Annotated in this window: 86 protein-coding genes, 1 tRNA gene and 2 pseudogenes; 41 read left to right on the forward strand and 48 right to left on the reverse strand. The window is 63.7% G+C overall.

Going from position 1 to position 94,794, the window contains the following annotated elements:
* From J3489_RS17970 to J3489_RS17985, 4 genes and pseudogenes are all read right to left on the reverse strand, one after another.
* Nucleotides 1–203, reverse strand: a pseudogene (locus J3489_RS17970) (efflux transporter outer membrane subunit); the annotation flags it as partial.
* Nucleotides 204–251: 48 nt separating this feature from the next.
* Nucleotides 252–689 carry a MarR family winged helix-turn-helix transcriptional regulator gene (locus J3489_RS17975; protein ID WP_207000202.1) on the reverse strand — a complete coding sequence of 146 codons (438 nt, stop codon included), beginning with the start codon at nucleotides 687–689 and terminating at the stop codon, nucleotides 252–254.
* Between the two features lie 107 nt (nucleotides 690–796).
* A complete protein-coding gene (locus J3489_RS17980; protein WP_207000204.1) occupies nucleotides 797–2,359 on the reverse strand; it encodes a DHA2 family efflux MFS transporter permease subunit in 1,563 nt (520 codons plus the stop codon).
* 89 nt (nucleotides 2,360–2,448) lie between these two features.
* Nucleotides 2,449–2,886 carry a MarR family winged helix-turn-helix transcriptional regulator gene (locus tag J3489_RS17985; protein ID WP_207000206.1) on the reverse strand — a complete coding sequence of 146 codons (438 nt, stop codon included), beginning with the start codon at nucleotides 2,884–2,886 and terminating at the stop codon, nucleotides 2,449–2,451.
* 189 nt (nucleotides 2,887–3,075) lie between these two features.
* On the opposite strand from J3489_RS17985, the gene J3489_RS17990 reads away from it, so the two are divergent.
* Together J3489_RS17990 and J3489_RS17995 are read left to right on the forward strand one after the other, a co-directional pair.
* Nucleotides 3,076–4,332, forward strand: coding sequence for an aconitase X (locus J3489_RS17990; RefSeq protein WP_207000208.1), 1,257 nt, complete (start codon nucleotides 3,076–3,078; stop codon nucleotides 4,330–4,332).
* On the forward strand, nucleotides 4,316–4,801 hold the full coding sequence (locus tag J3489_RS17995; protein WP_207000210.1) for an aconitase X swivel domain-containing protein: 486 nt from the start codon (nucleotides 4,316–4,318) through the stop codon (nucleotides 4,799–4,801). Before J3489_RS17990 ends, J3489_RS17995 begins: the two co-directional genes overlap by 17 nt.
* Here J3489_RS17995 and J3489_RS18000 read toward each other — a convergent pair.
* Together J3489_RS18000 and J3489_RS18005 are read right to left on the reverse strand one after the other, a co-directional pair.
* Nucleotides 4,785–6,173 carry a pyridoxal phosphate-dependent decarboxylase family protein gene (locus J3489_RS18000; RefSeq protein WP_207000212.1) on the reverse strand — a complete coding sequence of 463 codons (1,389 nt, stop codon included), beginning with the start codon at nucleotides 6,171–6,173 and terminating at the stop codon, nucleotides 4,785–4,787. The genes J3489_RS17995 and J3489_RS18000 overlap by 17 nt on opposite strands.
* Nucleotides 6,174–6,329: 156 nt before the next feature.
* Nucleotides 6,330–7,118: an SDR family NAD(P)-dependent oxidoreductase gene (locus J3489_RS18005; RefSeq protein WP_207000214.1), complete on the reverse strand. Its 789-nt coding sequence runs from the start codon at nucleotides 7,116–7,118 to the stop codon at nucleotides 6,330–6,332.
* 29 nt (nucleotides 7,119–7,147) lie between these two features.
* Here J3489_RS18005 and J3489_RS18010 point away from each other — a divergent pair, with 29 nt between their 5' ends.
* Nucleotides 7,148–7,291, forward strand: coding sequence for a hypothetical protein (locus J3489_RS18010; protein WP_207000217.1), 144 nt, complete (start codon nucleotides 7,148–7,150; stop codon nucleotides 7,289–7,291).
* Between the two features lie 17 nt (nucleotides 7,292–7,308).
* On the opposite strand, the gene J3489_RS18015 is transcribed toward J3489_RS18010, so the two are convergent.
* A complete protein-coding gene (locus tag J3489_RS18015) occupies nucleotides 7,309–7,515 on the reverse strand; it encodes a hypothetical protein (RefSeq protein WP_207000220.1) in 207 nt (68 codons plus the stop codon).
* A 219-nt stretch (nucleotides 7,516–7,734) separates the two neighbouring features.
* On the opposite strand from J3489_RS18015, the gene ribBA reads away from it, so the two are divergent.
* The 4 genes from ribBA to J3489_RS18035 all read left to right on the forward strand — a co-directional run bounded on the left by ribBA (nucleotide 7,735) and on the right by J3489_RS18035 (nucleotide 11,171).
* Complete coding sequence (ribBA, locus tag J3489_RS18020) at nucleotides 7,735–8,895, forward strand: bifunctional 3,4-dihydroxy-2-butanone-4-phosphate synthase/GTP cyclohydrolase II (protein WP_207000222.1); 1,161 nt, start codon at nucleotides 7,735–7,737, stop codon at nucleotides 8,893–8,895.
* A gap of 51 nt (nucleotides 8,896–8,946) precedes the next feature.
* Entirely contained in the window at nucleotides 8,947–9,462 is a 516-nt protein-coding gene (gene ribH / locus J3489_RS18025; protein ID WP_207000224.1) for a 6,7-dimethyl-8-ribityllumazine synthase, read from the forward strand.
* Complete coding sequence (gene nusB / locus J3489_RS18030; protein ID WP_207000226.1) at nucleotides 9,459–9,893, forward strand: transcription antitermination factor NusB; 435 nt, start codon at nucleotides 9,459–9,461, stop codon at nucleotides 9,891–9,893. The genes ribH and nusB overlap by 4 nt, the downstream gene beginning before the upstream one ends.
* Before the next feature lie 81 nt (nucleotides 9,894–9,974).
* Entirely contained in the window at nucleotides 9,975–11,171 is a 1,197-nt protein-coding gene (locus tag J3489_RS18035; RefSeq protein ID WP_207000229.1) for a pyridoxal phosphate-dependent aminotransferase, read from the forward strand.
* 93 nt (nucleotides 11,172–11,264) lie between these two features.
* Here the strand turns inward: J3489_RS18035 and J3489_RS18040 are convergent, their stop codons facing one another.
* Nucleotides 11,265–12,389, reverse strand: a complete 1,125-nt coding sequence (locus J3489_RS18040) for a transglycosylase SLT domain-containing protein (RefSeq protein ID WP_207000231.1) — start codon at nucleotides 12,387–12,389, stop codon at nucleotides 11,265–11,267.
* 610 nt (nucleotides 12,390–12,999) lie between these two features.
* On the opposite strand from J3489_RS18040, the gene J3489_RS18045 reads away from it, so the two are divergent.
* The gene (locus J3489_RS18045) at nucleotides 13,000–14,586 is read left to right on the forward strand and encodes a UbiD family decarboxylase (RefSeq protein WP_207000232.1); all 1,587 of its coding nucleotides are present in this window, start codon (nucleotides 13,000–13,002) and stop codon (nucleotides 14,584–14,586) included.
* Nucleotides 14,587–14,731: 145 nt separating this feature from the next.
* Nucleotides 14,732–14,911, forward strand: a pseudogene (locus J3489_RS18050) (LysE family translocator); the annotation flags it as partial.
* Between the two features lie 16 nt (nucleotides 14,912–14,927).
* On the opposite strand, the gene J3489_RS18055 reads toward J3489_RS18050, so the two are convergent.
* The 3 genes from J3489_RS18055 to J3489_RS18065 form a co-directional block, all read right to left on the reverse strand.
* Nucleotides 14,928–15,893, reverse strand: coding sequence for a threo-3-hydroxy-L-aspartate ammonia-lyase (locus J3489_RS18055; RefSeq protein ID WP_207000234.1), 966 nt, complete (start codon nucleotides 15,891–15,893; stop codon nucleotides 14,928–14,930).
* A 169-nt stretch (nucleotides 15,894–16,062) separates the two neighbouring features.
* Nucleotides 16,063–16,356: a hypothetical protein gene (locus J3489_RS18060; RefSeq protein ID WP_207000236.1), complete on the reverse strand. Its 294-nt coding sequence runs from the start codon at nucleotides 16,354–16,356 to the stop codon at nucleotides 16,063–16,065.
* Between the two features lie 465 nt (nucleotides 16,357–16,821).
* A complete protein-coding gene (locus tag J3489_RS18065; RefSeq protein WP_207000238.1) occupies nucleotides 16,822–16,983 on the reverse strand; it encodes a hypothetical protein in 162 nt (53 codons plus the stop codon).
* Between the two features lie 449 nt (nucleotides 16,984–17,432).
* On the opposite strand from J3489_RS18065, the gene J3489_RS18070 reads away from it, so the two are divergent.
* The 3 genes from J3489_RS18070 (at nucleotide 17,433) to J3489_RS18080 (ending at nucleotide 19,461) form a co-directional block, all read left to right on the forward strand.
* Nucleotides 17,433–18,359 (forward strand): Rossmann-like and DUF2520 domain-containing protein, encoded by a 927-nt coding sequence (locus J3489_RS18070; protein ID WP_207000240.1) that lies wholly within the window; start codon nucleotides 17,433–17,435, stop codon nucleotides 18,357–18,359.
* A gap of 96 nt (nucleotides 18,360–18,455) precedes the next feature.
* The gene (locus J3489_RS18075) at nucleotides 18,456–18,776 is read left to right on the forward strand and encodes an EthD family reductase (protein WP_207000243.1); all 321 of its coding nucleotides are present in this window, start codon (nucleotides 18,456–18,458) and stop codon (nucleotides 18,774–18,776) included.
* Between the two features lie 121 nt (nucleotides 18,777–18,897).
* Nucleotides 18,898–19,461, forward strand: a complete 564-nt coding sequence (locus J3489_RS18080) for a YggT family protein (protein WP_207000245.1) — start codon at nucleotides 18,898–18,900, stop codon at nucleotides 19,459–19,461.
* On the opposite strand, the gene J3489_RS39120 is transcribed toward J3489_RS18080, so the two are convergent.
* A complete protein-coding gene (locus J3489_RS39120) occupies nucleotides 19,421–19,762 on the reverse strand; it encodes a hypothetical protein (RefSeq protein ID WP_508617097.1) in 342 nt (113 codons plus the stop codon). The genes J3489_RS18080 and J3489_RS39120 overlap by 41 nt on opposite strands.
* Entirely contained in the window at nucleotides 19,656–20,207 is a 552-nt protein-coding gene (locus J3489_RS18085) for a tetratricopeptide repeat protein (RefSeq protein ID WP_207000247.1), read from the reverse strand. The genes J3489_RS39120 and J3489_RS18085 overlap by 107 nt, the downstream gene beginning before the upstream one ends.
* Before the next feature lie 162 nt (nucleotides 20,208–20,369).
* Between J3489_RS18085 and J3489_RS18090 the strand changes: the two genes are divergently transcribed.
* Together J3489_RS18090 and trmB are read left to right on the forward strand one after the other, a co-directional pair.
* Nucleotides 20,370–20,444 (forward strand) — tRNA-Gly (locus J3489_RS18090).
* Nucleotides 20,445–20,592: 148 nt separating this feature from the next.
* Nucleotides 20,593–21,372, forward strand: coding sequence for a tRNA (guanosine(46)-N7)-methyltransferase TrmB (trmB, locus tag J3489_RS18095; RefSeq protein ID WP_207000249.1), 780 nt, complete (start codon nucleotides 20,593–20,595; stop codon nucleotides 21,370–21,372).
* 5 nt (nucleotides 21,373–21,377) lie between these two features.
* Here trmB and J3489_RS18100 read toward each other — a convergent pair whose 3' ends face one another.
* From J3489_RS18100 to J3489_RS18110, 3 genes are all read right to left on the reverse strand, one after another.
* A complete protein-coding gene (locus J3489_RS18100) occupies nucleotides 21,378–22,211 on the reverse strand; it encodes an undecaprenyl-diphosphate phosphatase (RefSeq protein ID WP_207000251.1) in 834 nt (277 codons plus the stop codon).
* 97 nt (nucleotides 22,212–22,308) lie between these two features.
* Nucleotides 22,309–22,893: a DUF1439 domain-containing protein gene (locus tag J3489_RS18105; protein ID WP_207000253.1), complete on the reverse strand. Its 585-nt coding sequence runs from the start codon at nucleotides 22,891–22,893 to the stop codon at nucleotides 22,309–22,311.
* Nucleotides 22,894–22,999: 106 nt separating this feature from the next.
* On the reverse strand, nucleotides 23,000–23,296 hold the full coding sequence (locus tag J3489_RS18110; RefSeq protein WP_207000255.1) for a YkgJ family cysteine cluster protein: 297 nt from the start codon (nucleotides 23,294–23,296) through the stop codon (nucleotides 23,000–23,002).
* 137 nt (nucleotides 23,297–23,433) lie between these two features.
* On the opposite strand from J3489_RS18110, the gene J3489_RS18115 reads away from it, so the two are divergent.
* From J3489_RS18115 to J3489_RS18125, 3 genes are all read left to right on the forward strand, one after another.
* Nucleotides 23,434–23,691, forward strand: a complete 258-nt coding sequence (locus J3489_RS18115) for a hypothetical protein (RefSeq protein ID WP_207000257.1) — start codon at nucleotides 23,434–23,436, stop codon at nucleotides 23,689–23,691.
* A gap of 153 nt (nucleotides 23,692–23,844) precedes the next feature.
* Nucleotides 23,845–24,498 (forward strand): protein-L-isoaspartate O-methyltransferase family protein, encoded by a 654-nt coding sequence (locus tag J3489_RS18120; RefSeq protein WP_207000259.1) that lies wholly within the window; start codon nucleotides 23,845–23,847, stop codon nucleotides 24,496–24,498.
* A 79-nt stretch (nucleotides 24,499–24,577) separates the two neighbouring features.
* Entirely contained in the window at nucleotides 24,578–24,901 is a 324-nt protein-coding gene (locus J3489_RS18125) for a rhodanese-like domain-containing protein (protein WP_207000261.1), read from the forward strand.
* Between the two features lie 24 nt (nucleotides 24,902–24,925).
* Here J3489_RS18125 and aptA read toward each other — a convergent pair whose 3' ends face one another.
* Nucleotides 24,926–26,260, reverse strand: a complete 1,335-nt coding sequence (aptA, locus tag J3489_RS18130; protein ID WP_207000262.1) for an omega-aminotransferase AptA — start codon at nucleotides 26,258–26,260, stop codon at nucleotides 24,926–24,928.
* Nucleotides 26,261–26,648: 388 nt separating this feature from the next.
* Here aptA and urtA point away from each other — a divergent pair, with 388 nt between their 5' ends.
* The 15 genes from urtA (at nucleotide 26,649) to ureG (ending at nucleotide 39,382) form a co-directional block, all read left to right on the forward strand.
* Complete coding sequence (gene urtA / locus J3489_RS18135) at nucleotides 26,649–27,941, forward strand: urea ABC transporter substrate-binding protein (RefSeq protein ID WP_207000264.1); 1,293 nt, start codon at nucleotides 26,649–26,651, stop codon at nucleotides 27,939–27,941.
* Nucleotides 27,942–28,071: 130 nt separating this feature from the next.
* Complete coding sequence (gene urtB / locus J3489_RS18140) at nucleotides 28,072–29,706, forward strand: urea ABC transporter permease subunit UrtB (RefSeq protein WP_207000266.1); 1,635 nt, start codon at nucleotides 28,072–28,074, stop codon at nucleotides 29,704–29,706.
* Between the two features lie 85 nt (nucleotides 29,707–29,791).
* Nucleotides 29,792–30,979 carry an urea ABC transporter permease subunit UrtC gene (gene urtC, locus J3489_RS18145; RefSeq protein ID WP_207000268.1) on the forward strand — a complete coding sequence of 396 codons (1,188 nt, stop codon included), beginning with the start codon at nucleotides 29,792–29,794 and terminating at the stop codon, nucleotides 30,977–30,979.
* The gene (gene urtD / locus J3489_RS18150; RefSeq protein ID WP_207000270.1) at nucleotides 30,976–31,848 is read left to right on the forward strand and encodes an urea ABC transporter ATP-binding protein UrtD; all 873 of its coding nucleotides are present in this window, start codon (nucleotides 30,976–30,978) and stop codon (nucleotides 31,846–31,848) included. Before urtC ends, urtD begins: the two co-directional genes overlap by 4 nt.
* A 25-nt stretch (nucleotides 31,849–31,873) precedes the next feature.
* On the forward strand, nucleotides 31,874–32,566 hold the full coding sequence (gene urtE, locus J3489_RS18155; protein ID WP_207000272.1) for an urea ABC transporter ATP-binding subunit UrtE: 693 nt from the start codon (nucleotides 31,874–31,876) through the stop codon (nucleotides 32,564–32,566).
* 129 nt (nucleotides 32,567–32,695) lie between these two features.
* A complete protein-coding gene (locus J3489_RS38580; RefSeq protein ID WP_309491392.1) occupies nucleotides 32,696–33,028 on the forward strand; it encodes a hypothetical protein in 333 nt (110 codons plus the stop codon).
* Entirely contained in the window at nucleotides 32,964–33,275 is a 312-nt protein-coding gene (locus tag J3489_RS38585; RefSeq protein WP_309491387.1) for an RNase A-like domain-containing protein, read from the forward strand. The genes J3489_RS38580 and J3489_RS38585 overlap by 65 nt, the downstream gene beginning before the upstream one ends.
* Before the next feature lie 7 nt (nucleotides 33,276–33,282).
* Nucleotides 33,283–33,576: a contact-dependent growth inhibition system immunity protein gene (locus J3489_RS18165; RefSeq protein WP_207000273.1), complete on the forward strand. Its 294-nt coding sequence runs from the start codon at nucleotides 33,283–33,285 to the stop codon at nucleotides 33,574–33,576.
* Between the two features lie 124 nt (nucleotides 33,577–33,700).
* Nucleotides 33,701–34,579, forward strand: coding sequence for an urease accessory protein UreD (locus tag J3489_RS18170; RefSeq protein WP_207000274.1), 879 nt, complete (start codon nucleotides 33,701–33,703; stop codon nucleotides 34,577–34,579).
* 313 nt (nucleotides 34,580–34,892) lie between these two features.
* Nucleotides 34,893–35,195: an urease subunit gamma gene (gene ureA / locus J3489_RS18175; RefSeq protein ID WP_207000275.1), complete on the forward strand. Its 303-nt coding sequence runs from the start codon at nucleotides 34,893–34,895 to the stop codon at nucleotides 35,193–35,195.
* Nucleotides 35,196–35,205: 10 nt separating this feature from the next.
* Nucleotides 35,206–35,511, forward strand: coding sequence for an urease subunit beta (locus tag J3489_RS18180; RefSeq protein ID WP_207000286.1), 306 nt, complete (start codon nucleotides 35,206–35,208; stop codon nucleotides 35,509–35,511).
* Nucleotides 35,512–35,533: 22 nt separating this feature from the next.
* Nucleotides 35,534–37,240 (forward strand): urease subunit alpha, encoded by a 1,707-nt coding sequence (ureC, locus tag J3489_RS18185; RefSeq protein WP_207000287.1) that lies wholly within the window; start codon nucleotides 35,534–35,536, stop codon nucleotides 37,238–37,240.
* A 22-nt stretch (nucleotides 37,241–37,262) separates the two neighbouring features.
* Nucleotides 37,263–37,919, forward strand: coding sequence for an urease accessory protein UreE (gene ureE, locus J3489_RS18190; protein ID WP_207000289.1), 657 nt, complete (start codon nucleotides 37,263–37,265; stop codon nucleotides 37,917–37,919).
* The gene (locus J3489_RS18195; protein ID WP_207000561.1) at nucleotides 37,906–38,586 is read left to right on the forward strand and encodes an urease accessory protein UreF; all 681 of its coding nucleotides are present in this window, start codon (nucleotides 37,906–37,908) and stop codon (nucleotides 38,584–38,586) included. Before ureE ends, J3489_RS18195 begins: the two co-directional genes overlap by 14 nt.
* 142 nt (nucleotides 38,587–38,728) lie before the next feature.
* Nucleotides 38,729–39,382 carry an urease accessory protein UreG gene (gene ureG, locus J3489_RS18200; RefSeq protein ID WP_207000291.1) on the forward strand — a complete coding sequence of 218 codons (654 nt, stop codon included), beginning with the start codon at nucleotides 38,729–38,731 and terminating at the stop codon, nucleotides 39,380–39,382.
* A gap of 31 nt (nucleotides 39,383–39,413) precedes the next feature.
* Here ureG and J3489_RS38590 read toward each other — a convergent pair whose 3' ends face one another.
* Nucleotides 39,414–40,637: a type II toxin-antitoxin system HipA family toxin gene (locus J3489_RS38590; RefSeq protein WP_207000293.1), complete on the reverse strand. Its 1,224-nt coding sequence runs from the start codon at nucleotides 40,635–40,637 to the stop codon at nucleotides 39,414–39,416.
* Entirely contained in the window at nucleotides 40,634–40,942 is a 309-nt protein-coding gene (locus tag J3489_RS18210) for a helix-turn-helix domain-containing protein (protein ID WP_207000295.1), read from the reverse strand. Before J3489_RS18210 ends, J3489_RS38590 begins: the two co-directional genes overlap by 4 nt.
* Nucleotides 40,943–41,439: 497 nt before the next feature.
* On the opposite strand from J3489_RS18210, the gene otsA reads away from it, so the two are divergent.
* Nucleotides 41,440–42,840 (forward strand): alpha,alpha-trehalose-phosphate synthase (UDP-forming), encoded by a 1,401-nt coding sequence (gene otsA / locus J3489_RS18215; RefSeq protein WP_207000297.1) that lies wholly within the window; start codon nucleotides 41,440–41,442, stop codon nucleotides 42,838–42,840.
* A gap of 30 nt (nucleotides 42,841–42,870) precedes the next feature.
* Here otsA and J3489_RS18220 read toward each other — a convergent pair whose 3' ends face one another.
* The 4 genes from J3489_RS18220 to J3489_RS18235 all read right to left on the reverse strand — a co-directional run bounded on the left by J3489_RS18220 (nucleotide 42,871) and on the right by J3489_RS18235 (nucleotide 51,302).
* Complete coding sequence (locus J3489_RS18220) at nucleotides 42,871–43,422, reverse strand: hypothetical protein (RefSeq protein ID WP_207000299.1); 552 nt, start codon at nucleotides 43,420–43,422, stop codon at nucleotides 42,871–42,873.
* 135 nt (nucleotides 43,423–43,557) lie between these two features.
* Nucleotides 43,558–47,403, reverse strand: coding sequence for a two-partner secretion domain-containing protein (locus J3489_RS18225; protein ID WP_207000301.1), 3,846 nt, complete (start codon nucleotides 47,401–47,403; stop codon nucleotides 43,558–43,560).
* Between the two features lie 115 nt (nucleotides 47,404–47,518).
* Nucleotides 47,519–49,195: a ShlB/FhaC/HecB family hemolysin secretion/activation protein gene (locus J3489_RS18230; protein ID WP_207000303.1), complete on the reverse strand. Its 1,677-nt coding sequence runs from the start codon at nucleotides 49,193–49,195 to the stop codon at nucleotides 47,519–47,521.
* 7 nt (nucleotides 49,196–49,202) lie between these two features.
* Nucleotides 49,203–51,302, reverse strand: a complete 2,100-nt coding sequence (locus J3489_RS18235) for a CHAT domain-containing protein (RefSeq protein WP_207000305.1) — start codon at nucleotides 51,300–51,302, stop codon at nucleotides 49,203–49,205.
* Between the two features lie 475 nt (nucleotides 51,303–51,777).
* Here J3489_RS18235 and J3489_RS18240 point away from each other — a divergent pair, with 475 nt between their 5' ends.
* Entirely contained in the window at nucleotides 51,778–53,727 is a 1,950-nt protein-coding gene (locus tag J3489_RS18240; protein ID WP_207000307.1) for a serine/threonine-protein kinase, read from the forward strand.
* Nucleotides 53,728–53,772: 45 nt separating this feature from the next.
* Here the strand turns inward: J3489_RS18240 and J3489_RS18245 are convergent, their stop codons facing one another.
* The 19 genes from J3489_RS18245 to tssA all read right to left on the reverse strand — a co-directional run bounded on the left by J3489_RS18245 (nucleotide 53,773) and on the right by tssA (nucleotide 79,971).
* Entirely contained in the window at nucleotides 53,773–56,274 is a 2,502-nt protein-coding gene (locus tag J3489_RS18245) for a glycogen/starch/alpha-glucan phosphorylase (RefSeq protein WP_207000309.1), read from the reverse strand.
* Between the two features lie 62 nt (nucleotides 56,275–56,336).
* On the reverse strand, nucleotides 56,337–56,990 hold the full coding sequence (locus J3489_RS18250; RefSeq protein ID WP_242540102.1) for a hypothetical protein: 654 nt from the start codon (nucleotides 56,988–56,990) through the stop codon (nucleotides 56,337–56,339).
* Nucleotides 56,991–57,280: 290 nt separating this feature from the next.
* Nucleotides 57,281–57,877, reverse strand: coding sequence for an OmpA family protein (locus J3489_RS18255; protein ID WP_207000310.1), 597 nt, complete (start codon nucleotides 57,875–57,877; stop codon nucleotides 57,281–57,283).
* A gap of 174 nt (nucleotides 57,878–58,051) precedes the next feature.
* Nucleotides 58,052–58,738 (reverse strand): type VI secretion system-associated protein TagF, encoded by a 687-nt coding sequence (gene tagF, locus J3489_RS18260; RefSeq protein WP_207000311.1) that lies wholly within the window; start codon nucleotides 58,736–58,738, stop codon nucleotides 58,052–58,054.
* Complete coding sequence (gene tssM, locus J3489_RS18265) at nucleotides 58,735–62,280, reverse strand: type VI secretion system membrane subunit TssM (RefSeq protein ID WP_207000312.1); 3,546 nt, start codon at nucleotides 62,278–62,280, stop codon at nucleotides 58,735–58,737. The genes tagF and tssM overlap by 4 nt, the downstream gene beginning before the upstream one ends.
* A 52-nt stretch (nucleotides 62,281–62,332) precedes the next feature.
* A complete protein-coding gene (tssL, locus tag J3489_RS18270; RefSeq protein WP_207000313.1) occupies nucleotides 62,333–63,622 on the reverse strand; it encodes a type VI secretion system protein TssL, long form in 1,290 nt (429 codons plus the stop codon).
* Nucleotides 63,623–63,651: 29 nt separating this feature from the next.
* On the reverse strand, nucleotides 63,652–64,986 hold the full coding sequence (gene tssK, locus J3489_RS18275) for a type VI secretion system baseplate subunit TssK (protein WP_207000314.1): 1,335 nt from the start codon (nucleotides 64,984–64,986) through the stop codon (nucleotides 63,652–63,654).
* A 10-nt stretch (nucleotides 64,987–64,996) separates the two neighbouring features.
* Nucleotides 64,997–66,730 carry a type VI secretion system-associated FHA domain protein TagH gene (gene tagH / locus J3489_RS18280; protein ID WP_207000315.1) on the reverse strand — a complete coding sequence of 578 codons (1,734 nt, stop codon included), beginning with the start codon at nucleotides 66,728–66,730 and terminating at the stop codon, nucleotides 64,997–64,999.
* 31 nt (nucleotides 66,731–66,761) lie between these two features.
* Nucleotides 66,762–68,750, reverse strand: a complete 1,989-nt coding sequence (locus J3489_RS18285; RefSeq protein ID WP_207000317.1) for a type VI secretion system Vgr family protein — start codon at nucleotides 68,748–68,750, stop codon at nucleotides 66,762–66,764.
* Between the two features lies 1 nt (nucleotide 68,751).
* Nucleotides 68,752–69,141, reverse strand: coding sequence for a DUF4280 domain-containing protein (locus tag J3489_RS18290; protein WP_207000319.1), 390 nt, complete (start codon nucleotides 69,139–69,141; stop codon nucleotides 68,752–68,754).
* Between the two features lie 59 nt (nucleotides 69,142–69,200).
* The gene (gene tssH, locus J3489_RS18295; protein ID WP_207000322.1) at nucleotides 69,201–71,906 is read right to left on the reverse strand and encodes a type VI secretion system ATPase TssH; all 2,706 of its coding nucleotides are present in this window, start codon (nucleotides 71,904–71,906) and stop codon (nucleotides 69,201–69,203) included.
* Nucleotides 71,907–71,910: 4 nt separating this feature from the next.
* Nucleotides 71,911–72,990, reverse strand: a complete 1,080-nt coding sequence (gene tssG, locus J3489_RS18300) for a type VI secretion system baseplate subunit TssG (RefSeq protein WP_207000324.1) — start codon at nucleotides 72,988–72,990, stop codon at nucleotides 71,911–71,913.
* Nucleotides 72,975–74,852 carry a type VI secretion system baseplate subunit TssF gene (gene tssF, locus J3489_RS18305; protein ID WP_207000326.1) on the reverse strand — a complete coding sequence of 626 codons (1,878 nt, stop codon included), beginning with the start codon at nucleotides 74,850–74,852 and terminating at the stop codon, nucleotides 72,975–72,977. The genes tssG and tssF overlap by 16 nt, the downstream gene beginning before the upstream one ends.
* A gap of 4 nt (nucleotides 74,853–74,856) precedes the next feature.
* Nucleotides 74,857–75,369: a type VI secretion system baseplate subunit TssE gene (gene tssE / locus J3489_RS18310; RefSeq protein ID WP_207000327.1), complete on the reverse strand. Its 513-nt coding sequence runs from the start codon at nucleotides 75,367–75,369 to the stop codon at nucleotides 74,857–74,859.
* Nucleotides 75,362–76,201 carry a type VI secretion system accessory protein TagJ gene (locus J3489_RS18315; protein WP_207000329.1) on the reverse strand — a complete coding sequence of 280 codons (840 nt, stop codon included), beginning with the start codon at nucleotides 76,199–76,201 and terminating at the stop codon, nucleotides 75,362–75,364. Before J3489_RS18315 ends, tssE begins: the two co-directional genes overlap by 8 nt.
* 82 nt (nucleotides 76,202–76,283) lie before the next feature.
* Nucleotides 76,284–76,775: an Hcp family type VI secretion system effector gene (locus tag J3489_RS18320; RefSeq protein WP_207000331.1), complete on the reverse strand. Its 492-nt coding sequence runs from the start codon at nucleotides 76,773–76,775 to the stop codon at nucleotides 76,284–76,286.
* 43 nt (nucleotides 76,776–76,818) lie between these two features.
* Nucleotides 76,819–78,315 carry a type VI secretion system contractile sheath large subunit gene (gene tssC, locus J3489_RS18325; protein WP_207000333.1) on the reverse strand — a complete coding sequence of 499 codons (1,497 nt, stop codon included), beginning with the start codon at nucleotides 78,313–78,315 and terminating at the stop codon, nucleotides 76,819–76,821.
* 25 nt (nucleotides 78,316–78,340) lie between these two features.
* Nucleotides 78,341–78,868, reverse strand: coding sequence for a type VI secretion system contractile sheath small subunit (gene tssB, locus J3489_RS18330; RefSeq protein ID WP_207000335.1), 528 nt, complete (start codon nucleotides 78,866–78,868; stop codon nucleotides 78,341–78,343).
* Between the two features lie 80 nt (nucleotides 78,869–78,948).
* The gene (tssA, locus tag J3489_RS18335; protein ID WP_207000337.1) at nucleotides 78,949–79,971 is read right to left on the reverse strand and encodes a type VI secretion system protein TssA; all 1,023 of its coding nucleotides are present in this window, start codon (nucleotides 79,969–79,971) and stop codon (nucleotides 78,949–78,951) included.
* A 786-nt stretch (nucleotides 79,972–80,757) separates the two neighbouring features.
* Here tssA and J3489_RS18340 point away from each other — a divergent pair.
* On the forward strand, nucleotides 80,758–81,525 hold the full coding sequence (locus J3489_RS18340; RefSeq protein WP_207000339.1) for a hypothetical protein: 768 nt from the start codon (nucleotides 80,758–80,760) through the stop codon (nucleotides 81,523–81,525).
* 18 nt (nucleotides 81,526–81,543) lie between these two features.
* Complete coding sequence (locus J3489_RS18345) at nucleotides 81,544–82,335, forward strand: PP2C family protein-serine/threonine phosphatase (protein ID WP_207000341.1); 792 nt, start codon at nucleotides 81,544–81,546, stop codon at nucleotides 82,333–82,335.
* 284 nt (nucleotides 82,336–82,619) lie between these two features.
* Here the strand turns inward: J3489_RS18345 and J3489_RS18350 are convergent, their stop codons facing one another.
* The 4 genes from J3489_RS18350 to waaC all read right to left on the reverse strand — a co-directional run bounded on the left by J3489_RS18350 (nucleotide 82,620) and on the right by waaC (nucleotide 86,950).
* Nucleotides 82,620–83,207 (reverse strand): hypothetical protein, encoded by a 588-nt coding sequence (locus tag J3489_RS18350; protein ID WP_207000343.1) that lies wholly within the window; start codon nucleotides 83,205–83,207, stop codon nucleotides 82,620–82,622.
* A 446-nt stretch (nucleotides 83,208–83,653) separates the two neighbouring features.
* The gene (gene waaA / locus J3489_RS18355) at nucleotides 83,654–84,958 is read right to left on the reverse strand and encodes a lipid IV(A) 3-deoxy-D-manno-octulosonic acid transferase (protein ID WP_207000345.1); all 1,305 of its coding nucleotides are present in this window, start codon (nucleotides 84,956–84,958) and stop codon (nucleotides 83,654–83,656) included.
* Between the two features lie 91 nt (nucleotides 84,959–85,049).
* A complete protein-coding gene (gene kdoO, locus J3489_RS18360) occupies nucleotides 85,050–85,931 on the reverse strand; it encodes a Kdo hydroxylase KdoO (protein ID WP_207000347.1) in 882 nt (293 codons plus the stop codon).
* 23 nt (nucleotides 85,932–85,954) lie between these two features.
* Nucleotides 85,955–86,950 carry a lipopolysaccharide heptosyltransferase I gene (waaC, locus tag J3489_RS18365; protein WP_207000562.1) on the reverse strand — a complete coding sequence of 332 codons (996 nt, stop codon included), beginning with the start codon at nucleotides 86,948–86,950 and terminating at the stop codon, nucleotides 85,955–85,957.
* Nucleotides 86,951–87,297: 347 nt separating this feature from the next.
* Between waaC and J3489_RS18370 the strand changes: the two genes are divergently transcribed.
* Entirely contained in the window at nucleotides 87,298–88,047 is a 750-nt protein-coding gene (locus J3489_RS18370; protein ID WP_207000349.1) for a DUF2242 domain-containing protein, read from the forward strand.
* A gap of 61 nt (nucleotides 88,048–88,108) precedes the next feature.
* Here J3489_RS18370 and J3489_RS18375 read toward each other — a convergent pair whose 3' ends face one another.
* On the reverse strand, nucleotides 88,109–89,503 hold the full coding sequence (locus J3489_RS18375; RefSeq protein WP_207000351.1) for a phosphomannomutase/phosphoglucomutase: 1,395 nt from the start codon (nucleotides 89,501–89,503) through the stop codon (nucleotides 88,109–88,111).
* 191 nt (nucleotides 89,504–89,694) lie between these two features.
* On the opposite strand from J3489_RS18375, the gene J3489_RS18380 reads away from it, so the two are divergent.
* From J3489_RS18380 to galE, 4 genes are read left to right on the forward strand one after another with little or no spacing between them, the layout of a single operon-like run.
* Nucleotides 89,695–90,951, forward strand: a complete 1,257-nt coding sequence (locus tag J3489_RS18380; RefSeq protein WP_207000353.1) for an oligosaccharide flippase family protein — start codon at nucleotides 89,695–89,697, stop codon at nucleotides 90,949–90,951.
* Nucleotides 90,948–91,781, forward strand: coding sequence for a glycosyltransferase (locus J3489_RS18385; protein WP_207000356.1), 834 nt, complete (start codon nucleotides 90,948–90,950; stop codon nucleotides 91,779–91,781). The genes J3489_RS18380 and J3489_RS18385 overlap by 4 nt, the downstream gene beginning before the upstream one ends.
* A 56-nt stretch (nucleotides 91,782–91,837) precedes the next feature.
* Nucleotides 91,838–92,980 carry a glycosyltransferase family 4 protein gene (locus J3489_RS18390; RefSeq protein ID WP_207000358.1) on the forward strand — a complete coding sequence of 381 codons (1,143 nt, stop codon included), beginning with the start codon at nucleotides 91,838–91,840 and terminating at the stop codon, nucleotides 92,978–92,980.
* A gap of 12 nt (nucleotides 92,981–92,992) precedes the next feature.
* A complete protein-coding gene (gene galE, locus J3489_RS18395; protein ID WP_207000359.1) occupies nucleotides 92,993–94,015 on the forward strand; it encodes a UDP-glucose 4-epimerase GalE in 1,023 nt (340 codons plus the stop codon).
* Between the two features lie 671 nt (nucleotides 94,016–94,686).
* On the opposite strand, the gene J3489_RS37685 is transcribed toward galE, so the two are convergent.
* The coding region (locus tag J3489_RS37685) for an SDR family oxidoreductase (RefSeq protein WP_242540119.1) at nucleotides 94,687–94,794 on the reverse strand (108 nt) is incomplete at its 5' end.

Below are 94,794 nucleotides of genomic sequence, written 5' to 3' on the forward strand. Positions count from 1 at the left end.
TCGGCCCAGTCGGGCGCCGGCCAGTGGCCGCTTTCGGCAGGCAGGCTCTGCGCCGTCGCGAACTGCTGCGGCTGCGACATCTGCTTGTCGCTATGGATGCCCGCGTAGTTCACGCAGGCCGACAGCACCGCCACCAGGATCGCCGACAGCCCCACTTTCACTGCACGGATACCGCTGCCGGGTCTAATAATCTGCACCTTCATTCTCTGACCTGTCAGATTAATGAGTAAAAAAAGGGAGCGCCACCGCGCTCACTCTCCAATGAACTTGTTAAGCAGGCGGCCCAGTTCTTCGAACTCCGCCTTCGTGAATTTCCTCAGCCGCGCGTTCAGCACTTCCGGCGCGATCTTCGGAATCTCGGCCGCGACTTCTTCGCCCTTCTCCGTCAACACCAGGTTGACCACCCGGCGATCGTCCACGCTGCGCGAGCGTTCCAGCAACCCCTTCGCTTCCAGCTTGTCGAGCATCCGAGTCATCAGGCCGGTGTCGATGGACAACATCTTCGAGAGCTCGAACGGCGTGGTGGCCAAGCCGCTCTGCATCGCGCGGAGAATGCCCATCTGCTGGCTGGTGATGTCGAGCTCCTTGAGCGCCGCATCCATTTCCGCAACGATCAGGTTGCGCGCCTTGGTCAGCATGAACCCGACGCTTTGCGTCAGCGAGAAATTTTCGGTCGTGTAGTGCTTCATGGCGCGTCCTCGGTGTGCGTGACGTGAACAATAACTGCAACGTCAGATTCTGTCAAGATAATTTTTGCGATTGCTTCCCGTTCGCGCGGCGCGTCCCTTGCTTGCGCTCAGTGACCGCCCGCGCCCGCTGCGTTCGCTGCTCCGTCCTTGCCGGGCTTGGTCACCCAGATAAGGGGAATGATCACGACAAAGATTACCGCCGACAGCCAGAACACATCGTTCAGGCCGAGCATCGACGCCTGCGCGTTCAACTGCGTTTCGAAAAAAGCCTGCGCTTTGAAGAGACTCGCGTTCAGCGTCGTCTGAATACCGGCGAGCGCGTGCACATAGGCCGGATTGTTCACGCTGGTCTGCTCGGCGAGCCGCGCATGGTGCAGGATCGTCCGGTCGTTCCAGATGTTGCTGATGAGCGACGTGCCCGCCGCGCCGGCGAAGATCCGCACGAAGTTCGACAGACCCGCGGCCGCCGGGATCTTCTCGGGCGGCAAGCCCGACAGGATGATCGCCGTGAGCGGCGTGAAGAACAGCGCCATCGGGATGCCCTGCAGCAGCGTCGGGAGCACGAGCGTGTGGGGGTCGACGCCCGTCGTGTACCACGAGCGCATCAGGAACACGCCCGCAAAGCCGAGGAACGCGAGTGTCGCCAGCACCCGCATGTCCGATTTCGGCATGATCTTGCCCATCACCGGCGCAAGGAGCACGGCGAAGATGCCGAGCGGCGCCGTCACGAGCCCCGCATCGACGGCCCGGTAGCCCAGGAACTCCTGAATCCAAGTCGGCAGAATCACGAGGTTGGCGAAGAAGACCGCGTACGCGACTGATATCGCGACGGTGCCGCCCAGGAAGTTTCGTCCGGTAAACAGACGCAGGTCGACGATCGGCTTGGCCTCGGTCAGCTCCCAGATCAGGAAGAACACAAAAGCGATCAGCGCAACGATCGTGAGCACCCAGATCACGGGCGACTCGAACCAGGCGAGATCCTTGCCCTTGTCCAGCATGATTTGCAGCGCGCCCACCCAGACGATGAGCGAGATGAGCCCGACCTTGTCGACCGGCAGCTTGCGCGACGGCGTTTCGCTCTTGCGGTAGAGCGCCCAGATCACCGCAGCGGCGAAGAGGCCGACGGGTACGTTGATATAGAAGATCCACGACCAGCTGTAGTTGTCGGTGATCCAGCCGCCCAAGGCCGGCCCGGCGATCGGCCCGACCGTTGCGGTCATCGCCCACAGCGACAGCGCGCTCGAGCTCTTTTCCCGCGGAAACGAAGCGAGCAAGAGCGACTGCGACAGCGGCACCAGCGGCCCGGCCACCGCCCCCTGCACGATACGCGCCGCGAGCAGCACGGGCAGGCTGGGTGCGAAGCCGCACGCCGCGGACGACAGCACGAACAGCAGGATCGCGGCCACGAAGAGCTTGACCTGCCCGACCCGCTGCGTGAGCCAGCCGGTCAGCGGAATCGAGACCGCGTTGGCCGCGGAGAACAGCGTGATGACCCACGTGCCTTCGTCGACCGACACGCCGAGGTCGCCGGACAGCGTCGGGATCGCGACGTTGGCGATCGACGAATCCAGCACGTTCATGAAGGTCGCGAGGGCCACGGCGAACGTGCCCAGTGCGAACTGCCAGCCAGTCAATAGTGCCGGAGCGCTCGCGTGTTTCGGCGGGTTCATGTTGCGTCCTTTGAAGGGTTGGGCGGCCGGCTGTCCTGAACCCGGCGCTATTTCTCTGATAAGTCAGATATTTAGGTAAAAAAAATGACTCATCCATCCAGCAACTTGCCGAGGAGACGGAACAAGGTCGCGAATTCCAGCGAGGTAAAGCCCGACAAGCGCCGGTTCAACACTGCCGGCGCAATCTCCGCGATCCGCGTGGCGGCATCCCGCCCCGCTTCGGTCAGTGCCAGGTTGACCACCCGCCGGTCCAGGCTGTTGCGAGCCCGGCGCACGAGACCCTGCCTTTCCAGACGGTCGACCACTCGTGAGACGAATCCCGGATCGGCTCCCAGCAGCTTGGATAGTCCAGCCGGCGAGCGCGCTATGCCCCGCGATAGGAGGAGCAGCGCGCCGACCTGCGAACTGGTGACGCCTGTGCCCGAGAGCGCGACCTCCATTTCCGCAATGAGCAGGTTGCGGGCTTTGCTCAGCGCGTGGTCGACGCTGTGGAACGCAAAAAAACTGTCTTCGCTGTAATGGCTCATAACTGATCTCTCTGTTTCTGATTTTTACTATATCTGCCTTTGCAGATATATGCAAAGATTTTTTCCGGGACGGCGGAACCCGGCCAGGATCAAGCCGGCGCGAGCGCGAGCCGCATCGACGCGTTTGCGCCGCATTTGCGGCCGATGCTATCGTTGCCGCATCAAGATCACCCAGGAAACGAAATCGTCATGCTGATGCTCGAAGCACGCGACCGCGCCATGCTGCACGGCGAGTTCGGAGCCGGCGTCGCGCTGGCGATGCGCATTGTCGCGCGCACCGGGAACGTGATGAACGCGCCCAACCTGATCGACGTCTCGTCGGCCCATATCGACGGCTGCCTGTATCACGGGCCCGTGAGCCTGGACTTCGTCGAACGCTTCGTCGCAAGCGGGACCCGCGTCGCGATACCGGCCACGTTGAACGTCGGCTCGCTCGATCTCATCCACCCCGAGCTTTTCCACGGCGCCGCGAGCGTGCGCCAAGCCGCGGAGCGCTTGATGAAGGCCCACATCGAACTGGGCTGCGAGGCGAGCTTCACCTGCGCGCCCTATCAGTTGCAGCACCGCCCGAAGCTGGGCGATCAAATCGCCTGGGCGGAATCCAACGCGATCGTGTTTGCCAATTCGGTGCTGGGCGCGCGCACGAGCCGCTATGGCGATTTCCTCGATCTCAGTGCAGCCATCACCGGCCGCGCGCCGTACGCGGATTTGCATGTGAAGGAGAATCGCGCGGCGCGCATCGTGTTCGCAGTTCCCGATTTCGCCACGCTGCCGGGCCGAGACGTGTTCTTCGCTGCGCTCGGCCTGCTGCTGGGCAAGGAAGCGGGAGCCACGGTGGCCGCCGTCGTCGGCCTGCCCGCAGATACCACCGAGGACGAACTCAAAGCGCTCGGCGCCGCGGCTGCATCGAGCGGTGCGGTTGCGCTGTTCCATGCGGTGGGCATCACCCCCGAAGCGCCTACACTCGACGCCGCCACGCAAGGACAGCAACCGCTCAAGACCGTGCACGTCTCGCTGGAAGACCTCGTGTGCGTGCGTCGACGGTTGAACCAAGCACAAGCCGGCGATCCGCTCGTCGCGGTGAGTCTCGGCACACCGCATTTCTCCGTCGCCGAATTCGATCGGCTCGCCGCGCTGTTTGCACAGTATCCGGGCGAGCCGCGGTGCGACTTCTACGTCAATACCAGCCGCTTCATTCTGTGGCAACTGGAAGCATCGGGAATCGCGAATCAGCTTGCCGCGCGCGGCGTGCAGATCGTCGCCGATACGTGCACTTACATCACGCCCGTGATGAAGAGAATGAGCGGGCTCGTCATGACGAACTCGGCGAAGTGGGCGCACTACGCGCCCGCTAATATCGGCGTGTCGGTGGCGTACGGCAGCATGGAAGAATGCGTGCGCTCCGCATTCGAAGGAAAGGTGCGCTTCGATGAACCCGTCCTTTGATACCGGAGCAAGCGCGAACCGCGACGGCAAGCAGACTGTGATCGTGCGCGCCGAGGCGTTGGCTTCAGGAAGCGCTTCGGGGCCGAAGATCTTGCTTGCCGAGCCGCTGAGTTTTTGGGGAGGCTACGACGCCGCCCGGGGCCTGATTGTCGAACAGACTCACCCGGCGTTCGGCCGCAGTCTCGCCCGCACGATCATGGTGATGCCGCACGCGAAAGGATCGAGTTCGAGCAGCAGCGTGCTCGCCGAAGCGATTCGAAACGGCACCGGCCCCGCCGGCATCGTCCTGCGCGAGCGCGACCTGATCATTGCGATCGGCGTGATCGTCGCGGGTGAGTTGTATGGCTTGTCGGTGCCGCTTGTCGTAGTGGGAGATCGGGACTTCGACACCGTCTGCGGCGAAGGCGCGACGATAAGCATCGACGCGCCACGCGAAAACGGACCCGCGCTCGTCACGCTGACAAGGTAGCCGCCAACGACGCGGCGATCCGCTCGACGTCGCTTTCGCTCGTGCGCCAATTCGAGAATGCGGCGCGCAATGCCCACGTCCCCGCATAGACCGTGCTCGTGATGAACACATCGCCGCGGTCGCGCACCGCCCGCATGAACGCATTCACGCGTTCCTCGGTCGGGTTCCCGGCGAGCGTGAAGCAGACCACGTTGAGCCGTGTCGGCGCAAGCAATTTCAATCCGGGCAACGCGGCAATCCGCTCGCCCAATTGCTGCGCGAGACGGATGTTGCGCTGGACGATCTCGGCATGCCCCGCGCGCCCGTACGCGGTCAGCGAAAACCACGTTGCCAGCGCGCGCAGCCGGCGCGAGTTTTCCGGCGTCAGATGGACGAAATCGGGGTTGTCGCCCGGCGTGCCGAGATAGGCCGCGCTGTTCTGAAAGACGCGCACTTGCAGATCGCGCCTTCGGCTGAACTGCACGGCGGCGTCGTACGGCACGTTGAGCCACTTGTGCAGATCGACGCAAATCGAATCCGCTTCGTCGATGCCTTGGGTCAGCGCCGCGTGCTCCGGCGACAGCGCCGCAAACGCGCCGAACGCCCCATCGACATGGAGCCAGAACGAATAGCGCGACTTCAGCGCGGCGATGGCCGCGAGATCGTCGAAATCGACCGTGTTCACAGTGCCCGCATTCGCGACCACGATGACCGGCTCGCCTTGCAGTCGATCAAGCGCGGCTTCGAGAGCGGCCGGATCGACGGCTTCGCGATCCGGCCGCGTCGCGATCTTTTGCACCGCTTTGCGTCCGATCCCGAGCATCGACAGCGCCTTGTAGATGCTCGAATGCGGCGCGCCCGACAGCACGTGAATCCGCGGCAGCGCTCCGACGCCCTCTTCGGCGATGCTCAGGCCACGCTGCTCTCCAAGCCACTCGCGCGCGATCGCCAGCCCGACGAAGTTCGACATCGTCGCGCCGCTGACCAGCACGCCGCGTTGCGCATCGGAGAAGCCGAACAACTGCCGCAACTGCGCGACCGTTTCGCGTTCGAGATCGGGCGCGGAACTGTCGATGCCGGCGGTTGGGTTTTGGTCGTAGACGCTCGTCAGCCAATCGCCCGCAATCGCGGCAGGCGTTGCGCCGCCCGTCACGAAGCCGAGATACCGGGGACCCGCGCTGCCCGAGAAGCCCGGCGCCCAGCGTGCGGCGAACGCCGCGATCGCACCTTCAAGGCCGCTGCCGTGCTCGGGCAGTGGTCTTGAAGATGCCGCGTGCGGCGCGATTGCGACGGGCCGCAACGCCACGTCGTTCAATGCATCAACCGCGTGCTCGAGCGTCCGTGCGAGCAAGACGTCGAGATTGACGAGATCGTGTGAGAGTTTCGCGTCCATACGCTTCCATATGAATGATCCGGCGACGAGCGGCTTTCTGACCGCTCCTCGCCGGACTGAATGTGCACTGAGCACCGGGAAGAGAAGGTAACGCGAAGAATATCAGCGCCTCGCAAGCGGCGCTGAAGCGCCGCTTGTCGACATTCGACAGCGAGGTCAGCCGCGATAGCGCGGAGCCGCATGCTCCTGCGCGAAATTCGGCTGCATCGCACGGCGCGCGGTTTCGAACGCGTCCCACTGGCTGGCGTCGTGCAGCGGCGGAATCGTCACGCGCTCGCGCCGGTCGAAGCCGACCAGCGCGGCGTCGACGAGCTCGTCCACCTCCATCAGGCCTGAAAACGTGTTGATGTCGATGCCCGAGCGCTCGAAGATCTCGGTGCGGGTCGCCGCGGGCAGCACGGCTTGCACGTACAGCCCTTTGGGTCCGAGTTCTTCTTGCAGCGACTGCGAGTACGTCAGCACATACGCCTTGGTCGCCGAATAAACGCCGGACGGCGCTTCCGGTATGAACGCCATCACGGACGCGATGTTGATGATCGAGCCTTCGCCCTTCGCCACGAAACGCGGCACGACCGCTGCCGCAAGACGCGTCACTGCAGTCACGTTGAGGCGAATCAGCCGGTCCTGCACGTCGGCGTTCGTACCTTCGAGCCCGCCCGCCGCCGAAGCGCCCGCGTTGTTGACGAGCAGCCCGATCTGCTCGTCTTCGGAGAGCCGCGTTTCGACGCGGCGCAGATCGGCCGCATCCGTGAGGTCCGCCTGGATGATGTCGATCGCGACGCCGGTCTCTTCGCGCAGCCGCGCAGCGAGCGCTTCCATGCGCTTGCGATCGCGCGCGACCAGCACGAGGTCGTATCCGCGGCGCGCGAGACGGTCCGCGTAGGTCGCGCCGATTCCGGAAGACGCGCCCGTAATGAGCGCCGTGGTAATTGCCTGCTTCGTCATACGTGGTCCCTATGGTGGAGTAGAACGCGATGTCGACCGCCGACTTTTTAATGGTCAACATCATCAATACGATGATGTCGATGATGATAAACGTAATCTATCGTGTCAACCAGAAAATTGGGGTCGCGATGGCACCCGGTCGAAAGCAGGTCGCGCGCAATCGTGTGCGATAAGCGTCTACGCGCTCACATCAGGCCCGCGCAGACCGCCGCCACGATTCGCGGCCTGAACCCATGTCCTGCGCGAACGCGTTGAGGCGCACGGCGGAGGTCGCGTCCTGCGATTCGAGCCCTGCCTCGTTGATGACCGTGACCGTCTGCGGAATGTCGCGCAGCGCTTGCGGCGTCTTTGCGCCGACCGTCGAGGGTTGTGCTGAACAAATGAGAATCGATATCATTTCACGCCCTCCATATTGTTTCGACTTTTGAAAGATGCCGACTCAGTGCCGCCGTTTGATCGATTCAAAATGAAATAAGTTGATAAGTACTTTGTTTTTAAACCGCAATATTCAGCGGATTGAATATCAGCGACACCGCTTTGCGGCGCACGAGAGAACCAGCGACGCCCGCCCCCGCGTGGCGTAAAATACGCGCTTTCCCGCTCTCCCCTCCCGATAATGACGCTCGCCTCCACCCTCGAGATCATCGCCGAACTGAAAGCCGGCCGGATGGTGATCCTGGTCGACGAAGAAGACCGCGAAAACGAGGGCGACCTCGTTCTGGCCGCCGATTACGTCACGCCGGATGCGATCAATTTCATGGCCCGCTACGGCCGCGGCCTGATCTGCCTCACGCTGACGCAAGAGCGCTGCAAGCAGTTGAACCTGCCGCTCATGACCTATAAGAACGGCACGCAATACGGCACCGCGTTCACGGTCAGCATCGAGGCCGCCGAAGGCGTGACGACCGGCATCTCCGCCGCCGACCGCGCCCGCACGATCGCCACGGCCGTCGCGCACGACGCGCGCGCCGAGCACATCGTGCAGCCGGGCCACGTGTTCCCGATCATGGCGCAGCCGGGCGGCGTGCTCGTGCGCGCGGGCCACACCGAAGCCGGCTGCGATCTGACGGCGCTCGCGGGCCTGACGCCCGCCGCGGTGATCTGCGAAATCATCAAGGACGACGGCACGATGGCGCGCCTGCCCGACTTGCTCGAATTCGCGAAACAGCACGGGCTCAAGGTCGGCACCATCGCCGATCTCATCCATTACCGCAGCCGCACCGAGTCGATCGTCGAGCGCGTCTGCGAGCGCACGATGCAGACCGCGCACGGCGCGTTTCGCGCGGTGATGTATCTCGACCAGCCGAGCGGTTCGCCGCACCTCGCGCTCGTGCGCGGCACGCCGTCGCCGGAACGCGAAACGCCGGTGCGGGTGCACGAGCCGCTGTCGATGCTCGATTTGCTCGAAGTCGGCGCGTCGACGCACTCGTGGACGCTCGACGCCGCGATGCGCGAGATCGCCGCGCGCGATCTGGGCGTCATCGTGATGCTCAATTGCGGCGACTCGAAAGAACATCTGATCGACGTGTTCAAGGCGTTCGATCAGAAAGACAAGGCCGCCGAACTCAAGCGCCGTCCGGTCGACTTCAAGACTTACGGCATCGGCGCGCAAATCCTGCGCGAGCTTAACGTCGGCAAGATGCAGGTGCTGTCGAACCCGCGCCGTCTCGGCAGCATGTCGGGCTATGGCCTCGAAGTCACAGGCTTCATCCCGATGCCGGGCAGCGAGGCCAAGAACTGCGACACGGCGCCCGAGTCATCGGGCTCGCACGCCTGATCGATTTCTCAACGCACACTCGCGCACTCAACCAACAACCACGGACCTTTTATGGAAATCGGACAATATCAACCGAACCTCGACGGCGACGGCCTGCGCGTCGGCATCGTGCAAGCGCGCTTTAACGAACCGGTGTGCAACGGCCTCGCCGATGCGTGCATCGAAGAACTCGAACGGCTTGGCGTGACCGGCGAAGACGTGCTTCTCGTCACCGTGCCGGGCGCGCTCGAAATTCCGCTCGCGCTGCAAAAGCTCGCCGAAAGCGCTCAGTTCGACGCGCTGATCGCGCTCGGCGCCGTGATCCGCGGCGAGACGTATCACTTCGAACTCGTGTCGAACGAGAGCGGCGCCGGCATCACGCGCATCGGTCTCGACTTCGGCATTCCGGTGGCGAACGCGGTGCTCACGACCGACACCGACGAGCAAGCCGTCGCCCGCATGACCGAGAAGGGGCGCGACGCCGCGCGCGTGGCAGTCGAGATGGCGAACCTCGCGGTCGCGCTGGAACAGCTCGGCGGCGACGACGATGAAGATGAAGACGAGGACGAAGAAGAGGAACAGGCATGAAGAGCGCTCGCCGACGTTCCCGCGAACTCGCCACGCAGGGTCTGTATCAGTGGCTTTTGTCGGGGGCGAACTCGGATGAGATCGACGCGCAGTTGCGCGGCGCGCAGGGTTTCGACAAAGCCGACAAGGCGCATCTCGATGCGATCCTGCACGGCGTGATCCGCGATTCGGCCGCGCTGTCGGCCGATCTCGCGCCTTGCCTCGACCGCCCGATCGAACAGCTCTCGCCCGTCGAGCGGGCGGTGCTGCTCGTCGCGGCATTCGAGTTCAAGAATCATCTCGACATTCCGTATCGCGTCGTCATCAACGAAGCTGTCGAGCTGGCGAAGACCTTCGGCGGCGCGGACGGCTACAAGTACGTGAACGGCGTGCTCGACAAGCTGGCCGCCAAGCTGCGCGTCGCCGAAACGCAGTCGGGGCGCGGCAACTAAACTCGGCACGACCCGGCGGACCGCGTTTCGCCGCCGCCGGCGGCGCCCTTCTCCCGCCGGCTTTTGGATTTGGAAATCAGCATGAACAACGCGTCCGAACCCCTCGTGCGTCTCGCCGCCCGAGTCGACGCCATTGCGCCCTTCTACGTGATGGAGCTCGCGAAGGAAGCCGCGGAGCTCGAAATCGCGGGGCGCGACATCATCCACATGGGCATCGGCGAGCCCGATTTCACGGCGCCCGAGCCCGTGATCGAGGCTGCTGCCAGCGCGCTCAGGCGCGGCGTCACGCAGTACACGGGGGCGCTCGGCATCGCGCCCTTGCGCGAAGCGATCGCGGCGCACTACGCGCAGACGCATGGGCTGCGCATCGATCCTGCGCGCATCGTCGTGACGGCGGGCGCGTCGGCTGCACTTTTGCTCGCCTGCGCGGCGCTGGTCGACCGTGACGACGAAGTGCTGATGCCCGATCCGTCCTATCCGTGCAACCGTCACTTCGTGGCCGCCACCGAGGGTCGTGCCGTGCTCGTCCCGAGCGGGCCTGCGGAACGCTTCCAGTTGACGGCCGCCGACGTGGAAAGCCGCTGGAACGAGAAAACTCGCGGCGTGCTGCTCGCGTCGCCGTCGAACCCGACCGGCACATCGATCGAACCCGGCGAGTTGAAGAAGATCGTCGAGGCCGTGCGCGCACGCGGCGGCTTCACGATCGTCGACGAGATCTACCAAGGGCTCAGCTATGATGCGCGGCCGGTGTCGGCGCTGTCGTTCGGCGACGACGTGGTGACCGTCAACAGCTTCTCGAAGTACTTCAACATGACCGGCTGGCGTCTCGGCTGGCTCGTCGTGCCGCCCGCGATGATCGGCGCATTCGAAAAGCTTGCGCAGAACCTGTTCATCTGCGCGTCGGCGCTGGCCCAGCATGCGGCGCTCGCGTGCTTCGAGCCCGATACGCTCGCGATCTACGAAGCGCGGCGCCTCGAATTCAAGCGCCGCCGCGACTACATCGTGCCGGCGCTCCAGTCGCTCGGCTTCGGCGTGCCGGTCACGCCCGACGGCGCGTTCTACGTCTACGCGAATTGCACAGGCGTCGCGCATCCGGCCGCCGGCGACAGCGGCGCGCTCACGAAGGCGATGCTGCACGACGCCGGCGTCGTGCTCGTGCCGGGCATGGATTTCGGCACCAGCGCGCCGCATGAGTACATCCGACTTTCCTACGCGACCGCGTATGCGCGGCTCGAAGAAGCGGTCGAGCGGTTGCGCAAGCTGTTTGGGCGCGCGTAAGAACTTCCTGCACAGCGGCTACTCGAGTCGACACCAAAAAAGAAGAAGGGCACCCTCGGGTGCCCTTCTCTCTTTCAACCATGCGCTTGCAACTTAAGCCCCAAACTCCGGCCCCGAGTTGTGCTTAGGCGTCGACGCGTTCGCACTCGCGTCGTCCTGATCCGCAGCTGGCGACGAAGCCGCAGCCGTCTTCGCCGCAGCGATCGCATGCGCGTTGTCGAGCGACACCTGCACCCGCTTGTTCGTCGCGGCCGCCGCCTGCTGCTGCGGCGGCGCCTGCGGTGCGTTGATCGGCACCTTGCGGCCGCGCGCCACGTCGCGCAGGCGGTCGCGCTCGGCCATCACCTTCGCTCCGTAGCCGCCGTCGTCCTGCGACGTCGAGCCGACGTACAGACGCAAGCCGCCCAGCAGCGAACCGCCGCGCGCGATGCAGTCCTTCAGCACCAATGCGCCGACCTTGATGTTCGTCATCGGCTCGAGCGCAGCGCTCGTGCCGCCGAAGTACTGGAACTTGTCCGAATGCACCTTCGCCATCACTTGCATCAGGCCTTGCGCGCCGACGCCGCTTTCCGCATACGGATTGAAACCGGATTCGATCGCCATCACCGCGAGCAGCAGAAGCGGATCGAGGCCGACATCACGGCCGGTCTCGAATGCCGCCTTCACGAGATCGCCGATAGGCTCTTGCGCGACCCGATAGCGGCGCGCCAAGTAGTTCGTGACCAGATTCTGTTCGGCCGTCGACGCAAACGCGTGATTGTTGCGCGCATCGGGCGCGACACGCTGCGACGGGATCAGGTTAGCCAGCATGCCGACGGTCGGCGGCTGGGTATGCATATCGAAGCTGTTCGGAGCCTGATAGTTGAGGCCGCTTTGGCCGGTGCCGTCGAAGGCGCCGTCGTAGCGGGTGTTGTCGGCGGCGGGGCCGTTCGAGCTCAGCGTTTCGTCGGTGCCGTTGGCCGGCCCAAAGGCGGGCAGCGGATGGCCGCTCAACAGCCGCGCCGGTCCGGCCTGGACGGCCGCGGAAATGACCGGCATCAGCTTCGCGGCGAGCGGGGTGCGCACGTTGGGCAACAGCCACAGCGCGAGCGCAGTAAGTACAGCAAAGCCGCCGACGATGCTGAATAGGTGGTGACTGACACGCGTCCCGCGACGCAGCATGGCGCGTACTGCTTGCGCCAGGCGCTCATCGGGACGCCACGATAACCAAGTATTCATTCAGATCTCCCATCGATCATGGCCTTGCGACGGATACAGCTGAGCATTGGGCCCGGGTCGCAAAGCCAAGACATCGCGCGCCTTGGTTGGGGCGGCTGCGACGTCGGGATACGGTAACGTACCGTTACAACTGGTAACGCGCCGTTCGGAGCGCCACATCGGAGCAAAAAAAACCCGGCGGCATGCTCGTTCAGCATGCGCGCGGTGGCTCTCACGCTATAAAACCAGCGGCGAAATGCGCTGGCGAGGACAAACTCAAGGCCGTTGGTGCCGTGCAGGATTCGGCAAACGGTGACGCGAAGCGTCGAAGGACCGGAGGTTTGGTAACGACTAAACTGCTGGGTCCCTGCTACCAATGTGGACGGATTCTAGCAGGGTTTTATAGATCGTCAACACTATGAAAATTGAAATCTATAACAATACGTAATTATGAACAGTGTTCAGCGTCTCGAAACCCCCACGCTTTGCGCGTCTCCACCGATTTCGACCCAATCCGCGAAAAAACCTCCTGTAAGAAGCGCAGGTAAAATCGCGCATCCAATGAGCAGCCTGGCCGCGCCGGCTGTCCGCCCCTGCCCCGCCCGTCCCGGGTGGCTCCAAACTGACTCGCATGAAATATAAAGACCTGCGCGACTTCGTCGGTCGCCTAGAGACGTTGGGCGAACTGCGCCGCATCCGGCAGCCCGTCTCGCCCGTGCTGGAAATGACCGAATTGTGCGACCGCGTGCTGCGGGCCGGCGGCCCCGCGCTGCTGTTCGACGCGCCGCAAGGCTTCGCGTTTCCCGTCCTCGGCAACCTGTTCGGCACGCCGCGGCGCGTCGCGCTCGGCATGGGCATCGACAGCACGGGCGGCGATCAGGGCCATGGCGGCGATAGCGCCGCGCTCGAATCGCTGCGCGACGTCGGCCGGCTGCTGTCGGCGTTGAAGGAGCCGGAGCCGCCCAAGGGCCTGAAGGACGCCGGCAAGCTTTTGTCGCTCGCGAAGGCCGTCTGGGACATGGCGCCGAAGACGGTCAGCTCGCCGCCCTGCCAGGAGATCGTCTGGGAGGGGCAGGACGTCGACCTCGCTAAGCTGCCGATCCAGACCTGCTGGCCCGGCGACGCCGGTCCGCTCGTCACCTGGGGCTTGACCGTTACGCGCGGCCCCAACAAGACGCGCCAGAACCTCGGCATCTACCGGCAGCAGCTGATCGGCCGCAACAAACTCATCATGCGCTGGCTCGCCCACCGCGGCGGCGCGCTCGACTTCCGCGAGTTCGCGCTCGCCAACCCCGGCAGGCCGTATCCGGTCGCGGTCGTGCTCGGCGCCGATCCGGCAACGATCCTCGGCGCCGTCACGCCGGTGCCGGACACGCTCTCCGAATACCAGTTCGCGGGGCTGCTGCGCGGTGCGAAGACCGAACTCGCGAAGTGCCTGACGCCCGGCGTCGACACCCTGCAAGTGCCCGCGCGCGCCGAGATCGTGCTCGAAGGCTTCATCTATCCGCAGGAAGGCTCGCCCACGCCGGCGCAGGCGGGCGCGCCGCCGCGACCGTCCAAGGGCGCCTCGGCCGCCTACGAGCACGCGCTCGAAGGCCCTTACGGCGACCACACCGGCTATTACAACGAGCAGGAGTGGTTCCCGGTCTTCACTGTCGAGCGCATCACGATGCGCCGCGACGCGATCTACCACTCCACCTACACCGGCAAGCCGCCCGATGAACCGGCCGTGCTCGGCGTCGCGCTCAACGAAGTGTTCGTGCCGCTCTTGCAGAAGCAGTTCACGGAGATCACCGATTTCTATCTGCCGCCCGAGGGATGTAGCTACCGGATGGCGATCGTGCAGATGAGGAAGAGCTATCCGGGTCACGCAAAGCGCGTGATGTTCGGCGTCTGGAGCTTTTTGCGGCAGTTCATGTATACGAAGTTCATCGTAGTCGTCGACGAGGACGTGAACATCCGCGACTGGAAGGAAGTCATCTGGGCGATCACGACGCGCATCGATCCGGCGCGCGACACCGTGCTCGTCGACAACACTCCGATCGACTACCTCGACTTCGCGTCGCCGAAGGCGGGCCTCGGCTCGAAGATGGGCCTCGACGCGACCAACAAATGGCCGGGCGAGACCGATCGCGAATGGGGCCGCCCGATCGTGATGGACGACGCGGTGAAGACGCGCATCGACAAGCTGTGGGACGAGCTCGCGCTCGGCCGCTGATGAAACATTCGACGACGGAGTGACGAGTCCACGACCGCGAGCCGCGCAGCCATTGCCGCGACCGTGTAGCCCGGGGTGTGAATGCACGCAGTATCGATGTTGTCGGACGGTCTTTTTTCTGTCGCTTTCGTTGTGCCTCGACATCGGTCTGTGCTGGACGCTCGTCCTATGCGGTCTCGCGAGCCACGGACGCAAGCGCGCGGGCGCCGGCTTGCTGCACGGCTGTCACGTGCTCTCCGCGCTGCTCTTCGCGTACTTCTGGTACAGCGTGATCGTGAACGGCTGCCGCGATTTGATCCTGCAGGCGGCGCATAGCACGGCGTAAAACAGATTAGCAGACCTTAGCTCAGAAACTCGGCGAAGCGGCTCAAATCCACATTGCCGCCGCTGATGAGCACGCCGACGCGCTTCCCCTTCACCGGCACGATGCCATTGAGCACAGCCGCGGCAGCGAGACAGCCGGTCGGCTCGACGACCATCTTCATGCGCTGCGCGAAGAATCGCATCGTGTCGATCAGTTGCGCGTCGCTCGCCGTCTCGATCCGCTTGACGAGGCGCTGAATGATCGGAAAGTTGTAGCTGCCGAGATGCGGCGTGGCGGCGCCGTCGGCGATCGTCTTCGGCACGTCGATATGGACGATCTCGCCGCGTGCGAGCGACTGCTGGCCGTCGTTGCCCGCCTCGGGCTCGACGCCGATGATCTCGCACGACGGGCTGAGCGCCGCCGCCGAGAGCGCGCTGCCGCCCAGCAAGCCGCCGCCGCCAAGGCACACGACGAGCATGTCGAGCGGCCCGGTCTCTTCGATCAGTTCCTTGGCCGCCGTGCCCTGCCCCGCGATCACGTGCGGATGGTCGTACGGAGGAATCAGCGTCATGCCGCGCTCCTGCGCGAGCCGGCGGCCGAGTTCCTCGCGATCCTCTTTATAGCGGTCATACGTGATGACTTCGCCGCCGTAGCCCTTGGTCGCTTCGACTTTGGCGGCGGGGGCGTCGTGCGGCATCACGATCGTGGCGTGGATGCCCGCAAGCCGCGCCGACAACGCGATCGCCTGCGCATGATTGCCCGATGAATAGGTCAGTACGCCGCCTTTGCGCTGCTCGGCGTCGAAATGCGAGATCGCGTTGTACGCGCCGCGAAACTTGAACGCGCCCATGCGCTGAAAGTTTTCGCACTTGAAGAAGATCGAAGCGCCGCAGCGCTCGTCGGCCGTGCGCGAGGTGAGAACGGGAGTGCGGTGCGCGACGCCCGCGATACGCGAGGCGGCGTCGGCAACATCGTCGAAAGTGGGAGTGGGTAGCGCTTGCATTGCCTGAAGAGAGTGGTTGGGGGAGCAGGCATTGTCCCAGCTTCCGGCGCGCTTTGAAAACCCAAAGCAAACGGCGCAACCCGGCGATGAAGCAGGCATTGCGCCGTTCGCGAAAGACCTGGCTATTGCGAGGGTTAAGCGAGCGCCTCGTACAGCCTCTTAAAGCCGCTTAACGGCGCCAGTAGCCATGATGACCGTAGTAGCCGCGATAGTAACCATGATGCCAATACGGCTGACCATAGTAGCCGCCCACCACGACTCCCGGCGGACCGTAATAGACAGGCGGCGGAGCGTAATAGACAGGCGGCGGAGCGTAGTAGACAGGCGGCGGCGCTGCATAAACCGGATAGGCCGGCGCGACCGGAATGCCGATACCGATGCCGACCGACACGTGAGCCTGTGCGGCGGTGGCGAACCCCACGCCCAACGCAGCGGCGGCAAAAAACGAAATGAGCTTCTTCATTGCTGTTCTCCTGACGGCCCGGCGCGCGGCCGGCCCGCATGACTGGCACTGCATGAAACCCAATGTATCGAAAAAGCCTCGTGGGGGTGTTCCGCATTTGTTGCAAATTGCAATCGAGCCAATCCCGAACATTGAGCCTGTCTATTCGCGACAAACCCCTATCTATGTCCGACACGTGAAAATCCAAGGAGTTGCGCGCTGCCGGCGCTGGGATCCGGGTGCATTTACCGGTGGGCACGGAGAAAGCCCGTGGGAATCGGAAATGTTTAATTACAAATTGACGGCCTGTCCGTTGTGCAGGCGAGGCACCTATGTAGAGTGCCGTTAGCCACGTGGGCGTTGCATGGGACCCGAGTCAGTGTTGAAGCGCTAACTCGGGTCGACATCAATAAAAAGCCCGGCGTTCGATCCGGGCTTTCGTCATGCAAGCGGCAAGCGTTGGTCAGCGTGCCTCTCGGGCGACCCTCAGCCTACCTTCACGTAGGTGAATTCGCGCGACACGCTCGGCGGCACGTACGCGCCGCTGATCTTCACACGAGGCGTGAGACGCTTTTTCTGGTCCCACCAGAGACGGCGCTGCGAATGGCTCAGGAACCGCAAGTGCTTCCGGTAAGAGAACATGCTCATCGTGACCTCCCGTACGTGGCTAAGACACTGGAAACTGGAAAGAAACCGCGACTACGATCTGTATCTCCGACTGCTGTCGACCCGAGTCAGCGCTTTAGCTGTCGGCCGGAGTTAGCGCTTCAGCACTGACTCGGGTCCCATGCAACGCCATGAACCTGTGCGCCATGCCTCGGAGCAAACGACATTCCCGGCGCCGGCCGGCCCGCCCCGGCCCGCTCTCGATCCATCGTGTTGGAATTGTGACGGGCAATCGGGCCGGCGGGCATTGCGCCGCCGAATGACGCCCCTCGCACTTCATACGACGCCCAATTTCATCCGACAAACAAACGGCGCTCGCCCGTGTTTCGAAATCGCGCGCCTTCGGCATGGCAGCCGACGCTTGCGCGAGCGCTTTCCGGATGCGAGATACTTCAGCTTTCGCCCACACTTCCTGCTCGGACACTGGAACCATGCCGCTTTCTTCTGCGCCACGGATCGGCTTCATCGGCGCGGGCCGGCTGGCCCGCTGCCTCGCTGCCGGCTTCGCCCGCGCCGGGTACCCGGTCACGGCTGTCGCGAGCCGCTCGCTGCAATCGGCGCGCGATCTCGCGCAACAGGCTGGACAAGGCAACGCCGTCGACGATCCGCAACAGGTGATCGCCGCTGCCGACATTGTCTTTTTATCCGTCCCCGACGACAGCATCGGTACGATGGCCAACACACTGCGGTTCGATGCGGCAAACGCGCGTTCGAAAGCGCTCGTGCATTGCAGCGGTGCATCGCCCGTCGAGCTGCTGGCGCCGGCACGCGGCCAGGGTGCGCTCACAGGCGGGTTTCATCCACTTTACCTGTTCAGCGGCAGCCCCGCAGACATCGAACGAATCGCGGGCTGCTCCGTGACGATCGAAGCGGACGGCGAACTCGAAGCCGCGCTCGCCGCGCTCGCGCGCGCGATTTCGTGCCATCCGCTGACGATTCCGCACGGCACGCGCATGCTGTACCACGGCGCGGCGCACTACGCCGCGAGCTTCGCGCTCTGCGCGTTGAGCGAGTGCGTCGAGCTGTGGCGCACGCTCGGCTTCTCCGAAGACGATTCGCTGCGCGCGCTCTTGCCGATGCTCGCCGGCACGATCGAAACCGCGCGCGACAAGGGTCTCGCCGACGCGCTCGCAGGGCCGGTGTCGCGCGGCGATGCCGGCGTCGTCGCAAAGCAGCTCGCGCTCTTCGAGACGATGGGCGGCGATCACGCCGCGCTCTATGCGCTCCTGACCCGCCGCGCCGTCGCGCTCGCCAAGCAGCGCGCCAAGCCGCCGGCGTCGCTCGATGCGATCGAAGCGGCTATCGAAGCGTCCCTCGAGCGCTCGCTCCCGCAGGTGCAAGCGCCAAGTCAGCCGTGATAAGGTGACGACCGGAAAACGGGGTGCCGCGCGCCGCCGGCCAGACAGCCGTGCAAGGGACCCGACACACGAAGACCCACCGACGAGAACGCAAAAATGATCAAGGTCAGCATCCTCTATCCGTATCGGGAAAACGGCCATTTCGACGTGGATTACTATTGCCGCACCCACATGCCGCTCGCGGTGCAGCGCTTCGGCGCAGCGTTGCGGGGCTGGTCGGTGGACGTCGGCATCAGCGCCGGGCCTCCGGGGTCGCCGCCGCCTTACGTCGCCGCGGGCCACTTCCTGTTCGACTCGGTCGAAGCGTTCTATGACGTGTTCATCCCCGCCTCCGACGAACTGCTCGGCGACATCCCGAACTACACGGATGGCGGCAACGGCACGATCCTGATCAGCGAGGTCAAGATATCCGCTTAGCTCCGGCTCAAACGCCGGTATGCTTGTCAGGCCGCGCACGCACGCTTGACCGGTCTCGCAGCGCGCCCTTCGTCGACTCGCGCGCCGTGCCATTTAAAACTCAAGAAGGAAAGGACCCGAGATGTTCGGCGATATCGCCCGCTTTCTGCTCAATACGATCTTCACGCTGTTCGGCGCGGCGCTGCTGTTGCGCGCCTGGATGCAGGCGGTGCGCATGCCGCCGTACAACCCCGTTTCGAACGCGATCTTTCAGGTGACCAACTGGCTCGTGCTGCCGTTGCGGCATGTGTTTCATGGCAAGCGCGGCATCGATTGGGCGAGCGTCGTCGCCGCGCTGCTCGCGTCGATCGTCTATGTGGGATTGATGGTGACGATCGCGGGCGTCGATCCGTTCGGCCTCGTGCCCGTGCTGTTGATCGTCGCTATTCTGACGCTCGTCAAGTGGGCGTTGAACCTCATCATCTGGCTCACGATCCTGATGGCGCTCTTGTCGTGGCTGAATCCGCGCTCGCCCGCGATGCCCATCCTCTATCAATTGACTGCGCCGTTTCTGAATCCGCTGCGGCGCTTCGTGCCGCAACTGGGCGGCATCGATCTCTCGCCGATCCTGCTGTTCGTGATCGTGCAAATCCTCTTGATGATCGTCACGCGCGCGGCGGTGTCGTTGACGTTGTTCGGGATTTGATCCCGGGCTGCGGCAGCGTGCCGGCAAGATGCTCGGTCAAGCGCTGCGCGACGGCGCTCGCGCCCCGCCGATAAGCGGCGCTGTCGTCGCGTTCGCCGCCGATCCCCGTCAGCAAATGCCACGCGAGCGATGCCTGCGCCGACGCGTTGCCTTGGGTTCCGGCGCGCCGGAACCAGTATGTCGCTGCGTCGAGATCAACGTTGACGCCGAGGCCCGCATCGCACGCGTCGCCGGTACTTCGCGTTACCGCGATTCGCGAGGCCCCAAAGCCAATACGCGTGCGCCACTTCGCCCGCTTCATCCCTCGGAGGGTCTTGCGCGAGCATCTCCATCGACGGCACGTCGCCGCGGCGTGCCGCAGCGTCGCACCAATACTTTGCAGTACTGAGGTTGCGCGCGACGCCGATTCCGCTCCAGTAAACAACGCAGAGCGCCCGCTGCGCGATCACGTCGTTCGATTTCGCCCCTTCGGTGAACCCTTTCACTGCGGCGATGCGATCGAGCTGGCCGTCAGTGCCGGCCCAATACGCGCCGCCAAGCGCCGAATACGCCGGACCGAATTTCTGGTCGGCCGCCTTGATGAGCCACTCGCGCGCCACACCGCGTTTCGCGGCTTTTGGCTTGCGGTTCAGTAAATAGACACCCAGGAGCAACTGCGCGCGCGCAATGCCGGCGTTGGCCGCATGCGCCAGATAGGTACTGAGCCGCAGGCAAACCGTCGACCGCAGCCCCTTCGATGTCGGCAAGCCCACCGTCCAGATCGGCGCGCGCGCCGAAGCCGGATAGGCGCATCGAGCCGTAGAGCAGGCGCGCAGCGTGCCGCCGCCCCAGCAATCGCGCGCGACGCGCCGTAGGCGCGAGCCCGCAGTTGCGCAAACCGCCCAAAACCGCGTAAAATGGCGCGCTCTGCGGGCGTCGTATAATGGCTATTACCCTAGCTTCCCAAGCTAGAGACGTGGGTTCGATTCCCATCGCCCGCTCCACATTTGGCCGTTGGCCCTGGAAGCCGCCTCGTCGAAGGCGGCTTTTTAGCATCCGCGGCGGCAAGGTCCGCCGCATCGTCACAATGCCTCACGGCACGTTGCGCATTCGCCATGCGAACTGCAGCGCGCTCTTCCTCTGTAGTCACCGATGATTCACGATCCGAACGAAGACGGCATGCCAAGCGAGCCTGGCGCAACCGCCGGCGACGCCGACGCGTCCACTCCCACCGCCAGCGATGCGCCAAGGAATCCGCTGCATCTGCGCCGCATCCGCAGCTTCGTGACGCGCGCCGGCCGCGTCTCGACCGCCCAGCGCCGCGCAATGGACGAGCTCGGCCCGCGCTTCGTCGTGCCCTACTCGGCCAACGCATGCGACTGGAATGCCGCCTTCGGCCGCGCGGCGCCGCACATCCTCGAGATCGGCTTCGGCATGGGCGCGACGACCGCGGAAATCGCCGCGCAGCGTCGCGGCGACGACTTCATCGGCGTCGAAGTCCACGAACCGGGCATCGGTGCGCTCTTGAAGCTGATGGGCGAGCAGAATCTCTCGAACATCCGCATCGTCCAGCATGACGCGGTCGAGGTGCTCGAACAGATGATCGCGCCCGGCAGCCTCGACGGCGTGCACATCTTCTTCCCCGACCCGTGGCACAAGGCGCGCCATCACAAACGCCGGCTGATCCAGCCGAAGTTCGTCGCGCTCCTGGTTTCGCGCCTGAAGGCAGGCGCCTATCTGCATTGCGCGACCGACTGGCAAAACTACGCCGAGCAAATGCTCGAAGTGCTGAGCGCCGAACCCGCGCTCGCGAACACCGCCGACGGCTACGCGCCGCGCCCCGGCTATCGTCCCGTGACGAAGTTCGAGCGCCGCGGCCTGCGCCTCGGGCACGGCGTCTGGGATCTCGTGTTCGAGCGGCGCGCCGGATAAAGAGATCAGTTCCAGTTCAGACCGCCGCCATAGCCGACGATCAGGACCAGCAACCCGAAGCCGATCCGATACCACGCGAACACGGTGAAATCGTGCGTCGCGATGTAGCGCAGCAGCCAGCGCACGCAGATGAACGCGCTTACGAACGCGGCCGCCATCCCGATCGTGAACAGATCGACCATCTGAACCGGCGTCGCGTGCCAGGTCTTGACGATCTCATAGAGCGTCGCGCCGATGATGATCGGAATCGCGAGAAAAAACGAAAACTCAGTGGCGACGCGCCGGTCGAGCCCGAAGAACATCCCGCCGATGATCGTCGAGCCTGAGCGCGACATGCCGGGAATCAGCGCGCAGCACTGCGCACAGCCGACTTTCAACGCATCGAGCGGCGTGAGCGCGTCGATCGACTGAACGCGCGACGGCGCATCGCCGCGCTCGCGCTGACGCGATTCAGCCCACAGGATGACGACGCCGCCCACCACGAGCGCGAGCGCCACCGGCACTGGCGCATACAGCACCGCCTTGATCGACTTCTCGAACACGAGACCCAGCACGACGGCCGGAATCGTCGCGATGACGGCATTGAGCGCGAAGCGCCGCGCGGCCGTTTGCGTCGCGAGGCCGGCAATCACCTCGCCGATGCGCCGCCGGTACTCCCAACACACCGCCAGGATCGCGCCGAACTGGATGACGACGTGGAAAGTCTTCGAGCCTTCGTCGGTGAAATCGAGCAAGCTGCCGACGACGATCAGATGGCCCGTGCTCGACACCGGCAGAAACTCGGTCAACCCCTCGACGACGCCGAGGATCACCGCCTTGCAGATCAATATCCAATCCATCGATGGCCCTTTTGCGGAAGATGCCGCTCTCCGGCGGGGTAGCGGAACGTAACGGGAAAGGGCCCGGGAAACGCGCGGCCCCACGGCCGCGCGCGCCTCACTTCTCGAGGATCTGCACGCGTATGCCGTTTGTAAGGATCGTGATTGTACCGGGTTCGTAATTCACGCCGGCAAATTGAAGCTGCTCGGGCTTGAATGTGTAGACCGGATAGTTGGTGAGCCATTGCGTCGCGAGCAGCGCGGCGGCCGCGCCGATCTGCTGCGTGTAGGCGCGAGCCTGGCCGTCCACGCTGACGTTGTCGACGGTAGGCTCCTTGAGCACGACCGCGCGGCTCGCGGCGTCGTAGGCGAGCTGGCTCGACAGCGTGAAGGTCCCGTCCACCGGCTGCTGCAGGAACGGGCTCGCGAAATGCGCGTCGAGCCGCACGCTCACGCGGTTCGTATCCGGCAAGAGGCCGACGACGGGATTGCTGAGCGTGACGTTGAACACCTGGGAGACCGTGCGCTGCAACGGAAACTTGCGCTGCACGGCTTCCTGCACCTGCTCTCTCGAGAACGTGTAGTGATCCGGGATGAACGGAAACGTGGCGGTGGCACAGGCGCCGAGCGAGACGCCGATGCTCGCCGCCGCACAGGCCGCTGCCAGCAACCGGCGCCGCGTGGACGCTCTCGCTTGAGTCATGCAAAACCTCCTGCTCTTCGATGCTTCGATGTTGGGTTCGCTTGGGCACGCCGGCCCGCGCAAAGTTCTTGCGCGGCAGTTCGCGCTTCGTTCGCTCTTCCTTGGACTATCGGGCAGCGGGCTGCGTCGCCGCTTCGAGCTGCGTGAGCCATGCGATCGCGTGAGCGCGCGACGTGCCGCACATCTCCGCTTGCGGCTGCAAGCCGGAGCAGCACGCGGGCCGCTCGGGGCGACCGAAGATGGCGCAGCGGTGATGGTCGTCCAGCTGGATGCAGCGCACGCCGGCGGGCTTGCCGTCCGGCATGCCGGGGATCGGGCTCGTGATCGAAGGCGCGATGCAGCACGCGCCGCAATCAGGACGGCACGCGTGTTCGGTCACAACGGGGGCTGCAACGGCATTCACGACAAGGTCCGATCCTCGCGTCAAGCAACGGCAATTCGTGCGGCAGGCAACGCAGCAAATCGGCGGCGAGCCCGTATTGTGCCTGCATTCGTTGTTGGTAAAGTAGGCGTCTTTTCCCGGATCGAACAGGCAACATCATGCGCGGCACCAAGGCCATCTATGCGGTCGAGCGGCTCAAGACCCGCAGCGGCAACGCTCTCTATGCGGCCGTCAGCATGCCGGGCGGGCTCTTCTATCTCGTCGACAAAACCGGCGGCGGCAACCAGAAACTCTGCGAACCGTTGCCGCTCGAGGAATTCGTCGCGTTCGTCGATGCCCAGGTGCCGGCCAAGCCGCGCAAGGCCAGCAAGCTCGACGTCGCGTTCGAGGAGCAGATCAAGAAAAGCCGGAGTTGAGCGCGCAACGCGTTCGCGCACGGCGGCCGCCCAAACGCCCCGCGGCCATGTCCGGCAAAGGGATCGATCTGCAGCCGGTTTGGTACAATTCCGCAGTAACCCTCAGACCGTCTGGTTCCGTTCGGACCACCTTACTCGCCTGAAAATCGCGCCATGAACATCGAACAAGCCCGTTTCAACATGATCGAACAGCAAATTCGCCCCTGGGACGTGCTGGACCAGGACGTGCTGAATCTGCTCGCGATCGTCAAGCGTGAGAACTTCGTCCCCGCCGCTTACCGCAACATCGCCTTCGCCGACCTCGAAGTGCCGCTGCCGCGCGGCGAGCACATGCTGGCGCCGCGCGTCGAAGCGCGCATCCTGCAGGAGCTGGCGGTGAAGAAGCACGAAACCATTCTTGAAATCGGCGCCGGCTCGGGCTACATGGCGGCGCTGCTCGCGCATCGCGGCCAGCACGTGCTGACGGTCGAAATCGAGCCGGAACTCGCCGAACTCGCGAAGCAGAACCTGGCGGCCAACGGCGTGACGAATGCCGAAGTCGCGCTCGGCGACGCATCGCGCGGCTGGCCTGCCGCTGCCCCGTGCGACGTGATCTGCGTGTCGGGCGGCCTGCCGGTGTTGCCGCAGGACATCCTCGAGCAACTGAAGATCGGCGGCCGGCTTGCCGCGTTCGTCGGCACGGCGCCGGTGATGAAGGCGCAGATCATCACGCGCATCGACGACAAGCAATTCCGCGTCGCCGACGTGTTCGAAACCTATGTCGAGCCGCTCGTGAACGCCGTGCAGCCGCCGCGCTTCAAGTTCTGATCGTCATCGCTCATCGGCCGCGCTTGCGGCCGATTTCGCTTCATCGTCTTTCTGGTCTTTCGATTTCACCGAGCCCGAGATGCAAAACCTGACCGCCTCCGCCCTCGCCGAATGGCTTGCCGATACTTCGCGCCCCGCGCCCGTGCTGCTCGACGTGCGCGAGCCGTGGGAAGTCGAGACGGCGAAGATCGCGGGGAGCGTGCTCATTCCGATGCGCGAGATCCCGGCTCGCAGCGAAGAACTCGACGACGAAGCGCAAATCGTCTGCGTTTGCCATCACGGCGCGCGCAGCGCGAACGTCGCGATGTTCCTCGAAGGGCGCGGGTTCAAGCAGGTGTTCAATCTGCAAGGCGGGATCGACGCCTGGTCCAAGCAAGTCGACCCGTCGGTGCCGACGTATTGATCCCTCCGCGCCCCATCCCGGGCGCTACTCCGTCTCCCTCAACACCTGCGCGACGGTCGTGAAGATTTCGTCGATCTGCTGCTCGTCGACGATGAGCGGCGGCGAAAACGCCAGAATGTCCCCCGTGTAGCGCGTAAGCACGCCTTTCTGGAAGCACTTGACGAACGCCTCGTACGCGCGCGCGCCCGGCGCCCCGTCGCGCGGCTTGAGTTCGACGCCGCCCACGAGACCCAGATTGCGCACGTCGATCACGTGCGGTTCGCCGCGCAGCTTGTGAATCGCCGTCTCGAAGACCGGCGACATCCGCGCCGCGCGTTCGAACAACTGCTCGCGTTCATATAGATCGATGGTTGCGCAGGCCGCCGCGGTCGCGATCGGATGGCCCGAGTACGTATAGCCGTGGAAGAGCTCGATGCCGGCCGGCGCTCCGTTGACGATCGAATCGTGAATCGCGTGGCTCGCGGCAACGGCGCCGAGCGGCGCCGCGGCGTTGTTCGTGCCTTTCGCCATCGTCAGCAAGTCCGGCGTCACGTTGAAGTACTGCGCGGCAAAAGGCGCGCCGAGCCGCCCCCAGCCGGTGATCACCTCGTCGAAAATCAACAGGATGCCGTGCTTGTCGCAGATTTCGCGCAGGCGCTGCAAGTAGCCTTGCGGCGGAATCAGCACGCCCGTCGAGCCCGCGACCGGTTCGACGATGACCGCCGCAATCGTCGACGCATCGTGCAGCGTGACGAGGCGCTCCAGTTCGTCGGCGAGATGCGCGCCCCACGCCGGCTGCCCCTTCGAAAACGCCGCTTCCTTGATGTTCAGCGTGTGCGGCAGGTGATCGACGGAAGGCAGCAAGCCGCCCGAATACGCCTTGCGGTTCGGCGCAATGCCGCCGACCGAGATGCCGCCGAAGCCGACGCCGTGATAGCCGCGCTCGCGTCCGATAAAGCGCGTGCGCTGGCCTTCGCCGCGCGAACGGTGATACGCGAGCGCGATCTTCAGCGCGGTATCGACTGCTTCCGATCCTGAGTTCGTGAAGAAGATGTGCTTGAGATCGCCCGGCGTGTGCTTCGCGATCTTCGTCGCGGCTTCGAACGCCTTCGGGTGTCCCATCTGGAAGGTCGGTGCAAAGTCCATTTCCTCGGCTTGCGCCCGCACGGCGGCCACGATCTCGTCGCGGCAATGGCCCGCGTTCACGCACCAGAGGCCCGCGGTGCCGTCGAGAATGCGGCGGCCGTCGTAGGACGTGTAGTACATCCCCTTCGCCCCCGACAACAGCCGCGGCGCGCTCTTGAACTGACGGTTCGCCGTGAAAGGCATCCAGAACGCCGACAGATCGAGCGAACCGCTGTTCGCTTCACGCTGATTCATGTGTCGCTCCTTATTGATCTCATTTCGAGCCGGCCCGGTCCGCCCGAAGGAAGTCCCCTTGGGGGGCGGCCGGGTTTCTAGTCTAGGCACGCAACGCCCCATGCACAACCGCGCGGCACGCGTGCACCGCAAAAGCCATCGGCGCAAAACGCCGCGCTTCGTTACGGCGCAAGGTGCACCGCAGCGAGGCGCCACATCGCGCGCCGCACCAACATCGTCCGCCGTCACGCGCCGCCGCTTGACGTCGAACCGCGCCGTTACAAGCGAAGCCAGCAACGCTTCGCATGGCACGGTCTTTGCAGTAATCCACCGGCTATTCGTGCGGCAGCACAGCATTCGCGCGTACTCACAAACATAACGTTCACCATCCTACGGCAAGGGGAATTACATGAAACGTCGCAGTCTGTTGAAGCTCGGTTCGATGTCCGGCGCGCTCGCGCTGGCGGGGCAAAGTCCGTTTGCACGTGCGCAGTCGGGGCCGATCAAGGTCGGCATCCTCCATTCGCTGTCGGGCACGATGGCGATTTCCGAAACCTCGCTGAAAGACACCGCGTTGATGACGATCGCCGAAATCAACGCGAGCGGCGGCGTGATGGGCCGCAAGATCGAGCCGGTCGTCGTCGACCCCGCATCGAACTGGCCGCTCTTCGCCGAAAAGGCCCGCCAGTTGCTCACGCAGGACAAAGTGGCGTGCGTGTTCGGCTGCTGGACTTCGGTGTCGCGCAAATCGGTGCTGCCGGTGTTCGAGGAGCTGAATGGCCTGCTGTTCTACCCCGTGCAATACGAAGGCGAAGAAATGTCGCGCAACGTGTTCTACACGGGCGCGGCCCCCAACCAGCAAGCGATCCCCGCAACCGAATATCTGATGAGCGCCGAAGGCGGCGGCGCGAAGCGCTTCTTCCTGCTCGGCACCGACTATGTGTATCCGCGCACCACGAACAAGATCCTGCGCGCGTTCCTGAATTCGAAAGGCGTGCAGGAGACCGACATTCAAGAGGTCTACACGCCGTTCGGCCACAGCGATTACCAAACCATCGTCGCGAACATCAAGACCTTCGCGCAAGGCGGCAAGACCTGCGTGATCTCGACCGTCAACGGCGATTCGAACGTGCCGTTCTACAAGGAGCTCGGCAATCAGGGGCTGAAGGCGGCCGATGTTCCCGTCGTCGCGTTCTCGGTCGGCGAAGAGGAGCTGCGCGGCATCGATACGAAGCCGCTCGTCGGCAACCTCGCTGCCTGGAATTACTTCATGTCGCTGCGCAATCCGACCAACGACAAGTTCAAGAAGCAATGGGCCGCCTGGGTCGCCTCGCAGAACCTGCCCGGCGGCACGAAGCGCGTGACCAACGATCCGATGGAAGCGACCTATGTCGGCATCCATATGTGGAAGCAGGCGGTCGAGAAAGCGAAAAGCACGGACGTCGACAAAGTGCGCGTCGCGATGATCGGCCAGAAGTTCGCGGCGCCCTCGGGCTTCACGCTCGACATGGACGGCAACCACCATCTGCACAAGCCGGTGATGATCGGCGAAGTGCGTGCGGACGGTCAGTTCAACGTGGTGTGGCGGACCAAGACCACGGTTCGCGCGCAGCCGTGGAGCCCCTTTATCGCGGGCAACGAGGGCAAGCCCGATGTCGTGAGTTCGATTCCGGCGTTCCTGCGGCGCTCGCGCGTCGCGTAGCCGTTGTCTCGCCTATGAGCGCGGCGCGGCGGCAAATCGCCGAGCGCGCGCGCAAACGGGTTGCGCGCGCAACGGCTTTGAACGGCCATTGCTGCCGCCGTGCCGGGTCCGACTCAATGCAAAGGTCATCATGGCGTCTTCCCTTTTTAGCTCTATCCGCCGACGCGTCGCGCTCGCGGCGCTCGCAACGGCGGGCTTCCTGCCGCTCGCCGCATTCGCGCTGACGACGGCCGATGTCGCCCCGCTCGCGGGCGACGACTTCGACGCGAAGTCCGCCGCCATCGACAAGCTGATCGCGAACCACGACGCACCGTCGCTCGCGCTGTTGAATGCGCTTTCCGACGACAATGCGCTCGCAACCGACGCGAGCGAAGTGCTGATTCAAGACAACGACACGGCGCGCGATGCCGTGACGGGCAAGACCGTGGCGGCCAAGGTCGCGTCGAGCGCGCAGCCGGTCACGCTGAACAATCTGCTGCGCTCGAAAGTGTCGGGCGCGCTGTCGGGCCTGCAGCTCGATTCACCCGATCCCGAGACGCGCCGCGCCGCGATCGGCGCCTTGCTGAAGAATCCCGATCCGGCGATGAAGCCGATGATCGACCGCGCCCGCGCCAAGGAAACCGATCCGCAGTTGAAGAGGCGCCTCGACACGCTGTGGGCGATGACGGCGCTGTCGGACAAAGACCCGGCGAAGCGCCTGGAGGCCGCGCAGCTCGTCGCCGCGCGTCACGATCTCGACATGTTCGAGCTGCTGCGTCCGCTCGTCGCGAAGCAACCGGATGGCACGTTCGCCGAAAGCGACCCGCGCGTGCGCGCCGCCGCGCAGCAAGGCATCGACGCGCTAGACGCGATACAGCGCCGCAGCGAAATCGCGGGCACGGTGTTCGCCGGGCTGTCGCTCGGCAGCGTGCTGCTGCTCGCAGCGCTCGGGCTCGCGATCACGTACGGCCTCATCGGCGTCATCAACATGGCGCACGGCGAGTTCCTGATGATCGGCGCGTACGCAACTTATGTCGTGCAGAACCTCGTACAGCGCTTCGCGCCCGGCGCGTTCGACTGGTATCCGTTGATCGCCGTGCCGGTGTCGTTCGTCGCGGCGGCCGCGGTCGGCATCGTGCTCGAACGGCTCGTGCTGAAACACCTGTACGGACGACCGCTCGAAACGCTGCTGACGACGTTCGGCGTGAGCCTGATCCTGATTCAAGCGACGCGCACGCTCTTCGGTGCGCAGAACGTCCAAGTCGAAAACCCCTCGTGGATGAGCGGCGGCGTCACCGTCATGCAGAACCTGATCCTGCCGTACAACCGGCTGGTGATCCTCGCGTTCTCGCTCGTCGTCGTGCTGATCGCGTGGACGGTGCTGACTAAAACGCGCCTCGGCCTGTTCGTGCGCGCCGTCACGCAGAACCGCCGGATGGCCGCGTGCGTCGGCGTCAAGACCGCGCTCGTCGATTCGTACGCGTTCGCCTTCGGCGCAGGCATCGCGGGCTTGGGCGGCTGCGCGCTGTCGCAGATCGGCAATGTCGGCCCCGATCTCGGCCAGAACTACATCATCGATTCGTTCATGGCGGTCGTGCTGGGCGGCGTCGGACAGCTCGCGGGCACGGTGATCGGCGGCTTCGGGCTCGGGCTCGTCAGCAAGACCATCGAGCCGTTCTGGGGCGCGGTGCTCGCGAAGATCGCGGTGCTCGTGCTGATCGTGCTCTTCATCCAGAAGCGTCCGCAAGGCATGTTCGCCTTGAAGGGCCGCAGCGCGGAGGCATGAGATGGTACAGCCCCCACGCTCACTTCGTTCGCTGCCCCCCCAGGGGGCGCCTCAGCACGCTTGGAGCGGCCCGGCGCGTGCTGAGATGACATCGGCCACCCCGTCCGTCGACACCCGCGGCGCGCCGGGCGCGGCGCCGCCGTCCGAACGCGACGCGTTCAAGGACCTCGCGCTCGGCCTGCCGCCGCGTCCCGCGCTGCTCTCGCGCGGCGCCTGGCTCGCGCTCATTGCGCTGATCGTCGTGGTCGGCATCGGCGTGCCGGTGGGCGCGCTCGTGCTGCCGCAATCGAGTGCGTTTCATTTGTCGGCGTATGCCCTGACGCTCGCCGGCAAGCTGACGTGCTACGCGATCGCGGCGCTCGCGCTCGATCTCGTCTGGGGCTACTGCGGGATTCTGAGCCTCGGGCATGGGCTCTTCTTTGCGCTCGGCGGCTACGCGATCGGGATGTACCTGATGCGCGCGATCGGCCACGACGGCAAGTACGGCAGCGACTTGCCCGACTTCATGGTGTTTCTCGACTGGCATGGGTTGCCATGGTATTGGCACGGCACGCAGCATGTCGCGTACGCGCTTCTGCTCGTCGTGCTCGTGCCTGCCGCCGTCGCGTGGGTGTTCGGCTTCTTCACGTTCCGCTCGCGCGTGAAGGGCGTGTATTTCTCGATCATCACGCAAGCGCTGACGTTCGCCGCGATGCTGCTCTTCTACCGCAACGAGACCGGCTTCGGCGGCAACAACGGCTTCACCGATTTCAAGCGCATCGCCGGCTTCCCGATTACGCATCCGGGCACGCGCACCGTGCTGTTTCTGATCACGTTCGCCGTGCTCGTGCTGTCGTTTCTCGCGGCGCGCGCGATCGTCACGTCGAAGCTCGGCCGCGTCGTCACCGCCGTGCGCGACGGCGAAGCACGCCTGATGTTCCTCGGCTACAGCCCGCTTTCGTACAAGCTTTTCGTGTGGACCGTATCGGCCGTGCTGTGCGGCATCGCGGGCGCGCTCTACGTGCCGCAGGTCGGCATCATCAACCCGAGCGAGATGTCGCCGGGCAATTCGATCGAGATGGCGATCTGGGTGGCCGTCGGCGGGCGCGGCACGCTGATCGGTCCGATCATCGGCGCTTTCGCTGTGAACGGCGCGAAGAGCTTCTTCACGGCGCACTTCGCCGAGTATTGGCTGTTCTTTCTCGGCGCGATCTTCATGCTGGTACCGCTGTTGCTGCCTAACGGGATCATGGGACTGATCGACATGGCGATGAAGCGGAGCAAGCCGCAATGAACGAGAACCCGATGGTCCCCGCGATGCTTCCTGATTCCACGGCCGTCGAAGACGACGGCCATGCGCTGAGCGGCGTCGCCTCGATGGGCCACGCGGTCACGCCCGACGAGATCGACACCTCGCACGGCACGATCCTCTATCTCGACGACGTGACCGTCAGCTTCGACGGTTTCCGTGCGTTGAACGCGCTGTCGCTGACGATCGACTCGGGCGAATTGCGCTGCGTGATCGGCCCGAACGGCGCGGGCAAGACGACGATGATGGACGTCATCACCGGCAAGACCGCGCCCGATGCAGGCAAGGTGTTCCTCGGCCAGTCGATCGACCTCACCCGCATGAGCGAGCCGGGAATCGCCCGCGCCGGCATCGGCCGCAAGTTCCAGAAGCCGACCGTGTTCGAGAATCATCCCGTGTGGGAGAACCTCGAACTCGCGATGAAGACGGATAAAGGCTGGTGGGCCTCGCTGCGCGCGCGCCTCGACGGCGCTGCGCAAGCGCGCATCGAAGCGACGCTCGAGCTGATCCGCCTGGAGGACGTTGCGCGCCGGCTGGCGGGCGAGCTGTCGCACGGACAGAAGCAGCGGCTCGAAATCGGCATGCTGCTCATGCAGCAGCCGGCTTTGCTTCTGCTCGACGAGCCGGCCGCCGGCATGACCGACCACGAGACGATGGAGCTTGCCGAGCTCTTGAACAAGCTGCGCGGAACGTGCTCGATGATGGTCGTCGAGCACGACATGGAGTTCGTCGCGGCACTCGCGGGCGAAACCGGACGCGTCACCGTCATGGCCGAAGGCCGCGTGCTCGCGCACGGCACGCTCGACGAAGTGAAGCGCGACGAGGCAGTGATCGAGTCGTATCTCGGCCGCTGACGCACGCGATGGAAGGGAACACACGATGCTCAAAGTAGAAACGCTGAACCAGTACTACGGCGGCAGCCACATCCTGAGGAACGTTGCGCTCGAAGTGCCCGAAGGCAAGCTGACGGTCCTGCTCGGCCGCAACGGCGTGGGCAAGACCACCCTCCTGCGCTGCCTGATGGGCGTCGTGCACGCCGAGCGAGGCTCGATCTCGTGGCGCGGCAAGCCGCTCGAAAAGCTGCCGCCTTATGCGCGCGTGGCCGAAGGGCTCGCCTACGTGCCGCAAGGACGCGACATTTTCCCGCGTCTTACCGTCGAGGAAAACCTGCTGATCGGCGCGGCGAGCCGCAAGGCGCCCTCGAAGATTCCCGAGCACATCTACACGCTCTTTCCGGTCCTGAAGGAGATGCGTGCGCGCCGCGGCGGCGATCTTTCGGGCGGCCAGCAGCAGCAGCTCGCAATCGGCCGCGCGCTAATGAGCGAGCCGCAGCTCCTGATTCTCGACGAGCCGACCGAAGGCATCCAGCCGTCGATCATTCAGGAAATCGGCCGCACGCTGCGGCGTCTCGTCGACGAGATGGGGATGACGGTGCTGCTCGTCGAACAGTATTACGATTTCGCGCGAGCGATCGCGGACCGCTACTGGGTGATGAGCCGCGGCGAGATCATCGCGGGCGGCGCGGGCGCCGAGATGGAGGCAAACGGCGTGCGGGAGCTGATCGCGGTGTGAAATCGGACGCTGCAATGGCAGACGCAATCAAGCGGCCCGGTCAGTGAAGCGGGTGAAGCCGCGTCATCTCTGGACGCGCGCAAACACCGTCTACGGTCGGGCGTACTCTGTGTGATGCCGGAACCGACGATGCTCAGCAAGGCAGGATGTATCGTATTCGGTGTACATGGCTCGGATACGGCAGCAGCGGGGATTCGCCAAGTCTGGACGGGGCGGGATACTGCAACCCTGGTTCAGCAGGGCACGACCAAGCTGGCCGAGGTAATGAAGGCACCGCCGGAGACGGCGAACAATATCGGTTTGTCGGTGGATATCGGCGTGTCGTTTGGCGTTGCGGGGATGGCGAAGGCGATACGTGTCGCCAGCGTCACGATGGGCCGGATCAGTTTGAGCCGGCATGAGGCGAGAGCAGCTAACCCTCGCCTTGGCGTCGGATCTGAAAGTGGCATCATCCTTTGTTGATATTAGCAATGCAGAATGGGCTATTTCTAAGGTGACACGAAGTAATGCCGGGAGAATCAAAGCATGGGCGCAATCTTCACCAGGCAATTTTCTTATATTGAGCGAAGACCTTGGACGGGTGGTTGGGTATGGAGTCGTTAGGCAAACCGGCAAAGCGGTTCCTCTGAGTAAGGTTCGCATAGTAATGAAATTCGAGCGCTACAACGGAATGCCCTATTACATTCTTACATCATACGTAACCAAATGAGGATAGTATGAGAAGAGAGGAGTCTTATCCAAATCTTTGCCTGTTTTTTGATGGATATCTCAATCAAGATTATCGTTATTTGGATGCAACCGTTAATGGCGTTATCGAGATTTACAAAAAAAGCATTACGCCGTCCATGCGGAGGTCGGTAATTTTAGAAATCGACGATTTCAAGAATAATTATTCCAGCAATTTGGACGATGCGTTTGAGGATGCTTTTGGGCAGGAGATTTCGATTGAGAAAATGGGATTTACTGCGTCATCATTTCTTGATGAGCTAAAAAAGCTACTGCAGGACTAGGCTGATGCGCGCTGCTATGTTCACGGGTGGCGTGGCATGGCATCATGCGCGAAGCGAAGCGAACGCGGTCTTGTTCCCACTGCTATTTCCGGCAGCTTGACTGCGTTCGCGCCCCTCGCCCCCCATGTCTCTTTGCGAACCTCATACTACGCTCGCCCGCCTCGCTGCCGCGCCAGACGAATGGCGAGCCAAACTCGAACTGCGCTTTGAAAGGCACGGCACGCGCACGACGCTCGCGCATCGTCTGCATGACGGTCCGCTGCGCATTCAGCGGCCGTTGTATCCCGAAGGCGAAGCGATCTGTCACGCCGTCATCGTTCATCCGCCGGGCGGCGTGGCAGGCGGCGACCGGCTCTCGATCGACATCGCGCTCGGCGACGACACGCACGCCGTGCTGACGACACCCGGCGCAACCAAGTGGTACAAGTCGAACGGGCGCGCGGCCACGCAGCGCATTCGCATCGATGTCGGCCCCAACGCGAAGCTCGACTGGCTGCCGCAGAACAACCTCGTCTTCGATCACGCGGACGCGTCGCTCGATTTCTCGTTGACGCTCGCCGCGGGCGCAACCGCGCTCGGCTGGGACGCGACGCAGCTCGGCCGGCAGGCGGCAGGCGAGCGCTGGTCGGCGGGCAGGCTGGCGAGCGTGGCGAAAATCACCGGGCCGTCAGGCCAACTGCTGTGGCTCGAGCGCGCACAGCTCGACGCGGCGGATCTCCTGCGCGACGCGCCCCAAGGCCTCGCCGGTTTTCCGGCGTACGGCACGCTGTGGGCCGTCAGCCCCGCCTGCACCGACGCGCTGGCCGAATCGTCGAGCGCGCAACTGCCTTTCGGCGGCACGCAGCGCGCGGGCGTGTCGTGCGTGACGCCGGGCGTGATGCTCGTGCGCGTCGTCGCGCGTTCGATGGAGGCGCTGCAGCACACGCTGACACAGTGCTGGCTGCAATTGAGGCCCATCGTGCATGGCGTCGAAGCCGCACCATTGCGGCTCTGGACCACCTGACAATCGTTGCGCACGCACCAATAGCAGGATTTTGCCGGTGCCGTTACGCGCCATGACGGTGCGGCGCGTCTCTCGCAGGACTGCGGAATCGAGCCGATTCGCCGAAACCGCTCGTATGGCATGCCCTTTGCTCCGTTAGCGGCTCTTCGCGCCGCCCGCGAAGAAATGACTCGGCGCGCCACTGCCTTCGGACCTATAAAGCTTATAAGCCGCGCGGTCACAATCTCGATAGCGTGGTGCTACGATAGCCTCACGACAAAAAAATAGGCCGCTGTACTAACTAATTATTACGTTCCCACTTTCTCACCCTTTCATGAAGCTGACACCCAGAGAGAAAGACAAGCTCCTGATCTTCACCGCGGCGCTGCTCGCCGAGCGCCGCCGCGCACGCGGCCTGAAGCTCAACTATCCGGAGACGGTGGCATACATTTCGGCGGCGCTGATGGAAGCCGCGCGTGACGGCAAGACGGTCGCCGAAGTGATGCACTACGGCACGACGCTGCTCACGCGCGACGACGTGATGGAAGGCGTGCCGGAGATGATTCCCGACATCCAGGTCGAAGCGACGTTTCCGGACGGCACGAAGCTTGTCACCGTTCACCACCCGATTCCGTGAAGGAGCACGCATGACCCCCGGCGAAATCCTCACCGACGACGGCGAACACGAACTGAACGCAGGCCGCGCGACCGTCACGCTGACCGTCGCGAATACGGGCGACCGTCCCGTGCAGATCGGCTCGCACTACCACTTCTACGAAGTGAACGACGCACTCGCCTTCGATCGCGAGCAAGCGCGCGGCTTTCGGCTGAACATTGCGGCGGGCACCGCCGTGCGCTTCGAGCCGGGCCAGGAGCGCACCGTCGAGCTGGTCGCACTCGCGGGCAACCGTGTCGTCTATGGATTCAACGGCAAGGTAATGGGGCCGCTGTAACACTTTTTCTGGACGTTCCACCATGACACTACGCATCGGCCGCCGCGCTTACGCGGAGATGTTCGGCCCCACGACCGGCGACCGCATCCGGCTCGCCGACACCGAGCTGCTGATCGAAATCGAGCGCGACTACACCGTCTACGGCGAAGAAGTGAAATTCGGCGGCGGCAAGGTGATCCGCGACGGCATGGGCCAGTCGCAGCGCCTTGCGGCCGACGTCGCCGACACCGTCGTCACGAACGCCGTGATCCTCGATCACTGGGGCATCGTGAAGGCCGATATCGGCCTCAAGAACGGCCGCATCTGGGCGATCGGCAAGGCAGGCAACCCCGACATCCAGCCGGACGTGACGATCGCGATCGGCGCGTCGACGGAAGTGATCGCGGGCGAAGGCCTGATCGTGACGGCGGGCGGCATCGATACGCACATCCACTTCATCGCGCCGCAGCAGATCGAGGAAGCGCTGGCTTCCGGCGTGACGACGATGATCGGCGGCGGCACCGGGCCCGCGACGGGCACCAATGCGACGACCTGCACGCCGGGCCCGTGGCACCTGGAGCGCATGCTGCAAGCCGCCGACGGCTGGCCGATCAACATCGGCTTGACCGGCAAGGGCAATGAGAGCCTGCCCGAACCGCTGATCGAGCAGATCGCAGCGGGCGCGATCGGCCTGAAGCTGCACGAAGACTGGGGCTCCACGCCCGCCGCGATCGACAACTGCCTCTCGGTGGCCGACGACACCGACACGCAAGTCGCGATCCACACCGATACGCTGAACGAAGCGGGCTTCGTCGAGGCGACGGTCGCCGCGTTCAAGGGCCGCACGATCCACACGTACCACACCGAAGGCGCGGGCGGCGGCCACGCGCCGGACATCATCAAGGTCTGCGGCGAAGCGAACGTGCTGCCGTCGTCGACGAATCCGACGCGGCCCTACACCGTCAACACGCTCGACGAGCACCTCGACATGCTGATGGTGTGCCACCACCTCGACCCGTCGATCGCCGAAGACCTCGCGTTCGCCGAATCGCGCATCCGCCGCGAGACCATCGCGGCCGAAGACATCCTGCACGACTTCGGCGCGCTGTCGATGCTGTCGTCGGATTCGCAGGCGATGGGGCGCGTGGGGGAAGTGATCATCCGCACGTGGCAGACCGCGCACAAGATGAAGGTGCAGCGCGGCGCGCTGCCGCAAGACAACGCGCGCCACGACAACTTCCGCGCGAAACGCTACGTCGCGAAGTACACGATCAATCCGGCGATCACGCACGGCATCGCGCACGAAGTCGGCTCGATCGAAGTCGGCAAGTGGGCGGACATCGTGTTTTGGGAACCGGCGTTCTTCGGCATCAAGCCGACGCTGATCCTGAAGGGCGGCATGATCGCGATGGCGCAAATGGGCGACCCGAACGGCTCGATTCCGACGCCGCAGCCCGTCCACTATCGCGAGATGTTCGCGACGCGCGCGGGCGCGCTCGCGCGCACGTCGCTCACGTTCGTCTCGCAGATGGCCGCCGACGCGGGCATCGCCGAACGCTATGGGCTCACGAAGCGCCTCGTGCCGGTGCGCAATTGCCGCAACGTCACGAAGGCCGACATGATCCACAACGCCTGGCAGCCGTCGATCAGCGTCGATCCGGAGACGTATCAGGTGATCGCCGACGGCCAGTTGCTCACGTGCGAACCGGCCAAGGTGCTGCCGATGGCGCAGCGTTATTTCTTGTTCTGAGATGTAGCCGGCACATACCGACATGCGCACGATCGACAAACGCATCGCCCCCAACGTCAAGCTCGCAGCCGCGCTGATCGCGCGTGCGCCGACGCTCACGCTCACCTTCGACGCGCGCTGCAAGAGCCGGCTCGCCGCGACGCTAGATAGCGGCGAGGAAGTCGCTGTCGTGCTGCCGCGCGGCACCGTGCTCGCGGACGGCGACCTGGTCGTCGCCGACGATGGCGCGCTCGTGCGCGTCGTCGCCGCGGCGGAAGACGTCTTGCTCGTGCGCGCGCCCGACCGCCTGACGCTCACGCGCGCCGCGTACCACCTCGGCAATCGCCACACGCCGGTGGAAATCGGCGTCGACTATCTGAAGCTCGAAGCCGACCCGGTCCTCGAAGACATGCTCAAGCGCCTCGGGGCAAGCGTCGAAAAAAGCGCGCTGCCGTTCCAGCCTGAAACCGGTGCCTATGGCGGCGGCCATCGACATGGCCACGACGAGACGTTCGCCGAAGACTACGCGCTGGCACAGCAGGTGTTCGACGAGCATCACGGGCATGACCACGGCGATTTGCAGGGTCAGCACGAACAGCACGATCACGCGCACGGCCGCGCGCATTCGCACGAGCATGACCATGACCGCGACGATGGCGATCACGCTCATGGGCACGCCCACGGCCATGCGCGTCGCTGAGCTCACGGCGCTCCTGCACCTTGCATCGCCTGCGCTGCCGATCGGCGCGTTCAGCTACTCGCAAGGCCTCGAAGCGGCGATCGAAGCGCAACTGATCACCGATGCCGACAGCGCGCGCGACTGGATCGCAAGCGGCCTCGTCAACGTGCTCGCGCGCGGCGAACTGCCGTTTCTCGCGCATCAGATCGAACGCTGGCGCCAGCACGATGCCGTCGCGCTGGCTGAAGCCGATGCCGAGTTTCTGGCGAGCCGCGAGTCCGCGGAACTGCGCCGCGAGACCGAGCAGATGGGCTGGTCGCTCAAGCAGCTGTGCGTGTCGCTCGAATGGGGCGACGAGGCGCGGCGCGCGACGCTCGCCGCGCTGACGCCGCTCGCGCAGCCGACCGCTTTCGCATTCGCCGCCCTCGCCCACGACGCCGCCACCGACGCCGCGCTCGCCGCCTACGCCTTCAGCTGGGTCGAGAACCAGACCGCCGCGGCGTTGAAAGCGGTGCCGCTCGGCCAGCTCGCGGGGCAGCGCATCATCGTCGCGCTGCGCGTTGCCATCGACGACGCCGTCGCGCGCGCGTTGCAAACGCCGCCCGCACGGATCAACACCTTTGCGCCGCAGCTCGGCATTCTGTCGGCGCGCCACGAGTCGCAATATTCGCGGCTCTTTCGCTCCTAAGGGGAGCCATCATGAACCACCCCCACGCTCACATTCGTTCGCCGTCGACCGGAGTTGGCGCTTTAGCGCTTACTCCGGTCCCATGCAAAGCTCCCCCCGAGGGGGCTGTTGCCTCCCTTGGGGCGGCCCAGCGGGAGACAACATGAACGCACCTGCACCTACTGCTTCCTCCGCTCGCCGCACCAAGAAACTGCCGCCGCTGCGCGTGGGCGTCGGCGGCCCGGTCGGCTCCGGCAAGACGACGCTGCTCGAAATGCTCTGCAAGGCGATGCGCGACACCTACGACCTGGTCGCGATCACCAACGACATCTACACGAAGGAAGACCAGCGCCTCCTGACCGTGGCGGGCGCGCTGCCGGCCGAGCGCATCATGGGCGTCGAGACGGGCGGCTGCCCGCATACGGCGATCCGCGAGGATGCCTCGATCAACCTCGAAGCCGTCGACCGCATGCTCGCGCGCTTTCCCGATGCGGACATCGTCTTCATCGAATCGGGCGGCGACAATCTGGCGGCGACGTTCAGCCCGGAGCTGTCGGACCTGACGATCTACGTGATCGACGTGGCGGGCGGCGAGAAGATTCCGCGCAAGGGCGGACCGGGGATCACGAAGTCGGACTTGCTCGTCATCAACAAGACGGACCTGGCGCCGCTCGTCGGCGCGAACCTCGACGTGATGGCGTCCGACGCAAAGAAGATGCGCGGCGAGCGGCCATTCGTGATGTGCAATCTGAAGGCGCTCGACGGGCTGAAGAACGTGATCGCGTTTATCGAGAAGAAGGGGTTGTTGAGGGTGTAGCAAGGTTCGGCAATACTGGCCGCGCCCGGCTCTACCGCATCCGTGCGCGGTTCGCTTCGACCTTGCGCTCGATCAGGTCGAGCGTGTCCGGCAGGATCGGCAGGGGCTGCGCAAAGCTCCGAAGCTGGCCCGCGACGCTGGCAATGCGCTCGATCACCTGCTTCGCGTCGCGTTCGGCGATCCCTGTCATTCCCGCCAACTGCAGCAAATGCTGGCGTGCAGGCGCACGTGCCTCGCCGCAAATGTCCATTTGATGCTCTCCGCCCGGCCCTTCGTCGAAGGTCAAATCGTAGGCCGGCGAAAACTGCCAGCGTCCGTCCGCGCCCAGCAGGAATGAGAAGTTCTTCGCGTGATCGTCCCGGTTATTGAAGATCACGTTGAACACGCATCGCTCGAACGCTTGCAGCACTTCGCGCGCATCGCGCGTCATGAATTGCGTGAGCCTCAGCAGAGCGACATAGTCGACCTGCGGCACCCGGAAATCCACATGCATCGCGCCGGCGGCCGTATGCATCGGCACGCGCAAGCCGTTTGACCGATCGAACCGTTCGATGCCGAAGGCCGAGAGCCCGGCTCCCAAGTCGAAGTAAGCCGTCGCCGGCATGCGAATCTCGCACGCGGCAGCCAGCGCGCCGTACATGGCCTCCACTGCGCACACTTCCCCGTGCTCGTGCTGGGCCGGGAACTTGACGAGCCAAGGCGCGCCGGCACCCTGCTCCGTATTCGAGATGCGGCTCGTCTGCCTCTCGAAGTTGACCAGCACCTTCGGACGCGCGCCGTGCGGCGAGCCGCCCATGAGCGCAAGCTCGCGCAATAGCGCCTCGCTGCCATCGGTCATCACTTGACGCACTTCATTGGCCAATTCGAGCAACTGGACATCGGCCGGTACGAGCCGATGGCCATCGGCCGGCTCGAAAACAAGCGCGCCCATCGCCTTGTCGCCGATAAACGCAAGCCGGTCGAGCGGGGAGATCAGACCGGGCTCACGCCCCTCCTTGCGGAACAGCCGATCCATCAGCGACATGCCCCAACCGTCTGGAAGTGCATCGCTCACCACCCCCGGCAAGCGAAGCTGGTGAGCCGGAAACGCCCCATACGTGCGCCCGGCGAGCGGCAGTTTGAGCGGCGACAGTTCGAGCCCGCGCTGTAGCGCGTGAGCCGAGTATTCGAACAGAAGATCGCTGCCGTCATCGGCGAGCTGGCCGAGCACGAAGCGCTCGCCCCATCCGGCGTACACCACGCTGATCTTTTTCACGGGCTCTTCCTCGAGGCTCGCTCACGCGTCACGCTTGCCTGCTCCATCTCTTTGATGGTTTTCGGCTTCAGTTCAAAGAGCGATGACAGGTTCGCCGCCAAACCGAGGCTCGCCGTCACGCGCAGGAACGTGTCGAGCGTGCCTCGGCCGGTACGCTCGAGATTGCGCAACGCGCGTTCGGATATCCCGGCGCGCGCGGCAAGCTCGCTTTGCTGAAAATTTTGCGTAAGACGGTGCACCCGCAAGCGACGGCCGAGCTCACTTGCGATTTCGTCCGCCGAAGCCAGATCAAACGATAGTTTCATGCCGGTTAACCGCCGAAAATTGATTTAACCGTGCATATTTTACCCCTTAACCTAAAGCGAGCAAAGATTAACAACTGGAACAATTGCGCCGGTTACAGGCGCGTTGGCAGGGTGCATACGGTAGTGGGCCGGCTGGGATGCGGCAGTATCTGATCGATTCCGCGCCCCAACATCACGTGCCCGCACAGAAACAGCGTGATGCAGTTCATGCGTCAGACCAAAGCAGTCCTCTGCTCGCCAAAGCCTCGCCTATTTTGCGCGCATGACTTCACTTTCTGCGGATATCGCGCATCATCGTTTGATCAATGCAAGAATGATCCCGAACGCGTTGACGTCCATCGACGCTCACATCGCGCTGTCGGCGTCACACCCAGCAAGTATGAGCCAATCCTTGCGCGGCTCGAATGCATGCCACGCGTGGCGGCGTGCTGGCGCGGCAGCGCTGCTCCCCGGTGGCATCCGCTCGCTTTGCCTTCGTGCGCCAACAGGAGGAATCCGTGAGCCGTCTCGTCGTCGTTTCCAATCGCACCGCCGATCCCCGCAAAACCGCTGCCGGCGGACTCGCGGTGGCTGTGCGGGAAAGCCTGCAGCAGACTGGGGGACTCTGGTTTGGCTGGAGCGGCAAGGTTCAGGAAGAAGCGGTGACCGATCCTGCCGGTTACGGCCAGCTTCACTTCCAGACAGTCGGCGAGGTAACGCTGGCGACGCTGGATCTGAGCCGGGAAGATCATGACACGTACTATCTCGGTTACGCCAACGGCGTGCTGTGGCCCGTGTTCCACTATCGCCTGGACCTAGCCAATTTCGATGTCCGCTTCGCCGCGGGCTACCGGCGGGTGAACCGGCTGTTCGCGCAGAAGCTGCTGCCGTTGCTCAAGCCCGACGATTTGATCTGGGTGCACGACTACCATCTGATTCCCCTGGCCGCCGAGCTGCGCGCGCTGGGATGTGGCCACCGCATCGGCTTCTTCCTGCATATTCCGATGCCGCCGCCCCTGATCATGGCGGCGATTCCGGAGCACGAATGGCTGATGCGTTCGCTGTTCGCCTACGATCTGGTCGGCTTCCAGAGCGAGGCGGACGTCACGCACTTCTCCCACTACGTTGACGCAGAGGCTCACGCGGAGCAGTTGAGTCCCGAACGCTTCCGCGCTTTCAACCGGACACTGCGGGTCGGCGCCTATCCGATCGGCATCGACATCGACGACTTCGTTCATCTCACGCAGGCGAAGGACGGGCGTGAGACCTTCTTGCGAATGCGCGAAGAATACGCGCGGCGCCGCCTGCTGCTCGGCGTCGACCGCCTCGACTATTCGAAGGGCCTGCCACAGCGCGTCCAGGCGTTTCGGGCATTGCTCGAGCGCTATCCGGAAAACCGCAACAGCGCAACCCTGATCCAGATCGCTTCGCCGAGCCGCGAGGACGTCGGTGCCTACGACGATCTGCGCCGCCAGATGGACAGCCTGTGCGGTGAGATCAATGGCGACTACGGCGAACTGGACTGGATGCCGGTGCGCTACATCCATCGCAATATCGCCCGCAGGCGCCTGCCTGGGCTATACCGCGCCAGCCGAGTGGCGCTGGTCACGCCTTTGCGCGACGGGATGAACCTCGTCGCGAAGGAATTCATTGCGGCCCAGGATCCGGCCGACCCTGGGATGCTGGTGCTGTCGCGCTTCGCGGGCGCCGCAGAGCAGCTGAAAGAGGCTTTGCTGGTCAATCCGTACGACACACAGGGAACCGCAGAGGCGATCCAGCGTGCGCTCACGATGCCGCTCGACGAACGGATCAGGAGACACGAGGCGCTGCTGAGCCGAATCCGCAAGCTCGACGTTCACTGGTGGTGTTCGTCGTTTCTGCTGGCGCTGAAGCACGTGGAACAGGACGTGACCGGCTGACGCGCGGAGCGTCGCCCAGCAAGGAAAACGCTAAACAACTCCATTCGGGACAATGAATCGCGGCGCACCGATGATCGGCACGTCTTTGAGAATTTCGAACTGGAAGATTGGGTGGATCGCGCGGGGATAGTCTCTGTGATAACCGACATCAGCCCCCATTTTCTCGGAGAGCGTGAATAGGTCTCTAGGTGTCACACCACCGGACCAATCCGTATTGCCCCTCGGCGCAATGTTCTCGACATTCAACGAAAGAGCATCCGCGTTGTACAGGTAAGCCCCATACCGCTGTAGCGCACCTGATTTGAAGCCAAGCTTTTGTTCAAGTTCTTGGAGGCGACTATTGACTATGCACTCGAGAAAAGTGACGTAACCTTTAACCGTTTTTCGCGGGGGCAAATCGCCTGCGACAACTTTTACGACCTGCTGCCCCGCCCTTCTGGCGTGCAGCAGGATAAGCTCGTTGGTGGCACGACGAAGCTCTATTAGCGCGTCTGGCGCCCCAAGAAGGTCGTCCACGATCACGGCATAGTAAGCGTCCTCGTGATCGTACCGCTTGCTTGTCGTTCCCACGTCAATTTCCATTCGGTTGTGAAGGCGGCCCGGTCCACCGGGGCGAGCGTCGTCATTTAGTCAAAGTCGAATCACAAGACCACCCGCCGTCATCGAAAGCAGGAAACGCGAGAACGAACGCCACGGGTTCCATATGCAGCCGGTCAGCTAGTAATCGCCACATCCGTGCTGTTCGCTCGTCAGCAAGCAACTGTTCAGGTTCGGTTGCAGCCGGACCCGCTTCCATTCGACCGCCAGAATGTCCTGATTCTCGCCCGGCGGCGTGATGCTGAAAAGCGGCTGGTTCGAGCCGATACAGATGTTGGTGCCCTGCAGGTTATTCTCGTAGACAAAGGTTTGTTCTTGATTGGTGAAAAACGCCTGCAGACCGCTTTGGGCAACCGGATTGATCTGCTCTACAGTCAGGATCCCCGGGACGTCGCTCACGATATAACCGACGCCGGAAGTAAAGTTCGGATCGATCGGATACGTGCCCACCGGCGAATTTGCCGTTGCCGGCGATGTCAAGGTGCCGCTTAGCGCTCCGGCAGCCGTATCGCCATTGATGAGGCCGCTGGTCGTGTAGGTAAACGCCGGGTTGGGCGCGCCTGGCAAGCGTATCTTCCCGTCCGCCGTCACCGTCACGGTTGGTCTTTGCAGATATACATAGTGATCACCTGTCGTCGGCACCGAGCCGCCCCAACTGCAGCCCAAGCCAAATCCGCAACCATAGAAATTGGGCTGGGCGGTGTTCGGCTGCACATTGCCGCGCACTTCCTGGTTCCACGTGCTCGCCCAGATTCGCCATCCGTCGGCGGCACTTAGCGCGCCGGAGCCGCCTGCGGCGAACACCCCGTTCTCCATCACCAGGTCGACGGAGCCGCCGGCGGTGAGACGGGTATCGAGCCCGATGTTGCCGGACGCCGCCTGGGCGACCAGATTGCCCGTCAGCGTCGAGTGGGTGCCGTCGATCGTGGTCAGCGTACCCGAGCTCGAGTTATAGGTCTCACCGACGACCGGGCCGATCACAAAACCGTGTGAATCGAGGAAGTTCACGTTGTCCACGTTGACCATCGCGAGCACGCCGACGTCGTTTTGCGGATCGGTCAGCGTGAACGAGCCGGGGCCGGACAGCAGCAGCGTGGCAGCCTGGATGCCCCCGGGATCAGTCACGGCGCCGGACGACGATAGCGTCAACGTGTTGTTGGGCAGCGAAATGCCGTTTGGCAGCGAGATACCCTGACTGCCTGTGCCGTCGGCTAAGAGTGTCAGACTTGTAGAGAATGCCGGACGCGTCGAGCCTGTTGTCGGATTGACCGTGATAAGCCCCGTCTGAGCCGAGCTACCGAATATCACACTGTCGACGCCTGAGTTCGCGGCCGCCAGCATTCCGAGCGCATTTGCATCGACGCTCAATCCGGCGGCGTCGCTATATACGTTGATCGGCGTGTTGTCGGACCTTGTGATGCTGAAATCGGATGCGTTGACCCCGCCCGGTGCGAACACCAGCGTGCCGTTGGTCGATGAAGTGCTGGCTGTACCGCTGACAACAAAACTGTCGGTTGTACCGTCATTCGATGCCTGAAGCACTATGGCGCCTTGCGGCCCCACTGAAATGGCCGGTCCACCCGTTTGAATCAACGTGCCGGTCGGATTCTGGATGAAACTTGACATCAGAAGACCGGGGCTGCCCGAGTCCGTGGAACCCGTAATGGAAATCAAGCCATTGTTACCCGTGACGCCGATGGTTGAGCTGTCGAGAGCCACGCCCCTGTCGAGGGTAGGATCGACTGCACCGACAAGGGCACCCCGAATGTCCACGGATCCGGTGCTGGATTGAACCGTTGACGCGTCGTAGAGCCTTACCCCCGCAATCTCGTAGCCCACATCGTCATTCGCATCGGTGCCGACTCCGTAGACGCGGATCGCACCTGACTCAGATACCAGGGCCGACTGCAGTTGCTGGGGCGGCAGCGTCCCAGCGGCCTGAACCAGCGCGGAACCGATCAGGATGCCGCCGACCGACTGTGCTGTGCCAGTGCCGAGGTTCGCTTCGATTTCGATGTCGCCTGCCGACGTCTTGATAGTCGAACTGGCCACATTGACTGCATATACATACGGAATCGTGGTGAGGCCAGGAATCGCTGCGATCGCAGATGCACCGGGAGCCTGACCGAGAATAGTCACCGTGCCGCCAGGGCTGGCGTTCGACTGATTGACCCTGGCATCGATATCCGTAAAGACAAGTTGCACTGCGGCGCCGTCGAACGAACGCGGTTGCCCTGCCGTTTCGCCTATCGATATATTCCCACCGTTAGTGAACAGCTCGACTCGACTCGTTTGGGTACCGTTGATCGCGATCGAATTGCCGCTCGCAGCGTTGCGTACGTCGGCATCGAGAACGATGTTAAGGGGTCCTGATCCGGTCGACATGATGCTGTTGCTGACGTTGATCGAGCCCAGGGCGCTCAACGTCAGTGTCGGCGCGCCTGCCGAGCTTGCCGCTGCGGACGACATGAGGATCGGCGCCTGAACGTTGATGTTGCCCGGTTGGAGATCACCGGCAGCCGAGCCCACTGTCGTGACCGTGACCGACGTGCCGTTGTTCAGTTGCTGATCGATCAGCGTATTGACCACCTGGCTGTCCGTCCCGGCGGCAGAAAATATCGTGGGTGACGTGCCGCTTCCAGGCGTCTCGGTTGCCGCCGTCCCTGACGCGGCCGACACGATATCGATGTTGTCCGGATCGAGCTTCCACTTCCCTCCTATCCCCTTCGGCGCCGACGCATCAATTGTCGCGCCGGACGTGTCGAGGTAGTGTCCGGAAGTCTCTATCACGCCGCCATTGCCGCCCTGCACACCGCCCGTCGCCGACAGCGTGCCGTAAATGCGGCTCGCCGTCTCGCTGAAGGCAACGACGTTCCCGCCATTCCCGTCCTCCAAAGCATCCGCATGAATGCTCGCTGTCGGCGACATCCAGATCGCGTTCGCATTGCGAATATCCGGATCCGCCCCGCCAGGACCGCCGCCGAAGCGCACTGTACCGCCGCCCGCGCCGCCACTGGCATTGACGCTTGCGCCGTCGAGCAGCGCAACGTCATACCCCGTCACGTCGATCTTGCCGCCCGTCAAACCGCTTCCTCCGGTCGCATCGAGCGTACCGCCCACCATCGTCGCGCCGTTGCTGCCGCCGTCGAGCAGAATATGTCCGTTGCGCTCGGCGAGACTTTGCGCACGGACGATCCCCTGCTGGTTGATCACGGTCGCAGCCAGCGCATCGGCCGTTTGCGCGCTCATGACGATCCGTCCGCCGTCGGCCGCCAATGTGCCGGTGTTGCCGATCAGTGCGTTGGCAGCCCCCTGATTGATCTTCAGCGTCGTCAATCCGTCGCCGGCGAAGTCCAGCGTGATGTCATTGCCGGCGCCGAGCGCAACCGTTCCAAGCCGTGCAGTGACGGTGCCCGTGTTGCTCACCGAGCCGCCCAGCAATGCGATCGTGCCACCCGATTGCGCGTTGAGCGAGCCCGCATTGCTGACGATCGCCGGGGACGTTCCCACGAAGTGATAATTTCCAGCGAGGAAATCCGCGTCCGAAATATCGAGCGTGGAGGCGATCATCGCTCCCACGTTCACCGACGAGCCCGGCGCAAATATCACCCCTGCGGGATTGATCAGAAACACCTTCCCGTTCGCCGTCAACATGCCGGCAATCACGCTCGGATTGTTGCCCATCACGCGATTGAGCAGCGCCGCACTTGCCGACGGTTGTACGATTCTCACCGACTCGCCGGAGCCAATCGAGAATGTATTCCAGTTGATGATTGCAGCCGGCGTCTTCTGATTGATGTTCATCCGGCCCGCACTCGGTGAATTGATGGTCACTGAGCCCGATGCCACCTGCGCACCTGTAGGATTCGCGAACAGGGCCGACACATAGAACATCGCGAACAGCACGACGGCGGCGCCCACGACGGTTCCCACATGTTCTACTGGCAAGCTGCATGGCATCTTCATGGCGAACCTCGGCGCCGGGCAATCCCGGCTCGTACTACGGTCCAACGCACCCCCGTTTCAGCTCCCTCGGCACAGCTGCGCCAAGACGAGGGAGATCTGGTGTTGATTATGTTGACTAAAACGCCTTGCTCAACTGCACATAAAACCGCGGCACGCGGTCGTTGCCGGTCGTGTCGGCCGAAGTCGTCCGCCATGCCACGGTGCCCTGAATCGTAATTCCGCCGGGTGCGGCCCAAAATGCGCCAATGCCGACACCGCTGCGCGTGATCACGTTCGAGCCCTCGTTTGGACGCGAATTCGCGTTATACCAGCCGGTACCAATATCAAAAAACGCAAACACCGAAGCCTTCGAATTCAACGCATAGCGCCCTTCGAACTGCGCCACAAACCCTTCGTCGACCAATGCTTCAGACGGCGAATAGGCGCGCACCGCATGAGGGCCGCCGAGCAGGAAACGCGAAGAGTCGTCGAGGGTCGTGGCCGCCCACTGCCCGGAGATTCCCACGAACACGCTGAGCTGCTCGGTCATCGCGTTGAGCCGATTGGCAAAGAACGTCGTGCGCATTTCGGTTCCTTGCGTATTGCGTCCGAACGGCGACACATCGAGCGCCTCGTCTGCAGCGTTCCTGAAGTGCAAACTGCCGATCAGCAATTCAACGTCCGCGCTGTTGAACCCCCCGCCGAGAAAACCATCACGCCCTTCGTAGCTCAGGCCGACGCTGCCTTCCACCAGCGACCTCGGGTTGTGCTCGCCCACCGCGCCGATGTTGTCGATCAGGTCGCGATACTCGAGGTTGACGCGCGCGAGCAGATTCTGGCTGCGGGTACGCAACAATGGTTGCGTGAGCGTCAAGTCTGCAACGGTCGCCTCCCCTTGCGCGTCGAGCGCTGAAAATTGCTTGCCGAGCGCGTAGTTGAGCCTCGACGCGGCAATGCCCAGGCGTGTGCCATACGAATTGATCGGCGCCTCATAGCCAATGCGCCCGTAGATCGTGTCGAGTCGTTCGCTGCCGAGGATCCGCAAATCGAGGTTGTCGCCGATCATGAACGGCGAGTTGATCCGCGCCAGTGCGCCGAGCCGCCACGTTCCGCTCGATTCCGCGCCGTAATTGTCGACATCGACGGCAAACGTCCAGCGCTTGGCTGGCGCGACGTTGATCGTCAGGTCGACGGTACCCGGTTCCTCACCCGCTTCGAGGGAAGAGGTCACCGTAATCCCGGGCAAGTCGGAGAGCAGCAGCATCGTGCGCTCGAGTACGCTCTGCTGCAGCGGCGCCCCAACCGGTATCTGTGCGACTCGGTCACGCAACAGGTCCTCGCGGATCGGCGTGCCGGCCGCTACATCGAGGCGCACGTGGCCGACTCGCCCTTCGAGGACGGTGAGTTCGACTTCACCCGAGCTCACGTCCTGCTGCGGAATCACGACTTGGGCGAGTACGTAGCCCCGTTCCCTGTAGATTTTGGTGATACGAGCGGCAATCGCTTCGAGGTCCGAAAAGCCGACTTCGGTGCCGATCTTGTCGCGCACGGGCGCGAGCAACTCATCGGTCGGAATCGTGTCGTTGCCCTTTAACGTGATGCGCTTGAGCACGAATGCGGGACCGGGCGAAGGCACCGCAGGCGCTCCCGCTTGCGGCAGAGCAGGCACCGCGCTTGCGCCGGCGGGCGGCGCCGGGCGCGTCGCTGGAGGCTGCACTTCGTTCAACAGGCCGCCGGCATTCGGGACCGTCTGGCCCCACGCAACAGCGCTGCTGAAAAATGCCACAGCCGCGATCACTCGTAGTCTGTTCATTCTTGTTCTAGCGCGCGATGTTCAGTCGCCACCCTCCCATCAGGTCGAACGGCGCCCAGAAAAACGGATGTGCGAAGCGCGGATTCTGCATGACCGCCAGTTGTGCAGCGCGCATCGCATCGATTGCTTCCTGCCCCTCAGTGAGCTGCGAGTAAAACGTCCGCATCGTGAGCGCGGTCGACTCGTCGGCGACCGGCCACATCGACACGATCAGGCTGGTTGCGCCCGCATAGAAGAACGCTCGGGTAAAGCCAAGAATCTCGTCGCCCCGGGCAATGCGTCCGAGTCCGGTCTCGCACGCGGATAGCGTGACCAGTGCAACATCGTCGAGCTTCAGGTTGTAGATGTCGCGCGCGAGCAGTTGGTCGGGGCCGTCGGCAGGTTGCGTGGCCGGTGCAAGCAATATGCTCGAGTGCAGCGGATCGAGCGTGTCCGCCTCGGCATGGGTCGCGACATGGAGCACGCGGCCGGCGGGAGCATTTTCGCGAAAGCTCACGCGCGTCGCGTCGCTATGCAGGAAGATCTCGTTGTGCGCGAATAAAGGAGCGATACCCCGCACCTCGGCTTCCGCACCCGGCAGCGCATAAGCCGGGGTGATCTGCGGATTGCCGAATGCGACCAGATTGCTCGCAACCTGCTGCTGGCGCTGCTGCAGTTGCACGGCGACACTCGCCGAGGGTTCGAGGGCGATCGCATGGCTTTGGATCAGATAACCGTCCGGACCGTGCAGCGCCTGAAACGGCAGGTAGTGCAGCGCGCCGTGAGGAACGATGATGAGCCGCTCGCCATTGCGCAGCCCGAGAGGCGCGATCAGCATCGCATAGAGCTTGTCGCCGTCAGTGATCGCGCTTTGCCGCCGCTGCACAATGGCGTTGCGAATGTCGGTGACAGCGGCATCCATGTCGGCGCGCCCGATGGGCAGCGTATAGCCTTTGAGGCCGCCGCTTCGTATCACCCAGACGACCAGCGATTTATCGAGACTATGAAATTCGACCAGAGCCTCATTCGGCTCGAGCACGCCGCGCACGACATCCAGTCCCGGCACCTGCCCGTTTAGCTGGCGATCGTCCACGCCAGCGTCGACGCGATTGCGCACGACGTCGAGCAATGCGCGCGCCCGGCTGCGCTCGGACAAGTTCCATGCGGCCTGGTAGTCTCCCGCTTCGGCCGTGAGCGCTATCGCATGGTCGAACACCGTCTGCGTGTCGCCAAACAGTCCCGTCTTGAATTCGTCGCTCCGAAAGCGCGCGCGAATCTTCTCGGAATCGTCGACAGCGAGCAGATACGCCTCGCGCGCCTGCACCTTGTCGCCGAGCGCAAGGTCAGATCGGCCGATTCCTTCATGCGCCCAGAGCCTGTCATAGCTCGCGTCCTGCGCGCCGCTTTCCGCGAGAAGCGAGCCGAACGCGCGCTTTGCGTCCTCGGGCTTGCCCTCCGCAAGCAACAGGTTACCCTCGGTTCGCCGGTATAACGGCATGAGCTCCGCACCAGGCGGCGGGTTTGCCGCGTCAAACGTCTTGCGTGCTCCGGCCGTGTCGCCACTCGCGATCTGTGCATTGGTCACGGAGAGAAGAACCAGCGGCCGGTAACGCGGTGACGCGGTCTCCAACGCCCGGTTGTAATCCGCTATCGCCGCTTGCGGATTTCCACGCCGCAACGCAACATCGCCGAGTACCTTGTTAGCGGGCGCAAAGACCTGCTCCGGCGCCTTCGGTGTCGATGCAAGCGCCTGATTCGCATATCGCTCGGCGTCGTCAAGATCGCCTGCGTAGCTATACGCAATGGCAAGATCGCGCTTCGAAAGCGCGACCAGATCGTCGTTGTGGGTACGTTGGGCAATGACGAGCGCGCGTGCGGCAGCGTCGACGCTGTCGCGGAAATCACCCCGCTCCGCTGCCGAGACGGCCATGCTGCAGTAATCGTACGCGGGCAACGTGACGTGATCGCGCGACAGCAGTAGGCGACCTTCATCGGTCAGCGATTTGAGCGTCTCGGCATCCCGTTCCCGCTCGGCCGCCTCCTGAAAGCCATGCGATTCAGGCGCAAGTCCGCGACCGGCGTCGCTCGCCGCCGCGGCAACAGCAGCGAAGGCGCCGCCGGAACTCATGCAGACAATGCCTGCCGCCAGCGCCGCCACGCCCGCAGTCGGTAAGCGGCTGGGTATGATCCGACGCCGGCAAAAACGAGCAGCGCGACGCAGCATCGCGGGCAAGGCGATTTGCCTACTCCCGACCAACAGTCCTTTCAGTCTCTTCACATCGATTTCCTGTAGGACGATGCTGGGACGCAATCTGAAAGCCGCTGTCACTCCACTGGCGCCGTAGCGCGCGCGTGATGTCATTTTGTGGCGCAACTCGGCGGCACAATCCGACAACTACTATCCGGTAAACGAATCGGTCTGTAATATTTTGAATCGGAAGTGGGTGGAGCTTGGCAAACGCAACGGGGCAGGCCAGAAAGCAGGCGCTTTTCAAAAATAGCCGCCTGAATCGTCTGCCAGATACATGCGCACGCGCGTGAGGATGGAGCTTGCGCGCACGCCTTGACGCTCGGCTGCAGTCCTTCCTGCGGAGCCCGCCCAAATGCCTAGCCCCGAAGACAAGACAGTGATCGCGTCACAGCCTTCCGGGCCTGACGGCAATTCGGCTAGCGGGCAGGCGGCAGACTCGGAGCGCACGATCGTGATACCGAACGCTCAAGCCGGCGCGGATGGGCAGCATGCACTCGCGATCGGCACGCACCTCGCAGAATTCGAGATTCGGGGGGTGATCGGGGAAGGCGGCTTTGGCATCGTCTACCTTGCATCCGACACGCTCCTGGGCCGCAACGTGGCGCTCAAGGAATACATGCCTGCGGCACTGGCCTCCCGATCCACCGGAACCGAGGTGACGGTGAGGTCGGAGCGTCATGAGGAAACGTTTCGGGCCGGCCTGAAAAGCTTCATCAACGAGGCTCGCCTGCTCGCGCAGTTCGACCATCATTCGCTCGTCAAGGTTTACCGCTTCTGGGAGGCGAACGGCACGGCGTATATGGTGATGCCCTACTACGAGGGCGTGACCTTGCGGGACGCCCTGCGCCAGATGTCCGCTCCGCCGGGCGAAAACTGGCTGCTCGGATTGCTGACACCGCTGCTGGAGGCGCTTGCCGTCCTGCACCATGCCCAGTGTTATCACCGCGATATCGCACCCGATAACATCATGCTGCTCAAAGGCAGCGGTCGCCCGCTGCTGCTCGATTTCGGCGCGGCGCGACGCGTAATCGGCGATATGACGCAAGCGCTGACGGTAATCCTGAAGCCCGGCTATGCACCTGTCGAACAGTACGCCGAAGTGCCGTCGATGAAGCAGGGCCCATGGACCGACATCTATGCACTCGCCGCCGTGGTTTATTTCGCTATTGAGGGGAAAACGCCGCCGCCCGCGGTCGGGCGCCTGATGAGCGACAACTGCGTGCCACTTGCGACCGCTGCGACGGGCAGGTACTCGGAAACCTTCTTGCGCGCCATCGACCACGCTCTCGTCGTGCGCCCGCAGGAACGGCCTCAGGATATTTATGCGTTCGCGGCGGAACTGGGTCTCGCGATCGACGAACCGGACAAGGTGCACGACGCAGGTGGTGGTCCGAAACGGGTGTCCGGTGATCGGGGAAATGCGGCTTCGACGGCCTGGACCACCGGCGCAACGGCGTCAAAGCCGCAAACCCAGCAGGTTGTCGCCGCGACCGGCGGGGCCGCATCGGCGGCAACGCCAGGCGTTTCGACTACCGTCAATGATGGCAAGAGCAAACGCCCCGCCCTTCTCGCGGCAGCCGCCGTCGCTGTCGTGGCGCTAGCCGGGCTAGGCGCCTGGTTTGCGCTCCGGCCACCGGCCAGCACTGCCACGGCGAGTGCCCCGGCGGCGACGATCGAGCCACCGAGCGTCATTGCGAATACGCCGCCCGGACAGCAAAGTGAAGCGGCTAGTACCACGGAGGCCACAGCCACCGGGCAAGTCGGTAGCGCACTTCCCCCCTTTACGCCAAGCGGCGAACTCGCTCGGATCGTGACGCTGGCGGACCCGACGTTCCATGTCAGCACGATGCTGCGCAGCACGCAGGCGCGCATCAACAAGGATCGTCTGCAGTTCCGGCTCAGCACTAATCGCGCCGGCTACGTCTATGTATTCATGGTGGATCCGGCCGGGCAGTATCTGATGCTTTTTCCAAACGAACGCGACAAGCAAAACGCCATCGCCGCCGGCGAAACCCTGTCGCTGCCGCGAGCGAATTGGCCGATGGTGGCAGGCGCCCCTGCGGGCCCGAACCATTTCCTCGTCATGGTATCGGCGCAACCAAGGGACTTCAGCGACGCTGGCCTCCATCAGGAGTCGGTGTTCCAGTCGTTCTCCGCTCAGGCGCAGCGTGATGCAGCAACACGGCGCACGGCGGCCTATTCGCCCTTTGCGGGCAAGGTTCGCTGCGCTGCCGGCGTCACAGTGTGTCCGGATGCGTTCGGCGCAACGACCTTCGAAATCGATGTCGTCAACTCGTCCTGATGCCGCACCTCGCGGCGTACCAGGTGAGCGCGGGGCGACCCGCTTTCAGCGCCGTCTTTCCAGGGTGATCTTCACCGGGCGAATCCTCCAGATCTGCTCGCAGTATTCGCTGATGGCGCGATCGGACGAGAACTTGCCCGCATACGCGGTGTTCAGGATCGACATGCGGGTCCAGCGCCGCGTGTCCTGCCAGGCGGCGCTGACGTCCTCCTGGCGCGCTACGTAAGCGGCGTAATCGGCAAGGACGAGAAACGGGTCCGCGTGCAGCAGATTGTCGACTAGCGGACGGAACATCTCGGGATCTCCTCGCGAGAAGTGCCCGCCGGCGATCAGCTCCAGCGCTTCTCGCAGCTCTTCGTTCGCATTCACGTACTCGATCGGGCGGTAGCCTGCTCGTCTGACGCGTTCCACCTCATCCGCAGTCAGGCCGAACAGGAAGAAGTTTTCGTCGCCGACTTCATCGCGTATTTCGACATTGGCCCCGTCCAGCGTGCCGATGGTCAGCGCGCCGTTCATCATGAACTTCATGTTGCCGGTTCCCGAGGCCTCTTTGCCGGCAGTCGAAATCTGCTCGGACAGATCGGCGGCCGGGTAGATAAAATGCGCATTCTTCACATTGAAGTCCGGAAAGAACACGACCTTGAGCCGCCCGCTTACCGCCGGGTCGTTGTTGACGACTTCAGCAATGCCGTTGATCAGGCGGATGATGAGCTTGGCCATCGCATAGCCGGGCGCGGCCTTGCCGCCGAACACGAAACAGCGCGGCGTCAGCGCGAGTTGAGGATTGCGCAGCAAGCGCAGATAGAGCGTAACGATGAAGAGCGCGTTCAAGTGTTGCCGCTTATATTCGTGGATGCGCTTAACCTGAATGTCGAATAGTGCACCTGGGTCGACGACAGTGCCGGTCGCGCCGCGGATACGCGCCGCGAGCCCCTCTTTGTTCGCCTGCTTTACGCGGTGCCAGCGGTCCTGAAACGTGAGGTCGTCGGCGTGCTCATCGAGTTTGCGCAGCCTGGCGAGATCGGTCACCCAGCCTTCGCCGATTGTTTCGTCCAGCAGGGTTGCAAGGCCCGGATTGCTGAGCAACATGAAGCGGCGAGGTGTGACGCCGTTGGTCACGTTGTGGAACCGCTCGGGCCATAGTTCGGCGAAATCCCGCAGCACGGTCTGCTTAAGGAGTTCCGAATGGAGCGCGGCCACGCCGTTGACCGCGTGGCTGCCGATCGTTGCCAAATGCGCCATGCGCACGCGCTTTGCACCGGTCTCGTCGATCAGCGACATGCGAGCAGCGCGTGCGTCATCGCCCGGGTAGCGTTGCCGGACTTCATCGAGGAAGCGGCGATTGATCTCGTAGATGATTTCGAGCAACCGCGGCAGCAAGTCTTGAAAAAGCGGCAGCCCCCACGTCTCGAGCGCTTCAGGCAGCAGCGTGTGATTCGTATAGGCGAGCGCGCGCCGCGTGATCTCCCAAGCTTCGTCCCATGGCACCTGTCGTTCGTCCACCAGCAGGCGCATCAGCTCGGCGACGGCAATCGACGGATGCGTGTCGTTGAGCTGCACGGTGAACATGTCTGCAAAGCGGCCGATCGATTCACCTTTGAGCGCAAGCAGGCGCAGCATGTCTTGCAGCGAGCATGAGGCGAAGAAATATTGCTGCGCGAGCCGCAAGCGCTTGCCGGCTTCCGGCTCGTCATTCGGATAGAGCACCTTCGACAGCGTTTCAGACCTCACCTTCTCGTGCACAGCCTCGTAGTAATCGCCGGCGTTGAAGTCCTGAAGGTCGAACGACTCGACTGCCTCACTTTTCCAAAGCCTCAGCGTATTGCACATGTTGACGCGAAAGCCCGGCATTGGCGTATCGCAGGCCACGCCCTTGACCGTGTATGCCGGAGTCCATCGCACACAAAAGCGACCCTGCGCATCCGTCCCGCTTTCCGTGCGCCCGCCGAAGTTCACGTAGAAGGCAACGTCCGGGCGCAGGATCTCCCAGGGGTTGCCCTTCTGCAGCCACTTGTCGGTGACTTCCACCTGCCAGCCGTCACGGATCTCTTGGTCAAAGATGCCGAATTCGTAGCGGATGCCATAACCAATGGCCGGAATTTCGAGGGTGGAGAGCGAGTCGAGATAGCAGGCCGCCAAGCGTCCCAGCCCGCCGTTGCCGAGCCCCGGTTCTTCCTCGATCGCGAGCACGGTGTCGAGATCAAGGCCGAGTGCCTGCAACGCATCGCGCGCGTTGCTCTCGATGCCCAGGTTTATCAGGTTGTTGCCGAGTTGCGGACCGATCAGGAACTCGGCGGACAGATAGCAGGCGATCTTCGCACCGCGTGCCGCATAGGCGTGCGTCGTGGCGACCCTGCGTGTCATCATCCGGTCGCGAACCGCATACGCGAGCGCCATGTACCAGTCGTGCAGGGTCGCAATCTCCGGATATCGGCCCTGCAGACAGATCAGATTGTCGACGATATCGCGCTGCAGCGCCGCGACGCCAAGACCGCTGCGCGCAGGCTCCGCGCTGGTCGGTGATTTCAAGGTGGCCGTGTCGTCCATGAGCTCTCCTTGTCCTTGCTGTGACCTCCATTGCAGCAAACCCGCCCCCCGCGAACACGCGCCTAGTGTCCGTTCTGCGCCACCCGCGCCTGCAATCTCTGCCGCACGCTCGCGACATCAATCCCATAAGGCCCCGGCGCATCCACCAGCGGCATATATCGCGCGGGCGTATGCAGCAAATACGCCTGCATCTCATCGATCACGATTCTGTCGCTCGGGTCATATCCCATGCCGGCCAACTGCCGAGTCAATTCCGTGCGCTCGGCAAGGCTCAGATCCCGCCACCAGAACGCACGGCAAGCTTGCGCGTATGCCGCATCGGAAAAATATTTCCAATGACCGAGCTCATGACTCAATATCGCCGCCCGTGTCGGCATATCGATCGCTTCTCCCAAAGGGGCCGGCCCGAGTCCCGGAATGGTGATGAGAAAGTCTCTTGTGCTCGTCGCTTTCCATGTCCCGCCTGGTTCGTATATCAAGCGCCAACGCACCAGAATCGTCTGTAGCGCGCGCTCGCCGTCCGTCAACGGCACATGTTGCCGCCGGGCCACCTCGAAGAAATAGGCGATCTGCACCGTGCTGAAATTGTTTCCGGCGGTCAAACCCGCCGGGTCGGCGCCAAAGCGCCGCGCATGCGCCGCGATCGCGGCCATCGTCGCCACGCGGTCGCGCGGCATGTCCCGGCGCTCAAGCAACGCAACGACGCGCGAGAACATTGCCCCCTGCTCGGCGAGACTCGGCGCATGCATCACGTACAGACCCGGACTGTCCGTGATTGCGAACAACCGCAGTCTGGCATCGGATGGCAACGCCGCGTCGAGTTCCGAGAGCGGTATGCGGCGGACTTCAAACGCGTCTCGCGACACATCGAGATGCGCCCCGTGCGTCTGGGCGACGGGTTCGGCTCGAATCGCTGTCAGGACACCTAATAGCAGCACCAACCCGCCCATTGCGAGCCGCGCGGATCGCGCATCCAGGAAAGGCATTCTGCCCCGGAGCATCTCGATCAATCGGTCACCGTCACGATCGTCACGCGTCGATTCTCGGGCGCGGCGGGATTGCGCGTGTTCAACGGCTCGGAAGACCCCTTGCCGACCGATGAAAGCCGCTCCGGGGCGATACCGTCCTTTTGCGTGAGGTATTCCACCACCGCCGCAGCACGATCTTCGGAGAGCTTCATGTTTGCATCCGGAGACCCGCGGGGGTCCGCATGCCCCTCGACGCGAAATTTGTAAGGCGCCAACCGGTCCGATTGCAGCGCAAGCGCCACCTTATCCAAGGCGGTGCGCGCGCTGTCAGTCAGCTCCGATGAGTTGGTGGCGAAAGTGATCAACATTTGCGCGGCGGGCCTTTTCGCAGGAGCCCCCGGCCTGGGCGCCACACCGGGCTGTTTGTTGGACAGCACGAAACCGCGCGTAACGATGGCGTCGCTGGCTTCGGTAGGAGCCAGCGCGTTGGTCACCGATTGCTGATTGATGTCCTGCTCTTTCATGACCGGTTCGCCCGCGTACGCGGTACGAACAAGGCCGACAACGCACAACGCCGCGATGAGCACGCCACACGCCTCGCGTCTATGCAAACCGAAATGAATCAGGCGCGACATATCGGAGTCTCCGAAAGATTCGCACACCGGGAGTACGCTGCAAGCGGGCAAACGTCGCTCGGCATCCCGAGGCGCACCCCCAACCTATAAAGACGAACGAACAACATTCAAATTGAAAATAGGCCCCGGATTGCAACGAACCCGGATCTCTTCACCTCCGTGTCATGTTCCAGATCATGACCGCCGCAACGCAACCACCGTCGGCCACCCCGGGCAAGCCGCATCCAGCAGTCCCGTAAAGCGCTTTCCATCGGGCAATCCGGTGCCGGTGCGCAGTGAAGGCGGCACGGCATCCGAGCCTTCGCTCCACCAGGTGCTCGCCCCTGGCGTGACTTGTGCAGCCAGCAGGTCAGCGAATCGGTCATTCACGCCGGAATCGTCATTTATCGAGAGACGCCAAGGCATCGCCGAACGCACGTTCGCCGCGGGTCCCAGGGCATTCAACTGCGCATCGAACGCCTCGAGTACAAATTCCGGCGCAAGCGTCGCCAGGGCCAGTCGAGTCATGTCGTCGAACCACGCCTGTGCGCTTTTGAGCCATTCCGCGATCTCCCCATGCTTCACAGGCGCAGCGATCGTGAACGGAAAATATCGCCCGACCCGATCGACGCTTGACATCAGCACGCCTATCCACGCCGACTCGCCACACACTCCGGCTCCCACCGCAAAGCACCAGACCGGCGCGTTCAGGTAAATCGGCAACCATTGCGCACCGAACGTTTCCTGCGCGTAGAGCATCCCCTCCTGCAAGTGCTCGTCCCAGGACGTCACGAATTCGGCCGCCAAGCGGCGCGACACGAAATCGCCATGCGTGCGCACCTTGCCGAAGAATCCGGGCCCTTGCACCGGCAATTCGCTCATAGTCGGTCCGGGCAACGGAAAGCTTCCAGTACGCCACGCCGGAACGGGTTCACTACGCTGCTCGCGTCCAGTTCGAGATTCACCCGTCTGCCACTCGACTCGAAGCTCAACTTGAAGCGGTCAGCCTGCGCCGTCGGTTGCAGATTCGCTGCATCCAGCAAGCGCAGCAGCGCCCACGGTCCGTCCGCGTGCGCCGCAGCGTCGTTGCCCGGCGGCGCGAATTCGACGTGCGCCTGCCCTGTGCCCTTGCCGCTCGGCCACTGAAACACCGTCGTCTGAGCGGTTCCCGGTTTCGCCACCAGTTGCTGACCGTCGATGTCGAGCGTGAATTGCGTGATCGAGGGATCGATATCGAGCGACTTCACTGCAAAGCGCACCGACACATCGCGCCCGCCCGTTCTGAACAATGCGTCGCGAATCTGCGCTGCTCGCTGAAACTGCACGAGCACGTCCGCAGGGATGCCGAGAGAATCGGAGCCGGCGCGCCAGCGCCATTGGGGTCCCGACATATCGACAAAGCTCGCAAGGTTCTTCTGGAAGAAATCGTCGATCAACCCGCCGGGGCCGAGAATCTTGCCGAAATCGTCCGGTGCGGCATCGCGGTTCGAGGCCCGCACGAGCGGATAGCGGCCATCGAGCGCCTGCCGGCACAACTGTGCGACGTTCGCCTGCCATAGCGCATTGAGCCGGCCCCGCTCTCCGCCGACTAACAACGACGACGCGCCAGCCGAGATATCTTCGGCGACCGCGGCAAGCGGCGCGGGCGCGCCCTGGGCCGCGAGCTTCAGCTTCGGCAGCGCGTCGCCCGCGGGCGGAGGCAGTCCCTGACGACGCGCAGAATCCGCGGCCTCGAGATACGCTGCGACGTCTTTGAGTGCCGCCAGCTGCGTATCGAGTGGCACCGGCCCCTGCGCCCCTGGTTTGCCCGCAAGATCGTGCAGCGCCTGGAAATGCGCATCGACCGGATTGACCTCGGCCGGAGCGGCCGCCGTTGTGTTGTCGGGCTGATTGCCGAGCGCACTTTCAAGACGCTTTTTCAGCGCGTCGAGCTTGCCGGTCAATGCGGCGGTACCTTGTTCTGCCAACGATCCGCCGGCCTTGACTGTGCCAAGCGTCGTTTCCTGTGCGGCGGCCAACATCAGCGAGCGCAGCGGGGAATCGGGCGCGGCCAGCGAGTTGGTCACGCGCGCGGCATTTTCGGCGCTATCGAATGGCACCACGTCGATGTCGTTCAAGAAAGCGTCCCATTGCCGGATGTACGCATCGAAATACAGCCCCGTCATGTCGCTCTTCAGATCCTCGATGGCCGCCGGCGTCAGCACGGACTCCTCCCTGCCGAGCACCCAATTGTCGCGAGCGGTATCGATCACCGCCTGATCGCGCAACTGGCGGAACTTCTGATAGCCCGCACGGGTAAAAGCGCCTGGAACGCCACGGGTCAAAGGTGCACCGCTCTTGCGGGTCAGCACCAGCGCCGCCTTGTTTCCTGCCGCACTCGCAACACTGAACTCCGGCAACTTCGCCTGATCGAGGTCACGCTGCACGCGGTTGTACATGCGCTGGGCAAGCGGCAGCTTGGCCAGCCTCTCGCGCGCCTGAGCAATCAGATCCTTGTCCAGCGGCAGCGACGCGTCGAACTGGGCCGGCTGGAACAGCGCGGCGAGGTGGCCGTCGATGTCGTTGCGCTGCTCGTCGCTTGCGTCACGCAACGGCCCGCGGCGCCAGTCGATGTCGGCCCAGAGCCGAACCGAATCGGCATCGAAGTGAACGGCGTCCCCGAGCATCAAATACGCTCGCAGCACCTCATACTGAAAGTCCGGGTTGTTTGCGTCGCCCCGACGCAGCTCCTCTTCCATGCGCTGTACAACGAGCGGCAGCAAGGCCTGACGCAACAACCGGCGATAGCTCGCCTGTGCTTCGAGTCCCAGCTTGTCGCCCTGGTACAGGCCAAGCCTCGATAGCCACGGAACGCTGCTTTCCCGGTCTGCGTAGCCGCCTGGAATGTCCCGCGCCGCGTTGAGCAGCGGCAGCAGCGCGAGTGGATCGTCGCCAGCCGGCGTGTTCTGGGCGAGCCTGTTCAGGGCGGACACCCGCTGGGCGACGCTTTGGACATAGCTGAGATTGCGCTGATAGCTGATGAAAAACCCAACCAGCGCCAGCACCGCCAAAAGGCCGATTAAGGCAAGTGCGATACGCTGAAGCCAGGAGCGGCGCCGTTCAAGCCTGAGGTTCGCTCCCGCAAGCTCCGCCTCCTGAAAAATCACGTCGCGCAGCAGTCGGGTGATGAAGTACGCACGCCCGCTCGATGGGTCGGGCAACACGACTTGCCGCTGCAGACCGAGCGCTGCCGCGACGGCACTCATCACGCGATCGATCGGCCGTCCCTCCTGTGTTCCGCTCGTAAAGTAGACACCGCGGAGCAGCGCCGCCTGCTCGAATCGGGACGTCGCAAACGTCTCCTTCAGAAACTCGTGCAGCACAGCCTTGAGGCCCGCGAATTGCTGCGGAAAGCCGTACACGAGCGCGCGCCGGCGCAAATCGGTTTCTTGCTGCATGCGGTGCAGCACGCGGACCTGCAGCTGCTTCTCGAGCGCATCGAATTCAGCGGGGAACGCCGTGATCGCGTCGTCGGGCGTACCGTTCTCCACAAACGGAAATGTCACGCCCCAGACCTGTTCGCGCTCATCGCGGCCGAGGTCGTCGAAAAACTCTGCGAAACCGGCCAACAAGTCGCACTTTGTCACGACCAGATAGACTGGAAAGCGCATGCCGAGCAGCGTGTACAGATCCTTGAGCCGGTCGCGAACCGCGTTCGATTGGACCGCGCGTTGCGTGTCGGACGATTGCAGCAGATCCTGGGCGGACAGCACGACGATCGCACCGTTCAGTGGACGCCGGGGACGATACTTGCGCAGGAGTTTCAGAAATCCCATCCACGCGGCCGCATCGGCGGCCGCGAAGCTGTCCTGAGTCGTAAAGCGTCCCGCGGTATCGAGCAGCACGGCGTCGTCGGTAAACCACCAGTCGCAATTGCGCGTGCCGCCGACGCCTCCCACGGCCTTCGTTCCCAACCGCTCAGAAAGCGGAAGCTTGAGGCCCGAATGCACGAGCGCCGTGGTCTTGCCGGTTCCCGGCGCGCCGATGAACATATACCAGGGCAGCTGGTACACGTACTGACTGCCGAAACGACCCTTTACACGCGACTTGCGCAGGATCGCCATCGCTTCTTCGAAGCGCTGCTTGAGCGTGGCGATGTCCACATCCGATTCCTGCTTGCGGGGTTCAGGCTTCGCGTCTCCTTCGGCGACCACCCGAGTGAATTTGACGTTGGCAAGACGAGCCACAAGCCAGCGCACACTCCAGTACAGGGCCCACAGCAGGACCAAAACCAGGATCACTGCCCAACGGCTGCCGGAGCTCTCGAGCGGCGCATTGCCCGCATAAGCGAAGAGCGGCCCTTCTATCCAGACAATCAACGCAACCGCGAGCACGCCTAACAGAGACAGGACAATGGGCCGCGCAAGCCACTTGAGCAGCTTCATCGCCAAGCTCCTCGGCACTTATCGCCATCGATCGAGACTGCACGCCGGGCGCTCATGATGCGGCTCCTGGCGCCAGCACGGTAATGTCGACGCGGCGGTTCTTGGCCCGATTGGCAGGGATATCGTTTGGCGCAATCGGCTCGGCGTCCCCGCGTCCTTCGGCAGTAAAACGCTGCGGCGTGCCCACCCGCGCCGCAAGCAGGTCCCTCACTGTTTCCGCGCGCGCTTGTGACAGATGCCAATTCGACGGAAAGCGCGCGGAGAACGCCCTCTGGTTATCGGTATGGCCCGCCACGACAACGGCACCCGGCACGTCTTTTAGCGCATCTCCGATGCGTTGGATCAGCGGTGCGTAGGCCGGATCCAGCTCCGCGCTACCGGACGCGAACAGACCATCGCCATTGATCGTGACAATCGTACGATCCGGGAGCTCCGCCACTCGAACGAGTCCCTTGGCGATCTCAGGTGCGAGAAACTGAGACAGTTTCGGCGCAGCCTTGGGGGCAGCCGCGAGCTTCGCGGCAAGCGCTGGCGGCGGCGCCACGCGGACCGCGTGCAAGGCGTCGAACGCGCTGTCGGAAGCATCGTTGAGCCGGATGCTCAAGATGAGGTGAACGATGACCAGCAGTGCGCAGGCGAGCGCCCCAGCCACCCACAATGGCACGAGTTGCAGCAATGGCTTGCGTTCGACCTCGACCGGCAGCCAGCGCGGCGACAGCGCTCGCTCGGCGGCGCCGCGTTGAGAGCGAATCATCGGCTCGAGCCGCTCACGTAGGGTGTCGAGTTGCGTGCGGCCGCCGTCGATCAAACGATAACGCCCTTCGAAGCCGAGGCCGAGCATCACATAGAGCAATTCGAGCACGTCGACATTTGCCGCCGGATTTTGCGCAAGCCGTTGCAGGATCAAAAAAAAGCGTTCGCCGCCCGACGCCTCGTTGTGAAACATGACCAGCAGGCTGCGGCTGCCCCAGAGCCCCGCACCCCATGGCGTACTCGAGATGGCTTCATCGAGAAACGTGCACAGGCAGTAACGTGATGCGCCGAGCTTCTCGTCGTCGTAACCGCTCGCGCGGCCCTGGGTCTCGAACGTGCGGATCATCTGCATCAGCTGATTGCGCAGTTCTTCGACGTTCGGATGGGTCGGCAATTGCCGCAGCGGCACCGCCAGCTCGAGCAACGGATTCGCCGCGCGCAGCAGTGGATTCAGGCCGCCCGTCGTCGTCAGGAGCGGCGCGGTCGACACGTCGGCCGCAACGAAGGCGGCGCGTGCGCCGCCGGGCGTCGGAATGATGATCGTTGCGCCGGGATCGTCGGACGGGCCGCGTGGTTCGTTTGGAGACACGATGAACGTCCTTATGCTTGAGGAGCCCGTCAGCGGCGGATCGCCCAGAACTCCATTGCGAGCCCTGGGAAGTCGCCCGCCACGTGCAGCGCCATTCCCGCTGACTGGGCAAACTGCTTCCACAGCTCGTTGCCGCGGTCGAGTTCGAAATACGTAAAACCTGCATGAAATGGCAATTGCCGGGGGGCGACCGGCAGCGCGCGCAGTCCGATGCCCGGCAATTGCAGATTGACAAGATCGCGGATGCGCTCGATCGGACCGATCTTCACCTGCGGCGCGAAGCCGGTCAGGATTGACTCCGCAGGCAGTTGCGCGCGCACTGCGAGCACGAAGGTCGCCGTTGCAAACAGGTTCTTGTCCGGCACGATCGCCACACGCACGCCGAACTTGCGCTCCTCGAGCGGAATCGGCACCGCATGCGGATCCATCACCATGCTGAGAGACGCACGCAGATCGTCGATGACCGGCGCAAAGGTCTCCTTCAGCCGTTTGTGCTCGTACAGGGGATAGGCCTGCGGACGTTTGGATGCCTGGCTGAAGGTCGCGAGTTCACCCGCCAGTTGCACGACGACTCGATACAGCGCTTCCGGATGCAGGCCGGTCATGGTCGACAAATGTGCGGCGAGCGGCTCGTGGCGATTGATCAATTCGAGCAGCAGGAAATCGGCCACTTCGGCAACCCCCGTCACGCCCGGCTGTGCGAGGCGCATGGCCAGCGCCTCGCCGCGCTGGTGCAGCAGGCCAACCAGATCGTCGACAAACGCGGCGAGACGTTTCGCGACACGGTAGTCGAGGCACGGCGGACTATAGTCGCTTTCCAGCACGACGCGGTTATCGGGCAAGCGTTCGGTCACGCGCCCGACCCCGAGCACGGTGTAGGCGTTCGCGACGTCTGCTTCGAGCGCGAGCCGCACACGTAGCTTGCCGATCTGCAGCAACGCGGCCCCCCCGTTCGGATCATTGCTGTCGCTGACATCGAGTTCGCCAACGCGATGGCGGGCAAAGGTCTCTCCCGTTTCCTCGTTCTCGGTCTCCGCGATCCCCGGTCGGCGGACCGGCAAGGCGAGCGTGACGAGTGTGTTGCGGGTGCCTTCCGGAACATCGAGCGGCAGCGGCAGATCGTCGTCAGCGGGAAGGTTGAAAGGCGTGCCGTCGGGAAACACCCCCGAGCACGACGCCAGCGCGACTTTGCCCAGCTTGAGCAACTGCTCGTCGAGCTCGAGCGAGGCGAAGCCCCAGCTGTACGGACGCAGGCCCGAGGCGCGCGTCTCCAGCTGCGTCTGCAGATAACGGTCGTGTTGCTGCAAGTGCTGCGGCTGCAGAAACATCCCCTCCGACCAGATGACTTTGCTATTCCAGGACACGTTGGTCTCGTTATGAAGTGGTTGACTTTTTTTCCGCGGCGCATGGGTCGCCGGCCTCGCGTGCACTACGAAGCGCTTCGATCTGCGCTTCGTAGGCGTCGCTGAATGCCTTGCCGTAGAGTTTCTGGAAATCGTCGTCGGCTTCCCGTGCGATGCCGGCCTGCAGTTCTACGAAACGGTCCCACAGCCTCGCCTTGCGGTTTGAGAGGACCTTGTCCAACACCCCCTGCTCTTTCAACTGTGCCTCGATCGATGCGGGATCGAAACGCCCGAGCACCGCGGCAAGTGCGGCGCGCATGCCGGCCAGCATCGCCAGTTCATGCGCCTCGATGTCGCCAAACGCACGTTCGATCGCTTCGGCGGGCGGCAGATAGCCCGTACCGCGACCTGTCAGCATCTGCACCAGCGCGCTATCCACGTCCGGGAAAAACTTGAGGGGATTGTTGTCGCGCGCCACGATCAGCGTGGTATCAAGCCGTGCCTCCCGCTTGGTCATCGAGCGCGAGCGCAATACTGTCATCGTGCCGCGCAGCCCGATCCGCAACATCACGCCGATCAAATGGGCGAACGCGGGCGCCGGCAGGTTGGGCGCTCGCGCCGGGTCAAGGCCGAGACCCTCCAGGAGCGCTGTCATCGTCGCGCTTTCGGAAGCCGCAGCCGGCGCGCCGGCCGAACTCGAGGCGCCGACCGAAGCAGGCGCTGACTCGCCTGCGGGGACGCTTGCCGGGTTTGACGCACGGTTTTCGAACTGCGCAGGTGCCTGCGCCGGCACGAGAACCGGGTTGCCTGTGACCATAGCGAATGGCGACTCCCCCGGTGCATCGGGCGACGAGGGCGCCGGGGCCGAAGCGGGCACCTCCGCGAGCAGGTCGTCGAACGGCGTGGCACTGCCCCCTGTGGCGGAGGGCTCAAGCAAGCTCGCCGACAACCCGGTGGGCCCCCCCGGCGGCGGCGTGACGGCCGCCGGGTTGCCGGGAGGCGGTGCAAAAAGCGGTGAAACCGCTGTCCCGCCTTGCGCCACTGCCTGCGCTAACGGATCCTGCCCCGCTCCTGCCGGCGCCTCCCATTGTGTCAACGCGTCCGAGAGCGGATCGTACTCAGCGGGTATGCCGCCTGCCGAAATCCCGGACGTCCCCGGCACGCCCCCGGCCTGCCGCGCAGCCGCCGGTGCCGGTGCCGGCTCCGGTGCGGAAAAAGCTTGCCACTCGGGTGACACGTGGTCGCTCTGCGATCCGGCAAAGCCCGGCTGCGAGGAAATTGGCGGCGGCGCGCCCAAGCCGGGCTGACCGAGCGGATCGAGTCCCAGGACACCTAAGGGGGAATCCGGTTCCTGCCCAAACGGTGTCCCCCCGAGCACCTTCGCGGAAGCGAGCGGATCACGTGCGCCCGGCACGCCTGCTTGCCCTGGCCCACGCTCGGCAATCGAGACTTCGAGCAGATACGTACCGATCAGCAGGCTGTCTCCATGCGTGAGGCGCGCTTCGCGCGTGCCGCCGATCGCGCGTTGATTCAGCACGCTAGGATTGCTGCCGAGGTCGCAAAGCAGGTACTCGCCGCCTCGATACTCGATGCGCGCATGCACGCGGGAAATGGCACGCTGCTGATCGGGCAGCACCAGCGTGCAATCCGTCGCCCGGCCAATCGTGCCGCCCGCAGGTCCAAACTCGATCGTCATGGGCTCGGCGACAGGTTCTTCGTTGAACCTCGCAACGCGCAGCGAAAGGATCGGATGATTCGGTTGCATGCCCGCACCCTGTCAGATTAAGTGCGACACCTTATTTTAGTTTTTTGGTGCCATCGTCGGCGTCCTTCGGCGCCGTCGGCCCAGTGGGCGACGAACCGTCGCCCGAGCCCGCCGAGCCGCCCGAATTCAGCAGAATCGGCTCGCCCGAGACCGCGACGCTCGCCGGGCCGATCACCACGAATGCCCCCCCTGCCTTTAGCGTAATACTCATGCCCGCTTCGATCACGATGTTCATGCCCGCCTTGATATGGACGTTCATCCCCGCATCGACCGCGTAGTCCGTGCCAACCTTTTCCTGCACCTTCTGTCCGACCGTCAGCGACGCGGTGCCGCCGACCTGCGCGTTCTGATCTCCCTGCACCGAATCGTGCCGCGTTCCGCTCACAGCCATGTACTCGTTGGCCGTGACTTTCAGGTGGCGGTCGTTGCCGACGTTCGCCAACATATCGTTCTTGATCCACGTTTCATGATCTTTTTCGGCGTGGAAGAACAGTTGCTCGTCGCCTTTTGAGTCATTGAAGCGCAGTTCGTTGAAGCCGTCTCCGCCGGTTGTGGAATTGCTCCTCAGCGTCGACAGCGCAGCATTCGCCGGCAGGGTGTAAGGCGGCATCGTATTCGCGTTGTACACGCATCCGGTGATGAGCGGCCGATCCGGGTCGCCCTCGATGAATTCGACGAGGACCTCTTGCCCTACGCGCGGCACGAAAAACGTGCCCCAGCGCTTGCCCGACCAGTTTTGCGAAACCCGTACCCAGCAGCGCGCCAGTCTTTCCGATTCGTTGCCGGGAGGCGAAAATTGCTCCCAGTGAAACTGCACTTTGATCCTGCCGTATTTGTCCGTCAGGATTTCCTCGCCGTCGTGTCCGACGACGACAGCCGTCTGCAGACCGCCCACCGCCGGTCGTGGCGTGATGCGTTCCGAGCGATAGTGGTTTTCCTTGCGCAACACCGTAAAGCTGCAGTCGAAAAACGGCAGCGCTGCGTGATCCGCAAGCGTCGACACATAGGTGTCGGAGTTGATTTCGTAGCGGGTGCTTACAACAAGATAGTCGTGATTCTGCCCCTCGCATGGGTGGCCGGTCAGCTTGAACAGGCCGCCCGGCCAAATGCCGCGTGCGCTGGATCGTCCGAAAATGCTGTCGTTGCGGGCCGCGCGGATTTCGACGCCGACCCTTGCATATCGATCGCCATCGGTCGACTCCAGGTGACCGCTCAGGTGCTCCTGCATCGTATAGACCGGCACATCGTAGACCTGCGGCCGCGCGGCCCGCGACAGCAACCCCTGCTGATTGCTCGACGACGGCTTTTCGAAGTCGTAGTCGTTGACTTCATATTTCCCGGTCTGCAATTCCGCACCCGATGTCCACTGATACACGCACTCCTTCTCATTCGATGGCTGATACCAGGCGTCGTACGGTATCGAGCCGTAGTGGTCGATCGGTACGTGCACGTCGCCGGAATCGGTCAGCACCAGCGTATGCTTGCCGGACTTGTGCTCGAAGTAGTAGTAAATGCCCTCATGCTCCATCAAGCGGCTGATGAAGTCGAAGTCGGTTTCGCGGTATTGGGCGCAGTGCTCGAACGACGGATAGCTCGCCGAGCACTTGTTGCTCACGTCGATGCTGTAGTCCTGCAGGACGCTCATGACGATGTCGGGTACCGACTTCTGGTAAAAAAAACGACTATGCGACGCGCGTGTCAGCAGCCACAGCCGGGGGCGGACGATGGCTTCATAGCGCGCCATCCGGTCGCGTGACTTGTCGCCCGGCGCAGTCATCCGAAACGCAGTCACGATCCCGTTGATTTGCCGCTCGTTGCCTGCGGGCAACGTAACCGCTACCGAAACGTCTTGCCCGAGCAGGTCGCCGGGTTTGATGTCATTGCGCGTGCTCAACAGGTCGACGTGGAATTCGCTCAGGCGACCGAGTTCTTCTGCACCGACAAGCCGCAGAAACAGCAGATCGTGCCCGACCGGCGCGCAATTGACGCTCACATGGCGATTCGGATCTTGCGAGGTCATTTCAGGGAATCATCGTCTTGACGGTTGCCGGATCCACGATGCTCACTACGCCCCCCCAGTTGCACATGCACTTCGACACATTGTCGAGCGACGGCTGATTGCCGAGCAGCACCGTCGGCGCGCCCGTCACCCACGGCGACATCGTCGCGGGAATGCAGGGCATCGGCGTCAGTACGCCGCTCGCCGCGGTCGTTGCCGCTGCAACGGTCGGATTGGCGGCCGAAGTGCAGTTGCCGAACGGCATGATATTGACCATCGGCACGTGGTCCATGATGTTCGCGGCCGGCGGCCCCTCGCCCATTACGCGGTTCACCGGCAACACGACGAGATTGGACGGCGCCATGCCGAATGAACATTGCAGCGTGGCACCCATGCTGACTTGTTGCGGCATTCGAAGGCCCCCTGTCATGTAGCTGGGCAAGGACGCGCGTACGCGTCGCCGCCCGACGCTCAATCGAACGTATAGACAAATTCGCCGTTGCTCGCACCCACCTGCACTTTCGATACGACACCGCCGTTCATCATCCGCGTCAGGAACTCCGTACTGATGCGCGGCAGCAAGGTGTTGGTCAGGATTGCGTCGATCATGCGTCCACCGCTTTCGAGCTCGGTGCAACGTGCCGCGATCAGCTTCACGACGTCTTCATCGTAGTCAAACGGAATCCTGTAGGTGGCCCTGACGCGCTTCTCGATGCGCCCGAGCTGCAGACGGATGATGGCGCCCAGCATCTCGTCGGACAGCGGGTAGTACGGGACCACGACGACTCGCCCAAGCAACGCCGGCGGAAATACCTTCAGCAACGGCTCGCGCAACGCGCGGGCAATGCCCTCCGGTTCGGGCATCAGATCCGGATCCTTGCACAGGCTGGTAATCAGATCGGTGCCGGCGTTGGTCGTCAGCAGGATCAGCGTGTTCTTGAAATTGATCACGCGACCTTCGCCGTCTTCCATCCAGCCCTTGTCGAACACCTGAAAGAAGATTTCGTGCACGTCAGGATGCGCCTTCTCCACTTCGTCGAGCAGTACGACGCTGTATGGGCGGCGCCTCACCGCTTCCGTCAGCACGCCACCTTCGCCATAGCCGACGTATCCGGGAGGCGCGCCCTTGAGCGACGACACCGTGTGCGCTTCTTGGTACTCGCTCATGTTGATCGTGATGAGGTTTTGCTCGCCGCCATACAGGACGTCCGCCAGGGCGAGCGCCGTCTCGGTCTTGCCCACGCCCGACGTGCCCGCGAGCAGGAAGACGCCGATCGGCTTGTTCGGGTTGTCAAGTCCGGCGCGCGAGGTCTGGATGCGCTTCGCGATCATCTGCGTCGCATGCTGCTGTCCGATGATCCGCCGATTCAGGCTCTCTGCGAGCTTGAGCACGCTCTCGATCTCGTTCCTGACCATGCGGCCCACGGGAATTCCCGTCCAGTCCTGCACGACCGACGCAACAGCCTGCTGGTCGACCGTCGGCAGGATCAGCGGATCTTCGCCTTGATGCTCGGCAAGCTGCGCCTGCAGGCCGCGCAGTTCGGCAAGCCGTGCCTCGCTGCCCTCTCCGCCTGCCGTACCCGCCGCCCCAGGCTCTGCGGCGACCGCCGCCGCGCCCTCGACCTTGCCTGTCGCGCCGCGCAACTTCGCGCGCAGATCAAGGATGCGCTGAACCAGATCCTTCTCGATTTGCCAGCGAGCCTCCAGCGCGCCTAAGCGCTCTCGCTCGGCCGCGAGCTTGGCGAGCGCAGCGGTTTCGCGCTCCTGGGTGTCGACACCCACCGCAGTTTCGCGCCCGATGATTTCCAGCTCGGTTTCGAGCGCCCCGATCCGCTTTCTCGAGTCGTCAACCGAGGGCGGGGTGGCGTGCTGGCTCACGGCCACCCGCGCGCAAGCGGTGTCGAGCAGGCTCACCGACTTGTCGGGCAGCTGGCGGGCGGGAATGTAGCGATGCGAAAGCCTTACCGCCGCCTCGAGCGCTTCGTCGAGCACCTGAACGCTGTGATGCTTCTCCATCGTCGAGGTCACGCCGCGCATCATCATGATCGCTTTGTCCTCGTCCGGTTCCGTCACCTGCACGACCTGGAAGCGCCGGGTCAGCGCCGGATCCTTCTCGATATGCTTCTTGTATTCGGCCCAAGTCGTGGCGGCGACCGTGCGCAGCGTCCCGCGCGCAAGCGCCGGCTTCAGCAGGTTCGCCGCATCGCCGGTGCCCGCCGCGCCGCCGGCGCCGACCAGCGTGTGCGCCTCGTCGATGAACAGAATGACCGGCCGCTCCGATGCCTGAACCTCTTCGATCACCTGCCGCAGCCGGTTCTCGAACTCGCCTTTCATGCTCGCGCCCGCCTGCAAGAGGCCCACGTCGAGCGTGCGCAATTGGACGTTGCGCAGCGGCGGCGGCACATCCCCGGCCACGATCCGTTGTGCGAAGCCCTCGACCACGGCGGTCTTGCCGACGCCGGCCTCCCCCGTCAGGATGGGGTTGTTCTGCCGGCGGCGCATCAGGATGTCGATCACTTGGCGAACTTCGTCATCGCGTCCGACGATCGGGTCGAGCTTGCCCTGGCGCGCCTGTTCCGTGAGATCCGTCGTGAAGCGAGCGAGCGCTTCCTGCTTGCCCATCGCCGCAGGAGCCACCGGCGCGCCTGCGTCCTGACCTGCGCCTGCGGCCTGGAAGCCGTCGCTTGCCGACATCCCGGCTTCCGGGGACTCGCGCAGCAAGCTGTGGAACTCGTCGGCGAGCGCATCGAGCTTGACGCGCTCGAACTGCCGCGAGATACCGTAGAGCCCGTTGCGCAACGAAGGCGTCTTCAGCAGTCCCACCACGAGGTGCCCGGTGCGGACCTGCGACTCGCCGAACAGCAGCGAGCCGAATACCCAGCCGCGCTCGACGGCTTCCTCGACCTGCGAGGAAATATCGGTCACCGACGTCGAACCGCGCGGCAAGCGGTCCAGCGCGTCGGTCAGATCGCGCGCCAGCGCCGATGGATCGATGCCGAAATGTTTGATGATGCGGTGCAAGTCCGAATCCTGAAGCTGCAGGATCTGGTGAAACCAATGGACCAGTTCGATATAGGGATTACCGCGCAATTTGCAAAAGACGGTCGCGCTTTCCATTGCGCGATACCCCAGTCTGTTCAGCTTGCCAAACAAGGCTGCACGCTTGATCTCGGCCATTTTGCTAGTCCTTCGACGAAATCCCGTGTTCGGTCAATGGCGCGCGGTGTGTGCGCCGGCCGAACGCGCGAGGACGCCCGCTCGAATCCGCGGGGGTGAGCATCAGCTGACGCTGATCGCCATCGGCCGCGCCACGCAGCAGCCAAGTCGTATAACCGAGCCGCGTGTGCCGACCGAGCTTCAAGCGCGGCACGTCTTCCCGCCTGAGCTGCAGGTTCAAGTCCCAGTCGAGGCCGTCCCGCGTGTAGTTGCGCACCCAGTCGACGAGCCGGCTCAGGCTCGCTCCGCCCGGCAGGAAACGTTCATAGTCGGCCATCGTGACCGGCCCGATGACGATTCGGAACTTGTGCTGGCAATCCCATACCCGCGCCCCGAGCATGGTCGACACGCCGAGCCTGCACGAACCGTCCCGCGCACCGAGCCGCGAAAGTGTCCGATCCGGCATCGGCATCCAGTGTCCGGCCCATTGCTCGATCTGAACCGGCAGACAGAAGAAGCGCGACAGCACGAGCTTCAGTCCCGCGGCGGGGCGCGTCGGGCCGGCGAGCAGCCCGGCAAAATGCAGCTTGGCGAAATCGGGTACGGCGTCCCGGCCACGCAGCGCGGACTCGCCGAGACCGAACAGGCTGCCGACATAGACGGAGAAACGGTCCCGGCCTGGCCGGTCCAGGCTCACCGCCGGCTGGGCATTGGCCCACGCCCGGTAGAACAGCGCCACCATGCGGTGATGAAAAATGTCGAGAAAACGGGCAAACGTCGGATCGTTGGCGTTGCGCGCGCGATCGCGCACGTACTCGGTTATATGGGTCGGCAGGGGCCCGTGCGGCCCGAGCAATCCGAAGAACTTGACGGCAAGCCGCGCCGCGCGCCCATCCCGCGCCGGCGTGAACGCGCCGAGCGTCGTCGGGTGAAACACGAGTTCCGGCTCCTGCGCAAAACGCACGGCATCGTCGCGCGGGCGCAATGACTCGCCGATACGCGGCTTGTCCGGATAAGCATTTTCCAGCAGCCGAAGGGCCTGGAAGAAATCGAAGCGCAACGCCTCGTCCTCGAGCTGGCGCAGGAGTGTCAGAGTGTCCGGCATTGTCCGGTCCTCGCTGGCCATCGCATGATCTCGCCGCGCGTGAGCGTCTTGACGACGGTCTCCGCGAACGAATTGATCGACACGTATTGCGCAAAGTATTGCGCAAGCACCGCACCGAGCAAGAACGCGCCGGCGCCCTCGAAGGCCGTTTCGTCGAGCATGAGCGTCACCTGCACGCCGCGGCCGAATACGATCGGGCCGCTGCCCGGCAGCCGGCGCGTGACCGCACGCGAGTCGATCGAGCGCAAGCCCTCGATCAATCGCTGTGCCGCCGCGTCGTCCGCCGGGCAGTAGAGACTCAGCAGATCGCGCATCGCACGAGCACCCTCGTGCGGGTCCGAATCGAGCAGCGACGCGTAGTTCAGCGACAGGTGGCTGAGCAGGCGCCACGCAACCGCGCCGTGGGCAAACGAAGGCAAGGGCCGGCTTGGCCCGCTCATGCAGCGCACTTTCTCGACCGGCGCTTCTGCATCGAGCGTGAAGTCGGACGGGCCGGTGCCGGTCGACATCATCAGCGGCAAGTCCCGGTTCGTGCATAGCACCTTCAGTCCCAATTGCCGCAGGTCGCCGCGAAACGGGGCGTTCGCCGAGTCGACCAGCGCGATGAATGTTTCGCTGCCGAGGTAGCTGGTGCGATGCCCGCGCTCCTCTTGTCGCGATGACTGGAGACGCTTTTCGCGGCGTACCTGGTAGTACGCGCGGGCCTGATTTCCGGCACCGAGGTCGCGTGCGTGATAGAACGGCTCGAACTTTTGCTCGGTGGCCGTGCCGGCGCTGTAACCCGTCACTTCCTCGATTTGATAGACCTCGAAGTCCATCGGCCGCGTGCGATCTGCGATGACCTGATATTCGAATTGCTCGACCGACAGCGCAATGCGATCGGTACGCCGGGAGAACAGATTGATTGCCGGCGTGCAATGCAGTGCGAAATTCGATGCGTCAAGCGTTTGCTCCAACATTGGGTCTTCGCGGTTGAGCAAGACAATCACTTCAATTTCGTTGTCGCCGCAGCGGCGCAGCGCCGGCTGCAAGCCGTCGATGCCGACGAACAGGAAGCGCTGCGGAAAGGCGAAATACTCCTGCAATAGCCGGTAACCCTGGAACGCCTGTCTGCTGACAGGCAAAAGCGCCTCGCCTTCGGTGTAGCCAAGCGGTTTCAGGGCCGTTGCCGGCAATTGCACGTGCCAGGCGGCGGGCCGGCTCACGGGCAAGACCACGATGCCACGCACCGAAGCCAGCAGGCGTTCATAGATGCGGGTCGGCACGGCGTCGACGCCGCGCAGGTAGAGCACCAGCTGATCCAGCTTCAGTTGCTTGACCTTCACGCCACCCGTAGTGCGCAGGCGCAGCCGCAACCCAGCCTTGACGCCAGGAACCGATTCGAGCTCGATGCCGCCGAGCGAACCGGCGTGAGTGAAGAATTTCGCTTCGGCGATCTCGAGCGGCCAGAGCGTGAGTTCGTGAGCGGTGCGATACTCGCAGCGCGTCGAGCCGCTTTTGTCCAGGACGCTGCGCAAGGCACTTGCCCGGGCGATCTTGACCCCCTCGGCCAAGCCCGGATTCGCAAGGTCCGGCTGGAGTTGCACGACGGCCATCGACGGCGTCGGCGCAAGGTAGTGCGGATACACCAGCTCCGTGAGATGCTGCGTAAAGCGGGGAAACTCGGCGTCGATCTTGAGCTGGACGCGCGCGGCCAGAAAGCTGAAGCCCTCGAGCAGCCGCTCCACATACGGGTCGGCGCACTCGAGACCTTCGAGCCCGAGACGCGCGGCGACCTTCGGAAACTCCTTGGCGAATTCGCTCCCAACCTCTCGAACGTGCTGGAGTTCCTGAGCGTAGTATTTGACGAGGTCCGGATTCATGGATTCAGCGTGTTCCGCTCTGGTCAACCACCCTGAAATTGCCTCCCTCCAGGTCCAGCTCAGTCCTGAAGTAGAGACGCTCCGGATAGGGCTGCGCCCACAAGTCTCCCTCCACGATGAAGGAAATCGTGTTGTGGCGTCCCGTCGTCTCCTCGGGCTGCACCGAGCTCACGCGCACCGTATCGCGCAAGATCCTGGGTTCGTATACCCAGATCGTGTCTCGTATCAGCCGTTCCAGTTGCGCCGCGTCGACGCCCGATGCCGTCTTGCCCGCGATGTCCGGAAACCCGAAGTTGACGACTGACGTTGCCACATCGGGGTAGTGCGACAAATCCTGCACCGAGCCGAGACCATTGGCGTTCAGCAGCCAAGCGAGATCGCGCTGAACGCTCTGGCGCAGCCCCCGCATCGACAGCACCCGCCGCTCGCGAGGTTCCTGCTTGACCTCAGGCTCGAAGTCCGTCAGCCGATCGAGAAGCGAAGGTTGCAGACGGTCGCGGGGCACCAGGTCAGCCATGGCCGGGCATGGCGTCGCCACCATCCTGATCCGCCGATGCCGCGTCGGCCTCGAGTGCGATCGTCCGCACATCGAGCAAGGCGTAATCGTTCGCGTCCGTCGTCAGCATGCGCTGGCCGACCGGACGCTCGCCCGCCGTTCCGGCGTCTATCCATTCGGTGCGCTGCCCAAGCCACAACGCGTGGTCGCTTTGCGCAAGCGTGCCGACGTAGCGGCTTGGAATCAGGCCGACCGCCTGTCCCTCATTGGCCCATGTAAAAATCGCCGCCGTCCATACGCGATCGCGCAAATCGACCGGCGCTTCGATCTCGATGCGCCGGATGCGCGAAAACGGTACCCAGTAGTATTGGCCGTTGAGAATCACCTCGAGCGTCGGGCCGAGTCGACTGTCGGCGTCCGCAAGCCACTGGAACGGCTCGCCATTGATCGTGCCGGAGATGGCCGGTGCGTCGTCGAGCGCCTTCCTGCGAGCCGACTCCGCCGCGGCGAGATCGCCATTCGCGGCAAGCCGCAAGCTTTCCACCAGCAATGCCAGCCATGCAGTGGGACGGCCGAGGATAAGCGGGTGGCTCCGGCCGGCGAATACCTCATCTCGCCGGCTCTCGCATTGCAACGCACTGCGATAGGTCTGCACCATCGGAAGCGCCGCGGGATCGAGCTCGCCCGCCACGTCGAGCTGCGTCAGTGCGCGCTCCCACGCTCCCATCACCGCCAGCAGCTGGAAGAGGAACACACGATTGGCCGCTTTCGATGGGTCTTCACGAACCTGAATCTGCAGCTTTCGCAGGCTCTCGTCGAGGTCGCCATCGCGCAAACTCTGTTCTGCTGTCATGGCTGGTGCGCTCCGTCAAACCGAGCCGTGCCGCGGGCCGCGCCGCGCTCGCCGCAGGCGCGCCGTGGCAAAGCGTCACCCTCTAGGTTTCAGCGTTCTTCACGATGTTCCATTTCACGTCGACCACCCCGCCTTCCTTCGCCCCCTTCGCGTTCTGCGGCTGGTAGTCGATACGGAACTTCTCGAAATTGAGCGTCAGGTTTTCGGTGAAGCGCTCTTCCCCGCCCGATCCTCCCGTCGAGTACGAACTGATCAGGACGCCCTCGAGCGTCATGATGTAGTACTCGAGCGGTTCGGTTCCCCCCGCCTTGCGGCAGGTGAACTCCACCTTGTCGAAGTGACTGCCTTTCGTGCAGGCGCCGATCAGGGGCGGACTGGCTTTGTCGGTGTATTTGGTGAACGACATGTCCTGTACCGATGCCTTCCCCGCTCCCCCGCCTGTTCCCATGTGCATCGTGCCGCTCTGGCTCAGCCCCCAGCTCCACGCGAGGACGTCGATTTCACCGGCGTGCTTCGAGTCCTGAGATTCGCCCTTGATCTCCGGCGTGAATTTCACAAACATATCAACAGCCATGTTTTTCTCCGTTCAAAGGATAGGGTGAATGAAAGCGCTTCCGTCATGCTGCCTTGGCGGACGGAAGCTTCGACACGAGCCTCAAGGACACGGTCAGTCCCTCGAGCTGATAGTGCGGACGCAAGAAGAACTTCGACGTGTAGTACCCTGGATTGCCCTCCACCTCTTCGATCACCACTTCGGCAGCGGCCAGCGGCCTGCGTGCTTTCGACTCCTCGGAAGAGTGCGCCGGATCGCCGTCCACGTATTGCAGAATCCAGTTCTGCAGCCAACGCTGCATGTCGTCCTTCTCCTTGAAGCTGCCGATCTTGTCCCGCACGATGCACTTCAAGTAGTGTGCGAAACGGCTGCACGCGAACAGATACGGCAGACGCGCGGCGAGGTTCGCATTTGCCGTGGCGTCCGGATCTTCGTATTCAGCCGGCTTGTGCAGCGATTGCGCGCCAATGAACGCGGCGAAATCCGAATTCTTCTTGTGCACGAGCGGCATGAAGCCATTCTTGGCGAGCTCCGCTTCGCGGCGATCGCTGATCGCGATTTCGGTTGGACACTTCATGTCCACCCCGCCGTCGTCGGTCGGGAAAGCGTGAACGGGCAGCCCCTCGACCGCGCCGCCCGACTCAATGCCGCGAATCCGCGAGCACCAGCCATACAGCTTGAACGAGCGGTTGATGTTGGTCGCCATCGCATAGGCCGCATTGGACCACGCGTACTTGCTGCTGTCGGCGCCTGCGGTATCTTCTTCGAACGCGAATTCATCGACCGGATTGGTCTTTGCGCCGTAGGGCGCGCGCGCAAGAAAGCGAGGCATCGCAAGACCGATATAGCGTGAATCTTCGGAATCACGCAGCGAACGCCACGCCGCATGCTCGGGCGTCTGGAAGATCTTGGTCAGATCGCGCGGATTGGCCAGTTCCTGCCATGAATCCATCAACATCACGGCGGGATCCGCCCCTGCAATGAAAGGCGCGTGCGCTGCGGCGCAGATTTTTGAAATCTGCGTGAGCAAGTCGATGTCGGGTCCGCTGTTGTCGAAGTAGTAGTCGGCGACCAGCGCGCCATAGGGCTCCCCGCCGAACTGGCCGTACTCCTCCTCGTAAAGCTTCTTGAAAAGCGGACTCTGGTCCCAGGCGGTGCCTTTGAATTTTTTCAGCGATTTATTCAGTTCGTTCTTCGAGATATTCATCACCTTGATCTTCAGCGACTCGTCGGTTTCCGTGTTGTTCACGAGATAGTGCAGGCCCCGCCACGCACTCTCGACTTTCTGGAACTCTTCCGAGTGAATGATCAAGTTGATCTGCTCAGTCAGCTTGGTATCGATCTGCTTGATGAGCGATTCGATCGTCGCGAGCACGTCGTCGGAAATGACCGCGGTACCGCGCAACGCCTGCTCGGCCAGCGTGCGCACCGCCGTCTCGACGGCTTCCTTGGCCTTCTCGCCTTTCGGCTTGAATTCCTTCTGCAGCAGGCTCTCAAACTCGCTTGTTTCGAGTGCAGGTGCGCCCGCTTGCCCTTGCCCCTCTGTGCCGGGTTCAGCCATGGTCAGACTCCCCAAGTAGTCAAGCTTATTGCTGCGACTTCGGCTCGGACTGCTCATCCTGCGGCTTTGGCGCCGACGCCAAGGCCTGCAGCAGCGCCGGATCCTTCAGCAATTTCGCGATCAGATCTTCGGCGCCGGTCTTGCCGTCCATGTAGGTCATGAGGTTCTGCAATTGCCCGCGCGCCTCGAGCAGCTTCGCAAGCGGCTCGACCTTGCGGGCCACCGCCGCGGGCGAAAAGTCGTCCATGCTCTCAAAGATCATCTCGACGGCGAGATTGCCTTCGCCCGTCAGCATATTGGGCACCTGCACCGCCACACGCGGCTTCATCGACCTCAGACGCTCGTCGAAGTTGTCGACGTCGATCTCGAGAAACTTGCGATCCGCCACGGGTACAAGCGGATCCGCGGCCTGGCCGGACAGATCGGCCATCACGCCCATCACGAAGGGCAGGTGCACCTTCTTCTCGGACCCGTAAACCTCGACGTCATACTCGATCTGCACGCGCGGGGCCCGATTGCGCGCGATGAATTTCTGGCTGCTTTCCTTGGCCACGACAATTCCCCTCATTGGTGCCGCACCCGACGCGAGGCGCGCGACAGGTGACCGGCGTTGCTAACGCTCGCCCACGCCAACTACTCCTTGTCGATACCGCTGACCTGCCGGGCCTGCACCAGACCTTCCGGTGCGAGGTCCTGCAAGATCTCCATGAAACTTCGGTCCACCAGACGGCGAGCCCGCATCAGTAAAAGCGGCACCGGACTGGAGGGTTCGCACCGCTCGTAATAAGCACAGATCCGGTCGATCATCCTGATCACATCCTGCCGGCTCGCGATTTCGCCTGGCGGCGACACAGCGGCTGCCGGCGAATCATGCTCGGGCGCGACGACGTGCTCCTGGCCGGCGGATTCCATCGATGGCTCAGCGCCGATCCGTTCACCAAGAAAATCGGCCGCCTGCTCGAGGAGTCGCCTGAGCGGAGACAAGTCAATGGATCGAGCCGCGCCAACCCGTTCGGTCAGTATTGTCTCGATGCCCACCGTGCTGCGAAGCCCCTCTCGCAACGCGTTCAGCGTCACGGCAGCATCGTCGCGGGCGTCAGCGATGACCGCGTCGATCGAGGATAGCGAGGGCGCTTCGACGCCATTGGGTACCGACACAGCGCCCGTCGCATACTCAATGTCGCGCATCGTGACCACGCCATGGGTGCGCGAAGCCGCAATCGGCGTATCCCGCACATTGGTCAACATTCCGAGCTGATCGATTAGGGACGACAGCGCGTTGACGCGGGCGGTGGGATCGTTGTCGTCGGGGTCCAGTTGCGGATAAACGTGGTCCCACCGCTGCGTCAGCATGCCCTCGATGAGGCATAGCGCGTCGGCGAAACCGCTGAAGCCACTGCGATTGAGAAGCGCACGAGAAAGGTGGGTGGCGACGCGCAGGTCGCGACTCTTCGAGAGCAGGCTGAGTGAAAGTGCTTCCGCCGCTTTCCAGTCCGGCGGGACTGCTTCGACAATAGTATTGCCGTACTGAACATCGGGCTTGCCGAGAACCACCCGCTCCAATTCGAGAAAATCCGGGTCGTATTCGACGTCGTCCCCACAGGGGCTCCCCGGGGAGATTTCCGTAAGCATTGCACCCGCATCAAGCGTGGCCATGGTCTATCGGATTCGTCTCGAATTATTTGCGCTCTACATGTCGCAAGCACAACATGCATCCCTTCGACGCATCAAGCTGATACTCGGGTGTGAAAGCCTTATTTCAGATTCTTTGCAAATTGTTGTATTTAGCCAGTCTCACAGCCCTCGCGCGCCTCAAGCTTGCCCATGAACCGATACGAGCATAGCACGCAATTTACGAAATAAAAGCCGCAAGCCCTTCGTGGCGAAGCAATGCGACCGCACTAGCGAAGTAGTCAGTCGATTACTTACAACAGCAACCTCGGGGCCAGCGGATTGCGGACGCTCTCCACCATTCCCAAGTGGAGTCCACGTAAGGCGCCTGCGCGGACTTCTACTGTGCAGCGTTCATCACACGCTGGACCGTGGACTTCCACTGCCTGACCGTAAGTGGCCCCTACGGCGTCAGCGTTAAATGCACTCCTGACCCTGGATTGTCGGCCGATCAAACAATCAAAGAGGTAAACGTTCGAGCCAGGGAAATTTGAATAAGCCGAAGCGGGAAATCGCTAAGAAAAACTGTGACTCAAGCGTCAGACCGACGCACAACAAACAACGTATGGCGTGTCCATGCACATATCGTTTTCGAGTCTTGTTCAAGTAAGAATCGATTAATAGACTAATTCAAGCTGCTGCGCGGCTGCGTGCTTCAATCCTGGCTCGTCGCGGTGCGTCGAACAAACGCGGTATGGGTGTAAATCCAGCATGGCCTTGCACACGTGAGGTCGGGCCAGGCTCTCGGTGGCGGGGTGACCGGTGGCACACATGGAACGCTCAGCATTCTCGGAAAGCATCGGCGAAGGCACGTTGCCAGAGCTCTGGCAACGACGTACCTGCCTCAGTCACGACGAAATGGTGTCGATATACACGCTGGTACATCACGCATTGATGTCCTATCACCCGTTTGAATTGCAGGCGCTCAGCGAAGATAAGGAAGAACTGATCTCCCAGTTCATCTGCTGCAAGGTCCTTCGGCTCGAAACGATACGCAGCCACGGCGAGCGGTTTCCGCTACACAGCGCACCGTCCAGCGGTCGTGCGGTCTGCGCCTATTTCCGTCGCTACCTGATCGACTGCTTGCGCAGCGCGAGTCATCAGCGCAACGTTTCGTTCGACGACCGCAATCAGACCATCGAATTCGATCAGCCGACCGTTCTCGACGGCGACCCGGTCGAATCGGTGCTGCTGGAGCATGGACTCGACGAGGTCACAGTGCGCAACGCGGCCGCGCAGTTCATAGCCGAACTCGACGAGGCGGACGCCCTCTTACTCGCCGGCAGCCTTGGATGGCTTTCCGACGAAAAAGGCGGCCTATCAGAGATTGCAGAGCGCTATGGAATTGCTTCCTATCACTACCGCGCGCGCAAGCTCGGGCTTACGCTGAAAAAGGGCAGCGTGGCAACCGATTTTGCACACACGCGAATCGGGCAATGGATTGAACACACGCTTGGTATCGAGATCGCTGCGGAAAACCGGATGGCGATCCTGATGGTGCTTGGCGTCCTCGCCGAACAATCGCGCAGGCCTGACTGAGGCGACGGGAGGCGTGACGTGCAACTCATCACAGCGAGCCTGACCGACCAGGGCGACCGGCAACGGAACGAGGACGCGCTAGCCGACTGGTCGAGCGAGCGTCTCTACTACTGCGTGGTCGCGGACGGAGCAGGCGGACATGGCGGCGGTGACACGGCGGCCAGCATAGTGGTGAATACGGTGCTCGCGGACCTGCGATACCTGACGACGGCGGAACTGCCTCCCACCGGCAAGCGCCTCGTAAGCGCGCTGACTCACGCAAATGAAAACATTCTGGAGGAACAGGCACGCGGCAATGACGATGTCAAAGACATGCGTTCTACTGCCGTGCTGCTGGCGATCGACCGGGAACGGCGCACGGCCGCCTGGGCGCATTGCGGGGACACACGGCTTTACTGTTTTCGCGGCGGGCGGATCAGTGCGCAAACGCGTGACCACAGCGTGGTTCAGGAAATGGTCGACGCGCAATTGCTTGGCGCTGACGAGGCACGTCATCATCCGAGCCGCAATGTCCTGATCTCCGCGCTCGGCACGCGCGATCTGCTCGACGTGACGGGACTCGACGGCACCTTCGCGCTTCTTGATCGCGATGCTTTTCTGCTTTGTACCGACGGGCTCTGGGAGTACGTCGACGAGACGTTCATGAGCAAAACGCTCGCACAGGCGGCGACGCCCAACGCATGGCTCGATGCGCTGGCGGCGCGGGTGCGCGCGACGGCGAGTGCAAATCACGACAATTTCAGCGCTGTTGCGGTATGGATCGTCGATGCGGAGGATACTCAGGCGACGGTGTTGCGGCTTCGGGGTTAGTCGGGCATGAATCATGAAAGCAAAGTCGAGATGACCTGCTTTGACTTGCCCCTCACCGAGTGCGTGGCGATCTGCGGCGTGTCGTATGACCCAGCCTCCCAGGAGGGCGACCACGCATTTCTGGCCCATCTGAGCAGCGACTTTCGCGCGTTGGTCGGGAGAATGGACCGAAGCGCAATTCAATCCCGGGGTGACCCATGAACCGCTACGCCGTCGCGCGACGCGGCTGGAGCATGCGTTGACCCAGGACCTCGTTCGATTCGGCAAGCCGTGCTTTTGCTGCCCTAATGACCCAAAAAATGATATCCAGAAGCCGTATGTGTTCTCTGGTATCCCATCACGTCATGCGGCACGCTGGTGCCTATGTGCCATGCCCCTCCTGCAAGGTAGGCGACTGCACATGTTTGCTCGAAATGGCCGGCTACCGATCCCGCGTAGGGTTCGCTTACCTGCTGATTAGCCGCAACACCACCGGGCACGTTTCCGCTGTAGTCGTGAATGATATTGCCGCCCTGTATATAAACGCTGCATCCGCCCAAACTTTCAGTGAACACGTAATTCGCGCCAGCCGGTAGAGGTGCGGTGTTCCGACCGCCCATGGGCGGACCCGCGAGCCACATCGCAGTGATGCCATGTGTATACCGTCCCGCAGCTGTGCCTCGATGCGCCATGACGGTGAGTAGCACCAGAACGGCAGCACCCTGCACATGGACCTCATTTCCCGCCGCCATGGGCTGCAGATCGAACTGATATAGCTGGCCGTTGGTCAAGCGTCTTCCGCCGGGATCTGTAAAGTCGGTCGGCACGATAATGGAACGAGTCGCCAGATAGTTGGCGACATTGTGCATGAACAACTGGTTTTCCCCGTCCATACCCCCCTCCAGGCACGATATGTGTAAACCAGGCCGGGGTTCCAAGCCGAAATCGCCGGTTTTCCGTCAGGCACGCCAAGCCGGCATTGCTGCGGGTCGTCGCCGCACAGTGGGTTTCCGGCGCTGGCCCGCTGCTGGCGAAACCCATCTTGCGCGGCCAGAACATGCACGGAAAACCGTGTCGAATAGCCGTCAGCAGACGGAAACCTCGCTGGCCTCCCTTTCCGACGGCATTTTCGGCGGTTCCGGCTCAGAACCCCGCGGCGGCACGCGTGCGCCGCCCTTCATCAGCATAGACGACCGTAGCCGCCACGGGCCGCGATTTTCACGAGTGAAAACGGCCGGCACCGCGAGATCATCGAACAGTTACACGATCACGCGGACTCAGAGCAGCATTTGATGCCGATTCTTTTTCGCGGACCCACCGAGCTCGCACGCCAGCCCGACTAGTCTTCCAACAGCGCCGTCAACACCTCGACCGTGCGCGCCGTCGCCCCGCGATGCCGCGCCGCGAACGCGGAAGCGGCGGCCGCCATTGCGGTGCGCCGCGGCTTGTCGGCGAACAGCTCGCCGAGCCCCTTCGCCAAGTCTGCCGGGTCCGCCACCTGCACGGCAGCGCCCGCCGCAACGGCATCCGCCGTGGCCTGCGAGAAATTGAACACGTGCGGCCCGATCAGCACCGGGGTGCCCACGCCGCACGCCTCGATCAGATTCTGTCCGCCGAGCGGCAGCAGACTTCCGCCGATGAACGCGACGTCCGACGCCGCGTAGTACGCGCCGAGCTCGCCCATCGAATCGCCGAGCAGCACGGTCACGGTCTCGGGCAAACGCCGCGGCGTCGCCGCTTGCGCCGCCGCAGCGGCCGCCGGCTGCGCCCATTGGGAGCGCCGCTCGTAGCGCAATCCGCGTTTCTCCAGCAGCGCCGCCACTTCGTCGAAACGCTGCGGATGGCGCGGCACGAGGATCAGGAGCGCGTCTTCCGTCGCGAGCGCCGCGAGCGCATCGAGCACCAGCGGCTCCTCGCCTTCGCGCGTGCTCGCCGCGACCCATACCGGCCGTGTGCCGATCGCCGCTCGCCACGCATGGCCGCGCGCGACGAGTTCAGGCGGCGTCGCCATGTCGAACTTCAGGTTGCCGAGCACCGCGAGGTTGCGCGCGCCGAGCGCCGTCAGCCGCTCGGCGTCGGACGGGCTTTGCGCGAGCACCCGCGAAAAGCCGCCGAACACGTCGCGCGTCGCATTGCCGAACCGTGCCGCGCGCTTGTACGAGCGCGCCGACATCCGCGCATTGGTCAGCACGAGGGGCACGCCGGTGCGCCGGCATTCGTCGATCAGCGTCGGCCAGACTTCCGTTTCCATCACGAGGCCGAGCGACGGACGCCATGCGTGCAGAAACCGTTGCACCGCATGAGGCATGTCGTACGGGAGGTAGCAGCGCAGCACGCGGTCGCCCCAAAGCTGCTCGCCGGTCGCGCGGCCGCTCGGCGTCATATGCGTGAGGAGAACGCGCGCGTCGGGCCGCGCCTGCATCAACGCGGCAACGAGCGGCTGCGCAGCGCGCGTCTCGCCGACCGATACCGCATGCACCCAGATCAGCGGGGCCGCGTCTTCGGGCAAGCGCCCTTTAGCGCGCCCGAAGCGCTCGCCGATATGCTCGCGATAGCCGCGCTCGCGGCGCGAACGAATGAAAAGACGCAGCACCGCCAGCGGCGCGACGAGCCACCACAGCGCGCGATAGACGGCCCTCAGCATGAGCGCCCCGGCGCGCCCGGCTGCGGCGGCGCAAGCACAAGCATGCGCGCGAACCACGCTTGCGCCACGAGCGCAGGGCAGCGAGGCGCGCTCAAACCAGCGCCCGGCCCTTGAGCCGCTCGAGAATGCCGAGCGGCGCGCATTCGGGCTGCACCATCGCTTTCACCGGCAGGAAAAAAGTCTGCTCGAGCATGAACTGACCGGACATCACCGCGTGCGAAGTCTGGTCGGAAAAACAGACCCACACGCTGCCCGGCGGAAACGGCATCGTCTCCTGCGGGCTCGTCTTCTGATAGTCCAGATCGGCCTTCATGCCGTCGTGCAAATGCAGCATCAAATGGTCGTATTCGCTGCGCGGCGACTTCGTGACATGCAGCAGATCGAGCAGCCACGCGGAACCCGGCATTTGCGGCTTGATCTGCGGCAGAAAGCGCTTAGCCATGTCTTCGAACGGCTCGCCGACCCGCCACACGCGCGGCACGCCCTTCGGATTCACGTTCGTGAACACGCGCAGGATGCGCTCGCCGTAATTAGGCCGCGACGGAAACGCGTCGACGTGCAGGCGGCTGTCGTCCTTGCGCCAGGAAGTCTGCCGCGTCTCGACTTGATGCAGCCGCAGGCTCGTCGGCGCAGGTCGCATGCCTTGATACTCTGGGAAGAGGCCCTCGACGAGCGAGCGCGCATTCGCCTGATAGCGCGCGATCAGCGCCCGCACCGCCGATTGCGTGACCGCATCGCCGAGCACGCCATGAAGCGCGCCGCCGTTCGCTTCGAGGCTGATGTTCTTGCGCTTCGGATCAGCGAGCGCGGGATCGAGCAGCGCCTGCTCGCCGCCGTCGATTGCAAAGCGCAGGTTCGGGAAATACAGCACCTTGCCGCGCTCGACTGCGGCGCGCAATTGCTCGCGCGGCACCGAAAGATTTTGCGCCTGCCAATCGGCGGACGCGACTTCGACGATCTGGGATTCGTTCATGATGGGTGGCCCCGGAAGCTGTCTTACAGCAGGCCGAATCCGGCGAGCGCGGACTTCACTTGTTGAAGGGTCGGCGGCTGCCCGGCCGTGCCGAGATTGACGACGTTCGGCGACCAATATCCGCCGGTGCGCCATGCAGTCGCAAAATTGTACAACTCGACTGTCGGCCGCTTAAGCGCGGCGGCGATATGCACCAAGCCGGTATCGACGCCCACGGTGGCCGCGGCCGAATCGACGAGCCCGACCACCGCCGGCAGCGACAAGCGCGGCGGCACGATCGCCGCGGCGCCGAATTCCTTCGCGAGGCGCTCGCTCGTCGCGCGCTCCGCGTCGCTGCCCCACGGCAGCACGAGCGACGCGCCGCGCCGCACGAGCGACTGGCCGAGCTCGATCCATGCGGCGTCGGGCCATTGCTTGTCGGCGCGCGAAGTCGCGTGCACGAACACCACATACGGCACCGGCAAGTTCAGTCCGAGCGCGTTCACGGCGAGTGCGGCGCGGCGCGTGTCGAGACCGAAATCGATGTCGTCGGCGGGCTGCGGCTTCGGGTCGCCGAGCGCGGCCGCGACGAGCTGGCGCGTGCGCTCGACCACGTGCGTGCGCGGCTCGATCGGCACGCGCTTGTCGTAGAAGAAGCGCACCGGCCATTCGTAGCCGGCACCGTCCGTGCGGTTGCCAAGGCCGACGAGCGGCCCGTGCGCCCAGCTCGCCACCCAGGCCGTCTTGACGAGCCCCTGGCAATCGATCACGAGATCGTATTTCTCGGCTGCGAGCGCGCGCTTGAACGCGCCGATCTCGCGCCAGTTCTCGAACGAGGCGAGCCGCTTGCGCCAGCGCCGCAGCGAGAAAGGAATCGCGCGGCGCACGCCGTCGACGAGCTCGACGAGGCCCGCGAAACTCTCCTCGACCAGCCAATCGATCTGCGCGTCCGGGTGCCTGCGGCGAATATCGGCGATGACCGGCATGTTGTGGACGACGTCGCCGAGCGACGACACTCTCACGATTAGTATTTTTTGCACGCTCAAAGGAAACGCCGGCACGCCGGTTCGAAGGAAGTTCTAAAGGGCAGCAATTCTACCTCGCCGCGCGGGCCGGTCACTCGGTGAGCTTACGGCTTTGGCCCGACGCGAGCTTTCGATAATATTTCGTGACGCTTACAGCACCGCCATGCGACTGCGGCCGGCGGCGCAAACGCGCGCTTCAAGTGCCGGAACACATGCGCCCCGCTGAGCATTACGTTCGCCAAGCGCCCTGCCCGCAGGGTTGGGCGTTTTTGTAAGCCCTTGTGGCACAAGCGTTTTGCTTCTGCGGCGCCAACCGCACTACAATGCATGTCGTTTGCCGTCTAGCAGTCATTCTCCAGACTATGCCTACCCCGTTTTTCAACGCCCGCGCCGCGTGTGCGGTGGCCGCGCTCGCTGCGCTGGCCGCGTGCTCCAGCACCCCGAAACCGTCGAAGTATCAGCAGGAAATGTTCGATACCGGCGTGAGCCAGTTTTCCCGCAACTTCAACGCGAGCGCCGACGATGCCTGCGAGGCCGCGCGCCGCACCTTGCTGAACCAGGGCTACGTCACGAACGAGCCGCGGCCCGACTCCATCGACGCCACCAAGGACTTCCAGCAGGACGGCGACAAGCACGCGCAGGTCGAGTTTCACGTCGTCTGCGTGCCGGGCGAGGAAACGAGCGATACGAGCATCGTCTACGCGAACGCCGTGCAGAACGGCTTCGCGGTCAAGAAGAGCGATACGTCGGCGACCGTAGGCTTGAGCATCATCGGTTCGATTTCGATGCCGATCCGCTCGAACAGCGACGAAATGGTCAAGGTGTCGACCGAGACGATTCAATCCGACAAGTTCTACGACCGTTTCTTCGAGTTCGTCGACCGCTACTTGAAGACCGTGATGAATAAGGCCAACGCGGTGCCCTCTGCTGCGATCAGCAGCACCGCCATTCCGGGCGCGCCGCCGGCGGTGGCGCCTGCGCCGGCCTCGAAGGCAGCGGCCGCGTCCGCGCCGATCCCGGCGCTCGCCGACGACATCAAGACGCCGGGCAGCATAGCGCCGCCCGCGGCGCCGGCGGCAGCCGCGTCGGCGGCCAAGCCAACCTCGCCTTGATCCTCGCGCCGGCAGCGGCGGGGCGCGGCGCGCCCGAGCCCCGCCGCGCCGGTCACGCTTTTCAGAACGGCAGCTTCGCGTCCGGCTTCGCCGCGACGATCACGCGCCGGAAATCTTCCTGAATCCGCTTGAGCGCCGCTTCGTTGTCCGCCTCGAAGCGCATCACGACGACCGGCGTCGTGTTCGACGAGCGCGCGAGGCCGAAGCCGTCCGGATACTCCACGCGCAAGCCGTCGATCTTCACGACGTCGTCCGCGCCCGTGAACTGCGCCTCTTTCTGCAGGCGCGCGATCAGCGCGAAGTTTTCGCCTTCTTCGAGCTTCAACTGCAGCTCGGGCGTGGAAAGCGAATTCGGCAGGCTGTTCAGGAGCTTGCTCGGGTCTTCCACGCGCGACAGGATTTCGAGCAAACGCGCGCCCGTATACAGGCCGTCGTCGAAGCCGTACCAGCGGTCCTTGAAGAACACGTGGCCGCTCATTTCGCCCGCGAGCGGCGCGCCCGTCTCGCGCAGCTTCGCCTTCACGAGCGAGTGGCCCGTCTTCCACATCAGCGGCTCGCCGCCCTGCTCGCGCACCCACTTGGCGAGATTGCGCGTGCACTTCACGTCATAGATGATCTGCCCGCCCGGGTTGCGCGACAGCACTTCCTGCGCGAGCAGCATCAGTTGGCGGTCCGGATAGATGATCTGGCCGTCCTTCGTGACGACGCCCAAGCGGTCGCCGTCACCGTCGAACGCAAAGCCGATTTCCGCATCGGTCGATTGGAGCCCGCGGATCACGTCCTGGAGATTCTCCGGGTGCGCCGGGTCCGGGTGGTGATTCGGGAAGTTGCCGTCGATTTCGGTGAACAGTTCGACGAGCTCGCAGCCGAGCGCCTTGAAAAGCCGCGGCGCGAGACCGCCCGCCACGCCGTTGCCCGTATCGACGACGATCTTGAGCGGCCGCGCGAGCTTGATGTCGCTCGTGATGCGCTGCAGATACGCATCGGCGATGTCGTACTGCTCGAAGCGGCCGCCGCCTTCCGCGAAATTGCCGTCGACGATGCGCTGGTAGAGCGCCTGAATCTGGTCGCCGTAGATCGCCGCGCCGCGCAGCACCATTTTGAAGCCGTTGTAGTCGGGCGGATTGTGGCTGCCCGTCACGACCATGCACGAATCGACCTTGCGCTCGCCGCCCGCGAGCTTGAGCGGCACGCTGGCCGCGAAGTAGCCGACCGGCGTCGGCACCATGCCGATGTCGACCACGTCGACGCCAGCCGAGCGCAGACCGTCCGACAACGCCGCAATCAGCTCCGGTCCCGACAAGCGGCCGTCGCGCGCCACGACGACGGCGTCGCCGCCCTGCGCGCGGATTTCGCTGCCGAACGCGCGGCCGATTTGCCGCGCGACATCCGCATCGAGCGTCTTGCCGACGACGCCGCGAATGTCATACGCCTTGAAGATGGATTGGGAAATCATGGTTGGGCTCTCAGTTGCTTGCGAAAGGTGGGAAGGGAAAGCCGGGGCGCACAACGACACGATGCGTCGGCGCCGGAAGCGAGCCGGTTCCAACTTATAATTGCGGTTTTGAGAAAAGCGTCAGACGCGCCCATTTTAATGCTTAGATGCTCTCCTGCCGCAACGTTGCCGACGCATTTTCCGTACCGCGCATGCTGAAGCGCTTCGCGAATCAAGACGTCGCGAAAGCCGTCGCGAACATCGTCTGGCTCGGGCTCGAGCGCTTCACGCAAATCGGCGTCGCGATCGCGGTCAGCGGCATGCTCGCGCGTTATTTCGGTCCCGACGTGTTCGGCAAGTGGCAGTACGCGAACACACTCCTGCTCGTGCTCGCGCCGATCACCTGGGTTTGCGGCGCAGAAATTCTCGTGCCGACCATCGTTCATCGTCCGCCTGCGCAACTCGGCACCGTGCTCGGCAGCGCGTTCGTGCTGCGCCTGATCGTCTCCGCCGCCGCGTTGCTGCTCACGTGGGCCGGCATCGCGGCCGGCGCCACCGATCCGCTCGTCGGCGCGATGCTCGCCGGGCTCGCCGTCACGATGCTGTTTCGCGAGCCGTTCGTCGGCGTGATCAACTCGTGGCTGCAGAGCATGACGTACAGCAAGCCGCAGCTGCTCACGAGCATGACGACAGCGCTCATCAAGGCCGCGTTCGTCTACGTGCTCGTGCGCGCCGCCGCGGCGCCCGCGCGCTTTTCGTGGCTGTGGGCGGCCGAATCGGCGGCGATCGGCATCGTGCTGGTCCTCTATTACATCCATAGGAACGGCGGCAAGCTCGGCTGGCACGTCGATCGCTCGCTCTTTCGCCACTTCGCGACTTCGGGCACGGTGTTCTGGATCGGACTCATCTGCATGTATCTGTTCCTGAAACTCGACCGGCTGATGCTCGAGCGCGCGATCTCGTTCGCCGATCTCGGCCGCTACTCGGCCGCGCAGCAGATCAACGAGAACTGGATCGCGCTCGCGCTGATGCTCGCGCAGACCATCGCGCCCGCGTTCGTCTATCGCGTGCAGGACGTCGCGCAACTGCGCCGCAACATGTGGCGGCTCACGCTCATGGCCGCGGCGCTGATGATCGCGGGCGCGTCCGTCCTCGACCTGCTCGCGCACCTCATCATTACGCGCGTGTTCGGGCCGAACTACGAAGGCGCAATCGACATCTTCCGCTGGGCCGTATGGCTTTCGGTGCCCGCGGGCGTCGAAGCGATCGGCAACCTCGTCGTGCTCAAATACCAGGCGAAGTTCGTGCTGCTGTCGAAGTGGCTCTTCGCGCTCGCGGTCGCGTTCGTCGCGAATCTGCTGCTGATCCCTCGCATCGGTTCGTACGGCGCGCTCGCCGGGCTCGCGGCCGGCTATCTCGCAGCCTGCTCGGTCAACCTCTACTACATCCGCTACAAGCTGCGCCCATGACGACGACCTTTCCTTCCACCGTCGTGAATGTCGTGCTCGACGACGTCGCCGTGCTGCTGCCCGCGTACAACGGGCAGCAAGACGTCGAGCGCACGCTCGCGTCGTTCGTCGAGAGCGCACCCGTGCACGTGCTGATCGTCGACGACGGCAGCACGCCGCCGATCGTCGCGCCGACGCTGCCGAGCCTGTCGATCGAAGTGCTGCGCATGCCGGTCAACGGCGGCATCGAGCGCGCGCTGCAAGCGGGCATCGACGCGCTTGCCGAACGCGGCTACCCGTACGCCGCGCGCATCGACGCAGGCGACCTCGCCGCACCGGGACGGCTCGCGAAGCAGCGCGCGTATCTCGAAGCGCACCGCCACGTGGCCGCCGTCGGCATGTGGACGCAGGTCGTGACGCGCGACGGCAAGCCGCTCTTCATGCTCGCGCCGCCCGCCGAGCCGCGCGCGATTCGCCGCACGCGCTTCTTTCGCGTGCCGCTCGTGCATCCGGCGACGATGCTGCGCGTCGCCGCCGTGCGCGAAGTCGGCAACTATCGAGCAAAATACCGCGCGGCCGAAGACCTCGATCTGTTCCTGCGCCTGATGGAGCGCTACGACTGCGCGAACCTGCCGGAACTCGGCCTCTACTACGAACTGAACGAAGGCGGCATCAGCGCGACGAAGCGGCGCCGCCAAGTCGCTTCCACGCTCGCGCTGCAACTGCACTACTTCAATCCGCTCAACCCGTACGACTGGGCCGGGCTCGCGAAGAACCTGCTCCATTTCGTGACGCCCTACACGATGCTGCAACGGATCAAGCGCTCGCTCTTCGCGACGCACACCGCTTAAGCGGCAGCGCGTTCACGCCGCCGCCCTCCCCTTCCATGAACCGCACGAAGCCCCGCATGAAGCCAGCTTCCAAGCCGCTTGCCATCAGTCTCGTCTGCAACACCGCGTGGGCGATCTATACCTACCGGCACGGCCTGATCAAGATGCTGACCGGCAAGGGCGCCCAAGTGACGGTGCTCGCGCCGCGCGACCGGACGTTCCCGCTGCTCGAACAGATGGGCTGCCGCTGCATCGACCTGCCCGTTTCATCGAAGGGCACCAATCCGCGCGACGACTTGCGCACGCTCATCGCGCTCTATCGGCTGTACCGGACCCTCAAGCCGAGCCTCGTCTTCCACTACACGATCAAGCCGAACATCTACGGCTCGATCGCCGCGAAGCTCGCGGGCGTGCCGTCGGTCGCGGTGACGACCGGGCTCGGTTACGTGTTCATCCGGAAGAGCCGCGCCGCGCAAGTCGCGAAGCAGCTCTACCGCTTCGCGTTTCGCTTCCCGCGCGAAGTCTGGTTCCTCAATCGAGACGACCAGGCGGCCTTCCTGAACGAGCGCCTGCTCGCGCATCCGGAACGCGCGCGGCTCTTACACGGCGAGGGCGTCGACCTCGAGCACTTCGCGTACGAAAGTCTGCCGGAAAAAAAATCAGAATTTATTTTTGTATTAATTGGGCGCTTGCTTTGGGATAAGGGCGTCGGCGAATATGTCGAGGCCGCGCGGCGCCTGCGCGCGAAATATCCGCAGGCGCGCTTTCAGTTGCTCGGACCGGTCGGCGTCGCGAATCCGAGCGCGATTTCGCAAGCGGAAGTCGAGGCGTGGCAGCGCGAAGGCCTGATCGAATATCTGGGCGAAGCGCACGACGTGCGCCCGCACATCGCGAACGCCGACTGCGTCGTGCTGCCGTCCTATCGCGAAGGCGTGCCGCGCACGCTGATGGAGGCGTCGGCGATGGGCCGCCCGATCGTCGCGACCGACGTGCCGGGCTGCCGCGAGGTCGTCGCCGATGGCGTCACCGGCCTGCTGTGCGAAGTGCGCAACGCGGAAAGCCTCGCGGCGAAGCTCGCGCAAATGCTCGACATGAGCGTCGACGCGCGGCGCGCGATGGGCGAGAACGGCCGACACAAAGTCGCGGCAGAATTCGACGAGGCAGGGGTCGTCGAGCGGTACAAGGACACCCTGCGCACGTGGACTGGCGCATCACTCTGACGGAGAACAGCAATGGCAGACAAGGGCACGATTCTGGTGACGGGCGGAGCGGGCTACATCGGATCGCACACGGCGGTCGAATTGCTCAATGGCGGCTATGACGTCGTAATCGTCGACAACCTCGTCAACAGCAATCGCGAAGCGGTGAAGCGCGTCGAGACAATTGCGGGCAAGCCCGTTGCGTTTCATGAAGCCGACGTGCGCGACGAAGCCGCGCTCGCGCGCATCTTCGATGCGCATCCGATCACCGGCGCGATTCACTTCGCGGCACTGAAGGCGGTCGGCGAATCGGTCGCGAAGCCGATCGACTACTACCGCAACAACATCGACAGCCTGCTCGTGCTGCTCGACACGATGCGCGCGCGCAACGTGAAGCAGTTCGTGTTCAGCTCGTCGGCGACCGTTTATGGCGTGCCGAAAAGCTCGCCGATCGACGAATCGTTCCCGCTGTCCGCGACGAATCCGTACGGCCAGAGCAAGCTGATCGCCGAGCAGGTGCTGCGCGACCTCGAGATCTCCGATCCGTCCTGGCGCATCGCCACGCTGCGCTATTTCAACCCGGTGGGCGCGCACGAGAGCGGCTTGATCGGCGAGGACCCGGCGGGCGTGCCGAATAACTTGATGCCATACGTCGCGCAGGTCGCGGTCGGCAAGCTCGCGAAGCTGCGCGTGTTCGGCGGCGACTACGACACGCCGGACGGCACCGGCGTGCGCGACTATATCCACGTGGTCGACCTCGCACGCGGGCATACCGCGGCGCTCGATGCGCTGAAGACACGCGATGCGAGCTTCGTTGTCAACCTCGGCACCGGCCAGGGATATAGCGTGCTCGAAGTGGTGCGCGCGTTCGAAGCGGCATCGGGGCGCCCGGTGCCGTATGAGATCGTCGCGCGGCGGCCCGGCGACGTGGCCGAGTGCTATGCGAACCCGGCGGCGGCCGAGGCACTGCTCGGCTGGCGCGCGCAGTACGGCATCGAGCGGATGTGCACCGACCATTGGCGCTGGCAGTCGACGAATCCGAACGGCTTTGACTGACGGCCATGGATCGACACGAGCGACATCGCAGTCGTCCTGGTGCAGCGTATAGAGTTCGCTTTCACACGAAGCCGAGCTGCCCACACGCACGTGTTCAGGGCCGAGTCCAGATTCAGGCCCTTGCCCGGTTCTACCGTCGTTTCTTCTTTACGTTTGCGAGGCATAAAGCGGCTCCTGGCGCGTAGAACCCATTTGCCTCACTGATACGCATGTCGTTTTTCGCTGAATTTGACGCAGTGTCACGACGCGTAACGGTTAATTCTTCCCTCCCAGCCCCTGGCTTTTTTAGTTTTTTTTGCCTTATTTTTAGGGTGCCATACTTGGCTCACTGGTGGTTGATCGAAAACGGGCGGCAGCTTGCGCAAGCTCGGCATTCTTATAGCTATAAATCCAAGAGGAGGTGCCGAATTGAACAGTTTCGATACAGCAATCCAGACTCTCGTAATATCGGCCCGGCAACTACTGGCAATAGTGCGAGCTTCGGTGCAAGCATGACGGATGGACCGATTGAAAAGCGATTCGCAAGGAGATCACCATGCCTCGCGAATTCGCGAAATCGTGCAGCATCGAGGCGTTCACTATGAGCCTTCTGGTCCGGTCGACGTAGCCGGACCATTCGTCGTCCAGACTGACGAGGGTGACCTCCAAGACCCATCGCGCACATCTCCAGATCAGCGCATGCCTCCACTCGCGATAAGATGTCCACCCGTCATCCAGCGCGCGTCGTCCGACGCAAGAAACACGGCGATCGACGCGATGTCATCCGGCTGACCCAACCG

The organism is Trinickia mobilis (assembly GCF_017315705.1).
In the GTDB taxonomy this organism is placed as follows: Bacteria; Pseudomonadota; Gammaproteobacteria; order Burkholderiales; family Burkholderiaceae; genus Trinickia_A; species Trinickia_A mobilis.

What these genes read in the sequence shown, in the direction of transcription:
- J3489_RS18170 (WP_207000274.1), top strand. Translation starts at nt 33,701, where the DNA reads ATGTCTCTTTGCGAACCTCATACTACGCTCGCCCGCCTCGCTGCCGCG.
- ureC (WP_207000287.1), top strand. Translation starts at nt 35,534, where the DNA reads ATGACACTACGCATCGGCCGCCGCGCTTACGCGGAGATGTTCGGCCCC.
- J3489_RS18380 (WP_207000353.1), top strand. Translation starts at nt 89,695, where the DNA reads ATGCTGAAGCGCTTCGCGAATCAAGACGTCGCGAAAGCCGTCGCGAAC.
- tssE (WP_207000327.1), bottom strand. Translation starts at nt 75,369, where the DNA reads ATGGCTGACCTGGTGCCCCGCGACCGTCTGCAACCTTCGCTTCTCGAT.
- J3489_RS38585 (WP_309491387.1), top strand. Translation starts at nt 32,964, where the DNA reads ATGAGGCGAGAGCAGCTAACCCTCGCCTTGGCGTCGGATCTGAAAGTG.
- tssG (WP_207000324.1), bottom strand. Translation starts at nt 72,990, where the DNA reads ATGCCGGACACTCTGACACTCCTGCGCCAGCTCGAGGACGAGGCGTTG.
- urtA (WP_207000264.1), top strand. Translation starts at nt 26,649, where the DNA reads ATGAAACGTCGCAGTCTGTTGAAGCTCGGTTCGATGTCCGGCGCGCTC.
- ribH (WP_207000224.1), top strand. Translation starts at nt 8,947, where the DNA reads ATGGAAATCGGACAATATCAACCGAACCTCGACGGCGACGGCCTGCGC.
- tagF (WP_207000311.1), bottom strand. Translation starts at nt 58,738, where the DNA reads ATGAGCGAATTGCCGGTGCAAGGGCCCGGATTCTTCGGCAAGGTGCGC.
- J3489_RS18055 (WP_207000234.1), bottom strand. Translation starts at nt 15,893, where the DNA reads ATGCAAGCGCTACCCACTCCCACTTTCGACGATGTTGCCGACGCCGCC.
- tssA (WP_207000337.1), bottom strand. Translation starts at nt 79,971, where the DNA reads ATGGCCACGCTTGATGCGGGTGCAATGCTTACGGAAATCTCCCCGGGG.
- J3489_RS18250 (WP_242540102.1), bottom strand. Translation starts at nt 56,990, where the DNA reads ATGTTCTCGCGCGTCGTTGCGTTGCTTGAGCGCCGGGACATGCCGCGC.
- J3489_RS18065 (WP_207000238.1), bottom strand. Translation starts at nt 16,983, where the DNA reads ATGAGCATGTTCTCTTACCGGAAGCACTTGCGGTTCCTGAGCCATTCG.
- J3489_RS18000 (WP_207000212.1), bottom strand. Translation starts at nt 6,173, where the DNA reads ATGGACGCGAAACTCTCACACGATCTCGTCAATCTCGACGTCTTGCTC.
- J3489_RS18105 (WP_207000253.1), bottom strand. Translation starts at nt 22,893, where the DNA reads ATGACTCAAGCGAGAGCGTCCACGCGGCGCCGGTTGCTGGCAGCGGCC.
- J3489_RS18285 (WP_207000317.1), bottom strand. Translation starts at nt 68,750, where the DNA reads ATGACCTCGCAAGATCCGAATCGCCATGTGAGCGTCAATTGCGCGCCG.
- tssM (WP_207000312.1), bottom strand. Translation starts at nt 62,280, where the DNA reads ATGAAGCTGCTCAAGTGGCTTGCGCGGCCCATTGTCCTGTCTCTGTTA.
- J3489_RS18060 (WP_207000236.1), bottom strand. Translation starts at nt 16,356, where the DNA reads ATGAAGAAGCTCATTTCGTTTTTTGCCGCCGCTGCGTTGGGCGTGGGG.
- J3489_RS18225 (WP_207000301.1), bottom strand. Translation starts at nt 47,403, where the DNA reads ATGAAGATGCCATGCAGCTTGCCAGTAGAACATGTGGGAACCGTCGTG.
- J3489_RS18165 (WP_207000273.1), top strand. Translation starts at nt 33,283, where the DNA reads ATGAGAAGAGAGGAGTCTTATCCAAATCTTTGCCTGTTTTTTGATGGA.
- urtD (WP_207000270.1), top strand. Translation starts at nt 30,976, where the DNA reads ATGAACGAGAACCCGATGGTCCCCGCGATGCTTCCTGATTCCACGGCC.
- J3489_RS18035 (WP_207000229.1), top strand. Translation starts at nt 9,975, where the DNA reads ATGAACAACGCGTCCGAACCCCTCGTGCGTCTCGCCGCCCGAGTCGAC.
- J3489_RS17980 (WP_207000204.1), bottom strand. Translation starts at nt 2,359, where the DNA reads ATGAACCCGCCGAAACACGCGAGCGCTCCGGCACTATTGACTGGCTGG.
- urtC (WP_207000268.1), top strand. Translation starts at nt 29,792, where the DNA reads ATGACATCGGCCACCCCGTCCGTCGACACCCGCGGCGCGCCGGGCGCG.
- J3489_RS18370 (WP_207000349.1), top strand. Translation starts at nt 87,298, where the DNA reads ATGCCTACCCCGTTTTTCAACGCCCGCGCCGCGTGTGCGGTGGCCGCG.
- J3489_RS18210 (WP_207000295.1), bottom strand. Translation starts at nt 40,942, where the DNA reads ATGAAACTATCGTTTGATCTGGCTTCGGCGGACGAAATCGCAAGTGAG.
- J3489_RS18125 (WP_207000261.1), top strand. Translation starts at nt 24,578, where the DNA reads ATGCAAAACCTGACCGCCTCCGCCCTCGCCGAATGGCTTGCCGATACT.
- J3489_RS18195 (WP_207000561.1), top strand. Translation starts at nt 37,906, where the DNA reads ATGCGCGTCGCTGAGCTCACGGCGCTCCTGCACCTTGCATCGCCTGCG.
- aptA (WP_207000262.1), bottom strand. Translation starts at nt 26,260, where the DNA reads ATGAATCAGCGTGAAGCGAACAGCGGTTCGCTCGATCTGTCGGCGTTC.
- kdoO (WP_207000347.1), bottom strand. Translation starts at nt 85,931, where the DNA reads ATGAACGAATCCCAGATCGTCGAAGTCGCGTCCGCCGATTGGCAGGCG.
- trmB (WP_207000249.1), top strand. Translation starts at nt 20,593, where the DNA reads ATGATTCACGATCCGAACGAAGACGGCATGCCAAGCGAGCCTGGCGCA.
- nusB (WP_207000226.1), top strand. Translation starts at nt 9,459, where the DNA reads ATGAAGAGCGCTCGCCGACGTTCCCGCGAACTCGCCACGCAGGGTCTG.
- J3489_RS18235 (WP_207000305.1), bottom strand. Translation starts at nt 51,302, where the DNA reads ATGAGTTCCGGCGGCGCCTTCGCTGCTGTTGCCGCGGCGGCGAGCGAC.
- tagH (WP_207000315.1), bottom strand. Translation starts at nt 66,730, where the DNA reads ATGCAACCGAATCATCCGATCCTTTCGCTGCGCGTTGCGAGGTTCAAC.
- ribBA (WP_207000222.1), top strand. Translation starts at nt 7,735, where the DNA reads ATGACGCTCGCCTCCACCCTCGAGATCATCGCCGAACTGAAAGCCGGC.
- ureE (WP_207000289.1), top strand. Translation starts at nt 37,263, where the DNA reads ATGCGCACGATCGACAAACGCATCGCCCCCAACGTCAAGCTCGCAGCC.
- J3489_RS18010 (WP_207000217.1), top strand. Translation starts at nt 7,148, where the DNA reads ATGTCGACCGCCGACTTTTTAATGGTCAACATCATCAATACGATGATG.
- J3489_RS18230 (WP_207000303.1), bottom strand. Translation starts at nt 49,195, where the DNA reads ATGAACAGACTACGAGTGATCGCGGCTGTGGCATTTTTCAGCAGCGCT.
- J3489_RS17975 (WP_207000202.1), bottom strand. Translation starts at nt 689, where the DNA reads ATGAAGCACTACACGACCGAAAATTTCTCGCTGACGCAAAGCGTCGGG.
- J3489_RS18255 (WP_207000310.1), bottom strand. Translation starts at nt 57,877, where the DNA reads ATGTCGCGCCTGATTCATTTCGGTTTGCATAGACGCGAGGCGTGTGGC.
- J3489_RS18375 (WP_207000351.1), bottom strand. Translation starts at nt 89,503, where the DNA reads ATGATTTCCCAATCCATCTTCAAGGCGTATGACATTCGCGGCGTCGTC.
- tssC (WP_207000333.1), bottom strand. Translation starts at nt 78,315, where the DNA reads ATGGCTGAACCCGGCACAGAGGGGCAAGGGCAAGCGGGCGCACCTGCA.
- J3489_RS18245 (WP_207000309.1), bottom strand. Translation starts at nt 56,274, where the DNA reads ATGGACGACACGGCCACCTTGAAATCACCGACCAGCGCGGAGCCTGCG.
- J3489_RS17990 (WP_207000208.1), top strand. Translation starts at nt 3,076, where the DNA reads ATGCTGATGCTCGAAGCACGCGACCGCGCCATGCTGCACGGCGAGTTC.
- J3489_RS18315 (WP_207000329.1), bottom strand. Translation starts at nt 76,201, where the DNA reads ATGACAGCAGAACAGAGTTTGCGCGATGGCGACCTCGACGAGAGCCTG.
- J3489_RS18100 (WP_207000251.1), bottom strand. Translation starts at nt 22,211, where the DNA reads ATGGATTGGATATTGATCTGCAAGGCGGTGATCCTCGGCGTCGTCGAG.
- J3489_RS18390 (WP_207000358.1), top strand. Translation starts at nt 91,838, where the DNA reads ATGAAGCCAGCTTCCAAGCCGCTTGCCATCAGTCTCGTCTGCAACACC.
- J3489_RS18070 (WP_207000240.1), top strand. Translation starts at nt 17,433, where the DNA reads ATGCCGCTTTCTTCTGCGCCACGGATCGGCTTCATCGGCGCGGGCCGG.
- J3489_RS18115 (WP_207000257.1), top strand. Translation starts at nt 23,434, where the DNA reads ATGCGCGGCACCAAGGCCATCTATGCGGTCGAGCGGCTCAAGACCCGC.
- ureG (WP_207000291.1), top strand. Translation starts at nt 38,729, where the DNA reads ATGAACGCACCTGCACCTACTGCTTCCTCCGCTCGCCGCACCAAGAAA.
- J3489_RS18120 (WP_207000259.1), top strand. Translation starts at nt 23,845, where the DNA reads ATGAACATCGAACAAGCCCGTTTCAACATGATCGAACAGCAAATTCGC.
- J3489_RS18005 (WP_207000214.1), bottom strand. Translation starts at nt 7,118, where the DNA reads ATGACGAAGCAGGCAATTACCACGGCGCTCATTACGGGCGCGTCTTCC.
- J3489_RS18180 (WP_207000286.1), top strand. Translation starts at nt 35,206, where the DNA reads ATGACCCCCGGCGAAATCCTCACCGACGACGGCGAACACGAACTGAAC.
- J3489_RS18040 (WP_207000231.1), bottom strand. Translation starts at nt 12,389, where the DNA reads ATGAATACTTGGTTATCGTGGCGTCCCGATGAGCGCCTGGCGCAAGCA.
- J3489_RS18320 (WP_207000331.1), bottom strand. Translation starts at nt 76,775, where the DNA reads ATGGCTGTTGATATGTTTGTGAAATTCACGCCGGAGATCAAGGGCGAA.
- J3489_RS18240 (WP_207000307.1), top strand. Translation starts at nt 51,778, where the DNA reads ATGCCTAGCCCCGAAGACAAGACAGTGATCGCGTCACAGCCTTCCGGG.
- J3489_RS17985 (WP_207000206.1), bottom strand. Translation starts at nt 2,886, where the DNA reads ATGAGCCATTACAGCGAAGACAGTTTTTTTGCGTTCCACAGCGTCGAC.
- J3489_RS18340 (WP_207000339.1), top strand. Translation starts at nt 80,758, where the DNA reads ATGGAACGCTCAGCATTCTCGGAAAGCATCGGCGAAGGCACGTTGCCA.
- J3489_RS18075 (WP_207000243.1), top strand. Translation starts at nt 18,456, where the DNA reads ATGATCAAGGTCAGCATCCTCTATCCGTATCGGGAAAACGGCCATTTC.
- urtE (WP_207000272.1), top strand. Translation starts at nt 31,874, where the DNA reads ATGCTCAAAGTAGAAACGCTGAACCAGTACTACGGCGGCAGCCACATC.
- J3489_RS38580 (WP_309491392.1), top strand. Translation starts at nt 32,696, where the DNA reads ATGCTCAGCAAGGCAGGATGTATCGTATTCGGTGTACATGGCTCGGAT.
- urtB (WP_207000266.1), top strand. Translation starts at nt 28,072, where the DNA reads ATGGCGTCTTCCCTTTTTAGCTCTATCCGCCGACGCGTCGCGCTCGCG.
- J3489_RS17995 (WP_207000210.1), top strand. Translation starts at nt 4,316, where the DNA reads ATGAACCCGTCCTTTGATACCGGAGCAAGCGCGAACCGCGACGGCAAG.
- J3489_RS18385 (WP_207000356.1), top strand. Translation starts at nt 90,948, where the DNA reads ATGACGACGACCTTTCCTTCCACCGTCGTGAATGTCGTGCTCGACGAC.
- J3489_RS18220 (WP_207000299.1), bottom strand. Translation starts at nt 43,422, where the DNA reads ATGGAAATTGACGTGGGAACGACAAGCAAGCGGTACGATCACGAGGAC.
- J3489_RS18045 (WP_207000232.1), top strand. Translation starts at nt 13,000, where the DNA reads ATGAAATATAAAGACCTGCGCGACTTCGTCGGTCGCCTAGAGACGTTG.
- galE (WP_207000359.1), top strand. Translation starts at nt 92,993, where the DNA reads ATGGCAGACAAGGGCACGATTCTGGTGACGGGCGGAGCGGGCTACATC.
- J3489_RS39120 (WP_508617097.1), bottom strand. Translation starts at nt 19,762, where the DNA reads ATGAAGCGGGCGAAGTGGCGCACGCGTATTGGCTTTGGGGCCTCGCGA.
- ureA (WP_207000275.1), top strand. Translation starts at nt 34,893, where the DNA reads ATGAAGCTGACACCCAGAGAGAAAGACAAGCTCCTGATCTTCACCGCG.
- J3489_RS18290 (WP_207000319.1), bottom strand. Translation starts at nt 69,141, where the DNA reads ATGCCGCAACAAGTCAGCATGGGTGCCACGCTGCAATGTTCATTCGGC.
- tssH (WP_207000322.1), bottom strand. Translation starts at nt 71,906, where the DNA reads ATGGCCGAGATCAAGCGTGCAGCCTTGTTTGGCAAGCTGAACAGACTG.
- J3489_RS18080 (WP_207000245.1), top strand. Translation starts at nt 18,898, where the DNA reads ATGTTCGGCGATATCGCCCGCTTTCTGCTCAATACGATCTTCACGCTG.
- tssF (WP_207000326.1), bottom strand. Translation starts at nt 74,852, where the DNA reads ATGAATCCGGACCTCGTCAAATACTACGCTCAGGAACTCCAGCACGTT.
- waaA (WP_207000345.1), bottom strand. Translation starts at nt 84,958, where the DNA reads ATGCTGAGGGCCGTCTATCGCGCGCTGTGGTGGCTCGTCGCGCCGCTG.
- J3489_RS18015 (WP_207000220.1), bottom strand. Translation starts at nt 7,515, where the DNA reads ATGATATCGATTCTCATTTGTTCAGCACAACCCTCGACGGTCGGCGCA.
- J3489_RS18350 (WP_207000343.1), bottom strand. Translation starts at nt 83,207, where the DNA reads ATGGACGGGGAAAACCAGTTGTTCATGCACAATGTCGCCAACTATCTG.